Genomic DNA, 112,020 nt, shown 5'->3' on the forward strand with positions numbered 1-112,020 from the left:
CAACAATCATCCAAATAGCCAGATCGACGACCTGCTGCCTTGGGCCTATGCCGCAAAGCACGAACTGAAAGCCGTGGCCTGAAAACAGCGCTTACGCTTGTACGACGATCTGGCAAGCCCTCGCTTCAGGACGTCAGGACCGAACCTCAAGATCGGATCGCGGCCATCGCTTTCGCTTTCACTGATCCTCCACGAACTGGCGACTAACGCGATGAAATACGGGGCTCTTTCTGTCGCCGACGGCATCGTCGAACTGAGGTGGCATGTCGCGGGGGAGGACCATGACCGCTTCGAAATGACATGGATCGAAAAAGGCGGGCCCTTGGTAAAGCCCGACGTTCTGCGCGGTACCGGGACGCGTCTTATATCCGCCGGCTTGAACGGTACCACCGATACCTCGGTCAAGATTGAGTACGCCACCGCCGGGCTTCGCTGCCTTCTCTCGTGTGAACTCGAAAGCTTCCAGAAGGAGCACTGATGTCGGTTCCCGTGCTTGTCGTCGAGGATGACGGCCTGATCAGAATGGACCTTGCCGACACGCTGGCAGATCGAGGGTATGACGTCCTCGAGGCAGCTAACGCGGACGAGGCGATGTCAGTCCTGGAGACCTCGCGGATAGACGCCCTGCTCACCGACATCGATATGCCCGGAAGCCTTAACGGGATCGCTCTCGCCGCATGGGTGGCCGAGCGGTGGCCCTCGTGCAGGATAATCGTAATCTCGGGGCGCTATAGTCCCTCTCAGGGAAGCCTCCCCGAGGAAGCACGATTTCTGTCGAAACCCATATCCGAGAGCGCCCTTTTCCAGACACTGGCCGAACTCGATATCCCTTCCCCGGACGGCGAGTTTACGTGAACTTCCCACTACGCCGGGCGGTTAGCGGCGGCGCATCAGTACACTCGACCCAATGGCCGCAATGGGCCGAAACCGGAGATTTTACGATTTACCACCCTTCTTTTGGCATTCTGAATACTACATTCGACATCGCTATTGTTGTAGATAGCTCTTCGCCCCGCCGTCTGTCAGGCAAAACTTTCCACCTCGCGGGCCTACGCAATATGCTCCGTCCCGACAGTTGCAATCGCCGTTAGGTGTCTGCTTCATATTCTCACTTCTCCGACCCAGCAGTCCGGACGCACCAATGGAAGCAGAGCATGATTTCTTGCTCCCGCTGATGGACCCGTCGTTGCATATGAAGGTTTCTCCCTGACACCTGGCTATGCCACCTTTCTTCCCGCTGCATGGGAAATTCTCAGCGAAAGCCTCGTTCGAAAGTGCGAACGCTGCGCCAAGCCCAAAGACTCCGTACAGAAAGCCGCGCCAAAACTCATTGCGACTGATCATTGTCCGGCTGGCCTGTCCGTCCCCATCAACATGCCTTCGCGGTCAACGAGATCGCCGTTTGTCTTCAGCACGGCTATCCGGTTGCGGATGGTCTCCCTGAGCTGACTGCTGGTCGCCTTGAATCCGAGACCGCGAGAGACTGCGTTGACGGCTTCGTCTTCCGTCGCTCCAAGGCTATTGGCGATCAGCGACTTCAACCCCTCGTCGATTTCCATTGGCGGAAGAAGCTCCAGCCGCCTCAGGCTCGTCGATGACGCCACGCTTCTGTCCCGCAGAACCACGGTCGCACTTGGCCAAAGAAGGAAGTCGCCCGACCTCAGGATATCCCCCGAGCCGACGGCGTGCCGTATCGCATTGCCGATATGACCGTCGATGCGGTTTCCCGCACGCTGGAGGCCCCATGCCGTCCGAATGCGTGTGACGATTTCGTCGGAATGTATCGGCCCTTCGACCTCGACCGTCTGTTTCACCAGGTTCACGAGTATTCCGAGCGGAGCCTCGTGGAGTTCGACAGAGGTGTCCGGTGTCAGAACAGCTTCTACATAGAAGCCGCTTAGATCGACCTCGTCACCGACTTGCTGGAGACCGATTTCGGTGACCGTCTCGCGCTCGATCGTGATCACCTCGACGTTCACCGCGCGCTTCGCCCGCACGACTGTCTCGCCGCCAGCTATCGCGTCGGCTTTTGCTTTCTCGATCGCATCCACCAGCCGCTCGAGCTCGGCCCGCGGTCTTTGAAACCAGTCCGTGCTCCATATGCGGTGGATGTTCCAGCCGTGGTCTTCTAACACGGCCTGGCGGAGACGATCTCGGTCCCGAGCGGAGCGCGCGTCGTGGTAAGACGCGCCGTCACACTCGATGCCGAGCAGGTAGCGGCCGGGAACGTTCTCGTCGGCTATCGCGAGATCGATGAAGAACCCGGCTATGCCGACCTGCGGGTGGACCTGATAACCCCGCTCCTGCAAAGCTGCCATGACTTGTTCTTCGAACACGCTGTCCATCGAGCGGTCCGCCCTGGCGGCCATCGCCAATCGTCCGGTGCGTGCGAAATGGAGGAAGAGCTTGAACGCGAAGATGCCTTTTCCCTTGCCGCGTTCAAGATCGATGTCCTCGTCCGTAATCGACGCATAGACTTCGCAACGTCGCTTGGCACGGCTGATGAGAACGTTCAGGCGACGTTCGCCGCCTTCGGCCCCCAGCGGGCCGAAGCGCATTCCCATATACCCCTGCGCGTTCTTCGCGTAGGCGACTGAGATCAGGATGACGTCTCGCTCGTCGCCCTGCACGTTTTCCAGGTTCTTGACGAAGAACGGCTCGTTCGGATGCGAATGGAAGAACTCCTCGGTCTGCGGGTTCAAACGTCTGAGCAGCTCAAGCTGGTCCTGTATCTCGCGACGCTGCTTGATCGAAAACGCCGCGACGCCCAACGACAGGGTCGGAGACTCGAGCGCGTGTCTGATTATCGCCTCCGCAACGACCTTGGCCTCGACCTTATTGACGCTGTCCTCGAACACGCCGTTCGGCACGTGGTGGAAGCGCAAACCCATTCCGGCTTCCTGCGTGTATGGACTCGGGACGATGAACAGCTTGCTGTCATAGAACTGGCTGTTCGATACCGCGATGAGCGACTGGTGACGGCTGCGGTAGTGCCAACGCAGCATACGCTCGGGAAGACCGCGAGCGGAAAACAATCCGAGGATGCTCTCGATGTCAGAGACCTTGGCTCCGTCTTGGTCCTCGTCCTCGTCGCCGCCATCCGACGTCATCTTGGAAAAGAACCTGGTCGGCGGAAGCTGGCGCTCGTCTCCCACCACGACCACCTGCCTGGCGCGGGCCACAGCCCCGAGCGCGTCGACCGGCTGAATCTGGCTGGCCTCGTCCATCACGAGGAGATCGAATTCCAGGACTCCAGGCGGCAGAAACTGTGCGATCGACAATGGGCTCATCATGAAGACTGGTTTGAGCGCCTGGACCGCCTGCGAAGCACGCTGCATCAACTGCCGGATGGGCATATGATTTCGCCGTCGTGCCATCTCGCCACGGAGAACCCCGACCGGACCAATACCGCTGACCGCCGGAATTTTCCTGTGGTGCGCGCGGACGACTTCCAGTCGGGAAAGACGCATGCGATCGCGGTCGAGCTGGGAGAATTCCGATACCAGACGGCCATGGACCTCACCGTCGAAGCGGGCAAGCTCAGGGTCCTTGGCATGCTGATGGCGCAGGACGGCTTCATAAAAGGCCATCTCGAAGTAGGGAATCACTCTATCCGTCGGCAGACGACCATCCCTGAGACGATCCACGATCAGGCCAACGCCGGCATTGGAGGCGTCGAGAGCGCGACCGTTATACGCTGCGTACTTCGAGAGTTGCTCCTCGTTCGCGATCCACCGTGCCAACCGCGCGCTTATAGACTGGATGGGAGCTGTCTCGAGAGCATCGACATTGAGTTGCGTGCGAGGCTCGGTCTTTACGAAGTCCAAGAGAGCGGCCAACCTCGAAACGACTTCCCGGCCGTCGTGGAGAGTTTCGCGTGCTACATCGCGGAGCGCCTCCGGGTTGTCGAACCGGGCTGCGAGTGTCCTGATATCCGCATTGCCGATGACCCATGCCACGACTTCGGCGAGCTTCGTCCAGTCACTTTGCCCTGCGCGCCAAAGAGGGCCGAACGCTGTGTTTCCTATCGCGTCTAGGGCTTCGAGACTCCGCTTTTTGTCCTGGGCCGCCGCCAGCGCGTCCAGCGTCGCTATCCGCTCTCGCGCGTCAGAAAGAGGACGATGCAGAAACTCGGTTAGAGCAGTCTCCGCAGCGACGATTTCCTTGAGTGCCGGAACAGCCTGTGTCAGCACGACCTCGTCGACATCGACAGCACCGGGAAACAGGGCATTCGCTTCATCACCGAGGTCGGCCCAGAGCGCGAGAAACTGACGTCGCGTCTCGTCGAGAAGCGCGCGAACCTGTTCGCATCTCGCCGCCACCGCCGACTTGTCGGTCAGACGGCTGGCGATCGTCCGCGCTTCAGCCCCGACACCCCGGAGACTCCGCATCCAGAGTACCAGATTTTCCAGTGGCTTGGGGTCTGTTTTTTCGCCGCGCCAGTCCGCGCCAAACGCTGACCGACCGAGGCTGTCGCCCTCCTTGATGCTGGACCGAGCCTCCTTTCCCTTCTGAAGAAGGTCGAGCAGCCGTACCGTCTCCGCTGGCGGCTGCTCCGGCATGAGGGTTTTGAGCAGTGCCTTGGCTTTCCGCCAGTCTCCGCTCGCGAACTTGAGGAGCCTGTCACCATGGACGGCAACGGCCGTTCGTGTGGCAATGAGGTCCATGTCCCAGGCCTGATCGGCGATCTTTCCGGAGAGTTCGGACCTGATCTTCCGATAGCTGGAAACGGCCTCGGCAAGATCGCCGGCCTGCTCAAGGCCGCGTTCCCAGATCGCCGCGACGAAGGCGTCGGGGCTTACGTCGGGAGCTTCCGCAACCCGCTCTCCGATAGCGACCAGACGGGCGAGGGAGCCAAGTGTCGGCGACGCGTTGACCCCGAGCATGGCGCGCAAAGAAGACGCCGCGTTCAGGAACCGCGGCACGAGATCGCCGAGCCGCGCGACGAGCGCAAAACCGGAATGTGGAAAACCACTTGGAAGACGCTTGAACGTACCTAGCATCGCTGTCGGGTCCGAGTTCCATGCCGCGTCGGTGACGGTCTCCGCCAGCTTCCCGGCAGAAGCGCTAAACAGCGCGCCGTCGCGGACGAGACGCTCGACCTGCTGGAGAGAGGTCTGCCACACTTCATGGCCAAGGGCCCCGCCCGTAATTCCCGAGGGTCGTGTCGCCAGTCTCCGCGCCAGATCGACGTGGGCCTCGAACTCCAAAACGCTCTGCGCGGACGGCCGCTCCAGCGCATCCGCGATCGATGCCATTTTCTCGCTGAGCGCAATCGAGAGGGAGTGGGTTTCCTGAAGGCGGTTAGTGAGACGTTCGAGGTCAAGCGGCGTGATCCCCGTCAGAGCGACACCGTGCCAGGGATGTTCGGTGGGGACGCCTATGTCGTCGATGCGCTGGGCCAGTTCAGATAGCAGCAACGCTATCCGGATGCGGGTTTCAGGCTCCCAATTCACGGACGCGGATAGCTCGATATCGGACGGCGGCATTCCGAGCCTTCGAAGCCGCGATAGATGGCCTATGACCTGGTACGGCGACAGGGCGTAGGGACGGTAGACCCTGTGAAGGCGAGCGACATGGCCATTCAACGCGTCACGGGCCTCGGTGAGGCCTCGGTCGACGGCGTCCACACTTTCCCCTCGGGGCGCGCCGAGGTCCCAGGTATGCTGAAGTTCGGCCAGCAATGCACGCTTGTTGGCCTTGTTCGAATGCAATTCGAGGCAGGCGTCTCCGACGCCCGTCTGATCGAGACGGCGCTTGACGACCTCCAGCGCGGCCATCTTTTCAGCGACGAAGAGCACTGTTTTCCCGTCAGCGACAGCTGCCGCGATTATGTTCGCGATCGTCTGGGACTTTCCGGTCCCCGGCGGCCCCTGAATGACCAGGTCTCGCCCTCGGCGGGCCTCGTGGATAGCGATAGTCTGCGAGCTGTCGGCATCGACGATATGGGTCATTTCGGAAGGTGTGATGAACCCGTCGATCTTGGCGTCCTCTTCGAGAAGACTGTCCGTCGATGTGAAACCGTTCGACACCAAAGACGTGATGAGGGGGCGATCCGTGAACTTTCCGCCGGTCGGCCAGAGGCTGGCGTCGAGATCGCGGTACATGAGAAACTTGGCGAAGGAAAAGAATCCGAGCACGATGTCGTCGGGCTGGACCGACCAGTCCGGCTTGATAGTGACGGCGGCGGCGACCTGCGCCGCATAGTCCTCGAAGTCGAACTGGTCCGACGCTTCGAAGGTTGGCATGGTGATCTTGTGCACCCGGTCGAGAAAACCTTCCAACGACAGGTTCGACGCATAGTCCTCCTGCCGCGCCCGGAGCTTGAACCGCTCGGCGGCGCTACCGCGTTCGAGTTGGACCGGGACGAGAACAAGCGGCGCATACCGTACGTTCTGCGCGTTGTTCGGGTCTATCCATTTGAGCGTGCCGAAACCGAGGTAGAGGATATTGACACCCTGCTCCTCCTCCAGGGTCCGCGCGTCGAAATAGAGATCGAGCAAACGCTTCTGCAGCGCGTTCGGTGTCATCCGCGTCTGGAGTTTGGTATCCCCGTGACGAAGAAGCCGCCCTCCTTCGTCACGGTCGTCATCGTCAGGAAGCGCTAGTTCAATCAGCTCTTCCTGTCCTTCACCGTCCTTCGGCTCGCGTCCCTTGGCCCCGGCGAGAAACGTCATCGCCTTACCCTCGGCAACGAGGATACGAAAAACCTCTGAGGCACGCTCGTCCACGATGTCGATGGTTTTCGCGCTCTTGGAGAACCGCGGGACGTTCAGAAGACGGTTGCGTGCGGAGAAGTCCAGTAGCTCCGTGCGAGCACGTTCAATTTTCGCTTCGACTGAAAGGCTGCTCTGGAAAACTGATTGGGAATTATCGTTGGTGTCTGCAATATCGGTCATGCTGCCCCCTCTTACGATCGGGATTCATGCACAAAGCAGCTTACTGGTAAAGTGAGCAGTCGAAACAACCAAAGCGTTTATTGGCTCGAGCTGACATTTGGATGGCGTCTTCTTCGCGCCAATAGCAGTCGTCACGTCACGGTGAATCTGAACGGGCCAATTATCAATCGACCGATGCCGGGTCTTCCTGTTCAACAGGTTCCGGTAACGCCACGCCCGCTATCCGTCTTTGGAAGTGGGCAATCGTCGAGCTGATCTGGGGGTCACCGAGCTTGTCCTCAGCAGCAGTAAGCTCCGCGATTGCCTCGTCAAAATACGCGTAGCTTCCAGTTTTGCGGTAATACTCGATACCGAGTTCGGCATATGCTGAGAGAATATTCTTGTTAATTGGGTATCGGATCACACCCTGCACCGCGAGAGAATGAGCCTCCTCAAGAATGGCGACCCGGTCCTCGTTCAGCAGTCCGGTTGAGCGGGCGGCGCGTTCGACGAGCAGCTTGATTTTGTAGCGGTGTACGGGGCCGTCGCCGCCAAAATCCTTGTTGAACAGACGTATTTCGGTTTCGGCTTTTTCGAACTGCCCTTGGTCAATAAGGTTGCGGATTAATCGATGCCTCGGAACGCGTTCGCCCGGTGCATTGGACATCATCATCCGAAGCAGCCGGTTCTGAACGTTCTTGTCAGGAATCCGAGCGATGCCAGTTTCCACGTTACAAAGTTCTCTCAGCGAGCGGATTTCAACGTCATACGTTGGCGAAATATTCGTGATCACGGACTCGAACAATGCGATGGTCTTTTCGAGGTCCGAAAACTTGTACTTGGTGACGATACCCGCGATGACAGGATGACGGCAACGCCAACCGAAAATTCCCTTCCGCTCATCGAGGTTGTACTCGGTGATGATCTCCGTCAGGCTGTCGAGCATCGGAGAAACGCTGGCAGCATTAATGCCGAGCAATCGGATGATCAATTGGCGATGAACCCGGATGCCCGCCGTCTCCATCGCTGCGACGTTTCGGTACACATCCTGAAGAGGCTGCGCGAGGTCGGCGTACTCTTTGAGCATGATGTCATCGAAGTTGTCATTGGCGAATATGTTTTTCAGGCAGACGAACATATCCGCTTCGCATCGCACAGAGAGCCTTCGACGGCGCTCCTCACGATTGAACCCCTCGAATTGGTCTTCCACGAGACCTCTAACATCCTTGTTTGTATCCAGCAGCGCGAGGAGCGCTTCAATCTCGTCGGGCGCTAGTTTTGAGATCGTGAATGTCTTCCCGTACCGATACATGTTGGGCGTCTTGATGCGCGGGAACCAATGGTTTTTTGACGATGAAAGGATGACCTTCAAGTGCGGGTTATCGAACTGTACCAAGAGATCGACGAGATCATTCACTTCCTGTAGATGTCGGTGAGCGTCATCTATAAAAAGTGCGCCAACCTCCTGCCTCTCTTTGAGTTCCTGGGCAACATCACGCCATTTTAGGAAATTGAGCGTGTGATCGCCTTTGTGCTCGAAACAGACGTAGCCCGCGGTCCTCAGTGCATTTAACGTCTGGCGGACGGCGGTTGTTTTCCCGACCCCGCTCGCCCCCAGCAGCGTTGCGGTAATGGTCGCATCACCTGCCAGATAGGCGACGATCTCGTGGGCAACTTTTCTTTTGAAGGTATGACCAGCGATGATGTCAGCAAATGTAGCGGACTTGCCGTTGAACATGCCGCTGATGTCGGCGGGTAGTGCGGCTGCATGAGCCACGTCAACAGTCACCGGTTCAAGAGCCGGGAACCTTTCGAGGATCGGAAGATCGGCACCGATCTTAGTCGCCTTGGGAATCTTGGGTGACATAGCTGCAAAGAAATCATCGATCCCGCCGAATGCTACCTTGATTCCCCTTGTTTCGAACAGAGATGCTCTACCCTCATCCGGCGAATACATGAGGAGGCAAATTCGACCTGGTGAGAGAATTTTCGCGTTGATCGCAGCAGCTCTGTTTATAACTGCCTTGAGGTCGGGATCAGCAAGAGAGTGACCGATGATAATGAGGTCCGACCCCGCGAGGTCGCCCTTCAGTCGGTCGTACAGGTTTTCCCGATACGTTTCGGTCTGCTCGTAGTCTGCTTCAGAGAGAATGATGCGGGAAGTGTGGCCATCGCATATGTCATGTTCGATAGTGCCATGGATTTTGAAAAGGAAACCGTCCTCGGACTCATCGCCAGTCGTGAAGCTGAAGTTGGAGTGATAAACCCTCACCTTCTTGCCCTTGCCAGTGTAAGCCTGCTCGATCAAATCATCGTAGTTAGTCGTGAAAATGCTCTTCCAAGGATAGAGCGGCAGGTTCTTGAGGCCGCCCGTAGGCTTTAATCCATCGCAGAGTTCCCGCAGCAAATCGATGACTTTGCGTCGGCTTTTCTTCGCCTCGCACAAGCTCGCCATCTCGCTCAGATTATATCCGTTGGCTTCAACGCCAAAAGCCTTCGAAAATTTGTCGATCAGCGTAAAGACCGAAGGAGCGCCGGAAGGAATTGACGAGCCCGAGCCGAATAACAGCACCGTGTTCCTTGGATTGATTTCCTTGGCCAGGTCTTCCAGCTTCATTGGCATAGTTCGCCTCCGTTCCCGTTAAACGGTAAACACGAATCGTTAGCTGCAGCAACTTCTGCAAGTAGTAATGCCCCAAGAATACATCTATCTCCAATAGGTACCGCTGCCGGACGGGTGCCAACTTTCGTTCAATGCGACTCTTAACCATCGCCGATGGCTGCTGTGGGCCGATAGCCGACCGGAGCATTGGGCTCCGTCGCGGGAGAGGCGGCGGGGTGAAAACTCATCCCCATTGAAATTTACCCTACATACGCAGTTCAACGCGCTTCCTGTAAACAACATCTCTCGTCGGTACGCACAATATCGCGTCGCTTACGGATTATTAACCGTAACCGGCGACCGTTGAAGACGAGATGAAGCGAGCATAGACCTCAACAGGGGGCAGCATGTTTCTTTTGGACACAAGCGTTCTCAGCCATGCGCATTACAGTCGCCAACATCCAGCAGTAGGACAATGGCTTGATGGCCAACGTCACCTAGCAATTCCCTTCCCCGTAATCCTCGAGGTATACATAGGAATTTACGAAGCACAGAAAAACAAACCGCTCCTCGCCGAAGAAATTCTTGGTTGGCTTGATGACGTTCTATCCGCGGACTTCTTTTATCCGGACATAAATAGGGAAGTTTCTAGAATTCTCGCGACGCTATACTGTCACAACGAACTGCGCCACTTATGGTATAGGGACCCGGAAAACGCTAGGAAGCGAAAGCCAGGGCAAGACCTTTTCATCGCCGCGATCTCTATCGCGCACGACATACCGATCGCGTCACTCGACGCCAAGGATTTCGCACTGATCAATAGGCACGTACATTTGCCTGGCGTCTATAATCCCGCCTTCTCCAGCTGGGTTGTGCCGAAGAGGCAGAACGCACCAATCGAGGTCACGGATGATATGGAAGTCGCCTAACGCGCAAAAGGACCACCACGAGACAATACCTTACCAACAGGCTCGTTGGGGGAAGCCTTGAAGGTCACTTCAAACACGCCCTCTTTATCCTTTACGGTTTGTGTAATCCCGGAACGGGCAGCGTCAAACAAGGTGCCGATATGAAGCTCAGCTTCAGTTCTGTCCCAGCTGTGCGCGATCTTCTGCACGTGGCCTCTACTCCAGTTTTACCTTTCCTTGATAGCCGATTCTTCTCTTACATGAAACGATATCGCGCGCCGTGTCGATCGAGTGACAAAATACAGGTGCCAGTGCGAGCAATTGCTATTTGTCTCGGTCGTCGTTGGACGATTTAATGAACTCAACTTTTTTTCGGGGTTTCGGACCGCCTGCGCCCCGTGCAACTTTCCGAGGTCTGAGGCTCGGGCGGCTCTGTTCTCCCGCCAGTTCTGCCTCGAAGGAGATTATACTTTCCAGACCGGTATTCTTGCTTGATGTTGGTGGTGGCGAAGCCGCGCCGCTCATTGCACTGCCACCTTTCGGGATGCCGCAACTTTCATGCCTGCGCTCGGCGTCGGCCACAAGCTTCAGAAAGCGGGAGCTGGTCATCTCTTCTTCCTCCGCGAGGGAGTGGGCGACGCTCACAAGCACATCGGTTCTGGGTTCGAGAAGGCCCATCGTACGCCTAAAGCACGCATCGACGCGAGCCCTTACAGCCAATCCCACGTTGGCCGGAAGGGCCCCGATGTTGGTCAGCGAATTCGAGTCTGTCGCGTCGGCTAACATGTGGTCACCGAACCCGAACATGTTCTCCATCATCGTCGCGAGCGCCGTAATCCGTGGGAGGTCCGAGCTGGCGTCCCCACCGGCCGCAGCCGAGTGCCCACCCAGGACCAGTCGTTCGGCTACCACGCCTCCGAGGAGCATGGAAATAAGACCCTCGAAGTCACTCTCCAGCGGTTGCATCGGAAGCAATGAATCGAAACTAGCCGCTCCAACGCTCATGCCCGAGCTTTTCTCGGAGCGCCATGTGTCGATCCTGATGCCAACAAGGTTACCGACATTCAGGATCGTACCGACGAGCGCATGACCGACTTCGTGTAGCGCGATCCTGAAACGCTCCTCCGCTGTGAACGACCGAACGGGTGGCATCGCGTTCAGGATGTCGGCGTCGGTGACCGTTTGCCCTGCTCTTCTGCGAGCATTGCGCTTTGCATCTCTAGCGAGCTTCTCCAAATCGGCTCCGCTCCATCCCTTCGTGTGTCTCATCGCGATTGTCATGTCGAGCTCGTCGCCAACGCCGAGGTGATGACGCAAAATCGCCGCCCGCGCCTGGGCGTCGGGGAGTGGAACAGTGATGATTTTCTCCAGTCGTCCCGGTCGCAATAGCGCCCGATCGATGGCATCCGGTCTATTGGTCGCGCCGACAACGATCACGCCCTCTCTGCCCTCGGAGGGTGACAGGCATTCCAGTAGGGCGTTGATCACCTGCGTCTTGTAATCGTGATTGTACCCGGAGTCGCCACTGTCACGGGACCCGAAAGAGTCGAATTCGTCCAGAAAGACGATAGATGGCCGAGCGTTGGCGGCGGCGGTGAACACCCGTCGCATCTCATTCAACATATCACCCAGGTGACCTTTAGACTGCCATCGCGCCGCCGATTCCAGAAAAAGATTTACGCCGCATGTGTTCGCGAGGGCGCGCGCATACATGGTTTTACCGACGCCCGGGGGGCCACTCAGAAGCACACCCTTGTCGATGTCCTCCCAATTCAGCTTCCCTTCCTTCCAATCCGCCAGGTCACACGCTAACTCTATTCCCCACTTCGCCGCCTCGCCGAACCCCGATAGCCTGTCAAGTGTGACGGGTACCGGGGGGACCTCGGGCGAGGTCTCTTGAGACACCACCTCGGGAGACGGGGATAGAGCCTTTCGAATTCTGTTCATGGAACGCCGCCGATGCGTGGCGAGCCGGACGCTCCGAAGAGGATGTTCCGCAAGAAAACGTGCATCGTCAGCGGACAGGCGAAATCCCGCAACGGAACGCGACGCCGCTAGAAAATGGGTGGCCGACGGGCGCGCGATTTCGATCTCGAGATCAAGCACCAACCGGACATCTTCATTGACCGGTCTGTGCCCGTCGTTGCAAATCACTGTTTGCCGTTGTGCCGAGATGTTGGCAATGAGCGTCTGCGGAGAAGTGTCGAACGACCTGCTGCCATAGACCGCGGTCATGACCTCGCGCTCCGTCTCGAAGTCTCTGTCAACGTTGAAAAGTAGCCTGCAAGCCTCTTCGTAGATGAAGCAGTCACCGGGCTCGGGCACATGGAGCATGACGGCGAAATGGATTTCCTTGTGCTTTAGGAGTTGACGGAGATATCGGCGGAGCGAACAAGCGGCAGCCACGATAGCTAGGTTTTCCGACTGGCGCTGAAGAGTGTAATTTACGATGGATGGCATGGAACATCTCACTGTTTATCGATTACGAAGGGCGAAAGCTGTTTGCTTCACCCCCGTATTCGACGAACCATCGTCTCAGGCCCCAAAATCGCTTCGTCCAGTTCCACGTCGATGAAACGGTGGAGGATCATGGATGCGATTGCGGCGACAGGCTCGGTGTTCCGGATCGCCCCAAGGCAATCCGACATCGGTAACGAACCTTCCTGGTCCAGCAGCCCCAGTAGTCTGACCCGATCAGCCAGAGTGACGGATACCCTGGCGTATTTGAGTAAGTCGCGTGCATTCGGTAACCGGAAGCCGCTGTCGTAGATTTCTTCGCGCTCCACCAGGCGATATGATGCATTTAACCGTCGCGCCGCAGCATCGATGTCCACCGACTGCACATGCGCCACCTTGATTGTATCGAGAAATGAGACCGTACCGGCGTGGTCGGTGGTCGAGAATTCGGCTCTATGAAAACATTCTGAAACCAGGAACGCGGGGCTTGGTGTCGACCAACATCTGATATTCGGGTCTACGTCGAGAAGACATGCGAGGTCACGCGACTCCCGTGATCTAAACAACGGCTTCCCAACGCATTTAAGTGTAGGGAGATTATCAGAAAAATATGCCGGAGGCTGTCCCTCGGCGGCCGCAGAGGCGGGCTCAACACTGCGAGAATACATAACGCACTCACAACTCGATAACGTTCATCATGGTCCACGCCATTCGCGTGGGTGGCCATCAACGTATTCGGGAAGCGGATCGGGTAATGTTCCTCATAATCGGAACATATAAAGAACAAAATACACTATGTCAACGGTTTCATTCCTCCCGACCGAGGGGCCTGCAGAACGTGTCGAAAACGAATAACTCCCTCTCATGCCTGGATCGCGCGCTGATTGAACTCCGCGCACAACTTGCTAGGATACTGTCCACGGTTATGGGGGCAAAAGTGGGTGTATTGCGTTTCTTCCTGCTGGCACTGATCGCGTCCGGTATTTTTGCGCACTCTGCTCGAGCGGATATCGCTCTTGAGAGGATCACAACCGAGAAGGGCGTTCTCCTCCTTCTTAGAGGGTCCTTTGCGCTGTCAGATGATCCTCAGGCACTCGCTCGCGAGGTGGCCACGACAGGTGCCAAGGTCATCACCTTCGACAGTGACGGCGGTAACGTCGTCACCGCTATTGCATACGGTCGGGTGATCCGCGCTGTGGGTCTATCCACTTTTCAACTGCGTTCAGGGCAATGCGCCTCCGCATGCGCCCTCGCCTTCGTCGGCGGTACGATCCGCTATGCCGAACCTGGCGCGATCGGGGTACATCAGTCATCATTCTCGCCGGGCGATATCCTCGACGGGCACACGGCCGTTGCCGCCGTGCAGCAGATGACGGCCCAGATAATGACCTACCTTCTTGAGATGGGCGTCGACCCAAAATTATTACAGTTGAGCCTTTCGGTCCCGCCAGACGATATGCGGTACCTGACCGCCGCCGAAATGGCGGAATACAAGGTTACAGCGGGCTTTCAAGACGCGGCCCCCGAGGGCGTATCGTCCTCGGCCGCCATCGCGACCCCAACCGTCGAACACACTGCTCGCGAAGAAGTCGTTGAGCCCCTCTCCAATGAGGACAAAGCACTGGCCTTTGTCGCGAGCTATTACGAGGCTTGGTCCCGAGGCAATGCCGAAGCCCTGACCTTCATGGATCGTGCGTACAGCGAAACCATAAGCTTCTACGGCAAGCCGAAGTCGCGGGTTTATGTCGTCGACGAAAAAGTCAAATTCGTCATGAGATGGCCTGTTCGGGCCTACAACGTGAAGCCCGGTACAGCCACGGTATCATGCGGCACATATTGCGCCGTCGTCGGTATCGTCGACTGGTATGCGAAGCGCGATATAGGGGAGACCATCTCCTCGGGTTCTGCGCGTTTCCTGATTTCTTGGGACCCGTCCACAGGCAAGATCGTCACTGAGAGCGGTGAGGTCCTGGAAATGGACAAGAACGCGGTGTCTCCGCTCCGCATCCTCTCCCAGTGGTATGACCAGAACGCCGTGTGCCGAGGGGGGATTGGCAACTCAGAGGCCTCGGCTGCTGCCTGCGCTAACAGGGAAGCTATCGCGGCAAAGCTCAATGCGGTCGGCTGGTGTCACGACGCCGAGGGAAAAGCAGGGTATCAGCTTGATTGGCAAAGGTGCGGTGGCACCGGGGACCAAAATGTCTCCGCGGTGGCTCTCTCATCTAAAGCCTCGATCCCGCGCTCGGCACAGTATCCCGTGACCGGACGGTTTTCGGGGAAGACGAAGCTACCGGACTTCCGTGGCAGGGACCGACCGTTCAATTCCTTCCGGACGCGAATTCGCGACGGGATGCGCGAAGGACCAAACTTCGCGGGTCACTATTCGGTCGTGCAGATCGGTTGTGGCACGGGATGTCTGTTCGCAATAGTTGGCGACAACAACACGGGAAAGCCGGCCAACTTCCCGCGTGGCGGCGAGGACAATCCATCCATGCAGCTTCACTTCGAGTTGGGAAGTCGCCTTCTGGCGGCGCAATGGCTCGACTACAATGCAAACAAGTGTGTTGTGGAGTTCTTCGACTACGACAGGAAAACGTGGAGCCTGGTGCGGAAGGTCGACGTGGGCTTGTCTGATGCCTGTTACCGAGCGGTCGCGGACAATCTACGATAACATGAGAGCTACACCAGTCGATGCTGACGAATGATGTCGTGGCCAGGTTGGTAAGGGCCGCCAACCAAACCGATAAGATCGGTGCGATCGAGGTTCGCAGGTTGCTCGATCATGCCGTCTCGAAGATCACCGAATTGCGGCAGGCCGCCAATATCGTGCCAATCAAGGGCCGCGACGCGTTGATATACATCCAAACCGTCGCCGCAGGAGCCGACCGAGTTCCCGCCGAGGAGTGGCATCACGGTCTGCTCCATGCGGCAGAGATGCTTCGGGACCTGCATATTGTTGTCGAGAGTGGAACTCGAATTCAGATTGTCCCGCACAAGGAGAGGTAAGCAGGCTGGGCTGGGTAACCTGACTGCTACAAACCGTTGCTCTCCTCAGGTTCGATGAGGAGAGGACAGAATTCCGAGAGAGAGAGAGAGGTGAGGTCGCGAAGGCATGGTTCGAGCGTACAGACGCGGCCATCCTGATTGAAGAGCCGAAGCTGAGAAAGCTGCTGGCGTCACTCAAAACGATCGTTCCGCTCGCGTCCCAGTATCGGTCAATCCTGAGAAAATCGCCACCCTTCGAAACTCTCACCTCCACCGCTGGATGGAAGCATGGCTCGCATGAAAGACTTTTGGGTTGCCGCAGTTCAGCACGCACCGCGGCTCAGGACTTGGTCTGTGCTAGTTCCAAGGCTTTCGATTATCGCTTCAAGTCGGTAGGGCTTGGGTACGAACTGGCAGGATTTGGGAAAATTAACGTCATTTGGTGTCCTACCCCCGGAGGCTACTACGACGGTCATGCCGGCATCGAAGCCCCGCACGAATTTCACGAGGTCGAGCCCGTTCAGCCCTCCAGGCATATCTATGTCGGTTACTAGACAATCGACGTGCCGATTTCCCAAAACGGCAACGGCTTCCAAGACGTTAGAGGCCTCGATCACGAGGTAGCCCTCGTCTTCCAGTGCATCCGCCAACACCATTCGGATCATTGGCTCGTCATCGACAACTAGGACGGTACGCTGTGACATGCTCGCCTCCGCGGTTCGTTACACAGTCAACTCGTTACCCGATCGGTTTGGTCGTCCCCGACATCAGCTCTTTGCGAACAAACTTAATAAAATGCCAACGATCATCCTTCCTCCCAGGCGGTGGCCGCGCCCTAACGTGCCGTGACCCCGCCAAGGGGAACATGTGAACCACCAAGGCGTTACCGCCGCATATCACGAACCCGTGATGTTTCAGCCTTGGAGCACGCCAAATGACGATACCCGTCTCTACCGCCCTTCCCCACGAAGCCGTCCAGACGAGCGTTTCGACGGCCGCCGCCATTAACAAGGTCAGCTGGGGCGCGATACTAGCGGGCGTGGCGATCGCGCTCGCCACCCAGTTTTTGCTGAACCTCCTCGGCGTCGGCATAGGCGCGGCGGTGCTCGACCCGGCGACTTCCGACAACCCTGCAGCCAGTACCTTTTCCATTGGCGGTGGCATCTGGTTCGTCGTGGCAGGCATCATCGCATCGTTCCTCGGCGGCTATGTCGCGAGCAGGCTTTCCGGTCGGCCGAGCAATTCGACGGGTGGCTACCACGGGCTGACGACCTGGGCCGTCACCACACTCGTCGTACTCTACCTTCTCACGACTTCCGTCGGCGCGCTCATCGGCGGTACCTTCAACGGCCTGACGAGCATCGTTAGCGGCGTCGGCCAGACGGCGGCAACCGCAGTCACTGCGGCCGCGCCCGCTCTCGCGGATTCCGCCAATCCTATGGCCGGGATCGAACAGCAGATTCGCTCCACGACTGGCAACGATCCCCAGGCCCTGCAGAGCGCGGCTGTCGCGTCGGTTCAGGCACTGGTAACGGGCGACGAAGCGACCGCAGAGGATGCCCGTAACCGTGCTGCGGAAGCTGTCGCACGCGCGCAGAGCATCCCCGTCGATCAGGCTCGTACGCAGGTCGAGCAATACGAAAAGACTTACCGCGAGAACGTCGAAGCCGCAAAACAGCAGGCGATCGAAGCCGCTCAGGCCGCTACCGCGGCGGTGTCGGCCGGCGCGATCCTCGGTTTCATCGCCCTGGCGCTCGGCGCGATCGCGGCGTGGTTCGGCGGTTCGTTCGGCACGAAGCGTAATGTCATCGTCACGGAGAACGTGGCGCGCGGCGTTTAATCCCTGGGACTTGTCGAGGCCGGGAGCTCTTATCTTCCGGCCTTTCGCTTTACGAAGGAGAAACGAAATGGCAAGCGGTGCATTGAAAGCGCTTTTGGGCGTACTGGCCGTCGCGGGTTATCAGAACCGTGACAAGATCGCCGAAATCCTGAAGGGCCTGCGTAGCCCACAACAGCCCGGTCCAGACGGAAAACCGCAGTCTGGCGGCGGCCTCGACGACATCCTCGGGGGCCTGACAGGCAACTCCGGCACGGGCGGAGGTCTCGGCGGCCTCGGTGGCCTCGGCGGGCTCTTTACCGGAGCTGCGGGGGGCGGCCTTGCGGGGAGCCTTGGCGAATTGCTCCGCCAGTTCCAGCAGAAGGGTCAGGGCGAAACGGCCGACACGTGGGTAAAGCCAGGCGATAACGCCCCCATCGACGACACTCAGTTGTCGGAAGTGCTCGGCCCCGAAATCCTCGATGACCTTGTAGCCAGAACAGGGCTTTCACGGGAGGAAATCCTCAAGCGCCTCAGCCAGGAACTCCCGACTGCGGTGAACGACCTGACCCCGGATGGCCAACTTCCTGCGGAAGACGGCGATGACGACAGTGCCAACGGGCATACGGGTCATCCTTCCTCAAGGCCCGATGTTATCTGACGAGACTACGCTCTGACACCGTGGCGGCGTCCAAACGTCGCCACGGTACCTGTGCGCGCCACCTCCTCCGTTCGTTCCCGCTCCGGTGACAACTCCTTGGTGTTTCACTACATTCAAGGAGAAACGCACGCGGGTGGGAAAACAGATGAAGCTGGGGTTTGGTTCGCAGAAGATCGCCACTGCGGCGACGGCGGTGATCGTGGCGATGTTCGCCGCCCTGCTCGTTCTTCTTTGCCTGTGGCTCTATGAAAGTTACTCGTCTTCCGTCCGACGCACGCAGGAACGGGCAATCGCCGCCTCGAAGATCGTCGCGACGAACGTGACATGGATAAACGCCCTTGCCTGGCAGGCGCTTCAGAAAATCGACAGCGCGCTGGGACCCGAAATAGGGATCGCCTCGGACACCGTGAGGGACATCGATGCGATGATTTCGGACCTACCCGGGACCGTCCAGGCATATGTCGTAGACCGCAACGGAAATACGCTGTTATCGACCGATCCCGCGATCAAACCCATGAACATCACGGATCGCGAGTATTTCTCGGCGCTTGCCAAGGGGGAACCGACGTATGTTTCCAGTCTTCTGGTGAGCCGTCTGAATGGCCAGCAGATTTTCGTCTTCAGCCGCCGATTGGAACGTGATGGCCAGTTCGCCGGGGCCGCGATGGTGTCCTTTCAGGGCGACTTGCTCGCGGAGGTCTGGACCACAGTCGATCTCGGTCCTGACTCCACTGTTGGCATCATTCGTCGCGACGGCCAGTTGGTCGCCCGCTTTCCGCCGCCGGCAGGACCGGTCGATATGGCGAACTACGTTCTTTTCACCGATCTTATCCCGAAGGCCCCTTCGGGAACCTACGATGCGGTCTCCCCGGCGGACGGAGTCAGTCGCATCGTCGCCTACAAGGTTGTCGATGGAACGGAATTCGTCGCCGTGGGATCGGCGGGCACGGCGGCCGGGATGGCACCGTTCTGGAAAGACGCGTTCGTGGCGGGGGCAGTTCTGGTTCTCGCCGCCGTCGGATCGTTCGCGGCCGGAACATGGATCAGGCACCTTCACGCACGGGACGCCGCCAAATCCGAGCGGCTCTCAGAGGCATTGGAGGAGAACCAGCTTCTCATGAGGGAAATCCACCATCGGGTTAAGAACAATTTTCAGTCGGTGCAGGCGCTCATCAGAACCCAGCAACTTCCAAAAGACATGCAGCAGTCGTTGCTGGACCGCATCTCCGCGATGATTGCCGTGCACGAACAGATTTACAGCCACGACCAGTTTAGCGCTGTCTCCGCGAAGGCCCTGATCCCCGCCGTGGTCGACACTTTGATAGCAGCATGCGGCGATCGCGTCAGCGTCACCTACGATATCGAGGACATCTCCATTTCCGCGGACCACGCGACACCCGTCGCACTCCTCGCAAACGAGATCGTCACGAATGCTCTCAAGTATGCGTTTCCCGGAGAACGCAAGGGCGTGATCTCGATCTCGCTGGAACGACTTTCTGGTCAACGGGCATGCCTCGTGATCGCGGATGACGGGGTCGGTTTCGATAAGTCTAGCTCGACGGCTGGAATGGGCACCAGACTGGTACGCGGTGTGATCAGCCAATTGCACGGCGAACACATCTATGAGCGGAGAAACGGGACCGTATTCACCGCCGAGATGGAAATCGTGGCTCTCCCGGATACGAAGGGCTGACAGACAACGCCATGTCGTGGCTCTGCACACGGCAAGACATTCGCGAGAGCGTCACGCCCTAAGGTTCGTCAACCTGGCATTTTCGGATCACGCGGTCAGCCTAACTACATGGCGACGCTGGAAAAAACTTTGAAATCGCCTTATCTATGCCCGCTGACGTATACGGGGATGGGCGACGAAATGGCTTTGAGGATGGAGAGCGCGGCGGAGTGGCCGATCGGCGGCGGCGAACTGGGCGGCCGGGTGCGCGATTTCGATTGGTCCAAGACGTCCCTCGGACCCGTTTCGACCTGGCCCCAGCATCTCCGGATCAAAGTGAACTCGATCGTCAACTCGCCTATTCCGCAGGTTCTGATGTGGGGCGACGACCACGTCATGATTTACAATGACGGATACGCGGAAATCGCAGGGGGATATCACCCGCGCGCCCTCGGCGGCCGTGTCCCCGATATCTGGCCGGAAATCTGGGACTGGAACAGGCAGGTCCTCGAGGCGGGATTCAGGGGCGAGGTCCAGGCGTTCAGAGACCAGCCGATGGTCCTGAACCGGGCGGGCAAGCCGGAGACCGTAATCTTCGACCTCTTCTACACGCCGATCTACGCCGAGGACGGTAGGGTGGATGGCGTGCTTTGTACCGTACTCGAGAATACGGAGAAGTTCGACGCACTGAGCGCCCTGGCCGAAAGTCGCTCGGAACTGGTGCGACTTACAAACGCCTTGCCGATCCTCGTGGGCTTTGTCGATACAGACCTCGTCTACCGGTTTGCCAATGACGCCTACATGGAATGGTTCGGCCGTAGTCCCGTCGAAGTCGTCGGCAGCCGTGTCAGCGAAATCATCGCTCCGGAATACTTCGAGAAGCGCCTGCCACTGCTCCGACGGGCTTTGGCCGGAGAGACGGTCGTCACCGACTCGCCCATCGTGCGCCCTGATGGCAAGAGCCGTCACGCGGAGACACGCTACGTTCCGCGTAAAACGGAAAACGGCGTCGAGGGCATTTATGTCCTCATTATCGACATCGATGACCGCAAGCGTTTCGAACTCGATCTCGCCGAGAGCAACAGTCGCTTCCGCGCAGCTGTCGACGCGATGCACGGGGTTCTCTGGACCAACAGCGCCGATGGACGAATGGTCGGTGAACAGCCTGGCTGGGCCGCGCTCACCGGGCAGAGTTACGAGGAGTACCAGGGATATGGCTGGGCCGACGCGGTTCATCCCGATGACGGCGCGCCGACGGTTAGTGCATGGGAAGCGGCGGTCGCGGAGAAGCGTACATTCATTCACGAGCATCGCGTTCGGCGGAAAGACGGCGTGTGGCGCTCGTTCGCGATCCGCGCCGTTCCGCTTATCGCGGAAAACGGCGAGATCGCCGAATGGGTCGGCGTCCATACCGACGTAACCGAGCAGCGTATTGCTGAGCAGGCCCTACTTGAACGATCGGAAGACCTCGAGCGGCAGGTTCGCCACCGCCAGCGAGCGGAAGACCAGCTTCGTCAGCTCAACGAGAACCTCGAGAGCCGCGTCGCCGAGGAGATCGAAGAGCGTCGAAAGGCCGAGGCAAAGCTCCAGCAGTCGCAGAAGCTCGAGACGCTCGGCAAATTAACCGGTGGCGTGGCCCACGACTTCAACAATCTCCTGCAGGTGGTCGCCGGAAATCTCCAGCTCCTGATGAAAGACGTGAGCGGAAACGAGAGGGCGGAGCGTCGCGTGGCGAACGCGCTTGCAGGCGTCAGCAGGGGTGCGAAGCTGGCAAGTCAACTCCTCGCTTTCGGACGGCGGCAGGCGCTCGATCCGAAAGTGATCAACATCGGTCGCTTCGTCCAGGGGATGGACGACCTTTTGCGCCGCTCCCTCGGCGAGGCGATCGAGATCGAAACCGTTATCGCAGGCGGCCTGTGGAATTCCCTGGTAGACCCTACGAACGTGGAAAACGCGCTCCTCAATCTGGCCATCAACGCGCGCGACGCGATGGACGGCGCGGGAAAACTGACGATAGAGGTGGGTAATGCCTATCTCGACGACGACTACGCCCGCGCGCATGACGAGGTCACGGCCGGTCAATACGTGGTCCTATCTGTCACGGATACGGGCACGGGTATTCCCGCCGACATCCTCCAGCACGTGTTCGAACCTTTTTTCTCCACGAAGGAAGAGGGCAAGGGTACGGGCCTCGGCCTCTCCATGGTGCACGGTTTTGTTCGCCAGTCCGGTGGTCACGTCAAGCTCTACAGCGAGGTCGGCCACGGGACGACGGTGAAGATGTATCTCCCGCGGGCAACGCAGAAGGAAGATCGCGAGGTCGTTCTGCAGTCCGGACCCATTGTCGGCGGCACGGAAACGATCCTGGTAGTCGAGGACGACGACGAAGTTCGGGAAACGGTGGTCGAGACGCTGACGGACCTCGGCTACAAGGTACTGAAAGCCCCGAACGCCGATGCCGCCCTCAATGTCGTGGAAGCGGGCATCGCCATCGATCTGCTGTTCACCGATGTTGTCATGCCAGGCACGCTAAAAAGCCCGGAACTGGCGAAGAAGGCGCGTGAACGGCAGCCCGATATCGCCGTGCTCTATACCTCGGGATATACAGAAAACTCGATCGTTCACGGTGGTCGGCTCGACGCGGGCGTGGAGCTGCTGTCAAAGCCCTACACGCGCGAGGCGCTCGCCCGAAAGCTAAGGCATGTCCTTGCCAATCGCGCGCAACGCTCTCAGGCCTCCGGATCGCCTCCGGTGCCCGCGTCACGCGTAGAGGAGGCGCGATCCTTGTCGCTTTCCATATTGCTTGTCGAAGACGACATGCTGATCAGGTTGAATACGGCCGAGATGATCGCCGAGCTGGGTCATTCGGTCGCCGAAGCGGGATCGGGTAGCGAAGCGCTCGAACTCCTCGGGTCGCGCGCGATCGATGTGCTTGTCACCGATCTGGGGCTGCCCGACATGGACGGTTTGAAGCTTGCGAGCGAGGCGCGCACGAGACAGGCGTCGGTGGGTGTGGTCTACGCGACCGGACACGACCGGAGGTCGGCGGCGATCCCGTCCGATGCGGTCGTCGTCACAAAGCCATATGGGACCGAGGATTTGCGTGTCGCTATTGAACAGGCATGGAATGCTGTCGTGACACTCTGAGGAAACCACCGTCAGCTCCGCCGCTCGTAGTATGCGCGGAGTGGCAACATCTCGTCGAACCTTCGCGTCTTCTCGCTGGGCGAGAAGACTGATAAACGAGGTGTTAGCAACTCAAGTCGAGAATCCATAAGAACCGATAAGACGTTGAAAAACGATTCGTTTCTGCGCGGAACGAATCGCCTCCGTAATGATTGATTCGCGAATCAGTCTTGGGAGTAAAGCGTCATGGCACAGCGAGCGCAGTGGAAGGGGTTTATCAAGTTCGGCGAGGTGACTTGTGCGGTCGGCCTCTACACTGCGGCTTCCACGTCCGACCGGATCACGTTCAACACCATCAACACGGCGACGGGCAATCGCGTTAATCGCGTGTTCGTGGATAGCGATACGCAAGAGGCGGTTCCGAAGGAGGCACAGACGAAGGGCTTCGAAATCGAGAACGGTCAGTACATCCTCGTCGATCCAGAGGAAGTCGCCGCCACGATCCCGGAAAGCAACAAGACGCTGGAGGTCGAGGCCTTCATCCCCTGCTCCGACGTCGACGACGTCTACTTCGACAAACCCTACTACCTCACACCGGACAGGCTCGGTCAGGACGCATTCGCGGCGCTCCGCGACGGCATGCGGAAGTCGAAGGTGGCCGCCATCGCGCGAACGGTGCTGTTTCGCCGTCTCCGCACGGTTCTCATCCGTCCCCACGGCAACGGGTTGATCGCCACGACACTGCAATATGACTATGAGGTGCGCTCGTCGAAGAAAGCGTTCGAAGAGGTGCCGAAACTGAAAATCGAGGGAGAGATGCTCGACCTCGCCAAACATATCATCTCGACGAAGAAGGGGGAATTCGACCCGGCGGCCTTCGACGATCGCTACGAGGAAGCGCTCGCCGAGCTCGTGAAGGCCAAGGTAGAAGGCAAGGCGTTGCCGAAGCGCAAGCCCGTCGCGGTATCCAAGCCCAACGACCTCCTGGCGGCACTCCGCGAGAGTGCCGGGCTGTCGAAGAAGGGGTCGGAGCCTAAGCGTGCCGCCGCGAACACCAACGCGGGTAAGGACGGCGGCAAGCCCCGGCGCGCATCCACCGCCAAACCGCGCGTATCGGCCGCGTCGCAGCGCAAAGCGAGCTAGGAGACCTGGCAATGGCAAGACCGTACTGGAAGGGCTATCTCAAGCTTTCGCTCGTGACATGCCCCGTCGCGATGTCCCCCGCAACCTCGGAGGCGGAGAAGGTCCGCTTCCATACGATCAACAAGGAGACTGGTAATCGCGTTATCTCCCAGTATATCGATTCCGTGACCGGAAAGCCCGTGAAGGAGGAAAACGAAGCCAAGGGCTACGCCCGAGGGGAAAACGACTACGTAATTCTCACCGACGACGATCTCGATGCGGTCGCTCTCGATACGGTTCGGACAATCGACATCGAGAAATTCGTGCCGGCCAATAGCATCGAGTGGGTTTACCTCGATACACCGCATTATCTCGTCCCCAATGACCAGGTCGGAAACGAAGCGTTTGCCGTCATACGTGACGCGATGAAGGCCGATAAGGTCGTTGGGGTTTCGAAGCTGGTGATCGGCCGTCGAGAGCGCGCCGTGATCCTCGAACCACGCGACGAGGGCATTGTCCTATGGACACTCCGCTTCGGCGACGAGGTCCGGCCGGAAGAGAACTACTTCGAAGATATCGAGGACGAAGCCGACCCTGACCTCGTCCCCCTGGTCCAAAAACTCATCAAGCAGAAAACGGAGCGGTGGTCGCCGGACATGGTCAGTGACCCCATTCAAGAAAGCCTCCTGAAACTGATCGCCGACAAGAAGAAGGCCCTCAGATCGCCGAAGAAGCCTGCGAAGGCCAAGGGCCAGGCCGTTGCCCCGTCGAACGTCGTCAACATCATGGACGCCCTTCGCAAATCAGTCGCCAGCGAGATGAAGACCAAGAGAAGCGGTTAGGGTTCGTCCCGGTCGTTCACGGCTCGGCGGAGGGCCAGTCGTTCGAAGGCTCTCCGATCTCGTCGGTATCGTCCTCGGCTGGGTCGGGATCGCGTTCGAGGGCCGCGCGCAGCCGATCGACCTCGCTTAGGATTTCCGCGAAAATGTCGGACTGCGTCCCTCCGGCGATAACCGCGTCGTCTACCGCCTTTTCGATCTCGAGCCGCAAGGCCGTGCGCCAGTCGTCACCGTCCATTTGCTTTCCTTCCTCGTTTCGGTTTGTCCGAGAGTTCGATCCACGTCGGCGCATGGTCGCTCGTGTGCTCCCACCCGCGAACTTCCCTCTCGACACCCGCTTTCGATAGCCTCGCCGCGACGTCGGGGCTGAGCAGAAAATGGTCGATCCTGAGGCCCGCGTTCCTGGCATAGGCGTTCCGGAAGTAATCCCAGAACGTGTAGATCGTCTCGTGCGGATGTAGCGTTCGTATGGCATCGGTCCAGCCCTGCTCGACCAGCTGTCGAAAGGCGTACCGAACTTCGATGCGAAAGAGTGCGTCGTTTATCCAACGTTCGGGCTTATAAACGTCCAGCTCCGTCGGCATGACATTGTAGTCACCTGCCAGGATAACGGGGACCTCAAGTTCGAGCAGTTCGGCGGCATAGGCGGCAAGCCTGCGAAACCACGCTAGCTTGTACTCGAATTTCGGCCCGGGGTACGGATTTCCGTTCGGAAGGTATAGGCAGCCGATGACCATTCCGTCGACGACCGCCTCGATGTAGCGACTGTGCGTGTCGTCCGGGTCGCCGGGGAGGCCCTTCCGGGTGAGCAACGGCTTCTTGCCCCGAGCGAGGATTGCCACACCGTTCCAACTCTTCTGCCCATGCCAGATAGCGCCATATCCGGCCGCCTCGATCTCCCGGGCGGGAAACCTCGTGTCGGGAGCCTTCAATTCCTGGAGGCATACGACATCGGGCTTAGCAAGCTCCAGCCACCTCAGCAGGACCTCTAAGCGGCCGTTGACGCCGTTGACGTTATAGGTTGCTATCTTCACGGTAAGCGCTTGCCGTTGCGTTTGTCGCCGACGGGAGTCCCACCTGCCAAGCGCGCCTCCTCCTCCAGCGTCGCCAACCTCGCGTTTGCTACGTCGATGATAGACGCCAGGAATTCCGCGCGCTGCCAGCCGATGAGATGGGCCTCCTCCTCGAGGAGTTGGACGGCATAGTCCACCGTCTGATCGAGTTCGACCTTCCGTTCGTTCGTACCGGTTTCCCTGGTGGGAGGGTCGATCATCGGCGGCTTCCGTTTAGGGTCAGATCGCGGCGGACAGGTTGGGTGCTCGCCTGGCGTTTCGTTGCCCACGGAGAGAAATCGGAAAAATCCCCGTGTTCACCATCTCCGTCGTGTCCGATTGACACGCCGCGATCTTGGTAAGAAACCTCCGCCTCGCTCGAAAGTTCCTTCTTCTATCGAGGAGGCGAGTGAATGAAGAAGAACGCATTTCCCGACACCCCGGACGGCCGCTATTTCGTTGTCAGAGGTCGTCTGTGGAGGAAGTCCAACCCTGGGCTTGACCGTGACAAGCGCGACGCTCTCGTGCTGGAACTCATGATGGCGCGCCGGGCGGTAAGAACGGCCGGGGCCGATCCAGTGGCGCGTGCCGACGCGCGACGGCGGGTCGATAAGGCGAAGATTGCTCTCGGTGAACGCGGACCGGTTTGGTGGCTGGACGGCGACCCGGACTACAACCGTCACCTCGTCAAAAATACTGCCTACGCAGAGTGGTATGCAGGCCTTGGCGATAGCGAACGCACTTGAGGAATAACCGGAACTTTGCGCCACGCACAGTTGCTATCCGGCTAGCTGTCGGTTGGGACACCGTGAAGAATCGCCCCACGACTTACGGTCATGTGAGCCTATTTCATGGACGGATCAAGGGCATGCTATCACAGAGATCGTTCCGTATCGAAGTCGCGGCGACGCCAGCCTGTCCCATGGCGTTACTGATCTGGTCGAGGCCGATTACCACGTCCCCGGCAGCGTAAAGCCCGACAACGGTGGTTCGTTGATGCGCGTCAACCGTGACACATCCCTCGTCTGACAATTCCGCACCGACCATTTCCGCGAGGTGCGAGCGCACATCTGAGCCAAGGGCGGGGTATACCGCCGCGAACGAAAAACGTTGGCCCCTTGCCGTTATTTCGATCGCACCACCGTCGGCAGAAACGAATTCGACAGGTCCCGTCCTCACGGCCACCCCCAACTCTTCCAACCGTGCCGCCTCCTCCGCGGATAACCCATGCTCGGCCACATCCGATACCAAAGTGAGGTTCTTGGTATAGCTACGAAGAAAGACAACTTCTTTGAAAGCCCGCGAGCCGGAGCCTATGACGGCAATCGGTTTATCCGTGATTTCGAACCCGTCACACACGGGACAGTATCGGACGAGACCCGCGGACACGGCCGTGTCGTGAAGCTCGGCCGAAATGGCAGGGCGTCTGTTCACGACTCCGGTCGCGAGCAGGACGGATCGCACGTCCAGTGGTTCATGGGACAGCACCCTGAAGCCATTGTTCGTGCGATGAAGTTCCGTCACCTTTTCCGCCCGGATGTCGACACCGTGTCTGAGGGCCTGCGTCCGCATCCTGTTCAAGAGATCGCGCCCGTTAATGCCGTCGGGAAATCCTGCGTGATTGTGGCTCATCGGAATCGACGCCGCGCGGCTGGTGTCGTCGTCGAACACGGCGACGGAGAGATGGTATCTCGCCAGATATATTGCGGCGGTCAGGCCCGCGGGTCCGCCACCGATAACAGCGCAGTCGTGCATCACCCGCTCCAAAGCCACAAAAAAGGCGGGGCGTTAGGTTTTGCCGCCCCGCGCGCACGATCAAGCAGCCTTGGTCTTGCCCTTGCGATTGACCTTGGCATCAGCGAGCTGGGTAAGGGCCTGGTCCGTTTTTTCTTCCTCTGCGAGGGTCTGCCCGAGAAGCTGCGCCACGTCTTCCTTGCCGAGTTCCAGCGCCCAGTTGCGCAGCGTACCGTAGCGGGCGATTTCGTAGTGTTCGACCGCCTGCGCGGCGGCGAGCAAGCCTGCATCCAGCGCCGGCGAATCCTTGAACTCCTCGAGGATTTCCTGGCCTTCCTCGATAATCCCGTCGATGGCGGCGCAGGTCTTACCGCGTGCCGGCTTTCCGAGAAGTTCAAACACCTGAACGAGGCGCTCGATCTGCCCTTCGGTTTCCTGGAGGTGAAGGTCGAAAGCGGACTTCAGGTCTTGGGACTGCGCGCCTCGGGTCATTTTCTTGAGAGCGGCGACGATCTTGCGTTCGGCGTAGTAAATATCCTTCACGCCGTCGATAAACAGGTCTTCAAGGGTCTTCGTAGCCATTGTCGTCTCCAAACTAAGGTGGGGGTCCGGCGGCAGGAATTTTTCCGCGGTGCTACTCAACCTCGAATGCGACCAATGGTTCCGCGGTCGGGAAACCGCGGTGGTTTGATAGGCCGTCGGCTCATAGTAGCAGCGGAGCGTCTGACACCTTCTTCTTGTTCCACAGCTCGCTTGTTCGATCGATTGTGATCAACTCCGGCGGAAAGGTCCTCTGCTGCAACGCGAGTGCCTCTTCGAAGCTCCCGTGGAGCCATTGCTCGTATTCGTGTTGCTGGAGAAGGACGGGCATCCGATTGTGGACAGGTTTGATCGCCTCGTTCGCGTCGGTCATCACGCCACTGTACACGGGCCCCCATTCATCGCTCCCCCGCCAAAGGCCTGCCCAGGCGAATATCGGATCATCCCTGTGCGAGAACCAGGTCCGGGTCATTTTTCCCTTCGCGCCCTCCGCCTCCGCAAATCCCGTTACGGGTATCAAACAGCGCCATTGCGGCTTCCGCGCCAATCCGACCCATACCCCCTTACTCAAATCGGCGACATTGTTGACCGGCTTCGGTTTGGCTTCGGGCTTCATGCCTTTGAAGCGCATGGGAAAGCCCCACACCATAGACCGCAATTCACGGACGCCCACGGTCTCGGTGACCACCAACCCCGGTGTACCAGGATAGACTTCCTCCGGGGCGTTTGTCTGCAATGCGCCGATACTACCGAAATGCGCGGCGACCTCGGCTGCGGAAACGCGGACCGTGTATAAGTTGCACATGACCAAATTCTCCATACCCAACCGCGTCGTGACTGCAGCTGACCAATCCGGGCAGCGCGCGCAACTGCATTCCATCCGACCTGAATCGAATTATATCCGGAACGTTCCCGTCTAGTTTCGTGTTGATTGCGACAGTAAACTGGAGAGACGGATGCGCAAGGTTCTCGTGGTCGAGGATGAGTTCCTGATCCGGCTGACCGTCATCGACGCGCTGGAAGAAGCGGGGTTTGAAGTTATTGTGGCTGCCACGGCGGACGATGCGCTCCAAATAATCGAAGACCACACGATCCACCTTCTCTTCACCGACATCCAGATGCCGGGCCGACTATCCGGAGTCGACCTCGCGAAGGTGGTTGCGGAGCGTTTTCCCGAAGCGGGAATACTTGTCGCCTCGGGCAGAATGAGGCCCGACGAACTGGCCCAGCTCGGCCGAGTTTCTGTCGAAACCATACGATTTTTCAACGGTGATCTCGCGGCTGAAGGCGATGTCTACGAAACCATAACCTCGTTGGCCATTCGAACCTAGCTGGACAGACGCTCACCGCTCACGAGAAGCCTGGCGATCAGACCGTCCTCGGCCCACTCGTATTCTATGTTGCCCGCGAGATGCCCCTCGATCGTCCGCCGAAGCATAGTGCTGCCGTAGCCATCGCCCTTGCTCGGAGCCTCGACCTTCGGGCCTCCGTGCTCTGTCCAGGTGATAGACACGTCGTCACCGCTCATGGTTCCCGATACGTCGAGCGTACCCTCCGGCACGGAGAACGCTCCGTATTTGAGAGAGTTTGTAGCGAGTTCGTGAATGACGAGCGCCAAGCCTGTGGCGGCTCTCTCCCCGACCCCGACCCTTGGAACGGCGATCCTGATCCGCCCAGCAAACGCGCCGTCGTCGTCATAGGGTGCAAGGAGTACGGAAAAAAGGTCGCCGAGCAAAGCAGCGTTACCTTGGCCTTGCGCTAGCGGTCTGACCAGGTCATGGGCACGCCCAAGCGCGGTCAGTCGACCAGTCAGCTGTCTGGCCATCTCTTCAACCGAAGCGGCCGACCGTGACGAGATCGTAGTTAGCCCTGAGGCAATCGCCAGCAGGTTTTTGACGCGATGGCTCATCTCACCTGCGAGAAGCTCGTGGCTTTCCTCTGCCTGCTTGCGGCCTGTGACATCCAAAAATATGCCCGTCATGCACCTATCGGTGATTCCCTCGTCGCTGCCCTGCCCCCTCGCGGATATCCATCTGACGTCATCGCCCACGAGGATGCGATAGTCGATTTCATAGCGACCCAACGTCGCCCGCGTCGAATAAAAGGCCGCTCTGACCCTGTCGCGATCCGCGGGGTGGATTTTTGCCGAGAGTATCTCGAAGGTCAACTGAACGTCATCGGGTACCGCCCAGAGTTCGTAACCCCGGCGATCCATCTCGAACGCATCCGTATCGACGTTCCATGACCATAGCGCCACCCCCGCTGCCTCGATCGCGCGCCGGAGATGCCCGATGTCCCATTCACTGTTGTCGGGCCTTCGGTTCACGTACGTGTCCAATCTCGTTAGATCGCCTTGCATCACCGGAAGCGACAAACGTCCTCCGGCCGCCGCAATATGTATCCAGTGCAGAAAAATGAAAAGGCCGGGCGAATGCCCGGCCTTTCAATCAACTAGCTTCCACAGTGCCAGTACATCCGTGGTCAAAGGAGAAGCAGTTTGTATTATGCAGCCTGAAGGTTGCAGGCCGACATCTTGCCGGACTTGTTGTCACGCTCCAGCTCGTAGCCGAGTTTCTGGCCCTCGACGATTTCGTGCATTCCGGCGCGTTCGACAGCGGAGATGTGAACGAACGCGTCAGCGCCGCCGTTGTCGGGCTGGATAAAGCCGAAGCCCTTGGTGGAATTGAACCATTTTACCGTGCCTGTGGTCATGACGAACCCTTTCAAAGCAATGTTAAGCGACCGCAGAACAAGAGTTCAGCGGATGGTGATAGCGATTGATTTTGAAAGGAAAAGTTTGTCAGGCGCGGTGCCAATCGCGCGGTAGCCAAAGTTCAGCAAGCAAAAGATCGATAAACCTGAGATAGGGTTTTCCACGAGAATGTCAACCGTTAGCTTTGGCAGGGCGATCGAGACTACTGGAAGTTTCGTGCCTTTACCTTCAGGGTATCGATGTGCAGATCGGGGATGAAGATGTCCCTCGCCTGTACTCCAGCCTTCGGCCGATCCCTGGAATCCGGCGATCCAGCCGATCCTGTCGCGAACTCATCGCCGCGCCCTTTTTGCAGTGGGAATGCCCCGTCACGTTCGCCAAGGCTACCGAGATCGCTGGAGAAGTCGAACAGCCGTTGGGCGACCAGGTGAACGACATCGCCCTCCCGCTGTATCTTTCCATTGACCCCCAGCATCGAGGCCGACAGGACTACTCGTCTCTGCCTCTCGAAGAGCGACGGCCAGATGACGACATTCACGACGCCCGTCTCGTCCTCGATCGTCGCGAACATGACACCCTTGGCGCTTCCCGGCTTCTGGCGAACCAGGACAATGCCCGCCGTCCAGAGCCACTTCCCGTCGTGATGTCCCGCAGCCTCCGCGCAGGTGACGATGTTCTTCCGCCTCAGGTCTTCCCGCAGGAAACTCATAGGATGGTCTCGTAGCGTCAATCCTGTATGCCCATAGTCCTCGACGACCTGTCTCCCCTCGACCATGGGAACCAGCGAGACCGATGGCTCGACCATCTCGGGAACCACCTCGGCTTCGCGTTCGGCGGCCGCCGCGAACAGGGGCAGCGGGTCGTCCCGCAGTGCCTTGAGCGCCCATAGGGCGTCGCGGCGCTCCAGCTTCAGGGACGGCCTGAAGGCATCCGCCTCGGCAAGCTGGACCAAGGCTTCCGTCGGCACGCCTGACCGCCTCCAAACGTCGTCGGCAGATACGAACGGCTCGTCGGCGCGGGCGACCACGATGCGGGCGGCATCACGCAGGGCCAGCCCCTTCACCATCCGCATCCCCAGTCTGACCGCATGGCGCGTCGTGCCGGGGATTGCTTCCAGTGTACAGTCCCATCGGCTGGCATTGAGACAGACCGGGCGCACCTCGACACCATGCACGCGAGCGTCGGCGACGATTTGCGCGGGAGCATAGAAACCCATTGGTTGCGAGTTCAGAAGCGCGGCGCAGAAGGCGTCGGGGTAATGACACTTCACGTAGCAGGAGGCGTAGGCGATGAGAGCGAAGGAAGCGGCGTGAGACTCGGGGAAACCGTAAGAGCCGAAGCCTTCCAACTGTGAAAACGTCTTCTCGGCGAACTCGGGCGAGTACCCATTGCGCACCATCCCTTCGACCAGTTTCGTCTTGAAGCGGCTCACGCCACCCGTGAATTTGAATGTCGCCATGCTCTTTCTGAGCTGGTCCGCCTCACCTGCGGTGAAGCCCGCGCAGACCATCGCGACTCGCATCGCGGACTCCTGAAAAAGCGGCACTCCGAGAGTTTTACCGAGTACCGCCTCCAGTTCGGGCGTCGGATACTCGACAGGCTCCCTGCCCTCGCGGCGGCGCAGGTAAGGATGAACCATGTCTCCCTGAATGGGCCCTGGTCGAACGATGGCCACCTGGATCACGAGGTCGTAGAATGTCCGTGGTTTCAGTCGAGGCAACATCGCCATCTGCGCGCGTGACTCCACTTGGAATGTGCCCAAGGTGTCCGCCTTGCGGATCATCGCGTACGTCGACCCGTCTTCCTGTTCGATGCCCGCGAGATCGAGCGGGTCGTTCTTGTGTTCCCTGATCAGCGCGAAGGCTTTGGACATGCAGGTCAGCATGCCGAGTGCCAGGATATCGACCTTCATCATCTTGAGCGCTTCGACGTCATCCTTGTCCCACTCGATAATCTGCCTGTGGTCCATCGCGGCCGGTTCTATCGGCACCAACTCGTCCAGTCGGTCGTTCGTCAGGACAAATCCACCCGGGTGCTGGCTCAGATGCCGCGGCGCGCCCATCAGCTGCTGCGCCAGTTCGATTGCCAGTCGAAGTCTTCGATCTCCCATGTTCAGGTTGTTGTCCTTGACCTCTTTCTCGGACACGCCCTCCTTGCTCCAGCCCCACACCCCTGATGACAACTGGCGGATCATGTCTTCCGGCAGGCCGAGCGCCTTTCCGACATCACGCAGCGCTCCCTTGGCACGATACCGCGTGACGGCGGAACACAAGGCGGCCTTGGTACGGCCATAGGTGTCGTAAATCCACTGGATGACCTCCTCTCTCCTTTCGTGTTCGAAATCGACGTCGATGTCTGGTGGCTCCGCCCTTTCCTGGCTGACGAAGCGTTCGAACAGGAGGTCATTGGTCTCGGGGTCGATGCTCGTTACACCGAGGACGTAGCAGACCGCGCTGTTTGCCGCCGACCCCCGCCCCTGGCACAGAATTCCCTTGGACCGCGCGAAACGGACGATGTTAAAGACCGTGAGAAAGTACGGGGCGTACCGCATTGTCTCGATGAGCTGAAGTTCGTGCCGGATGGTTTTCGCCACCGTCTTGGGGATACCTTCGGGATACCTCTCGGCCGCGCCTTCCCACGTGAACTTCTCCAGCGTCGCCTGGACGCCAAGCCCCGGTATGATAGCCTCCTCGGGATATTGGTACTCCAGTTCGCTCAGCGAAAACGTGCAGCGCCTCGCGATCTCAACGGTGCGCGCGAGTGCCTCTGGGTAGGCTTCGAACAGTCGGTGCATCTCCTTCGCGTGCTTGAGATATCTGTCGGCGTGTCGCTCGCGGTTGAAACCGATGTCGTCGATTGTCTTGTTGTGCCTGATGCACGTGACGATGTCCTGGAGCTGCCGACGGTCGGGCTCGTGGAAAAGTACGTCATTGGTCACGACGGTACGGACACGATGCCTGACGGCGAGGTTCGAGAGATTGTGAAGCCGAAGCTTGTCGTTCGGCCGCCGTCTCAGGCAAAGGCTGACATAGGCGCGATCCTTGAATACCTCCGACATCCTCCGCAGCTGTATCGCGCACGTGTCATCGGCTTCGTCCGGAACCAGGATGCCGACGAGGCCCTCGGCATAAAGAGCGACATCATTGAAATCCAAGATGCACCTGGCCTTGCCGCCGCGGGACTTTCCGAGCGACAGCAAGCGGCACAGGCGCGCGTAGGCCGCCCTATCCGTCGGGTAGACGAGGATCGCCATGCCATCGGTGAGATCGAGGCGACATCCGACAACCAACTTTACGCCCGTCGCTTTCGAAGCTTCCCAGGCACGCACGATCCCCGACAGCGAGTTCCTGTCCACGATCCCCAGAGCCTCGATGCCGAGTTCGGCCGCCTGAGCGAACAGTTCATCGGCAGAGCTGGCACCCCGCAGGAACGAGAAGTGCGTCGTCGTCTGGAGCTCCACATACCTCATCCGAAAATCCCGTGGAGAAACCAGCGATGTGATCCGGTTGCCGTATCGACACCGTCCCCCTGTCGGTAGACCCAGAACCTTTCCCCGTTCTCGTCTTCGACCACATAGTAGTCCCGGACGGCTTGGACCTCGGCATCCCGCAGCCACCACTCCCCGAACACGCGTTCCGGCCCGTCGCCGCGAACGATGCGGCGGCGCTTGCCGCGCCATGTCATCGTCCTCGGTGGGCTGTCGGGAAGGACGTTCATGACCTCGATTTCCTCCGGCCTCGCCAGCAATCTGCTAGGCCGCGGCCAGTTGGACTGCCAGTCGGCCCCCGTCTCTTCGGACATGGGCGCGACCCTTTTGAAGCTCCTTTCCGGCACATCGCTGGCCACGGGCGTGATCCTGTAGACGCGAAGCCCGCGGTTACCCAAAACATCGACAAGCGGGGTAACATCCAGCACCGTTTCCTCGATCAGGGACGAGGACTGCTGCCGCTCCTCGAGCGGCTCCGCCCAGACGGCGACGAGCGAAAGCCGTTCGATACCGAAACCGGGGTCGATCTTCTCGATCCTGTCGGTAAGCAGCCGGGTCAGGCGCGTGTCATCCCGAACCGGTTTGGCGAGGCCCGCCCGGATAGCCTGAATGGTATTGTCGACACGGTGGACGATGAGGTCGGCACGGCGAACCCCGAGACCGCGGGTCTCGAGGCCTGCGCAGAGTTCCTTCACCAGCCGACCGACGTATCTGGCGATTGTCTCGGCGGCCCCGATAGGTTCCGCGAACGGTCGGCTCACTTCTACGATCTCCGGTGAACGGATCGGATCGATGGGTTCGCCCGCCCTCCCGAACATCTGGTCCAGCCTGCGTCCAACCTGCGGTCCGAAACGCAACGTCAGCGGCGCTCTCGGCATCGCCGACAATTGTCCGACCGTTTCGATCCCCAGAACGCGCAGGCCGCTTACTGTCTCGGGCGCGAGCCGCAGACAGACGATGGGAAGCCCTAGAACCGCCTTTGCCGTCTCGGACACGGGAACAACCGTCCACTCGGGGGATGTTACCCTGGCGATCGCGTGCGCCGCGCCCCAGGTGTCCGCGATGGCCGCCCGCGCCGTCACGCCCACACCTCTGAGGCGGTTGACCATGCCGGAGAGCATCATCTCTTCCCCGCCTTGGAGATGGTCCGCGCCTTCGGTGTCCAGGACAATGCCATCGATACCGTCGATCGTCACGACCGGGCTGTATTGCCTGAGCATCCAGAGGGCCATCCTGTCGAGCGCGGCGTAATCGCCGTTCGGGTCGTGGTCGTACATGGCGAGGTCGGCCACGAGGGCCTGCGCCTTGCTCGCGGGCATGCCGACCCGGAGGCCTAGAGCGCGCGCGGCGTCGTCGGCTGCACAGACCGTCCGCTTCGAACCCGATCTGGCGATCACGACCATGGGCTTGTCAGGAGGCGGTGTGCCATCGGCCCCTGCCTTTCTGATCCTGTCCGTAGGCCATCGGGGAAAATATAGAGAGACGACCCTTGCCATCACATGCTCCAACGCAAAACTCGGCACACTCGCCCGCACGCGACCTCATCAGCTCCGCCAGCCATCTCGGCCTCCCGACGCCTGCGACCGGAAGGTCTTCCGACGGCAGCTGGCTTATTCTCCATCTCGTCACCGATGCGGTCGGCTGGCCGTAATCGTTGGCTTCCGTCTGCCGTCGCCATCGCCGCAGAGCCAGACCCATGGTCCCCGATTTCTCGGCGGCCAGCTGAAGCCGTCTGGAGATCATCATCGGCAGACGCACGATCTCGCCGACGACAGCTCCGAACCCGCCGAAGCTCAGCCCCTCTTCGAAGGAAGCGAGGACATCCTCCTCCCGGTCGGCTTCAACCCAGATGATGCGGTCCGGATGCAGGCCCGCCTGGGAAACCGCCGGTGCGAACAGGTCGGGCCTGCTCATGCACCACAGGATTTTACCCTTCGTCCGGGCCGCTATCCCGGCTACCATGAGCGCGGCCGCCGCCCCGTCGACCGTCCCTGCTCCGCCGCCCGCGAATTCGTGAAGTGCCCCGAAGGCCAGCCCGCCGCCCGGAAGCCTGGTGTCGATCTCGGCGATGCCGAACGGTAGCGACTCGGCCTTCCTTGCGGACACGCTTTCGATCTTGGAAATCCGTTCTCGAAGCTCTTCAATGACGGCTGAAGGCCGGGCAAATGTTCTCATTCACGGACCTCCACGGTTCGCGTTGGACAGGACTTCATATCCTGAAAAATGGTTGACGTTCTTCTTCTGTTCCCATCTAAAAGCAGAGTCAAGCCGGCTGAATCAAACGATACCAGGCAAACAGATGGCGATCTTCGTCGAAAGCCTAGATGAATCAGGACTCTAAGGAGAAGCGCTAAGTGACCGGCGTTATTGAAGATTTTTTCCGACGGCGAGATGCAACCTTGTCAAAAATGCCGAGAGAGCTCATTTTGCACCTCAATCTGCCGAGGCTGACTGACCATGACGCGCGCTACACCATCGGGAAAGGACTTGAAGGCCTATTCGGGATCGCTGGGCGAAGCTCTCGAAGCGGGCGGATGGAAGCCGCTCGGACGACGGATCAAGATAAAGTCGTCGCCAGTGACCCCGCCACTGCGCCGCTCGCCGCAAACGCACGACACCGGACCAAAGTAGACTGCAGTTTCCTCAGCGGCGGGCATATGCGTGCAGGCTAATCCAACGCTAAGGACGCTGAAGGGTGCGGTTATCGCGGTCGAATGCAAGTGTTGCCGCATGTACGGCGAGCTGGACCGGAAAGACGTCGTGAAGCGCTATCGTGCGAGCATCACCCTGTCACGCCTGCGCCGTTGCCTTGTCGGCGCTTGCGATAAAATGTGCGCCGAAGACGGCGACAAATGCCAGGCGCGGGTGATGGCTCTCGTCAAATAGGGCCATTACACCCCGCTTGACCTCGCGGCTCGCGTTTAGGTAATCGGCGGCCGGATGTCTTCTCAATGGCAACCTACTTTAGGCATCGGCCGCTCGGTATGCCCGTTGGTTAGCCGTCAAGCCGATTCTTCAGGAAGCTGGCCGCTTGCCGTGCCTGCTCGGACGATATCGTATGACCGACGTTCGGGAAGATTTTGAGCGTGACATCGTAGCCAGCGGATTTGAGCTGTCCGCTTGCCGCCACGGATGCCGTAGACGGTATCGTCCCGTCGGCTCCCCCATGTATCAGTAAGATTGAGGTGTCGGATGACGATGATGTCGGGGGTAACGGCATTAGGCCAGCGAAGCTTACGAGCGCGCCGACTTTCCACCGTCCCGAAGTGACGGCGTCGAGTGCCATGATCGCCCCCTGGGAAACGCCGACGAACGCGACGTTCTGCAAGTCGTTCCCAAAACCTTCGCGCTCGATGATGTCGGTGACCAACTCGTCGAACGCACGCCGCGCGGCCTGAATGCGATCCGGACGGAGGACCTGGTCATCGACAGTGAACCATTGCCGTCCGCCGGACCGATGGGCGAACGGGGCGTCGGGAGACACGAATTCCGTCTCACGCAACGTCGCTTTCCATGACTCGCCGATCGCAGCCATAACGGAGCCGCGCCCGCGTATACCGTGGAAGAATATCACCAGACGGCGGGCTTGCCGGGACTCCGACGCTGCACCATTGACGTCGGCATTACTTCCCTGAACACGGCGGCCAGCGGCAACATCAGTGCGTTCCGATGCCACGGCTTTCATGGGATGGGACAGCGATGTCATGGCCATCACAAGTGCGATGGCGGATTTTAGAAAATTCCGTGATCTCGACTTCAACTTGATATCCCTGAAAGACGCCGCAACTGGCGGCAGGTCTGTCATTCGCCTGGACACGCGAAGGGCGCTCGACCCGATCACGGGGAGCGCCCTTCGAACCCGGACAGCCACGAACGCGCGACGGCATCGTCACAGCAGGCGGCTATCGATCGGGGTGTGAGCCTAAGATGAGAGCTCGACTGCTCGATTTCAAGATCACAACGCTTTCGCCGTCGTCTCGAACCACTCGCGATGACGCTGCTCGTCGTGCAATGCCTTCAGGAAGAAGGCTTTCGACTGCGGGATAGCATCCTCGTGCCGGGAAGCCCGCTCGTAGGCCGTGACCGTGTCGTCCTCGTTGGTCTTCATCGCTTTCAGGATCGCCGAGTCACCGAACAGGTCCGCCAGCGCGATCTTGCCCGTGGTCAGCATCTGCTTCATGTCCCCCTCGGTCGGCGCGTCCGTGCCGATTTCGCGCGCCATATCGTTGAGAACCTGAATATGCTGGAGGTGGTCGTCACGGAAGGTGGCGACCTGCGCGCTGAGTTGTTTGTCGTCGAGACGCTCGATCACGGATTCGTACGCGGCGATGGCGTCGTGTTCGAGATAGATGAGGTTGGTGACAAGCTTATCGATGGTGTCTTCATTGCCGACCATGGTGACCATTGTGCTCTCCTCGTTTTTAGATGACGGCTCAACAACCGTGTCTCCATTGATATGTTCCAGTGCAGATAGGGTTCCGGCCGATGGATGCGGTCAAATCCGTTCGTAGAACGCGTGGATTGTGGCGAACTCGATGCCGAGCTTCGTCAACGACGCGTGAACGGTCATATGATTTTCGTCATGCGGGAAGAACCGGTCATTGAAGCCAAACTTCGTTTTCGAACCGTCGGCAGCAGGCACCTCACGATGATACTTCCACTGAAACGCGTTGCCGCTTTGCCTGCCGTTAGCGGTTCCGTCGATCAACGTCTCGCGCCCGTCGTAATTGCCGTCCCCGCGGTTGATGATGGTCCACGTGAGTACGTCCCGGTGGCCATCTTCGAAAGAGTATGTCTCCTTCAGGGACAGGGTATTGGCGGATGCCTCGTATCGGCCATGGGCCTCGATCGTGAAGCGGTTCTGGAAGCTGCCCATGCGGCTAAGCGTGATCCCCCACCCCCGCAGGGAACCGGAGAAGAAATTCTCCAGAACGAAGAGCGGGCGTTGTTCAGCGAAATCGTCAACGTTCACTGGAAGCCTCCATCGTTGAGATTGGATAACGAGCCGGCTTCAGATAGTGGGGCTTTTCGAGATAGACCCCGTCCACATCCGATGACCCTGCGCGCCGTGAACAACCACGAGCTATCTTTTGTCTAGGGCTTGCGGCCGATGTGCGGCCCGTCTGCCCGACTTGGAGCTCTCGACGATGATCTGGGGATCAGCCTTTGAGGCTTTTACCTTATGCCCCTTGATTTTGGTGTCCGAGGTCTGCTTTTTCACGACCTGACCTTCTGTCTTGCCCTGGCTTGTTTCCCAGGTGACCCGATCGCCTTTTTTCAGATTCGTGCTCACGTTCGCGTCCCTTTCAATCCGGGCTGACCGTCGATGGCGGCCTGATATCGGGTGCGCTCTGAGCGCTTTTGCCGCCCTTCTTGAACTCGTTGTCCGCTTTCTGATTCACCTTCGTGACGTCTTCGGACTGCTGTTCACTTAGTGCGCCCTGTTCCTCAGCGCGTCGCCAGTGCTCCTCATGAGCGCCTTCCGGTCGGCCCTCGTCTTCCCAGATTTTATAGGCGCGTTCGCGGCGCTGCTGTTCTCTGTCATCCATGGCTAAAACTCCTCCTTAAATGGACACCAACTCGCGCATCAGAACTCTCATGCGCTCCGTGCCTGCTCGGGATGCTTGCCTTCCCCGAACTCTTCGACGATCTTCGCGCAGAATGGCGGGAGATCATCGGGGTTACGGCTGGTAACCAGTCCCTGATCGCAGACGACTTCCTCGTCCACCCAACGGCCACCCGCGTTTTCGATATCCTTGCGGACGGTGGGATAGGACGTCACCGTCCGGCCCTGGAGAACATCGGCTTCCACCAGCAACCAGGGTCCATGACAGATGACGCCGACGGGCTTTGCCTGTTGGAAAAAGGCTTTCACGAGGGACACCGTATCCGCGTCGGCTCTGAGCTTGTCGGCACCAACGCAGCCGCCGGGAATAACCAGACCATCGAAGTCGCTGGCCGAGACTTCGCTCACCAGCCGATCGACCCTGTAGCTGCCACCGGGGTCGAGGTCGCTGTTGTTCGTGCGGGCTTCACCTTCCTGCAGTCCGATAACCGTTACCGACGCTCCGGCGGCTTCCACCGCCTCCTTGGGCTCTGTGAATTCCGGCTCTTCGGTGCCACGCGGTGCGATGAGGATCGCGATTTTCTTGCCTTCGAGGGTCATTCCATTCTCCTGCTTTCGGTCTGAAAATTGGCGGCTTCTTGATCAACCGTTTGGCCGGATCACGACTTTCACGCAGCCGTCCGACTTGTCCCGGAAGGTCTTGTAGGCTTCCGGGCCTTCTTCGAGGCCGATCCGGTGGGTGATGAGGAACGATGGATCGATCTTGCCCTCGACGATCAGCTTCATGAGCGGCTCCAGGTAGCGCTGGACATGCGTTTGCCCGGTCTTGAGGGTCAGTCCCTTGCCGACAAACGCGCCCAGCGGGGTCGGAACGGCTGGGCCGATGAACACCCCGGGTAGCGAAACCGTCCCGCCGGGACGGCATGCCATGATTGCCTGGCTAAGCGCATAGGGACGCTCGGTGGAGGTCAGCTTCGACTGCAGCGACTCCATGATACCGCCAGCACCATGGCTTTCCAGGCCGACCGCTTCGATGACGGCGTCTGGGCCCTTGCCGCCTGTCATCTCGAGGATACGCTGTTGCAGGTCCTCGTCGGCGTAATCAAGTGTCTCAGCGCCGGACTGCCGGGCGAGGTCGAGGCGTTCGGGAACGGTGTCGATCGCGATGACGCGTTCTGCTCCAAGGAGGAAGGCGGACTTGATCGCGAAAAGGCCAACGGGGCCGCAGCCGAAGACAGCTACCGTCTGTCCCCGCTGGATATCGCAGTTTTCCGCCGCCATGTAGCCTGTCGGGAAGATGTCGGAAAGGAAGAGGACCTGCTCGTCGCTGAGACCGTCCGGCACCTTAATCGGGCCGACATCGGCGTAAGGCACACGAAGATACTGCGCCTGACCACCAGGAAAGCGACCATAGAGTTCGGAGTAGCCGAACAAGCCCGCCGTTGGATATCCGATCTGCTTGGACTGTTCGGCCCCATTCGGATTAGACCGTTCGCATAAAGAATACTGACCCCATTGGCATTGGCGGCATTCGCCACAAGAGATCGTAAACGGTACCACGACACGGTCGCCGACCTTTAGTTTCGAGTTACCACGACCGACTTCAACGACCTCGCCCATCGTTTCGTGACCCATGACATCACCATGGTGCATTCCTGGGACGAAGCCACCGTAAAGGTGGAGGTCGGAACCGCAGATCGCACAGCTTGTCACTTTGATAATCGCGTCTCGGTCGTCTTGGATAACAGGGTCCGCGACTTCCTCGCAGCGAATGTCCCCACTGCCGTGCCAGGTCAAAGCCTTCATATTCGTCTCCTCGCCGTCTTTTGGTTGTCTAGGACGGGGCGCTGCGTCAGAGCCCTACGTTTTCGCACTCCTCACCTGCAAGGGCCGAGATCGAGTGCAGAGTCTGGAGGTGCGCGAAGGGTGTTTCGTACCCACTCAACCGTGGCGCACCTACAATGTTCCAGGGAAAGTTTTTGGCTGCGCTCGGTGCGCTATCGAGTGGAAGGCCAGCGTGGCGGGGAACATTGGCGAAACGGTTGGGTTAGGGGTGTAGGTCAAACATGGGAGCTTCGACATGGGTATGGATAAACCGCGCGATGGCGCGCCCGGAACGACGGATCAATCACCGAGGTGGGAGGGACCTGAAGAAACTCGGCCGCGAGGGTACCTCCCTGCGAAGGACGATCCGGACATCGAGACAGATGCAGTCGGTGAAACCAACAAGTCGCCTGAGCGAAATCGACCTTCGGATGCCTTCAAAACCAAGGACCACGGCGATGGGTAGGAAGGAGCCTGACACGGGCGCGTTTGCTCAGTCACAAGCGAACCCGAAGGCCGATGGCGTCGCTAGTGCCAAGCCGACCGCAGTAACTGGATCGGAAGATGCGACGGTCAACAGGACGCCACCTGGCAAGAAGCGGGAGAAGGACTGGGACGTCGGATTTGACGAGACGGCACCTGATCTTTCTTGACGAGAAGTCAGGCAAAGGACAGTTGCATGCAAGCTAAACTGGTTTGGCCTGATGTCTGACGGGCCTAACCCTTTCCACAGGAAACCGCAGCGCGGCGATCACGATCATGGGCGAAACCTGGGGAAATCTTCAGCGTGCACAGCTAGCGGCGTGAGAGGGCAGCGAATCGGGATAGAATGGATTAACGGAAGACCACGGGGCTACGAATCACCTCGTTATTCGGCATGAAAATATGAGTGCTTCTCCCTTTCTGGTGCGAGATAGACCCGCGAAACGGTTTAGAAAACGCCGATGAAAGATTTTTTTTCGGGGTTCTTAGAGGGGATTCTCCACTCCCCCATATCAAATCTCAGAGCGATCGATCGTGTCGGCAGCGGTTGGTCCAGAGAACCGATAGCCTCCGACAACTTCCAGGTCCCACTCGTTGACAGTTTCCAAGAGCGCTCGAAAATCGTTTACCGACCTACACGCAAGGAGAGAAGCGCCGATCAAGAGACGCGTAGTCGCTTTTTCCAGACGATTGAAATTTTGCGCCTCTTAGCCACAACCCCGGTGTCTTCGAATAAAAACGTAGTCGCATTGATAGACGGCACCATTCGGCGTCGGATTGGAACGAAGCTCTATCGAATAAAGAAGACTTCGCTCACGCGGAAAAATCTACCCATCTCGACGCCGGTAGAATGATGAACCCAAGCCGGCATTGAACGTTTTATCTGTCCATCTCTGAAATTGATGACTTCGGCAAAATCATCTTCGGCACTGCGCAAGAGGCTACGCGTATCGTGACGTCTTGATTTCGGAAGGGCGTCTCGACAACAGAAATCGAAGACAGCACCATGTAATCCGCTTGATGAAGCAGTCTGGACGAAAACGCAACTTTTCCGATAGTCTCTGGAAAGGTGCAGCCGATCTCCGAACGCTGCCCGAGAGGTGGGAGTAATGTGTTCGTCGGCACGAGACGGTCCCATCGAACCTCCTATCGCGGGCCGCTGAAGACACAACGAACTAAGCCGCCCGCCTCAATGGACATGCCTTAACATCAGTCCGATAGGATGTTCTCGCTCGGAAGGCGACGCTCTGAATATGCGGCCGACCTTCTTGCAAAACGCGAAAAAATTCAGCAGACCAAGCGTCATGGATATGGTGGTTCAGGAAAATCGCCGATCCAAAAGCGAACGGGCCACCCTTGCAGGGGCGGCCCGATAATCATAGGCAGGACCCGTTTCAAACGTCCGCCAACACCGCACCACCCATCCCGGCCTGTTAGCCGGGGTGCTCCAACGCGCGACGCAAACGGAATTTGCGTCGAACCAGAACGACCGAACTTGGAGGTAGAAGTACCGACCCAGGTCCGCCCACGTGCGCGACGCTCCGTATATAGTCCGTCGTGCCGGCAAAGGCAACTGGAAAACCGGCATGTTGAGGCGTACTCGACTGTGCGTGCACAGCGACCGTGCCCCCATCATACGACCAGTTGTCTCCGCAATCATGCCCGAAGCCGCGGTCATGGCGACTGCCGCCCTCTGACGCATTCAATCTACGGAGCCAATCATGCCGACGGACACCACAATCATTCCTTCTGACGAATTCTGGGGCGAACTTACGTTCGACGAAATGGCCGAACAATTCCCCGACGATCCTTATCTGTGCACCCTCCATCTTCGAACAGGAGCGGCACGGTCCGCTCGATAGCGGCCACAGGCGGCGAGTTTTGCGACAGCTCAAGCTCGCCACTTGGTTCATTAACCGCTTATTTAGGGAAACGTGACTACCGTTGCAGGAGTGACATCCAGCCACGGGTCGCGGTGCGACAGGAAGGCAGCAAGATGAGCATAGCCTACCGCATATGAAGCGATAGCGCCTGACCACCGCACCCATGGGGTCAGCGGCGGAAACTCATCGACTGCCGGGTATGGAGATCGACAATGCGTCACTACACCTCCCCTATTCCAAATTCGCTATACAATCTGGGCGCGATCTTTCTCGTGCATCGAGAGCGGGTGCGAATACCATGCCAGAGCTAATCCACCTAGCCGGATTAAGCAATCCGGCTAGGCGCTAGCATAAGGTAAAGGCGGTTTCACCACCGCGGGCCCTGGCTCGTTCGAGCCACATTGCTCCATCACGACCATAGTTTGCCAATGGCCGCCTCGGCTACGCGGACCCGTGTTCGGTGGCGCGTACCCGCGGTTGGCGTCCGAGCAGTCAACCTGAAAAATCCTCGCATAGACGTCGATCGTGGCTCGAATGCCCGATGGCGGAGCTATGCGCCAAACCGAAGGTCTTTAAACATGCGACATACCCACAAAATCTCGAAATACATCAAGATGAAACGGGTGGGCCTCGGCTCACTGGCCTTTCCCTCTTCCCTATCGAACGACGGCGCATGTTCGTCGGGCACCGGTTCCAACGAGAGTTATGAACGTACTCCCTTCGTCGAGCCGAGCCCGGCTCGGGCTACACGGAAACCGGCACTCAAACAGGCTAAAACCAATCGCGGTCATTCTGTCTTCGGCAACATCGTCGTGTACCACGAAAGCGGCCTAGAGCAGCGCGTGAGCTCGCTCCTGCGCACATATAGGAACATCAAAACGCTGATGTCCCAGTACCCGCGGGTGGAATACTTCGACGATGAGGGCATCCGTCACCAGCACACCTTCGACTATTTCGTGGAACTGACCGACGGGACACGTATCGGCGTCGCGGTAAAGCCTTCGCGGAAACGGGACGAAATGAAGGACCTTCTGAAACGTATCCGCGACAACGGGATCACGGGTGTGGGGACTGGCGGCCGTCGCACGACCGCCGTTGTCGACGCGATCATTCTCGTCACCGAACACGAAGCGACCTACGACCTGTTCGAAAACACCTACTTCATCCTGATGTCTCGCTCCCACCACGACGACGCGGAGGTGAGGCAGCTTCGGAACGTCTTGGAGAAGATGCCGGGTCAGGTCCGGTTCGGTCACCTTCTACTTGATTGCTCATCGCGCCGGACGCGGCGCACCGCGATTTGGCGGTTGATCGATCTGGGGTTCCTCCAGCCCGTCAATCTTGGACGCATCGACGAACTCTCCTGGCTCCGAGCCGCACAGTAACTCGAAGAGCGGAACCTGAAAGGACCCACCATGAACATGATTTTTCGACCTGTACCCGCCAAACAGTTCTTCAACAGTCTGGTCGGTATGTCTCCCGAAGACCGCTATCACTCGCTCGAAACGGAAGAAAACTACATCCCGATCTCGCGTGACGAGGTCGGCTACCTGCTGAAATCGGAAACCAACCCGGAACGGGTCATCTTTCTGGCCCATGCCGAAATCTACGCGGCTCTCGACGGTAAGAAGGCCACCATCAACTACGGGTACAATAGCCCCGCGCAGCAGATCATCCGCAACGTCATCGGGGACAAGACCTGGGACGAAATTACGCCGGCATCCCAGGCCATCGCTCTATACCGCGAGCAGATGATCCAACTGTACGACGCCGAGTGCGAAGCGCTCGGTAAAGCTATCCCGTTGTCCGAGCCTAAACTCGCAGCCAAACTGACGGCTTACACGGCGAGCATCAACTCGAAGCTAATCCTCGAGGCCGCTCAGGACGGCAGAGCGGACAAGGTCACCCAGGTCGCGATCTTCAAACGTCCCTCGGCGAAAACGTTCGCGCGCTGGCACGACCGATACCATTCGTGCGGCATGGATGTTATGGCACTGCTACCGCGGCACCACGGCCCCGGGTCCAAGCTTCTCTCGTTCCATCCGCGATCAATCGCATTTGCCCGCCAAGAGGCTTGCGCCTACCTTTCGCGCAGCCGACCGACGAAGGCACATATTTATCGGCAATATCTAGCGGCACTCGCCAAGCGTAATCGTACGGAGCTACCTCACCTTCATCTCCAGAAGGTATCGCGCAGGAAATTCGAGACGATGATCTCTAATTTCGACGCGTTCCACGTCGCCGCCGCCCGCCGCGGCGAGAAGTACGCCGTACAGAAGTTCATGGCAATCAAACGCAGTTTCAAAATCGTCGCGCCTGGTCAGCGTGTCGAGATGGACTTCGTGAACGTCGATCTGATGTCACTGGTCGTGGAAACGGGCATTTGGGAGATTCTCCCTCCGGAGATTCAGGAGAGAATTCCACGCGTCCGAATTTACTTCGGGGCAGCCATCGATGTCGCGACAAGGTACATTCTAGCATTCAAGGCGAGCCTGACGCCGTCCGGCGCAGCCGCCGTCGCAACACTTCGAATGGTGATGAGCGACAAGCGGCACCTGTCTTCATACGTGGGGGCACAGACCCCCTGGATTGGTAAACTCAGGCCGAAGTTTATCACGCATGACAACGGGACCGAATTCACGGCGAAACGCACGCAACGGGTCCTGACGCTGGCGCGGATGGAAGCGAACCGGCCGCCCGCTGGCCAGCCCACTTTCCGCCCGTTTATTGAACGGCTCTTCCACACGATCGGGCTGCTTGTTGCGCCGTACTTTGACGGCCGGACATTCCACAATGTCGTTGAGAAAGGCAATTACGATCCACAGGCGCATGCATCGCTGGTCGTCGATGAGCTGATCAAGGTTTTCATCTTCGCCATTTGCGACATCTATCACAACAAGCCGCACGAGGGATTGGGCGGCAACACACCCCACAATGCGTGGGTCGATGCATGCAAGGAGTATGACATCGACTATCCACCCGGCCCGCAGGAGATGCTCCATATCTTCGGCCATCTCACAAAGCGCACCGTTGGGCCATCCGGTGTGATCGTAATGGGGATCACATACGACCATCCGGAACTGCAGGCTACGCGAAGAAAACACGGTGAAGTCGAGGTTCCCGTGAAATTCGACGAGGAATGCGCCGCGCAGGTTTCGTTCAAGACCGATAAGGGCTGGTTTGTTGCGCGGAACACGGTCGGGCTGGATGACGATGTTAGCTTCGCCGAGTGGGTCATTGCCCGCAAGGAACTGCGTGACCATTACTCGACCGCAAACGCGACGGGTCTGACTATCATGTACGACGCGATCAATCGGCTTCGAGAGACCGGAGAAGCCGCCACAATTCGCGCCAACCTTTCACCTCGAATTCCGACGAGCGCTGATTTCCTCAAATGGGAGAAGGAAATGTTCGCCGGATGGGCCGTCACGCCGGACATCACCACCCCTACCCTTCATGGACTTGACACGTTCGCGGACCCACTCGCCCTCGCTGCGGCGACACGTGGCGATCTATTCGGGAAGGATCGAATGGAGCAACCCTCAGCAGAGCCGACGCAGGAGGACGACGACGAGGAATTCTTCGCAGAGACGGATGCCCACGCATCCAACTTCAACCACTTCGACGAGGACTACTGATATGGCCAGGACTTCTAACGAACTGCGTGACCTACGTATCCTCGAGGATACGAGGTACGTGTCATTCAAAAGATGCGATCATCTCCGCACACGCGTCGACGAGCTCTGGGAACATGCCCAGGTGTGCCTAGCAGGGGGTGGTAGCCGCAGACGTATCCTCGCTATCATCGGTGAATCCGGCACCGGTAAAACCACATCCCTCAAGTACGTACTCGGGGATTTCCCCGAGATGAAACAGTATAGAGACGCCTCCGGTCGCCTGATCATCCCGATGATTTCGATCGAGGTACCCCGACCCTGCACGACCAAGGACATCGCGATCCGCATCCTTCAGGAATTGGGCGTTGAAGCTAGCCATTCCGCGAATGAGTATGACCTGTGGCAAGCCGTCAAAGCCCAGCTACGGGAATGCGGAACGATCTTGGTCCATCTTGATGAATCGCAACATCTGCTCGCCGCCGATACGGCGGCGGCGGTCCGAAAACTACAGGACCGGTTTAAAAGCCTCCTCTCAATTGAGGACTGGCCTCTGCACCTGATCCTGAGCGGCGTGATTGACCTTGCCACCCTGTTTACGGGGGACCAGCAGCTGGCAAATCGATCAACCGTAATGCGTTTCGAGAACCTTCTATTCCCGGGAGACAAAGCCATCGTGGTGAACGTTCTACAAGACATCGCTAGCGATCACTGCGGTCTGACGCTATCGCCGGCTCTACTTACGGACGATTTCCTCGGGCGCGTTGTCAAAGCAGCCGGCGGAGGCATCGGGACATTGATCGAATTCATCCGAGCGGCTTGCTACAAGGCTCTTTCCAAAGGTCACAAGGCACTCGGCCCCAAAGACTTCGCATTCGCCTATTCCAGGTTCTCAGGAAGCAGAGAACTCGACAACATCATCACCGCCAAAACGTGGCAGGATATCGACCGCGCGAAAGCCCTTGCCGATCTCCTTCGCCCCGAGCGCCGAAATCGCCGACCAGGGAAGGACGCGGCATGAGGCTTCGCAACCCTGTCGAATTTCGCAATGGTGAGGCTCGTTTGAGCCTCACTTCCCGTCTCGCCGCGGCCAACGGTTTCAAGTCGATGCACAATTTCGTCACCATCACCGGGACCTCCATTCGTTCGATCCACTTCGGCGAACCTGATGCAATCGCGATGCTTTCAGGTTGGTCCGGGTTCGATCCTGAAGTTCTCTCGGCGCACCGGCTGAAAACCGTCCAGCAGGGTGCGACGTGGAAACTAGGCGAGGCCATGATGAGCCGGGATATGCTTCCAGGCTACCGTCACAGGTACTGCCCCAAATGCGTAGCGTGCGACCTGACTGAACGCGAAAACGACTCACATCTCGGGGCTTACGTGCGCGTAACCTGGACCACCAGGGCGATCCGACACTGCCCACAGCATGGTTGTTCGATCGTCGAGGAGAGATGCGAACCTCACGAATTGGGGGACTTCGCGAGGTTCGTGTCGGCTCATAGGGATCGTATTATGGCCCAGTCGGCTGCTGCGAAACCAGCGCGCGCCTTCGAATTGGATAGATACATCGAAGGCAGGATCAGGGGACACACGGCCAACGCATACCTTGACGGTCTGGAGACTTTTGTCGCCTTCGACCTGTGTAAGTACCTTGGAAACTTCCACAGAGCGAACTTCGATAGCGGAAGGCCCCCGGGACCGCGCCCGGGCGAGACAGAAGAGGGCTTTGTGATCGCATCGTCCGGTCCGGCGCGCATTGAAGCGGTGGTGGCCGAGGCGATTGATCGCGTAAAACCTCAAGCGTCGGAGGCGAAGAGCGTCTTTGGGAAACTGCGTGTCTGGTTGTTGCGCAACTATCAAAGAACGGAATACTCGTCGGTCGTCGAGCTGTTCCAGGATATTGCAGAAAGGCATATGCCTCTGGGCCCTGAAGACGTCTTCGTTCTGCCGACAAGGAAACGGCATCTTCACTCGCTTCGATCCGCAAGCATCGAATACAACCTTATGGAGGAACGGGTCTATCAGTTGTTGCTGCGAGCGGGACTGGTTCAAAAGTCCGATCTACCGAGTAGCCGAATCTACTTCGACGCGGAGAAGGGAAACCGCGTTCTTGCAGAGGCCGCTGAGACACTTAACACGTCGGACATCGCGAGGCATTTGGGCATCGATATCGACGTTGCCAGGACAATCCTTGACGCTGGTCTCATCCCTCGCGTCGAGAACGTCGGACGCTCAAGGGTCTATTCCCGCGTCCGCCTCGAGGACTACAATGCCTTTTATGCGAAGCTGGATATTCGTATACTGGACACGGGACAATCCACCGAGCTCGTGGACACACCAGCGGCGTGCATGCGCGCACGGTGCCGAAACCCCGAAATCTTCGAACTCGCCGTGCAGGGGCAAATCAAGCTCTACCGATCCAGGGATAGCGACGGAGCTTTGTTGGGCCTTAAAGTCGACCCTGCGGAACTTCGCGAAGCGATTGTCGAGAAGCGCCGGCGGATTGCGGCCGCGCGTCGACGCGACGACAATTCTTCGCTGTTCGCCGGCGACAATCTCATCGACGGCGAAGACATCACGCGCAGGCTAAAGGCATCCGGCTGCACCGGACATGAGTTGCTGAAACTCGGATTTCTAGAGCAGGTGGACGCCGTTTGCCCCACAACGTGGCGCAAGAAAAAGTACACGACACGAAAATCGTTGGCCACGTTCATGAAACACCACGTTTCGTTGTCGGGACTTGCCAACGAGTGCGGAACTCCTCCTCGGCTTCTGCGACATAAACTTTACGACCTTGGCATCCGCCCAATTTTTGAACAGTCAGAGGTTGGAAGCCGAACCGCTGAGTTCTACCGCCGAGCCGACATCCGAAAATACCTATAAGCCTGAAAATTCATCGAGTGATCGAAAGGGTTCGCAATAGCGGACCCTTTTTTTGTTGCTTTGCGCCAGAACCGTTGCTGAAATAGGACAAACCTATTGGAGCGGATCGACCAAACCTTCTAGAGGGTGCTCGAAATAACCCTTAAAAATCAATGGCTGAAACTCTCTCAGCGACAAATCAACGTCGCGCATTCATCAGCGTGAAGCGTGTGCGCTCATCGTCCGACACGACAGTCAATGTTCCCCCGTGCGCTTTGGCTATCTCGGAGGCGATGAACAGGCCGAGCCCTAAGCCCTGAAGACTATCGCGTACTTTGCCCCTTCGGAACGGCTGGAAAAGTTGCTCCAGGGTTTCGGGCGGGATTTTTGTGCCGCCGTTTTCGACTACCAGCGTGAAACCGGCCGGATTGGTCGTCACTTCAACGCGGACGGGGCTGTCTTCCGAGCCGTGCGCGATCGCGTTTCCGAGAAGGTTCGAGAAGAGCTGCCCGAGACGGGCGTGATCGCCATGAACGTCATGGGCGAGCGCAAGACTGATTTCGATCTGTCGATGCGGAAAAGCGGCTTTGATCTCGTCCATAACGGTAACGAGCATCGGCTCCAGCGATTTGGTCGTTTTGGTCAACGTCAAACCGCCACCGAGGCGGCCCCGTGCGAAATCCATGACATTGTCGATGAGCCCCGCCATTCGCTGAACGCTGGCGGCCATCTTCTGCAGGACCGATCTTGACTGATCATCGTCGATCCTGCGCAAGAGGAAGTTCGTCCCGCCGCTGATTGCGGCCAGTGGATTGCGAAGGTCGTGGCCAAGAACGGCGATGAACTGTTCGCGGAGTTCCGAGGCAGCTTGCGCATCCAGCAATTTGCCCTGAGACGCGGCAAGTCTCTCATTCTCAAGGACGAGACTTTCTCGCGAGGCAATGAGGGCAGACCGGGCATCGACATGCACGGCGATCAGTTCGGCGAACAGCTTGAACATGCCGATGGTTTCCGGCGTGTTCAAGCGCATGGGTCGCGGATCGATGGCGCATAGCGTACCGAAAAAACTTCCATCCGCTAGAATGATCGGCATCGATATATAGCTTTGGAAGCCATACAGCGCCGGCGTATGATGGCTGGAAAACGTTTTGTCTTCAGACACGTGGTCGATGATCACGGCCTGCCGGCTATCGCGGATTTCGTTGCATATCGTGGTTTCGATGTGCAGCTCGCCGCCGGATTTCAAGCCGAAGTCGATATTGTCCAGGACCTCGCAGGCGATCCATCGATCTTCGGTCACCCGTGCCACGGCCGCGAAGCCCATACCGGTGACCTTGCAAACCACATCCAGGATCGATGGCACCGCCGGAATTTGGCGAACCATCTCAACATCATTCTCGTAGTTCTGACCCATCAACCCAAACACTTAGCATGTTGTCGCTTGGAAGCACGTTATCAAATGTCGCTTTACCCCGCGAGGAACATCATGGGCCGATCTAGCTGGCCGAACCTGCCGCCCGCTCAAGATCCTCCCAGCTTTCATCCATCGCATAGGTCGGCGACAGGAAGGGGATGCCGATATGGCCGTAGCGGAGGGAAAGCTGGCGCTCGGCGGTTTCCTCGTCGATGTTTGCGATGCGGGCAAGGTAGATGACGGCGGCGAGGCCCGTGCGGTCGGCGCCGGAGCGGCAGTGGATCAGGATGGGGCGCGGGGCGTCGCGCAGGACCGTGAGGAGTTTTGCGGCGGTCGCGGGGTCGAGGCGGCGGTCGGCTTGCAGGGGGAAATCGATGAGGTTCAGGCCGAGGCTCGTGGCTGTAGCGGCCTCGTCCTTGTACCACCTGGCCGTCTCGTGGCGGCCGCGGAGGTTGATGATGGTGCGGATGTTGTAGCGGGCGGCGTAGGTCGTGATGTCGGCGCTGGTGGGCTGGTTCGAGCGGTAGACTTCGCCGGGGACGACCGTGGCGAAATTGCCGGTAAGCTGGATGACGGTGAGGTAGAGGCCGAGCGCGGCGGCTGCGGTGCCGAGAAAGAGGCCCGCCCTTTTCAAATGTCGGTTCATGAGGTCCTGTCCTGCCAATCGTGACGGCAGGATCAGGCAAGCGGCTGACAGGGCGCTGAACGTTACAAGGAAGGCTCAGACGGGTTTGCGCAGGGCGGCGACATGCATCGGGCTACGCAGGGTGAAGCCGATCGCCTCGTAGAGCGTGATGGCGGCAGCGTTGCTGGCATAGGCGTGCAGGTATGGCTGATCGCCGGCCTGCGTGATTTGGGCGGCGACGTGCAGGGATAACCGCCGGGCGTAACCTTTGCCGCGATGATCGGGGTGGGTGCAGACGCCGCTGAATTCGGTGAAGCCAGGCTGTTTCATGCGCTCGCCGGCCATGGCGACGAGGGTCTTGCCCTCCCGCACGCCCCAAAAACGGCCGAGCGCCTGCGACTTCAGCGAAAATGGGCCGGGCTTCGTCAGTGTCGCCAGCGCCAGCATCTCTTCGGCGTCGCTTTCGCCGAGCGGCACGATGGCCTCGTCCGGGGTGGCGGGCGGCACGTTCCGGGCGATCATCTGGACCGCGGGCGCGGCCGTCAGTACTTCGAAACCGACCGGCGGCACGATGGGGTCGGCCATCAGGAAAATGAGCGTCTCGCCCGGCTGCGTCAGCGCCGCCAGATCCGCCAGCGCCTGCGGGTCATCGGATTCAGTCGCGGCGAGCGGCAGGATGCCGGGCCGGTAGCGACGGGCGAGGCCGGCGCCCTCGCCGAGCTCTCTATGGCGGGTGGCGAGCGCGCTCCAGATCGGTCTGTCGAGCAGGGCTTTCATGATGGGCGTCCTTCGTTTTCAAGCGCGCGGCGATGGAGGGGTTTTTCCTGGAGCGCATCCTCCAGCCGGTCGAGCTGAGCGATGAAGCTGCCGTCGAGCCCGTCGCAGATGTCGCGCACCGCCGCCTCGATGGCCGGCCAGATGTCCTGTTTCGAACGGTCGATGAGCGCCTGGCCCTCCTCAGTCAGCGAGAGGCGCCGGATGCGCTGGTCGTCCTTCTCCTTGCGCGCGGTGAGGTATCCCGCTTCGGCCAACAGGCCCGCCGCCCGCGTCACGCCGGGTTGCGTGACGCCGAGCGCTTCGGCGAGTTCGCCGATCGAAAGAGGGCCGAGCCGGTCGATGGCGGCCAGGAGCGGGTACTGCCCTGCCTGCAAGGGCACGTCCAGCCGCTCCATGATGCGCTGCGTATCCGACTGCACCTGCTCGCCGATGCGCTTGAGCCGGCTGCCAAGGCAGAGGTAGCCGAGGGCGCGAACGATGTCTTCCATACCACATCCATTCCAAGTTATATAACGCGTTATATTTTTATCCGAAGAAGACGTCAAGGGCTCGGGCGGGCTTGACGATCGGCCGGCATCGCGTAAGCCATCGTCGTACAAACGCCGCTCTCGAAAGGCCGGAACCATGGACGCGATCATCTACCACAATGCGAAATGCGGCACCTCGCGCAACACGCTCGCCCTCATCCGCAATGCCGGCATCGAGCCGACGGTCATCGACTATCTCGCCACGCCACCCTCGAAAGACGATCTGAAGGCGATGATCGCGGCGGCGGGGCTCAGCGTGCGCGCAGCACTTCGCGAGAAGGACACGCCCTATGCGGCGCTCGGTCTCGACGACCCGTCGCTTTCCGACGACGCCCTGCTGGACCACATGCTGGCCGAGCCGATCCTGATCAACCGGCCCTTCGTGAGGACGCCGCTCGGCACGCGGCTCTGCCGTCCGTCCGAGCTCGTGCTCGACATCCTGCCGGACACGCACAAGGGCGCCTTCGCGAAGGAAGATGGGGAGAAGGTGATCGGCGAGGACGGCAAGCGCCTCGTGTGATTAGCCTTCCAGCGGCGCTCGCCTCGCCGTCAGGCCCAGGGCGGCACGCAGCGTCGCCTCGCTCTGCCGGGCGAAGCGGTTTGCGGCGAGACGCCCGCGGGCCTCGTCGCGCGGCGGCAGCGGCCCGGCGAGCCGTTCCGCAACACCATCCGCCGTTGCGGGCACATGGGTGAGGTTTTCGACGATACAGAGGCGATGCGCGAGCGACCCCTGCCGCACGACGACGGGTATGCCGAGCTGGGCTGCCCGCCCGAGCACGCCGGAAGCGTGGTCGCCGACCGGCGGATAGAGACACCAGACCGCATCGCTCGCCGCATAGGCGCCGAGCAGCTCGGCATCCGAGACCGCGCGGTCGACCGTAACCCCGCCCGCCTCGCAGAAAGCCGCGGCATAGTCGGCGACATCAGGCGCGAACTTTCCGCAGGCGATGAACTGGAAGCGCGTGCGCAGGCCGGCGATCCGCGCGTAGATATCGGCAAAGAGATCAAAACCCTTGTGCGGGCTCTGCGTGCCGATCGCCGTCAGCACCAGCCGGTCGCCCGGCCGTCGCTCGCTGCGCAGCAGTTCCACCGCCTCGCGCTCCGCATCCGTCAGGTCCCAGAGCTGGAAATCGTAAATCCAGCCCTTGGCGATGGCGGATGATGCGGGCAGCACGCTGAAGGGCAGGATGGTCAGCGTCTCGATGGCGTGAAAGCGTTTCAGCCAGCCGAGCACCCGCCGTTTCCAGCGGTAGCGCCGGCGCGGCGACACGGTGATGGGCATCGGCCGGAGCAGCAGGCCCGCAGTGCGCCGCCCGGTGAGCGCCCGCAGCAGGCCGACCGCCACATAAAGCAGGAAAGCCTCCTCCACCATCAGGAAGAGTACCGGCGCGCGGGAAAACAGGAGGTCGCGCAGACCCGCCCGTCGGGCGCCGAACAGACGTTCCAGATGACGCAAATAGGCGGGGCGGCGGCCACACTCCCGCCGCGAATAAAGCAGTGGCGCGTCGGGACAGATCGTCCCCTTTACCTTGCGTGTCCGCCACAGCCATCGGCCTGTCGATGTGCCACGATTGTCCGGCCGCAGGTCCGATCGCGCAGATGGACCCGTTGCAGCCGGCAGCTCCGAGCCCGCCTGCATGATATTCCCCCGAAAATGGTCGCCAAACGCCTTCCGGACCGTCCCTGCCGCGGAAGGAATGGGGCGGTGTACGAGGTTCGCCTCCTCGGCCCACCACCCATTAACGTCAATCTTTCGCGGATGTTTTGCACCCGCGAAATACAACCTTATCGCTAATATTTAGACTTTAACTTGCTATTATCAAAATTCAAGGCGGATTATACAACCTCCGCTAATTGTCCGGATGTGCCATTCCGGCCATCGCTTGCTGCCCCGCGCCCGGACGTTCATAAAGGCTGGAGCCTATCGAAAAGCCGCAGGGAGGCAGGATGAACCTCAAGGAATTTGCCGCCCGCATCGGCCTGTCCCCCACGACGGTAAGCCGGGCGATGAGCGGTTATCCGGAGGTGAAGCCGCAGACGCGGGCGCGCGTGCTGGAGGCGGCGGAACGGCTCGGATATCGCCCGAACATCAGCGCGCAACGGCTCGCCACCGGCCGGGCGGGCGCGATCGGCATCGTCTTCCAGGGCGGCGGGCGCTTCGGGCCACATTCCAGCGAATTCATGGGCGGGCTTTCCACCCGCCTGCAAGAGGATGGCATCGACATTCTCGTCTCGACCGTCGAGACGGAGGCGGACGAGGAAGCCGCGTATCGCCGGCTTGCCGCCAGCAAGCGGGTGGATGCGGTGATCCTGCACATGCCCGCCTGCACTGACGCCCGCATCGCCCTTCTTCAGGCACTGGACCTGCCCTTCATCGTGCATGGGCGAAGCGCGGCGCAAAAACCCTTCGCCTTTCTCGACATCGACAATTTCGGGGCGATCGAGACAGCGACGCAGCACCTTGCCGGGCTGGGCCACCGGCGCATCGCCCTCATCAACGGCGACACGGTGAGCACCTATGCGCGCGACCGCGACGACGGTTTTCATGCGGCACTCGCAGCGCACGGCATCCCCGTCGATCCGGCGCTGATCGGCCATGGCGAATTCACCGACGAGACCGGTTTTCGCCTCATGCAGTCTTTCCTGGCGCAGCGCCCTGCCCCGACCGCCGTCATAGCCGGGTCGATGATGTCGGCGCTTGGCGCAATGCGGGCGATCCGCATTGCGGGGTTGACCGTCGGGCAGGACGTCTCCCTCATCGCCCATGACGACGTCTTCCCCTATCTCAGCCCGGACAATCTCATGCCAGCCGTCACCACGACGCAATCACCGATCCGCGCGGCAGGCGCGCGGATCGGCGACATGGTCTTGCAGCTGCTGCAGGGCGAAGCGCTGGAGCGGTTGCAGGAGGTCTGGCCGGTCGATTTCCTCATTCGCGGATCGACAGGCCCTGCCCCGGGCTGAACCTCAGACCTTCCGCTCGCGGCGGTCCTTTTCGGTCTCGATGGCGAGGTCGAGGACCTTCTGGAGCTCGGCGGCGTGGCGGAAGCCGGGCTCGATCCTTTTGCCAGCGGTCACGGCGGCGGCGAAGCGCTGGTAGTTGGTCGGCACCGTGCCGGCATCGAGTTCCCGCCAGACCGCCTGTTCGACATCCTCGCCGAGGCAGCCGCGCAGGCGCGATCCCTCGGTGGAGTGGAGGACTTCCAGCGCACCCCTGTCGCCGTGCATGCGCAGGCGCAGCTCGTTCAGATGCCCGGTCGCCCAGCGACTGGAATGGATGACGCCGAGCGCGCCATTGGCGAAATCGACGGTCATGGTGAAACTGTCGTTGGCATCGAGGTCATATTCGCCAATGCGGTTTTCCGGCGCCTTGTTGAAGGCCTTCAGCCGCGCGAAGACATGCTCCACGTCGCTTGCCGCGCCATAGCTCGCAAAGTCGAGGATGTGGATGCCGACATCGCCGAGCACGCCGTTCGAGCCGTGCCGGGTGGACAGCCGCCAGAGCCACTGGCTTTCCGTCGCCCAGTTGCCCCAGGCCTTGGAGACGAGCCAGCTTTGCAGGTAAGACGCCTCGACATGGCGCACATGGCCAATCTCGCCGGCCAGCACCATCTCGCGCGCCTTCTGCAAGGGGGCCACGTTGCGATAGGTGAGGTTCACCATGGTGACGAGGCCGGAAGCGTCGGCTGCGCGCGCCATCTCGTCCGCCTTGGCATAGTTTTCCGCGAGCGGCTTTTCGCACATGACGTGTTTGCCCGCCGCCAGCAGCGCCAGCGTCGTCGGGTGGTGCGCACGGTCGGGCGTCACATTGGTGGCGGCGTCGAAGCCGTTCCAGGCGATCGCGTCCTCTAGCGAGGTAAACACGTTGGGAATGCCATGCGTGTCGGCGAAGGCTTTCGCGCGCAACGGGTCGACATCGACCGCGCCGACCAGTTCGACGCCCTCGATTGCGGAAAAATGCTGGGCATGGCTGTTCGCCATGCCGCCGGTTCCAAGGATGAGAAGACGCATAATGGGCCTCAGCGGTAACCGGCTTCGCCGGCTTCATGCAGCTTGGGGCCGCGCTCGACGATCGGCTCCAGCGCGTTTTCCACTGGCACGTTCGGCGCGTCGTGGATCGCCGCATAGGTGCCCTGCGGGTTGAAGGCCCATTTCACGCCGTTGCCGAGCACCTTCTGCACGGTGGCGTCGTGGTAGGTCGGATAGGTCTCGTGGCCGGGGCGGAAGTAGAAAATGTTGCCAGCGCCGCGGCGCCAGGTCATGCCGGAACGGAAAACCTCGCCGCCGGCAAACCAGGAGATGAACACCGTTTCCAGCGGCTCCGGTACGGAGAACTGCTCGCCGTACATTTCCTCGTTTTCCAGCACGAAGTTTTCGCCAAGGCCTTCGGCGATCGGGTGGCGCGGATTGATGACCCACAGGCGCTCGCGCTCGCCGGCTTCGCGCCATTTCAGCGCGCAGGGCGTGCCCATCAGGCGCTTGAAGATTTTCGAGAAATGGCCGGAATGCAGCACGAGCAGGCCCATGCCTTCCCAGACGCGCTTGGCAACACGCTCGACCACCGCGTCATCCACCGCACCGTGGTCCTTGTGGCCCCACCAGACGAGCACGTCGGTCTCTGCAAGCCGCGCCTCGCTCAGGCCGTGCTCCGGCTCCTGCAAGGTCGCCGTTGTGGCGCTAATCGCCGGATCGCTGTTGAGCGCGTCGGCGATCGTGTTGTGCATGCCGTTCGGATAGATCGAGCGCACGATCTCGTTCGTCTGCTCGTGGATGTTTTCACCCCATACGATGGTGCGTATAGCCATGTGCCATTCCTCTTAAAGCCGGAAATTGAAACCGCTTTCAATTTGCCGGAATCGATTAAGACCAGACCCGCTTCTTGGCAAGCGGGGGGCCTGTCGATTCCGGCCGCCTTTCAGTGGAATGTCGATTTGGAGAAAAGGTTCAGCACAAGCACGCCGGCAATGATGAGGCCGAGGCCGAAAAGTGCTGCCGGATCGAGCTTCTGGCCAAAGGCGAAATAGCCGACGGCCGAGATCAGCACGATGCCGAGGCCGCTCCAGATGGCATAGGCGATGCCCACCGGCACGTAGCGCAGGCTCCAGGACAGGAAGAAGAAGGCGATGGCATAGCAGACGACCATTGCGGCCGTCGGCACGACGCGGGTGAAATGCTGCGCGGCCTGCATGGCCGAAGTGCCAAGCACTTCGAAGATGATGGCGACGACGAGGGCGGCATAGACGAGGGGCAGGCTCATGACGTGTCTCCGGCGCGCATCGCGCCAATGGGCGCCTGCGGGCGCGAAGTGTTGGATCAGGAGCGCGAAAGCGCGAGCAGCCGGCCCAGCATGGCGGTGCGCGTTTCGGCGTCCAGTGTCGGCGCGCCGAGCAGGTCGGCGAGCCAGAGGCCGTCCACGGCATAGCGGACGAGCACGGCATCCGGCGAGGAATCCGTGCCGATGTTTTCCGCGAGATGCCGCTCGACCCATTGTCGCCAGCGTTCCCGCAGGTGCGGCTCGGAAATCAGCGCGATGGTCAGCACCTTCCATTGCTCGCTGTCGTCCATGCCCTCCGGCACGAAGAACACCGCGACATAGGCCCGGGTGAAGCGCCCTTTTGGCTCCGGGTCGGACTGCATCTTTTCCGCCAGCACCCGGTCGAGCTTTTCCGTCAGGTCGCTGAACAGGCCGTCGAGCAGCGACAGCTTGTTGGGGAAATGGTGCAGCAGGCCGCCCTTGCTGACGCCGGCCGCCTGCGAGACTGCATCGAGCGTCACGCTCCCCGGCCCCTTCTCCAGCGACAACCGCGCGGCGACCTCCAGCAATTGCTGGCGGACGGCTTCCGGATGTTTCTTGCGGTGATGTGCCTTGCTCATGCTTAAAACATACCGTCTGGACGGTTTCTTGTCAATCCGCCAAAACCGCGCGCTTCGTCGCAGGCAAAAGGCCGCCATTGCCTGCCGGATGGCCGGGCGCTAAGACCGGAGAAACGGGAAAGCGGCGATGGCGGACACGACCGGCAGCGAGGAACGGCAGGGCGAAATGATCACCCTCTACGAGGCGATCGGCGGCGATGCGGGCGTGCGGGCGCTGACGCACCGCTTCTACGAACTGATGGACACCCTGCCGGAAGCGGCGCGCTGTCGCGCGATCCATCCGCCGGATCTCTCCGGAAGCGAAGAGAAGTTTTACGAATACCTGACCGGCTGGCTCGGCGGACCGCCGCTCTATACGGACAAGCGCGGCCACCCCATGCTGCGCCGCCGGCATTTCGTGGCACAGATCGGGCCGGCGGAGCGCGACGAATGGCTGCTCTGCTTCGGGCGCGCGCTGGAGGAGACCGTGCCGAGCGAGGGCTTGCGCGCCATCATCCTTGAGCCGGTGACCCGCCTCGCCCACCACATGCAGAACCAGGAATAGGAACCCCGATGTCGTTTTCGCTTCGTTCGACGACACTGCTCGTCGCCGGCCTGATGGGTATCACGGGCGTCGTCACCGCGGCTGCCGCCTCGCACGGCAGCGACCCGCGCCTGATGGCCGGCGCCTCCGCCATGTGCCTCGCCCATGCCCCGGCACTGATCGCGCTTTATGCCGCGTGGCCGACCATGCGGATCGCCCCGCTTGCCGCCCTGCTGCTCGCTGTCGGCACGGCGCTCTTTGCCGGCGACCTCGTCTTCCGCCATACGGCAGGCCACGGGCTCTTCCCGATGTCGGCGCCGACCGGCGGCGTGGTCATGATGGCGGGCTGGCTGGCGGTGGCGCTCGGCGCGTTTCTGCCGCGCAAGGAAACCTGATCAGTTCTTCGGAATTCGGCCGAAGCGCAGCAGGTTGCCGTGCGGATCATGGATGTAGAACTCTTCCATGTTCCATGGCCGTACCGCCATCGGCGTCAGGCTGGGAACCCCGCGTGCAGTGAATTCGCGGTGCAGGTCTTCAATGCCGCCGCCGCGCAGATAGACGGTCGTGTTCTCGCAGAGCGATCGGTCATCAACGAGCGCGAAATGCAGTTCCATGCCGGCCACGCGGCGCACGATGAGATAGTTGTTCGCCTCGTAGACGACCTCTTCGAAGCCCAGTTGCTTCGTATAGAAGGCCTTCGTTTCCTGGATATCCAGCGACGGCAGGACGGGCAGGACCTCGACGCGGTCGGGATCGTCGAGCACGCTCATGCGCCTTCGACCACGCTGAAGCCCTCGAATTTCGGCGGGCCGAGATAGATGCCCTTGTCGGCCGCTGCATTCTTGTGCGCCTGCCGGAAATTTTCCGATTTCGTCCAGGCGATGAAATCGTCCTTGCTCGCCCAGATCGAATGGGAGGCGAAGAGGGTGAACCCCTCTTCCGCATTGGTATCGCCACGAAGCAGGTGGAAGGACTGGAAGCCGGGCGTGTCCGCCAGACTGGAATCCCGCCCCTTCCAGATATTTTCAAAGGCCTCTTCGTGGCCGATTGCGATCCGGAAGCGGTTCATGGCGAAGAACATGAGAACACCTTGATGTCAGAGCGAATCCCGCCGCACGCGACGCGGCACGGGGAAGGCTACGACATTGTCATTGCGTGCTTCAAGGGCGGATGTGCCCTCGAAGCTCGCCGTGCGCGACGGCGGGCGGGCGTTCTGGACCGGGAATTCCGTGACATTCTCGGTTTCGAGCACCTCCGCACGACGCGTCAGCAGGGCGTAAAGTTCCGGCACAAGGCCGTCGCCGTTCTGTGCGGCCAGCTTGTGCAGGCCGATCATCATGAAGGCTTCGGGTCTTTCGTCATTCACTGCGCAGTCTCTCCCTGGCTCATGCTCTGCAGGGCGCGCTCGAAGGAGGACTTGCTGCCGTTGCGCAGCGGCACGAAGGCCTTCTCCCACTTCTTGCAGCCCGTCTTCACGCGGATGCAGGCATCATGGCTGATACAGTCGATGGGGCAGAAGACGCAGTCGACCGAGGGCAGCACGTTGTCGATGCGCGACACCGCCTCGCGCAGGCCGCCATCGTGATGGATGAGGTTCGCGCCATAGGAACTGGCAATCTGGCGCAGATGCGCCACCTGGCAGTCACGACCGCCGACATAGAGGAAGCTGCGCCCTTCGAGCGTCGCCTTGCTGTCCGCCTTCTGGGCCGCATCGTCCTGGTGGCCGCGGGCCTGCTGTTGCTGCCTGTGCTTCTCGCGCATCGCCTTCCTCTCCGCTTCGCCGGTCCGGCGCTTGATCTTGGTGACTTCCACGCTGCGCGGCGCCTGGGGCACCCGCACTTCGACGCGCGGGGCAACGGCCGGCACATCTGCCACCTTGGTTTCTGGCGCGGCCGCGACCTGCTTCCTGAGTGTGGCGACCTGGCGTTCCAGGTCCGAGATGCGCCGGTCGCGCTCGGCGATCATCGATTTCAAGACCGCTTCCGCGCGGCCTGCAGTCACGTAATTCATGCAAGTTCCCCTTTGGCACTCCGCATCACGAAGCCTCAGTCAGGGGCAACCTACAAAACCTGAGTTTGAGAGTAAAGTATAAACATGACTACGAAAGTCATATTTTCGTGCAAAAAATTCCCGCAATGAACGCCATCGCGGGAATGCGCGTCTCAGTTGAAGACGATCGGCACGTTGAAGGCCCAGGACGAGCGCCCGGCAGCCTCCGGAATCTTGGCAAAGGGTGCGGCGCGCTGCACCGAATCGACCGCCGCCTTGTCGAGGGCCGCGCTGCCGGAACTGCGCGCGACGCGGATGCCGCTCGCCTGCCCGCTGGAACCGACCGTGAAGCTCACGACCACGCTGCCGCGATCGCCGCCGGAGACGCGGCGCTTGGCGCGGTTGATCTTGTTGCGCACCTTGCCCGGATAATTGCTGACGGCGGCATTGCCGGCCGCGGACGAATTGCCCTTCTTCTGGCCGCCGACCGCCGCGGTCTTCACATCCGCCGAGCCATCGACCTCGCCCTTGGTGGCGTTCTGCTTGGCCTTGCCCTTCTCGCCGGCCTTCTTGACCGGCTTCTGCTTCGGCTTCTTGCGCTCGACCTTCTTGACCGGTTCTTCCTTCTTCACTTCCGGAACAGGCTCGATCGCTTCTTCCGGCACGATTTCCGGCTTGATTTCCGGAACCGGGATGGCGGCGATCTCCACCTCTGCAGAGGGCACGAGCAGTTCCTCGACCGGCTCGGAAACGATCGGATCGGTGGGCTGCACCATCTCCGTCACTTCGGGCTCGATTTCGGTCGGCTGAATTTCCGCCACTTCCTGCGGCACCGGCTCGGTGATGTCGGGCTGGATCGTCTCGGGCGTGATCGTATCTTCGGGATTGCCGGATTCCACCGCCTCGAAGGCGCCGTTGCCGAGCATCGCCACTTCCGCGACGACGCCGCCGGCGATCAGCGCCTGCTCTTCTTCAGGCGCCGGCGCCATGGTGAGGATTGCGGCGGCCGTGGCGTGCGCCAGCAGGGAAAGGACGCCTCCGCCAACCCAGAGCCACTTGCTTCCAGACATGATATCACCCGTCATTCCGTTTCATGCACCGCAGCACCTCATGCGCCGCGAACGCTATACTCACCCTTCGAGACTGGCCGTCGCCTTGCTGCGCGTGACGATGCCGTCCATGCAGCGGCCCTTCTCCAGGCCCTCGCCTTCGCAGACCGGCGCATCGTTGATCAGCAGGTTCTTCACCGTCTCGCACTTGATGCCCGGCACGTCGAACTGGCGCACCTTGGATTTGCCCGCCGGCAGGTCGCGGAAATCCAGCAGCGCCAGGCGCTCGACCGTGCCCTTGTCGTTGAAGATGACGAATTCGAAGGAAACCTTCGAGACGTTCTGCGCAAAGCCGTTGGCCGCCACGAAGGTGAAGAGGCAGCCCTTCTGCGAGCTTGCGAGCGCATTGAGCTCGACGTCCAGCCCCTTGGGCGCATCCTGCGCTGCGGCATGCGTGATGGCGGCAGCAGAAAGCATCGCCGAAAGAAGAATGGTGCGTACGGTCATTGGCCCGCCTGTTTCATACCGGTTTTAAGGTCGGCCGAGAGCGCCGGCCGCGGTCTTTCCTGCCGGCTGCCTCACACAAGAATTAACATCCCATTGTGGCGCCGGTATTGCGTGCATAGATAAATATGAGTAATGAAGTCAAGATAGTAAACGCAAAATCCCCGTCAAACCCCTGTTCCGGCAACTGAATTTACCGTGAAGGGCCGGCGTGGCAGACATTCGATCAAGGCCGAGCAATGAGCAACACGACCCGACCGACCCCCGCCGAAATCCGCGCCTTCCGCGCCGAGAACCCCAAAATGCGCGAGCGCGACATCGCCGCCCAGCTCGGCATTTCGGAAGCCGCCCTCGTTGCGGCCGAAGTCGGCCTGACCGCGGTCCGCATCGACGGCGATGCCAACCGTTTCCTCGAGCGCTCGGAAGCGCTCGGCGAGGTCATGGCGCTGACGCGCAACGAGAGCGTGGTGCACGAGAAGATCGGCGTCTTCGAGAAGATCACCACCGGCAAACATGCCTCGATCGTGCTCGGCGAAAACATCGACCTGCGCATCTTCCCGGGCACCTGGGCGCATGGCTTCGCAGTCACCAAGACCGATGGCGACCAGGTGCGCCGCAGCCTTCAATTCTTCGACAAGGCCGGTGTGGCCGTGCACAAGGTGCACCTGCGCCCCGCCTCCAACCTCGAAGCCTATGACGCCATCGTCGCCGACTTCCGCCTGGAAGACCAGTCGCAGGATTTCGTCGAGGTGGTGTCCCAGAAGGTCGACGACACCGGCCCGGTCGATGTCGCAGCCCTGCGGGAAAGCTGGGCGGCGATGACCGATACCCACCAGTTCTTCGGCCTGCTGAAGAAGCTGAAGATCGGCCGCCAGGATGCCGTGCGCAGCGTCGGCGAGGATTTCGCCCACGAGGTGCGCGCCGATGCCGTCGGCGACCTGATGCGCGCTGCCGCCGAGCGGGATGCCGACATCATGTGCTTCGTCGGCAACAACGGCACGATCCAGATTCACACCGGCCCGGTGAAGAACATCCAGCCGATGGGGCCGTGGCTCAACGTCATGGACCCGACCTTCCACATGCACCTGCGCATGGACCACATCGCCGAGTGCTGGGTCGTGCGCAAGCCGACCGTCGACGGCCATGTCACCTCGCTGGAGGCCTATGACGCGAGCGGCGAAATGATCATCCAGTTCTTCGGCAAGCGCAAGGAAGGCATGGTGGAACGCGCCGACTGGCGCGAGATCCTCGACGGCCTGCCGCGCCCCGACAGCGTCGCCGCCTGAGGAACAAGCAATTCCAGCAAAAGTGTGAAGCGGTTTTGCTTGCCGAGAATTGCGTCAAGACAAAGAGACAGAGTGTTTTCGCGTTTCGTGAAAACACTCTTGCGACCCGTTAAGGAACCGACCATGAGCAAGAGCTTCGATTTCCGCCGCGCCCGCCCATGGGAAGTGGCTCTCACCGTGTTTGCCCTTTCCGCGCCCCTCCTGCTGCCGCTGGCGGGCGCCGGCTCGAACGGTTTCATCCGCAAGGCCGTCGCGCAGGAAATGCAGCAGGTCGACAGCTCGAAACTGGTGGCGATCGGCGGCGCGGTGACGGAAATCGTCTATGCGCTCGGCGAAGGCGGCCGCCTCGTCGCCCGCGATTCCACCAGCACCTTCCCGGAAGACGCGCTGAAGTTGCCGGATGTCGGCTACATGCGCCAGCTCTCGCCGGAAGGCGTCATCGCCGTCAACCCGACCGCCATCCTCGCCGTCGAAGGCAGCGGCCCGCCGGATGCGCTGGCCGTGCTGAAGAGCGCCGGCATTCCCTTCGAGACCGTGCCGGAAGGCTATGACCGTGCGGCGATCCTGAAGAAGATCGACGTCGTCGGCAAATTCCTAGGCGTCGCCGACAAGGCCAAGGAACTGGAAGCCACGGTCGCGGCCGATCTCGACGCCGCAATTGCCGACGCCGCCAAGCGGCCGGAAAACGAGCGCAAGCGCGTGCTCTTCATCCTCTCCTTCCAGAACGGCAAGGTCATGGCCGCGGGCGGCCACACGGCGGCCGACGGCATCATCGGGCTTGCCGGCGCGATCAACGCGACCGAAGGCGCCTTCGAGGGCTACAAGCCGCTCACCGACGAGGCGATCATCAAGGCCAAGCCCGATGTCGTCATGATCATGACGCGCCCCGGCGCCGGCAGCAGCGACGAGGAGATCCTCGCGCATCCGGCGATCTCGGTGACACCGGCCGCCGCCAACAAGGCCATCCTGCGCATGAACAGCCTGCACCTGCTCGGCTTCGGCCCGCGCACCGCCTCCGCCATCCGCGATCTCAACAAAGAGCTCTACGGCAATGTCTCTCAATGACGCGGCGCGCGGCTCCGTGCTGATGCGCCCCGTCCAGTCCCGGCACGCCGGCGACCGGACGGCCGTCGCGCGCCTGACGCTCGCGGCCCTCGTCCTCGTCTCGATTGTCGCGCTCGCCTTGTCGATCACGACCGGCGCCTCGGATGCCTCCGCGATCAACGTCATCGGCGCGCTGTTCAGCGGCGCGGAAGACACGGCGCTCAGCATGCGCGACCGCATCATCGTCTTCGATATCCGCATGCCCCGCGCGGTGCTCGGCTTCCTGATCGGCGCCGCGCTCGCCATGTCCGGCGCGGTCATGCAGGGCCTGTTCCGCAATCCGCTCGCCGATCCCGCCCTCGTCGGCATCTCGTCCGGCTCGGCGCTCGGCGCGGTGCTGATGATCGTGCTCGGCGCCAGCCTGCCGGCCGGGGTGATGATCGCGCTCGGCGCCTTCGCCCTGCCGCTCGCCGCCTTTGCCGGCGGGCTTCTTACGACGCTGCTGCTCTATCGCATCGCAACGCGCGGCGGCCAGACCTCCGTCGCCACCATGCTGCTGGCCGGCATCGCGATCTCCGCGCTTGCCGCCGCCATCACCGGCATCCTCATCTACATGGCCGATGACAAGCAGCTACGCGACATCACCTTCTGGAGCCTCGGCTCGCTCTCCGGGATGACCTGGGCAAAACTCTTTGCCGCAGGCCCCATCATGCTGGTGGCCCTGCTCGTCGTGCCGTTCCTGTCGCGCGGCCTCAACGCCATCACGCTCGGCGAGGCCGCCGCCTTCCACATGGGCGTGAAGGTGCAGCGGCTGAAATATATCGCGGTCGTCGCTGTTGCCGGCGCGGTCGGGGCCTCGGTCGCCGTCAGCGGCGGCATCGGCTTCGTCGGCATCGTCGTGCCGCATCTGCTGCGCATCGTCATCGGGCCGGATCACCGCTACCTGCTGCCGGCCTCCGCGCTGTTCGGCGGCGTGCTGATGCTTGGCGCCGACATGCTGGCCCGCACCATCGTCGCCCCCGCCGAATTGCCGATCGGCATCATCACGGCGCTGGCCGGCGCGCCCTTCTTCCTCTGGGTGCTGCTGCGCGACCGCACGCGCAACGGCTGGTAGGATAATGATCACCGCAAAGAACCTCACGGTCAGCCTGTCCGGCAAGACCATCGTGCATGGCGTGGCGCTGGAAGCCAGGGCCGGCCAGCTCACCGCCATCGTCGGCCCGAACGGCTCCGGCAAGACGACGACGATGAAGGCGCTCGCCGGCGAACTGCCGAGCAAGGGCGAGATCACCATCAACGGCCAGGCGCTGGGTGCGCTCGAACCCTGGCAGCTCGCGGTGAAGCGCGCCGTGCTGCCGCAGGCCGCCACGATTGCCTTTCCCTTCACGGTGCGCGAAATCGTCCGCCTCGGCCTCACCGTCGGCCCGAACCGCCACGCCGAGCGCATCGACGCCATCACGACGGAGGCGCTCGCCGCCGTCGATCTTTCCGGTTTCGCCGGCCGCTTCTACCAGGAGCTTTCGGGCGGCGAGCAGCAGCGCGTGCAGCTCGCCCGCGTGCTCTCGCAAATCTGGGAGCCGGTGCTCGACGGCGAACCCTGTTTCCTGATACTCGACGAGCCGGTCTCCGCACTCGACATCCGCCACCAGCTGACCATCATGCAGCTCGCGCGGCGCTATTGCGAGGGCGGCGGCGGGGTGATCGCCGTCATGCACGACCTCAACCTCACCGCCATGTTCGCGGACCACATAGTGATGATGCGCGCCGGCCGTATCGAACGCGCCGGCCGACCCGCCGACGTGATGACCGACGATGCGATGGAAGCCGTGTTCGGTTGCCGCATGCGCATCAACGGCGTGCCCGCCACGGGCGTGCCCTTTGTGCTGCCGCACACCGCTTCGGCCTGATTCTCCAGCGCCTTACGGAACTTTTTGCCCCGCCCCACGTTTTCTGCCCCGGAAAGACCGTTCCGCCAAGGGGGTGGAGCGCTGTTCGGCCCGCGCACCGCGCGGGCGACCGCAAAAGGAGAAACGGCATGGCCACCGGATTGTTTTCATCGCGCAGCAAAAGCCTGCGCAACGGCCTTCACGACGACGCCCAGGCCGTCGAGGAGCAGATCGCGGAACTGCGCGACGAGATCGCGTCTCTCGCCAAGCTGCTCGTCAGCGACGCCTCGGACGGCGCAAGCGGCATTCGCAAGAAGGCCCGCGCGGTCAAGGCGCAGGCGAGCGACGCCGCGCATGATCTGAAGGACCGCGCGCAGGGCGACATCCGCGACATGATCGCCGCCGGCGAGGACATTCTGGCCGAGTTCCAGACGCGCTACCAGGATTCCGGCCGCCGCGCGCGCAAGGCCGTAAAGGAGCATCCGCTCGCCACGCTCGGCGTCGCGGCTGCCGCGGGCTTCCTGCTCGCAGCACTGCTGCGCCGCTGATCCCATCCTCGCACGTTTCAGGGACGCCATCCGGCGTCCCTTCCTGATTTCCGGAGCGCCATAGCATGCTGTCACTGGGGGCCATTCTCATGCAGAACCTCGTTACCCGCGTCACGGACCGGGTGGGCGAGACGATGGACATTGCCAAGCGCAATGCGATCGCCGGCCTGATCATCGGCCTCCTGCTGATCACCGCCTATGTGCTCGGGGTCGTGGCGACCGCCGTGCTGCTGGCGCAGCACTACGGCACCGTGCCGGCCCTCTTCGGCCTCGCCGGCGGCTTCCTGCTGCTTGCGCTGATCGTGCTTGCGGTCGTCGCCATGCGCAACAAGCGCGAGCGTGAACTGCGCCGCATCCGCCGCGATCAATTGGCGGCACGCCGCGACCTGATGGCGGCCGCCGCCACCGTCGCCGTGCGCAAGCCCTTCGCAGCAACCGCCGTGGCCCTCGCACTGGGCTTCCTGCTCGCGCCCAAATCCCGCCGCGACGACTGATTTTCCTGATTTTTTTAGAGCGGCATGCGGATGACGGCCGTGACGCCCTTCGGCAGGTACTCGACATGCACGCTGCTGCCGAGGATCTTGTCGAGGCTGCGCTCGATCAGCACCGAGCCGAAGCCGCGGCGCCCTTCCGGCTTGACCGGCGGCCCGCCGACCTCATGCCAGGTCATGTTGAGCACGCGCTGGCCGTCCTCGTTCAGGACACGCGCGGTGATCACCACCTTGCCGCTGCGCAGCGACAGGCCGCCATATTTGCGGGCATTGGTGGCAAGCTCGTGCAGCACGAGACCGAGTCCGACGGCCTGGTCCGGTCCGAGCTCCACTTCGTCCTTATGGATCTCGACCTGGCCTTCATAGTCCATCGCATAGGGCATGATCTGCTTCTGCAGCAGCATCTTCAGATGGATGACGCCCCATTCGTGGTCGCTGAGCAGGCCATGCGCCTCGGAGAGCGATTGCAGCCGTCCGGCGAAGGCATCCATGAACTCGACCGGGTCGCTCGTCTGCCGCAACGTCTGGCGCGCCAGCGATTGCAGCATGGCGAGCGTGTTCTTGACGCGGTGGTTGAGTTCGCGCAGCAGGAGACGCGTGCGCTCGGAGGCGAGCTGCCCGTCTGTCACGTCGACATTGATGCCGAGGAACACCGTCGGCTTGCCGTCCGCATCCCATTCATGCACGCGGCCGCGTCCGAGCAGCCAGCGCCCGGATTTCGCGGCCCGGAACAGGCCGTCATACTCCTTGCCGGAGGCGAGCGCATCGCGCAGGCGGCCGATGGTGACCTTGCGGTCCGCCGGGTGCACCGCGGTGAAGAATTTGCGCGCGCTCATCGGTCGTGCCGGCTTGACGCCGAGCATGCGGTAGAAGGTCTCGTTGCCGGAGACGATGCCCGTCGAGATATCCCACAGCCAGCTTGCGACATTGGCCGCATCGAGCGCCAGCGCATGGCGCTTTTCGTCGCGCGAGAGAACTTCGGCCGCCAGCGCACGCCGCCGCGCCTCCTCCTTCAGCCCGAGCAGCGAGGTGGCAAGCGACGCCAGTTGCTTCAGGCGTGGAAGGAGATCGGGGGGGACGCGCGGATGTGGCTTCACGTCGAAGACACAGACCGTGCCGATCGGCTGCCCGCTGACGACGATCGGCACGCCGGCATAAAAACGCAGGTGCGGCTCGCCGGTAACGCTCGGCAGGCCGGCAAACCGCGGGTCCTTGGTTGCATCGGCGACGACCAGCGGTTCGTCGACATTTTCGGTGATCAATCGCACACAGAAGGAATCCGCCGAGGGTGCGCGGATCTCCCGCGTGCCCTCGCGCGCCAGGAACCACTGGTCCGTGCGGCCGAGAATGGTGACTAGAGCGATCGGCGCGGAGAAAATCCCCGCGGCAAGTCCGGCAATGTCGTCGAAATCGGGATCGGGGCCGAGAAAGACCGGCATCACAGCCTCAAGCGCCGCCAAACGGTCTGGCGCGCCCAGAACCGCTTCAAAATCGGACGGTAGTGGCTGAACGTTATCCTTCATACACTTTCGGTAAGCGATTCCACGTCCCATTTCACCAGCCAGTCATGCCGGCAGACGCAGATTCGTCCCAATCCCCTCAATCTTTCCGCCGCCCGTCATCATGACAGGCGGCGTTTGGTAGAATTACGATGCGAAGGCGCGCGACGTGATCGGTGCCGAAATGGCATCCGGCCCGTAATCGCCCTCGCCGCTGACCTGCAAAAGCTCCTGCAAGCGCTGGCGGGCGCGGTTCACGCGGCTCTTGATGGTGCCGAGCGCGCAGCCGCAGATTTCAGCCGCTTCCTCATAGGAGAAGCCGGAAGCGCCGACGAGGATGATCGCCTCGCGCTGCTCGTCCGGCAGCTTTTCGAGCGCCTTCTTGAAATCCTGCATGTCGAGCGAACCGTATTGCGAGGGATGCTGCGCGAGGTTCTCGGTGAAGATGCCGTCGCTGTCCTGCACCTCGCGGCCGCGCTTGCGCAGCTTGCTGTAGAGTTCGTTGCGCAGGATCGTGAAGAGCCAGGCCTTCATGTTCGTGCCCATCTCGAACTGTTCCTGCTTGGCCCAGGCCTTCATGATCGTGTCCTGGACGAGGTCGTCCGCCTGGTCATGGCGGCCGATCAGCGAAATGGCGAAGGCGCGCAGGCTGGGAAGAACTGCGAGGAGTTCACGCTTGAAAGTCGTCTGTCGCTGTTCCATCTCGTCCTCACTCGGCCCGTTGAACGCTGTTTTCGACAGCATCCAGCTTTTCGAGAAGATCCAAGAACCGTTGGGGAAGCGTCTCGTCCTGTACCGAATGGTAGAATGCACGAAGTTTCGTCGCGATCTGTGCATTGGGATCATCCGGCCTCTTTCGAGGCTTGGCGGCATTCGTTTTATGTTCCACGCTATTCACTCTTGGCCACTTTCATTGTTCATCGCGCCCTAGTGACGAATTCGGCTTGGAAATGCCCCGCAGCAAAAAAGGTTCCGTGCTTTGGAACTTAAATTTGGTTCCCGCGTTCAAACCGTCAACTGCAATTGCAGCAATTTAAGAACAGGGGACCAATCATGCCGATTTCCGACCGCATCGGACCGCACCTGCCGGCGCTGCGCCGTTACGCACGCGCCCTCACGGGCACCCAATCCTCCGGCGACGCCTATGTGGCCGCCACGCTCGAAACGATCCTCATCGATCCTTCCGTGATGCCGGAGGGCGAGGACGACAAGGCGAAGCTCTTCGGGCTCCTGAGCCGCATCATTTCCTCCCTCCCCGTTTCGATGAGCCGCCGCGCCGGCGCCATCGCGCCCGGCCGGGAAGCCCCCTTTGACCTCTCCGGCGTTCCGCCGCTCGGCCGCCAGGCGCTGCTGCTCGCAACCGTCGAAGGTTTCTCGGTGGAACGGACCGCGGAAATCCTCGAAGCGGAAACCATCGCCATCCGCGCCCTGCTAGACGCCGCCTTCGCGGAAATCGCCGCCCAGGCACAGACCGGCATCATGATCATCGAGGACGAGCCGCTGATCGCGCTCGACCTTGCCCACATGGTCAACGGCATGGGCCACCGCGTGACCGGCATCGCCCGCACGCAGGCCGAGGCCGAAACGCTGTGGAGCGACAGCCGCCCCGGCCTGGTCCTCGCCGACGTACGGTTGGCCGATGGCAGCTCCGGCATCGACGCGGTCAACACCATCCTGTCGCGCACCGACATCCCGGTCATCTTCATCACCGCCTATCCCGAACGGCTCCTGACCGGCGAGCGGCCGGAACCGGCCTTCCTCGTCTCGAAACCGTTCAATCCGGAGCAGGTGAAGGTCCTGATCAACCAGGCCCTTCTCTTTACCCCGCAAGCGCGCGCCGCGGCTTGATCTAGCTCCCGGATGGCCGCAGCGGCGGCGCGGCCGGCGGCGGTGGGAGGCACGCCCACCGCCGCCTTCGCTTTTTTAGATGTTTGTTACCCGCACAAAAGAAAACAGCCAGCGCCTGGGAGGCACTGGCTGCTTGAGTATCCACGGACCGGAGGGGGACACGGTATCGTGGTCGATCACCAGTCGAGGGCCTCGCATTTGGGGGATATGCGCAGACCGGTGACGACACAAAAACACGCGACAACGAATTTGGTTCCGCCCGGTTGCAAATTTTTTTGATCTTTTTATTCGATCGTTTCTAGCTCTGCCCGGTGCCTGTAAAGCGCGAGGAAACGGCGGTAATCCCGGTCGTAGCGACCCTTCACATCCGCCCTATATTCGCTGCCGCCCGGATACATGCCCGCCCCCGCCGCCGGAAGATCGGCATAAAGCCCGCCCGCCACCGCCGCGACCATCGCCGTTCCAAGCAGCACGGCATCATTGGTATCCGCCACGACGACGCGGCAGCCGGTGACGTCGCGGTAAAGCTCCATCAGCAGGGGATTGCGCACATGGCCGCCGGTGACATGCAGCGTATCGAGCACGTAGCCGCAGTCGCCGAGCTTGTCGAGAATGTGCCGGATGCCGAGCGCGATGGCGACTGAGGTGCGCCAGTAGAGCCGGCAGAGCCCGTCGAAGGAGGCGTCGAGCGCCAGCCCGCTGATAACGCCCAGCGCATGCGGATCGGCGAGCGGCGAGCGGTTGCCGTGAAAATCCGGCAGCACATGCAGCCGGTCGGCGAAGGCCTCGCCCTCCTCCTGCTGCATCTCGCGGATGCGGGCGACAATGCGTGCATGGTTTGCCGCCGAAGGCTCGCCGCCGGCGCTGTGCAGGCGCACGATATGATCGAGCAGCGCGCCCGTCGCCGATTGCCCGCCCTCGACCAGCCACCAGCCCGGCAGCACCGCCTCGTAATACGGCCCCCACATGCCGAAGCCGAATTTCTTCTCGCGCGAGAAGGCGACGATGCAGCTCGACGTGCCGCCGATCAGCGCGAGCTGGCGCTCCAGCTTCTCCGGCTGGCCGGCGAAGGGGCCGAGCACGCCGAACGTGCCGGCATAGGCGTCGATCAGGCCGGTCGCGACCACGCAATCCGTATCAAGGCCGAGGTCGCGTGCCGCCTCTGCCGTCAGCCGCCCGATCGCCTCGCCCACCGCCAGCGTCTCTTCGGGCAGCGAGCCGCGCTCGCGCAGGTCCTCAAGCCCGATCGCCTGGAGAAAACTTTCGCTCCACGGCTTTTCCTCATGGGCGAGATAGTTCCATTTACCCGTCATCGTGCAGCGCGACCGCGCATTCGAGCCGGTCGCCCGCCAGGTGATGAAATCGGCAAGGTCGAAGAAGAAGCCGGTTTTCGCCCATTGCTCCGGCCGGTGGCGCTTCAGCCACATCAGCTTCGGCATCTCCATTTCCGGCGACATGACGCTGCCGGAATGGGCGAGCACCGGATGTTTGGTCGCGGTGCAGATGTCGGCTTCCTTCAGCGCGCGATGGTCGAGCCAGACGATGGTGTCCCAGCGCGCCTCCTCGCCACCAGAAACGGCAAGCGGCTGGCCCTGCCTGTCGCGCACCACCAGCGAGCAGGTCGCGTCGATGCCGAGCGCTGCGATGCGCGCCGCCGCGACGCCCGCAACCGCAAGTGCTGCCTTCAGTGAAATGCAGACGGCCTGCCAGATGTTTTCCGAATCGTGCTCAGCGTGGTCGGGGCTGGGCCGGCGCATGGCGATCGGGTGTTCGGACCGCCCCAGGAGCGTGCCGCTTCGGTCGAACACGCCGGCGCGGGCACTGCCGGTGCCGATGTCCACCGCAACGATCAAATCGCGCATCAATGCTCTTTCCCGTCGGCCTCTTCCTTGCGGACAAACTGTAACAATTCCCGCATGTCGTCAAACAGGGCGTCGGGGTTCAGGCTGAGGAGCGTGTCGCGATGGCGCGGCGTGCGCGCATGCGAGCCTCCGGTGAAGGCGACGACGCGCATGCCGGCGGATTTCGCCGCCGAAATGCCGGCCGGGCTGTCTTCCACCACGACGCAGTGGCCGGGCGCGACACCCATCGCGGCGCTGGCATGAAGGAAAAGGTCGGGCGCCGGCTTGCCGCGCGCCACCATGCTGGCGCTGAAAATGTTCGGCTCGAAACGGTCGATCAGGCCGGTGACGGTAAGCGACAGGCGGATGCGTTCCGGCTGGCTCGACGAGGCGACGCAATGGGCGATGCCGAGCCCGTCCACCGTCTCGGCAATGCCCTCGATCGGCTGGAGCTCGGCGCGAAACCGCTCGTAGAGCACCTTGCGCATGGCCTCGAGAAAGGCCGCGTCGATCGCCAGCCCATACTCGTCATGCAGGATTTCCGACATGCTCTTGAGGCTACGGCCGAGGAAGCGGTCGTGCGCCTCCTCCTCGCTCATCGCGACGCCGGCAGCCGCCAATGCCTCGACCAGCACCGTAAGCGATATCGGCTCGCTGTCGACGAGCACGCCGTCGCAATCGAAGATGACCAGTTCTGTCTTGGTGGCGGCCATGGTTTTCGTTCCGTTTCTGGCCCCCGTGGTAACGTCTGCCCCCGCCGATGGAAAGCCCCGTCTTTTGTGGGGTTTTCTCAGTTCGAGAGCGAACTTCCGAGATAGCGCTTCAAGGTTTCGCGCGTGCCGTCCCGCTGGAGGGATGTGAGGGCATTGGCAAAGCGCTGCTGGAACAGGTCCGACTGCGCGACGGCGCCGAAAATATCGTCAAGTGCGAGGAAGGCCTGGGGGTTGTCCTTCGCAGCACTTGCGGCAGCCTGGATGCGGTCGGCATTGGGGTCGTTGAGGGGGATCGGCTTGCCGCTGTCCGTCGTGCCGGCGAGATAATGGCACCAGAGCGCGGAGACCAACGCGAGGCCGGTGACGTCCTCGCCGCGGGCTAGGCGGTCGGCGGTGGACGGCAGGATGAATTTCGGCTGGCGGTTGGAGCCGTCCTGGGCAAGGCGCGGGATCGTGTCGGCGATCTTCGGGTTCGAGAAGCGGCGTTCGATCAGCGCGAAATAGTCGTTGAGGTCAGTGTCGGGCACCGGCGGGATGACGGGGATGATTTCCTCGCGTTCCAGCTTGGAGAGGAAAGCGCGGATATCCGCATCCTCCATCGCCTCGTGAACGAAGTGGATGTCGAGCAGCGCTGCGGGATAGGCAATCGCCGCATGGCCACCGTTGAGGATGCGGATCTTCATGTGCTCGTAGGGCGCAACGTCGGGCACGAACTGCACGCCGACCTTCTCCAGCTCCGGGCGGCCTTCCGGGAAGTTGTCCTCCAGCACCCATTGCTTGAACTCTTCGCAGAACACCGGCCATTGGTCGTCGATTTCGTAGTCGTCGGCGACAATGGAGATTTCGCGTGCACCCGTCGCCGGCGTGATGCGGTCGACCATGCCGTTCGGGAAGGCGACATTGCCGTCGATCCAGTCGGCGAGATCAGGGTCGGAAAGGCGCGCAAGGCCGGAGACGGCGGCATGCGTCACCTCGCCATTGCCGGGAATGTTGTCGCAGGACATCACGGTATAGGGGGGAATGTCCTTGTCGCGGCGGGCCTTGAGGCCGGCGAGGATGAGGCCGAAGACGGTCTTCGGATCGGCCGGATTGGCGGCATCGGCGGCGATGGCCGGATGGCTCGGGTCGAAATGGCCAGAGGCCGGATTGATGAAATAGCCGCCCTCGGTGATGGTCAGCGACACGATGCGGATCGCGGGATCGGTGAGTTGGGCAATGGTCGCCGCCGCATTGCCGGGGGCGAGATAGCCGGTCATCGCGCCGGTGACGCGGGCGCCGGAGCGGTTGTTGTCCTGCTCAACGACGGTGGTCAGAAAATCCTGGCCTTCGAGCTTTGCCCGCATGGCCGCGTCGGACGGCAGAACGCCGGCGCCGATGATCGCCCAGTCATGGTCGAGGCCGAGGTTGAACAGGTCGTCGAGATAGACCGCCTGGTGCGCCCGGTGGAAGTTGCCGACGCCGAAGTGCACGATGCCCGCCTTGAGGTCTTCGCGCCCGTAGGCCGGCACGCCCGCGGTCTTTGCGACATCCGTCAGGGTGGCGAGCGACAGTTTCGTGGTCATGGTCCATTCCTTCCGGTTGTCCGGTCTCTGCTTCGTGCCGGGGCCTCGCGATGCGCGTGCGGCCCCGGCTCGTTCTGGTGTGCCTCAGCGGATGGCCAGGCCCTTGTCGTCGAAACGATGGATGCGGCCCTCTTCCGGCGTCAGGTAGACGGTGTCGCCATGGGTGACGGGGAAGTCGCCGCCGGCGCGCACCGTCATCATGCCGATGCCCTCGGCATTGACGTGCAGGAAGGTGTCGGAGCCGAGATGTTCGGCGACGCCGACGAGGCCCTTCCAGGTGCCGCTCTCCTTGGAGAGCTTCAGGTGTTCCGGGCGGATGCCGACGGTCGGCGCGTTCCACGGCTTGGCCGCCTCGCCCTTGACGAAGTTCATGCGCGGCGAGCCGATGAAGCCGGCGACGAAGAGGTTGTCCGGCTTGTTATAGAGATCGAGCGGCGAGCCGACCTGCTCGATATTGCCGGCGTTGAGAACCACGATCTTGTCGGCCATGGTCATGGCTTCCACCTGGTCGTGGGTGACATAGATCATCGTGGTCTTCAGCTGGTGGTGCAGCTCGCTGATCTCGAGCCGCATCGTGCCGCGCAGCGCCGCGTCGAGGTTCGACAGCGGCTCGTCGAAAAGAAAAGCCGACGGTTCGCGCACGATCGCCCGGCCGATGGCCACGCGCTGGCGCTGACCGCCGGAAAGTTGACCCGGACGACGGTCGAGGTAGTTGGTGAGGTTCAGGACGCGCGCGGCATCCGTCACCTTCTTGTCGATCGCGGCCTGGTCCATCTTCGCCATCTTCAGCGGGAAGGCGATGTTGTTGCGCACGCTCATATGCGGATAGAGCGCGTAGGACTGGAACACCATGGCAAGCCCGCGCCGTGCGGGTGCCTCGCCGGTGACGTCGCGTCCGTCGATCTCGATCGAGCCGCTGGTGGTGTCTTCGAGGCCGGCGATAAGGCGCAGCAGCGTGGACTTGCCGCAGCCCGACGGGCCGACGAAGACCACGAACTCGCCATCCTCGATGGTGAGGTCGATGCCCGGAATGACCTGCGTCGCGCCGAAGCTCTTGTTGACTTTCTTCAGAATGATTTTGCCCATGATGGCTCCTCCCCGATCCTGGTCTTTACTTCACGGCGCCGAAGGTCAGGCCGCGGACAAGCTGCTTTTGCGAAAACCATCCCATGATGAGGATGGGGGCGATGGCGAGCGTGGAGGCTGCCGAGAGTTTCGCCCAGAAGAGACCCTGCGGGCTGGAGAACGAGGCGATGAAGGCGGTCAGCGGCGCGGCGTTGGTCGTCGTCAGGCGGATCGTCCAGAAGGCCTCGTTCCAGGCGAGGATGATGTTGAGCAGCATGGTCGATGCGATGCCCGGCACCGCCATCGGCGTCAGCACGTAGACGATCTCGCCCCAGAGCGATGCGCCATCCATGCGGGCCGCCTCCAGGATCTCACCCGGGATTTCGCGGAAGTAGGTGTAGAGCATCCAGATCACGATCGGCAGGTTGATCATGGTCAGCATGACGGTGAGGCCGATGCGGCTGTCGAGCAGGCCGAAGTCGCGAAACAGCAGGTAGATCGGCACCAGCACGGCGACGGCCGGCATCATCTTGGTGGAGAGCATCCACATCAGGATGTCCTTGGTCTTGGCGGTCGGCGAGAACGCCATCGACCAGGCGGCCGGCACGGCGATCAGCAATGCCAGGAGCGTCGAGCCGAGCGACAGGATCACCGAGTTCAGGAAGAACTTGAAGTAGTTGCTCTGCGCCTGAACGGCCTGGTAGCTCTCGACCGTGCCGGACGGAACGATGTTGAAGCCCTGGATTGCCTCGGTCTCGGATTTGAACGAGGTGATGATCGTGTAGAGGATCGGGAAGAAGATGATCAGCGCGATGATCCAGGCGGCGATCGTGAAGACGACGGTTCTTCTCGTTGAAACGGCTCTAGCCATGATCTTGCTCCCTACTTGTCCAGGTTCTTGCCGACGGCGCGCATCAGGAAGAAGGCGACGATATTGGCGAGGATGACGGCGATGATGCCACCGGCGGAAGCTCCGCCGACGTCGTAGCCGAGAAGGGCCGTGCGGTAGATCAGGAACGGCAGGTTGGTGGACGCATAACCCGGCCCGCCATTCGTCGTGACGAGGATTTCCGCATAGACGCCGAGCAGGAAGATCGTCTGGATGAGGATGACGACCGTGATCGAGCGCGAGAGATGCGGCACCGTCAGGTAGATGAAGCGGGAAACGAAGCCGGCGCCATCCATCTCGGCCGCTTCCTTCTGCTCGCCGTCAAGCGATTGCAGCGCTGTGAGCAGGATGAGGGTTGCGAAGGGCAGCCATTGCCAGGCGACGATGATGATGATCGAGAACAGCGGATATTGCGCGAACCAGTCGACCGGCTGGAGACCAAGGGACCTATTGATGTCCGCAAGCACCCCGTATCCTGGATGCATGATCATGTTCTTCCAGACGAGGGCCGCCACCGGCGGCATGACGAAGAACGGCGAGATGATCATGATGCGCACGATCCCCTGCCCCCACATCGGCTGGTCGAGCAGCAGCGCAATCCCGATCCCGCCGATCACCGTGATCAGCAGCACCCCGCCGACGATCAGCAGCGTGTTCCAGATCGACTGGAAGAAGGCCGGATCGGTATAGAAATACTGATAGTTGAACAGCCCCGCCCAGCTGACATTCGCCGGGTTCAGGAGATTGTAGTTCTGGAACGAAAACCACAGCGTCATCGCCAATGGCACGATCATCCAGATCAACAGCAACCCCACCGAGGGCGCCAACATCATCCGCGCCAAACCGCGCGTGTTCTCCGTCGCCATTGTCGTGACCTCCCTTTTCGCCGGCCGCTCCCCGCGCCGGACAGGCATCGCATCCATATTGGATAGAGCCCGAGTGCCGTTGTCACACGTTTTTTACAGTTCCGGCGCGGAATGGCCGCGCCGGATGCAAAGACCCCGTTTTCGGCTGCCCGGAACGCATCCGGGCAGCCTGTCCTTGGGGAGGAGGTTTACTTGATGTAGCCGGCGCGGGTCATTTCGCGGGTCGTGACCTGCTGTGCCTGGGCAAGCGCATCGTCGACCGTCATCTGGCCGGCAAGGGCTGCCGAGAAGAGCTGGCCGACCGTCGTGCCGAGACCCTGGAATTCAGGGATGGCCACGAACTGCACGCCGACATAGGGCACCGGCTTGACGGCCGGGTTCTTCGGATCGGCGGCGTCGATCGAGTCGAGCGTCATCTTGGCGAACGGAGCCGCCTTCTGGTACTCGGCGTTTTCATAGAGCGACTTGCGCGTGCCCGGAGGCACGTTTGCCCAGCCTTCCTTCTCGGCGACGAGAGCGGCATATTCCTTGCTGGTTGCCCAGGCGATGAACTTTTCTGCCGCTTCGGTCTTCTGCGAGCCTGCCGGGATGGCGAGGTTCCAGGCCCAGAGCCAGTTGCCGCGCTTGCCGAGGCCCGTGTCGGGAGCAAGGGCGAAACCGACCTTGTCGGCGACCGTCGATTCCTTCGGGTTCGTTACGAAGGATGCGGCGACCGTGGCGTCGATCCACATGCCGCACTTGCCCTGCTGGAAGAGCGCAAGGTTCTCGTTGAAGCCGTTGGAGGACGCGCCCTGCGGGCCGGCGTCGGTCATCAGCTTGACGTACATGTCGAGCGTGTTCTTCCATTCCGGCTGGTCGAACTGCGGCACCCACTTCTCGTCGAACCAGCGAGCGCCGAAGGCGTTGGACGTGGCGGTCAGGAACGCCATGTTCTCGCCCCAGCCGGCCTTGCCGCGAAGGCAGATGCCGTTGATGCCGGCCGCGCGGTCGGTCATCTTGCGGGCTGCTTCACCGATGAACTCCCAGGTCGGCGCGTCGGGCATGGTGAGCCCGGCCTTCTCGATCAGGTCCTTGCGGTACATGACCATCGAGCTTTCGCCGTAGAACGGCGCGGCATAGAGCTTGCCGTCGTCGCCCGTCAGACCGGCGCGAATGGCCGGCAGCAGGTCGTCGACGTCGTAGTCGGCACCGAGATTGTCGAGCGGTACCAGCCAGCCCTGCTTTGCCCAGATCGGAACCTCGTAGGTGCCGATCGTCATGATGTCGTACTGACCGCCCTTGGTCGCGACATCGGTCGTAACGCGCTCACGCAGCACGTTTTCCTCGAGCGTGACCCACTCGAGCTGAATGTCCGGGTTTTTCGTCGTGAAGGCTTCCGTCAGGCCCTGCATGCGCACCATGTCGCCATTGTTGACGGTGGCGATGGTCAGCGTTTCGGCGTTGGCGAAACCGCACAGGAGAGCAGCCGAGCTGACGCCCAGCAGAAGGGTTCTCAAATTCATCATCTTCCTCCCAGAAGGGTTTTGAGCATTTGCTTCGCTCATGAGCAATTACCCATAAATTGCCATGATAAGTCAACGCGAATCGTTGCTGCACCGCACAAAGCGGAGCAATGCTCATTGAATTTGATGGGAAATTTCTGTGTGGAGACCCGCTCGGCTCAGGCCGAAAGCAGGTGGCGCGCCGTCGACTCATCGGTGATGACGCCGTTGATCATGCCGCCGCGAAGCGCCGCAAGCAGGGCGAGATGCTTGCGCTTGCCCTTGGCAAGCCCGATCACCGTCGTCGTCTCGCGCGGCGGCAGCGGCACGGAGGCGACGCGTTCGTTGATGCTGCCTTCGAGCAGCTTGCCATCGCGGTCGAACATCCAGCCGCAGATCTCGCCCGCGGCGCCTTCCTCCATCAGCCGCGCCATCTCCTCCGGATCGAGGAAGCCGTCGAGGCAGAGCGGCGCATCCGCGCCGAGCTCGCCGATACCGACGAAGGCGACGTCCGCCTCGCGGCCGAGCCGCAAGGTGGACTGCACGAGGCTCTGCTTGTGCAGCAGGTCGCGCTCCTCGGTGGAGGAGACGAGCACCGGCAACGGCATCGGATAGTGCCGCGCCTTCACCGCATCGGCCATGGAGAAGATGACGTTGTAATAGGCAGCCGACCCGTCCGGCCCGATATTGCCGGTCAGCGACATGATGCGATGCTGCGGACATTCCATGGTCGGCAGCTGGTCGATCGCCGCCTTCAGCGTGCGCCCCGTACCAACCGCCAGCACGATCGGATCGGTCTTCTTCAGCCAGCGCTCGATTTCCGCCGCACCCGCCTCCGCAATGCCGATCGTCGTGGACGAGGAACCCGGATCGCTCGGCACGATATCGACATGCACCAGCCCGAATTTCTTGCGCAGCGCTTCGCCGAGTTCCAGGCATTCGGCGATCGGATGATCGAGCCGCACCTTGATCAGGCGCTCGGCGACGGCGAGCGACACGAGGCGCTGCGCCGACTGGCGGGAAATGCCCATGGCGGACGCGATCTCGTCCTGCGTGCGGCCCGCGACGTAATAGAGCCAGCCAGCCCTCGCCGCATCGTCCAGCCGCCCGGCTGTCTCCGTCCGCTTCGCCATGGTTTTCCCCGATTGTTTCAAACGATTTGCTGCATCTTTTCACGCCCTCTGTCAAACGTCACATGATGCCGCAGCAGGGACAGCCTCCGGCATGCGTTACCAGCAATGCGCTGAAAACATAACTTAAAATCTCATGTTTTTGCGCGCTGGACCGCCTGAGAAACCGGCATTTCTCCGTAAATTTTACCGTTTGATAAAAAAATAAACCTGAGTTACCGTTCTGTCATTCAAAAGCCCACGCGAATGGGAGAATAACATGGGAACGACGCAATCTGGGATCCATCGGGGGCGACTTGCGCCCGCCGAATACGAGACGAATTTTTCCGACCTCCATCCGCGCCTCGACGACCATGAGGCGCTGGTCGCGGCAGACCGCTGCTACTTCTGTCATGACGCGCCGTGCATGACGGCCTGTCCCACCTCCATCGACATTCCGCTGTTCATCCGCCAGATCTCGACCGGCAACCCGATCGGCTCGGCGAAGACGATCTTCGACCAGAACATCCTCGGCGGCATGTGCGCCCGCGTCTGTCCCACCGAGACGCTGTGCGAACAGGCCTGCGTGCGCAACACCGCCGAACACCGCCCCGTCGAGATCGGCCGCCTGCAACGCTACGCGACCGACGTGGCGATGACGGAGAACAAGCACTTTTACGAGCGTGCCGCGCGCACCGGCAAGGCGATCGCCGTCGTCGGCGCCGGCCCGGCCGGCCTCGCCGCAGCCCACCGCCTCGCCATGAACGGCCATGACGTCGTCGTCTTCGATGCGCGCGAAAAGGCCGGCGGCCTCAACGAATACGGCATCGCCACCTACAAGGCGGTCGACGATTTCGCGCAGAAGGAAGTCGATTATGTGCTGGCGATCGGCGGCATCGAGGTGAAGAACGGCCTGAAGCTCGGCCGCGATTTCTCGCTCGCCGACCTCACCGCCAATTTCGACGCCGTCTTCCTCGGCATGGGCCTTGCCGGCGTCAACGCCTTGCGCGCCGAGGGCGAAACGCTGCCGGGCGTCGTCGACGCCGTCGATTTCATCGCGGAACTGCGCCAGGCCGAAGACAAGGCTGCCATCCCCGTTGGCAGGCGCGTCGTCGTCATCGGCGGCGGCATGACGGCGGTGGATGCCGCCGTACAGGCAAAACTGCTTGGCGCTGAGGAAGTGACGATCTGCTACCGCCGTGGCAAGGAGCACATGAACGCCTCCGAATTCGAACAGGATCTCGCCGCCTCCAAGGGCGTGATGATCCGCCACTGGCTCCAGCCGAAGCGGGTCATCGCCAAGGACGGCCATGTCGCCGGCATCGAGGTGGAATATACCGAGATGCGCGACGGCGCGCTTACCGGCACCGGCGAGACCGGCGTGCTTGCCGCCGACCAGATCTTCAAGGCGATCGGCCAGACCTTCGAGGCCTCCGGCCTCGGTTCGCTGGCGATGAGCGGCGGGCGTATCGTCGTGGATTCCGAAGGCCGCACCTCCACCGCCAATGTCTGGGCGGGCGGCGACTGCGTGAAGGCCGGCGAGGATCTGACGGTCACCTCGGTCGCGCAAGGCCGCGATGCCGCCGATTCGATCAACCGCATGCTGGCCGCCGGTGCGCAGCCCGCCTTTGCCGTCGCTTGAGGGAGATGAGACATGGCTGATCTTCGCAACAACTTCGTCGGCATCAAATCGCCCAACCCGTTCTGGCTCGCCTCCGCGCCGCCGACCGACAAGGCCTATAACGTAGAGCGCGCCTTCAAGGCGGGCTGGGGCGGCGTGGTCTGGAAGACGCTCGGCGAGGAAGGCCCGCCGGTCGTCAACGTCAACGGCCCGCGCTACGGCGCGATCTGGGGCGCCGACCGTCGCCTTCTCGGCTTGAACAATATCGAGCTCATCACCGACCGCGACCTCTACACCAACCTGCGCGAGATGAAGCAGGTCAAGATGAACTGGCCGGACCGGGCGCTGATCGCCTCGATCATGGTGCCCTGCGAGGAGGAGAGCTGGAAGGCGATCCTGCCGCTGGTGGAAGAGACCGGCGCCGACGGTATCGAGCTCAACTTCGGCTGTCCTCACGGTATGTCCGAGCGCGGCATGGGGGCGGCCGTCGGCCAGGTGCCGGAATATATCGAGATGGTGGTGCGCTGGTGCAAGCAGTACACGCGCATGCCCGTCATCACCAAGCTGACGCCGAATATTACCGACATCCGCAAGCCCGCCCGCGCCGCCAAGGCCGGCGGCACCGATGCCGTATCGCTGATCAACACGATCAATTCGATCGTCTCCGTCGACCTCGACAATTTCGCGCCGAACCCGACGGTCGGCGGCAAGGGCACCCACGGCGGCTATTGCGGCCCGGCGGTGAAGCCCATTGCCCTCAACATGGTGGCCGAGATCGCCCGCGATCCGGAAACCTACGGAATGCCGATCTCCGGCATCGGCGGCATCACGACCTGGCGCGATGCGGCGGAATTCCTCGTTCTCGGCAGCGGCAACGTGCAGGTCTGCACGGCGGCGATGACCTACGGCTTCAAGATCGTGCAGGAGATGATCACCGGCCTGTCCTCCTGGATGGACGCCAAGGGCCACCGCGACCTGGACGACATCTGCGGCCGCGCGGTGCCCAACGTCACCGACTGGCAGTATCTCAACCTCAACTACATCGCCAAGGCCAAGATCGACCAGGACGCCTGCATCAAGTGCGGCCGCTGCCACATCGCCTGCGAGGACACCTCGCACCAGGCGATCACGCAGTTCGTCAACGGTGTCAGGCACTTCGAGGTGATGGAAGACGAGTGCGTCGGCTGCAATCTCTGCGTCAACGTCTGCCCGGTCGAAAACTGCATCACCATGGTCGGCCTCGAACCCGGCGTGCTTGACCAGCGCACCGGCAAGCCCGTCGATCCCAACTACGCCAACTGGACGACGCACACGAACAACCCGATGGCAAAGCAGGCCGCGGAGTAACCCTTCACAAGATCGATCGCAGGACTTCGCGTTCTGCGATCGATGCTTTGTAGTATATACGTCAGCGTTTTCTCAAGATCGGGAAGACCATTCCGAATGTTATGCTGGCGATGGCGATGATCTGGAAAAGCGTCAGTGTTTCACCGAGCACCGCCATGCCGGCCACCGCCGTCGCCACCGGAATGCACGGCATGAACAGCGAAGCCTGTTGCGGGCCGAGCTGACGAACCACGTAGGTGTAGAGCACCACCGCAACCGCACCGGCAAGAAAACCCTGGATCACCAGTTGCGTGGCGATCTCGGCCATGGATGCCGATGCCAGTCCGCTCGGCGCTAGGGCGTGCAGCAAGGGAAGCGGCAGGCAGGAAAAGAGGACGACGGCGATCGTCGTGGTCACCGCTTCGAGCGACCAGAGCCTTACCAGCACCGCATAGACCGCGAACATGATCCCCGATCCCGCAAACAGCAGATCGCCGCGCAACGTGTCGCCTGCGACGGCGCCCGCGTGGAAAACGAACAGCAGCAAGCCGACGATGACCGCGACAATGCCGACCATGCGAGCGCCGGAAACCTTGTCCTTGAACACGATGCGCGAGAACACGAAGGAGAAGAACAGGATGGAGGCGGGCGACAGGGCGGCGGCGTGGCTCGCCGGTGCATATGCAAGCCCCTGATTGATGATCAGCGGATAGGGCAACCCCGTCAAAATAGCCAAGGGAACGGTCTTCCGCCAGCCGAGTGCCCTCAGCTTTGCGGTGCCGGTCGTCCATAACACCGGCAAAAAGACGAAAGCGGCGCCGAGAAATCGCAAGCTCACGATATCGGCCGCCGTCAGGTGTTCGCGCAGGCTGAAGCGGGCGGCAACGAACTGGATGGTGGTGATCGCAACGAACACAATGCCGGCCAGAATGGCCAGCCGCTTGCTGCCGGCATTGTCTCCGATCGTCGCGATATGCACGTGTGCCTCCCTCCTGGCGGGACGGGCCTTGGCCCGTGACAATCACATGCTATTGCTCAGTCGTGCGCGGCTAAATATATTGAATTTCTGCATTCAAAGTGAAAATCACCATCTGTGGGATGATGTAGCGTGAATCATGAACTTGCCGATCTCGACACCATCGACCGCAGCCTGCTGAGACTTCTTCAGGAAGACGGCCGCCGGACCACGCTCGAACTGGCGAACAGGGTCGGCCTCTCGCCGACCGGGGCCAGCCAGCGTGTCAAGCGGCTGTTTCGCGAGGGTTATATCAAAGCCGTCAGGGCGATCCTCGATCCAAAGAAGATCGGCCGCGGCACGGTGGTGTTCATCCAGGTCCGCCTCGACCACACGGCACCGCATATTTTCGAGCGGTTTTCCGATGCAATCTCGAAGGCGCCGGAAGTGCTGGAATGCCACATGGTCATCGGCGGCTTCGACTATCTCGTGAAAGCGAGAATTGCCGACATGTCGCTGTTTCAGGATTTTCTGGAGCGGGTGATCCTGCCTTTGCCCGGCGTCAGGGAGACCCATACCTACGCATCGGTGGGGGACGTAAAGCCCGACGCCGTGCTGCCGATTTAGTCATAGCCGGAACTCACCCGAAGAGGCTGAAACTCTGCCCCGCACTATAGGCCAGAAGTGCCAGCCCGGCGAAATAGACGATCGTCAGAACGACCATCACGTACCCGCCCAGCACCACCAGCCCGTCGCGCTGCGAAATGCCGGCGGCGAGCAGCAGGATGGCGACGCCGGGCAGCGTGTTGGAGAAGGGAATGAGGCCGAGCGGCGCCATGAGCAGGAGACCCGCACCCATCAGCACCAGACCGTTCACGCGGTTCATCACGGCACCGGAGGTAAGCCCGGTCAGACGCGGCTTGAAGAACCGGTCAATCTTGCGCAGGAACTTGACGCCGCGCTCCAGCACAGGACGCAGCTTGCCGCTTTCCAACCGGCGATCGGCGACCTTTTGCGGCAGCCAGGGCAGACGGTTCAGCGTGATCGCGGCGCTGATCAGCACGATGCCGGCACCGAACACCGTCGACACGCCGGGAATGGAGACCGGAAACAGGAACGGCAGCGACAGGAAGGCGCAGAGCAGCAGCAGGCCGCTTTCGCCCATCATCGACAGCAGGTCGCGCAGCGTGATGTGCTCGCCCTTGATCGCGTGGATGATGTCTTCGAGCAACTCGCTCGTCTTGCGGTCCGTGTCCTTGAAGCCGATGGCTGACGTCATTGCATGTCCTCTTCTGTGCCGTCGGATTTGGGCGAGAATTGCGGCAATCCTGTGTGGAGTGGCGCAGAACGGCAACGCGGTCTATGACCGTGCCGCAGGCGAGACCATAGGATCATTTTCTTGACGAAGCGTATGCCGGCCCGGGCGGGCCTCAGTGTTCATGCCACAGGCCGCGAAAAGCTCAAAGGCCATATCGCCATGCTGCTCTTCGCGGTGTTGATCGCCGGGTCCTTCTCCTTCGGCGGCCTCGCGGCGCGCACCATGGAGGCCGAGCCGCTGACGCTCTGGCGCTACCTCATGACGATCGTCGTCATGGCCGCCCTCGCCTTCGGCGTCTTCAAGGTTCCGCTCGCCTTGCCGAAACAGGCCTGGCGCTTCCTCCTGCTCGGCGGCCTGATCGCCCTCTACATGCTGACCATGTTCTGGGCGCTGGAATTTACGAGCCCCATCGCCACCGGCGCCGTCTTCACCCTGATGCCGCTGATGAGCGCCGGCTTTGCGCTGCCGGTGCTGGGCCAGAGGACACGGCCGGGTGTGCTCGCCGGCCTGCTCATTGCCGCCGCCGGTGCGGTCTGGGTCATCTTCCGCGGCAATATCGACGCCATCCTCGCCTTCGATGTCGGCACCGGCGAGATGATCTTCTTTGCCGGCGTCATCTGCCATGCGCTCTACGTGCCGCTGATCCGCCGCTTCGACCGCGGCGAACCCGCCGTCGCCTTCGGTTTCTGGGTCACTGTGGGTGCCGCACTCTGGCTGATCCCGCCGGGCATACGCGGCCTTGTGGAAACGGATTTTTCCGCGCTGCCGCTCGCCGTCTATGCCGCCGTCACCTATCTCGCGGTCGTCACCACGGCCGGCACCTTCCTGCTCCTGCAATATGCCTCGATGCGCCTGCCGGCCTCCAAAGTGCTCGGCTACGGCTACCTGACGCCGAGCTTCATCATCCTGCTCGAAGGCCTTCTCGGCCACGGCTGGGCGAGCCCGCAGGTCGCCCTCGGCGCGCTCATCACGGCCTGCGGCCTCGCCTTGATGGCTTTCCTGCCCGACTGATTTTTCTCGGAACGATCTTCCGTCTCGTGCGTTCGGGCCCCGTTGGGGCGCACGGAAAATAATGACGGAGCGCATATTTTGAAGCGGTTTGACATCATAGATGGCATGCGGGGCTACTTCCTCGTCTTCATGCTCATCAACCACCTGATCTTCGTCGGCGGCTACTGGATGATGGAGGTCAACCACCGTCAGTTCGCCTTTGTCGAGGACGCCCAGGGCTTCGTCTTCCTCTCCGGCCTGCTCATCGGCATGGTCTACGCCCGCAAGATGCTGAAATACGGCTACGACGTCGGGCGCCAGCTCATCCGCAATCGCGCCTTCGAACTCTACCGCTATGCCATGGGCACGGTGATGGCCATTCTCGTCGTGCAGATGGTGCTGCCCGATGCCTACAGGCTCTGGTACAACTGGCTCGGCACCACGAATTTCGACGAGCCGCTCAGGCTGGTGGCCATCGCCACCTTCCTGTTCCAGCCGACCTTCATGGATATTCTGCCGCAATATATCGTCTACATGCTCTTCGCGCCGCCGCTCGTCTGGCTGTGCCTGCGCGGAAAATGGGCGCATGTGCTGGCGGGTTCGCTGATCGTTTGGATGGCCGCACAGCTCGGCCTGCAACGCTTCATCACCGATCCGCTGCACACCTTCTTCACCGGCTCGGACGGCCAGGGCATCCGCACGAGCTTCAACCTGCTCGGCTGGCAGATCGTCTTCTTCTCCGCTCTGGTGATTGGCGCCCTGACGGCGCAAAACAAGATCGACTGGGAGCGCATCTTCTCGCCGGAAAAGACGCTGCTGCCGAAGGCCGCACTCGCCATCTGCCTGTTCTTCCTACCGCTGCGCATCGTCACGGCGTGGGACCTGCTGCCGCAATCCGTGCTCGACAAGTTCGCGACGATGGAGATTCGCGCGGATTTCGGCCCGGTCTATCTCATCAACTTCGCCGCCGTCGCGATCGGTCTCACCTGGCTGCTGATCGCCGGCCCCAAGCATCACAATCTCTGGGTTCGAAAGCTGGCAGGCGGCGTCACCGCCGTCTTCACCCTGCGCTTCCTGCGCCTGCTCGGCCGCCATTCGCTGCAGGTTTATGTCTGGCACGTCGCCATCGTCTATGCGGTCTATTATGCCGACGGCCGCACGCCGGAACTGTCGCAGCTCACCAAGACGATGATCGCCGTCACCGGCATTGCCCTTCTCGCCCTTCCCGCGCTCTGGCGCGAACGCGAGGAGATCGCTGCCAGCCTGTTCGGCCCGCCAAAGGCGGAACCTGCCAAGGAAACTAGGCCGGCTGCTCGCTGACATGCAGGCCGGTGAGGAAGAGCTGTTCGAGGAAGCGCGCCGCATCCTCGAACCGCCCGTCGCCGGCATGCTCCTGCCCCAGCACCGCGCGCACCTGCACGTCGAAGTCGGCATAGTGCTGGGTGGTCGACCAGATCGAGAAGATCAGGTGGTAGGGATCGCATTTGGCAATCTTGCCCGCCTTCGCCCAGACGCGAATGACCTCGGCCTTCTCGTCGACGAGGGACTTCAGCGGCCCCTTCAGCTCGTCCTCGATATTCGGCGCGCCTTGCAGGATTTCATTGGCGAAGAGCCGGCTTTCGCGCGGGAAATCCCGCGCCATTTCCAGCTTGCGGCGAATGTAGCTGCGGATTTCCGAGACCGGATTGCCCTCCGCATCGAATTCGCGCAGCGGGTCGAGCCAGGTATCGAGCACGCGGGTGATCAGCGCGCGGTGCATCGCCTCCTTGGTGCGGAAATAGTAGAGCAGGTTTGGCTTGGACATGCCGGCCACCTCGGCGATCTGGTCGACGGTGGCGCCGCGGAAGCCGTGGAGCGAAAACACCTCCAGCGCCGCCTCGAGGATCTGCTCCTCCTTCGCCTCCTGGATGCGCGTGCGCCGTTGTGTCCTGGCCGCCCTCGGTAATGCCATCGTGCTCCCCCCGGCCTTGACCGACGATCCGGAAAAGTGCCGCCAAATTCACCAGTTTAACCAGCCGCCATTTTCTTGGGCGCACCCATATGCTTTTTGGTTTTTCGGCTTGAGTGCCACAACGGAAGCTGTAATGTTTACCAACCGGTCAAATTATCAGACAGTTATCAAGTAAAGGCAACTGCTGATCGGAAGGCGCGAAAACAACAAGGGCGCCGCCAGCCGGTGGGAACGAAATGGGGTTGCAAAAGCCCGAAGACGTGGGAGCATAGGACATGGCCGCACCCGGCGAGAACATGCGTGTCAACGCGGACCGCCTGTGGGATTCCCTCATGGACATGGCGAAGATCGGCCCCGGCATTGCCGGCGGCAACAATCGCCAGACGCTGACCGATTCCGACGCCGAAGGCCGCCGCCTGTTCCAGGCCTGGTGCGATAGCGCAGGCCTCACCATGGGCGTCGACACGATGGGCAACATGTTCATGACGCGCGAGGGCACGGACCCGGACGCGCTGCCCGTCTATATCGGCTCGCATCTCGACACCCAACCGACCGGCGGCAAATATGACGGCGTGCTCGGCGTGCTCGCCGGCCTCGAAGTCGTGCGCTCGCTGAACGATCTCGGCATCAGGACAAAGCATCCCATCGTCGTCACCAACTGGACGAACGAGGAAGGCGCCCGCTTCGCCCCCGCCATGCTCGCCTCCGGCGTCTTCGCCGGCGTGCACAGCCAGGATTACGCCTATGCCCGCAAGGACCCGGACGGAAAGACCTTCGGCGACGAGCTGAAGCGCATCGGCTGGATCGGCGACGAAGAGGTCGGCGCGCGCAAGATGCACGCCTATTTCGAATATCACATCGAACAGGGTCCAATCCTCGAAGCGGAAGGTAAGGACATCGGCGTCGTCACCCACTGTCAGGGCCTGTGGTGGCTGGAATTCACGCTGACCGGCCGCGAGGCGCATACCGGCTCGACGCCGATGGCCATGCGCGTCAATGCCGGCCTCGCCATGTCGCGCATCCTCGAAATGGTGCAGACCGTCGCCATGGAAAACCAGCCGGGTGCCGTCGGCGGTGTCGGCCAGGTGTTCTTCTCGCCGAATTCGCGCAACGTGCTGCCCGGCAAGGTGGTCTTCACCGTCGACATCCGTTCGCCCGACCAGGCGAAACTCGACGGCATGCGCGCCCGCATCGAGGCGGAAGCGCCAAAAATCTGCGAGGCGCTCGGCGTCGGCTGTTCGGTCGAGGCCGTCGGCCATTTCGACCCCGTCACCTTCGATTCGACGCTGGTTGCAACCGTGCGCAAGGCCGCCGAAGACCTCGGCTACAGCCACATGAACCTCATCTCCGGCGCCGGCCACGACGCCTGCTGGACCGCCCGGGTGGCCCCCTCCACGATGATCATGTGCCCCTGCGTCGGCGGCCTCTCGCACAACGAGGCGGAAGACATCTCGAAGGAATGGGCCGCCGCCGGCGCCGACGTGCTGCTCCATGCGGTGATCGAGACGGCGGGGATTGCGGAGTAATCCGTGACGGGCGGCCCCACGCTTTGCGTGCACAAACGATTCAAGACAGGGAACGAACCAAAATGAGCACAGTCATCAAGGGCGGAACCGTTGTCACCGCCGACCTCACCTACAAGGCGGACGTCAAGGTCGAGGGTGGGAAGATCGTGGAGATCGGGCCGGACCTTTCCGGCGACGAGGTGCTGGATGCGGCGGGCTGTTATGTCATGCCGGGCGGCATCGATCCGCATGTGCATCTCGAAATGCCCTTCATGGGCACCTATTCCGCCGATGATTTCGAGAGCGGCACGCGCGCGGGCCTTGCCGGCGGCACGACCATGGTGGTCGATTTCTGCCTGCCCGATCCCGGCCAGTCGCTGCTCGACGCGCTGAAGCGCTGGGACAACAAGTCGACGCGCGCCAATTGCGACTATTCCTTCCACATGTCCGTCACCTGGTGGGGCGAACAGGTCTTCGACGAGATGAAGGCCATCGTCGAGGAAAAGGGCATCAACACCTTCAAGCACTTCATGGCCTATAAGGGTGCCTTGATGGTGAACGACGACGAAATGTTCGCCTCGTTCCAGCGCTGCGCGGCACTCGGCGCCCTCCCCCTGGTGCATGCGGAGAACGGCGACGTCGTCGCCGCCATGCAGGCCAAGCTGATGGACGAGGGCAACAACGGGCCGGAAGGCCACGCCTATTCGCGACCGCCATCCGTCGAAGGCGAGGCGACGAACCGCGCCATCATCATCGCCGACATGGCGGGTGCGCCGCTCTATGTGGTTCACACCTCCTGCGAACAGGCGCACGAGGCCATCCGCCGCGCCCGGCAGAACGGCATGCGCGTCTATGGCGAGCCGCTGATCCAGCACCTGACGCTCGACGAAAGCGAATATTTCAACAAGGACTGGGACCATTCGGCGCGCCGCGTCATGAGCCCGCCCTTTCGCAACAAGCAGCACCAGGACTCGCTCTGGGCCGGCCTTGCCGCGGGCTCCCTGCAGGTGGTCGCGACCGACCATTGCGCCTTCACCACCGACCAGAAGCGCACCGGCGCCGGCGATTTCCGCAAGATCCCGAACGGCACCGGCGGCCTGGAAGACCGCATGCCGATGCTCTGGACCAATGGCGTCAACACCGGCCGCCTCACCATGAACGAGTTCGTCGCCGTCACCTCGACCAACATCGCCAAGATCCTCAACGTCTATCCGAGGAAGGGCGCGATCCTCGTCGGCGCCGATGCGGATATCGTCGTGTGGGACCCGAAGCGCTCTAAGACCATCTCCGCCAAGAGCCAGCAATCCTCGATCGACTACAACGTCTTCGAGGGCAAGGAAGTGGTGGGCCTGCCGCGCTACACGCTGACGCGCGGTGTGGTGGCCATCGAGGAAAGCACCGTGAAGACCCGCGAGGGCCACGGCCAGTTCGTCAAGCGCGAGCCCTTCACGGCGGTCAACAAGGCACTGTCGACGTGGAAGGAAATCACCGCGCCGCGCAAGGTCGAGCGCAGCGGCATTCCGGCGAGCGGCGTCTGATGCGCGCCGGCCGCCTGCTCCCCGTCCTCTTTCTCGGCACCACTCTCACCGGCCCGGCGGTGGCGGCGGCCGACGTCGTCGACGGTTCCTACGGCAACAAGGAAGGCTGCCAATATGCGGCGACCGGCGATTCGTCCGGCGCCGATTTCTTCTTCCTGTTGAACAAGGAGGGCGTCACCACGGCGGCCTCCTATTGCGAATTCAAGGGCGAGGCAAAACAGGTGGACGGTGCCACGGTGGTGCCTGCGGAGTGCCATGAAGAAGGCTACGAGGAGACGACGCCCTACGAGCTGACACTGACGCCGGAGAATGGCGGTTACACGATCAGCTTTCCGGACGGAACGCGCTGGGGGCCGATCATGCGGTGCGAAAAGTGACGGTCGGAGGGCATAGATACACCCCCCTCTGTCCTGCCGGACATCTCCCCCTCAAGGGGGGAGATCGAATGGCTGCACCGCTTCGTCAGATCGCAGGCAAACCGTCAGAGGGCTGCAAGCCCCGACGCCTAAACCGCAATGAGCGCCTCCAAATGCGGCAGAAGCACCACGCTCTCCTGCTCGTGGGGATCTGTCCTAGCGATGACCGCCGAGGCCGGCTGGTCGGAGAGATTTGCGGGAAGATGCGGCACGCCGGCGGGGATGTAGAACATCTCGCCCGCCTTGACGATGACGTGGTTTTCCAGCCGCTCGCCATACCAGGTATGGGCCTCGCCGGAGAGCATGTAGATCGCCGTCTCGTGGCTCTCGTGCATATGCGCCCTCGCCCGTCCGCCCGGCGGGATCGTCAGCAGATGCATGCAGATGCCGGACGCGCCCACGCTCTCGCGGGCGATGCCCTCGAAATAGCTGAACCCCTGCTTGCCGTCATAGGTGCTGCCCGGTCGCACCACCCGGCATTCGGCCTTCGATTCCACCGCCATCGTTTCGTCCCCCGTGAGATTTCCGTGCCCAAAGTGATAATGAAGACAATGCCGATTGCAATGCTGGAAATGGACATGCAGTCTGCCGGAAACCGCGCCGTGAGGGGCGCCGAAAGATGACCAGCATGTCCGATCGATCCCTGTCCGATACCGTCGTTTCCGCCAAGGAGCTCGGCCTCACCTTCCAGACCGCCGACGGCCCGGTGACAGCGCTGACCGGCGTCAACCTCACGGTCGAAAAGGGCGATTTCGTTTCCTTCATCGGCCCGTCCGGCTGCGGCAAGACGACATTTCTCCGCGTCATAGCCGATCTCGAAAAGCCGACCTCCGGCACGATCACCATCAACGGCATGTCGCCGGAGGAAGCCCGCAGGCGCCGCGCCTATGGCTATGTCTTCCAGGCGGCCGCACTTTATCCCTGGCGCACCATCGAGAAGAACATCGCACTTCCGCTGGAAATCATGGGCCATAGTCGGGACGAGCAGAAGGCGCGCGTCGCGCGCACGCTCGATCTCGTCAACCTCTCCGGCTTCGAGAAGAAATATCCCTGGCAGCTTTCCGGCGGCATGCAGCAGCGCGCGTCGATCGCCCGCGCGCTCGCCTTCGACGCCGACCTGCTGCTGATGGACGAACCCTTCGGCGCGCTCGACGAGATCGTGCGCGACCACCTCAACGAACAGCTCCTGGAACTCTGGGCGCGCACGAACAAGACGATCTGCTTCGTCACACATTCCATCCCCGAGGCCGTCTATCTCTCGACGAAGATCGTCGTGATGAGCCCCCGCCCCGGCCGCGTGACCGATATCATCGAATCACCGCTGCCGAAGGAGCGGCCGCTCGACATCCGCGAAACGCCGGAATTCCTCGAAATCGCCCACCGGGTACGCGAGGGCCTGCGCGCCGGCCACAGCTACGAGGAGCACGCCTGATGAAGCTGCCCTACGTGCTCTGGCTCTTCGCCGCGACCGCCGTCTTCATCGGCGCCGCCACCTCGTCGCGCGCCTATATCGGCACGACGAACCTCCTCTACCTGCTGCTCTCCATGACGCTCTACATCGTCGGCAACCTGATGATGCTGAAGCTGATGCGCGAGGGCGGGCTTGGCCTTGCAGTGTCGCTGTCGGCCATCACCCAGCTGTTTCTCATCAACATCATCGCCTTCCTGTTCTTCGGCGAACGGCTGAGCGGCACCCAGCTTGCGGGCGTGGCACTCGGCATCGTCGCCATGGGCCTCATGCTGATGCCCTCCCCGGCAAGGAGCTGAGCATGGAACAGGCCAGCTTCCTCCGCGACCGCCTGCTTCCCATCGGCACCGTGCTGCTTGCGCTTCTGGTACTCTGGTATGTCTTCGCCGTCGTGTTGAACGCGCCCTTCGAGCGCGACCAGGCGGCGCGCGCCGGCGGGACGATCGGCTTCATCGAACTGCTGCCGAAGACGATGGCGCAGGAGCGGCCGGTGCTGCCGGCACCGCACCAGGTCTTTGCCGAGCTGTGGGACACCACCGTCAACAAGGCGATCACCTCGAAGCGCAGCCTCGTCTATCATTCGTGGATCACGCTCTCGGCGACGCTGCTTGGCTTCTCGATGGGCGCCGTGCTCGGAATATTGCTCGCCATCGGCATTGTGCACAACCGCGCCATGGACCGCTCGCTGATGCCCTGGGTTATCGCCAGCCAGACGATCCCCATCCTCGCCATCGCGCCCATGATCATCGTGGTGCTGAATGCGGTGGGCATTTCCGGCCTGATGCCGAAGGCGCTGATCTCGACCTACCTGTCTTTCTTCCCCGTCGTCGTCGGCATGGTGAAGGGGCTGCGCAGCCCCGAGCAGATCCAGCTCGACCTGATGCACACCTACAACGCGTCGCCCGCGCAGACCTTCTGGAAGCTGCGCTGGCCCGCCTCCATGCCCTACCTCTTCACCTCGCTGAAGGTGGCGGTCGCCATCTCGCTGGTCGGCGCCATCGTCGGCGAACTGCCGACCGGTGCCGTCGCCGGCCTCGGCGCACGCCTGTTGGCAGGCTCCTACTACGGCCAGACGGTGCAGATCTGGGCGGCGCTCTTCATGGCGGCGGCGGTCGCCGCGCTGCTCGTCATCATCGTCGGCATTGCCCACACGCGCGTCCTCAAGCGCATGGGGGCACGGACATGACCCTCTCCGTCCTCCTCGCTGCCATCGTCTTCTGGCTCGCCGCCTGGGCGTTCAACGAATGGCTGGTGCGCCGAAAATTCGTGAACCCGGCCGCCGATCGCGCCGCACGCATCGCCGTGCCGCTGATCTTCGGCGCCACGATCCTCGTGCTCTGGGAAGGCATCGTGCGGGGCTTCAACGTGCCCTCCGTGCTGCTGCCGCCGCCGAGCATGATCTGGGTGCGGCTGATCAATTCCGTGCCGACGCTCTGGGCCGATTTCCGCCAGACCTTCCTGAAATCCGTGCTCGTCGGCTATGCGCTCGGCTGCGGCCTCGGCTTCCTCGTCGCGATCCTCATCGACCGCTCGCCCTTCCTGCAAAAGGGCCTGTTGCCGCTCGGCAATTTCGTCTCGGCGCTGCCGGTCATCGGTGTCGCGCCCATCATGGTCATGTGGTTCGGCTTCGACTGGCAGTCGAAGGTGGCGGTCGTCGTCATCATGACCTTCTTCCCCATGCTGGTGAACACCGTCTCCGGCCTTGCCGCGACGAGCCACATGGAGCGCGACCTGATGCGCACCTATGCCGCCGACTGGTTCCAGACGCTGGTGAAGCTGCGTCTTCCCGCCGCCTGGCCCTTCATCTTCAATGCGCTCAAGATCAACTCCACGCTCGCGCTGATCGGCGCGATCGTCGCCGAATTCTTCGGAACGCCCATCGTCGGCATGGGTTTTCGCATCTCCACGGAAGTGGGCCGCATGAATGTCGACATGGTTTGGGCCGAAATCGCGGTCGCCGCGGTGGCTGGCTCCGCCTTCTACGGGGTGGTCGCGCTCATCGAGCGGATCGTCACGTTCTGGCACCCGTCTGTCCGTGGTGGGCAGGCGTAACAAAAAGAAAGAGGGAACTGACATGAAAACGAAGATCGCATCGCTGCTGCTGGCAAGCGCCTTCTCGCTTGCCGCGTTCCAGGCGCACGCCGCCGACAAGGTGACGCTCCAGCTGAAATGGGTCACCCAGGCCCAGTTCGCCGGCTATTACGTCGCCAAGGACAAGGGGTTTTATGAGGAAGAAGGCCTCGACGTCGAGATCAAGCCGGGCGGCCCGGATATCGCGCCCGCGCAGGTGATCGCCGGCGGCGGCGCCGATGTCGTCGTCGACTGGATGCCTTCCGCGCTCGCCACGCGCGAAAAGGGTGTGCCGCTCGTCAACATCGCCCAGCCGTTCAAGTCTTCCGGCATGATGCTGACATGTCTCAAGGAATCCGGCGTCACCGGCCCGGAAAACTTCAAGGGCAAGACGCTTGGCGTCTGGTTCTTCGGCAATGAATATCCGTTCCTCTCCTGGATGGCGCACCTGAAGATCCCGACCGATGGCGGCCCGGACGGCGTGACGGTGCTCAAGCAGGGTTTCAACGTCGATCCGCTGATCCAGAAGCAGGCCGCCTGCATCTCCACCATGACCTACAACGAATATGGGCAGGTGCTCGACGCCGGCATCAAGCCGGAGGACCTGATCACCTTCAAATATGAGGACCAGGGCGTCGCGACGCTGGAAGACGGCCTCTACGTGCTGGAAGACAAGCTCGCCGACCCGGCCTTCAAGGAGAAGATGGTCAAGTTCGTGCGCGCCTCCATGAAGGGCTGGAAATACGCGGAAGCGAACCCGGACGAAGCCGCCGACATCGTGCTCGAAAACGATTCGACCGGCGCCCAGACCGAGGCGCACCAGAAGCGCATGATGGGCGAAGTCGCCAAGCTGACGGCCGGCTCGAACGGCGCGCTCGACGAGGCGGACTACAAGCGCACCGTCGCCTCGCTGCTCGCCGGCGGTTCGGACCCGGTCATCTCCAAGGAGCCGGAAGGCGCCTGGACACATGCCGTGACGGACGAAGCCCTGAAGTAGCACCGGCCTTCCGAAGGCTTTTCGCGTGCGGGGCCTAGGTCCCGCACGTTTCGTTTGAAGGCCCGGCAAACCTGCGACAGTGCGTCACGATTGCCATGGAAATGCCAAACGCATAAAATAATGAGGCACCATTCCGTTACCTCTTGTAAGGGTGACGGACGCCGATTACATACACCCATCAGTTGGAACCTGGAGAGGCCGCCAAGCCGTTTCCGTGTCCGCCAATCTGCTCGGGAACAGCATAAGTCCGGCAAGAACTTAAAAAGAACGCCCGGACCTCGATCGTAAAGTCATGCTTTTGGGAAAGTTCGGCCTATGGCTTCTGGACACAGGAAAGTCCTCTTTCTATCCGTCGCCGCTTTCATGACGGTCCATCCGATTGTTCTATTCGCCGCCGATGCGGCAACGACCGACGCCGCCGCCACCACGCAGGTGCAGAACTTGCCCGCGATCGTCGTCACCGCCGCTGAAACGCGCGAGGTCATCGACCGCGTCATCGCGACCGGTTCGGTGCAGGCGGTCGAGGAAGTCTATGTGACGCCGCTCGTCGACGGCCTTTCCATCCGCACGCTTGCCGCCGATGTCGGGGATACGATCGCAGCCGACGGCACGCTCGCAACCCTGAACGACGATGCGCTGGTGCTGGAAAAGAGCCAGACCGAAGCCTCGCTCGCCAAGGCGAAAGCCGCGCTGGCGCAGATCAAGGCGCAGCTCGTCGAGGCCAAGGCCAATTCCGACGAGGCCATCCGAGTGCGCGAGCGCGCCCAGAAACTCGTCAAGTCCGGCTCGCAGTCGCAGGCCGCCGCCGACCAGGCGCTGGCCGCGGCAGACGCCGCCCTCGCCCGCGTCAACTCCGCCGAACAGGCGATCGCGGTCTCCGAAGCCGACATCACCGTGGCCCAGTCCCAGATCGACGACATCGACCTGCGGCTTGCCCGCACGGCGGTGAAGTCGCCGGTGGCCGGCGTTGTTTCCGTTCGCACGGCAAAGATCGGCGCCATTGCCAGCGGCGGGGCCTCGCCGCTCTTCACGGTCATTCGTGATGGCGAGATCGAGCTGAAGGCCGATGTCTCCGAAGACGGTATCCTCAAGCTGGCGCTCGGCCAGAAGGCGACGGTGACGCTCGCCGGCGGTGCTGCCAAGCTCACGGGCACGATCCGCCTCATCGAGCCGACGCTCAACCCCGACAGCCGTCTCGGCCGCGTCTATATCCGCTTCGACGAGCCCGGCAAGGCACGCGCCGGCATGTTCGCCAGCGCGGAGATCGTCGTCGAGCAGCGAGAGGGCGTCGTCCTGCCGCTCTCGGCCATCACGACGGCCGATGGTAAGACGGTGGCCCGCAAGGTCGAGGACGGCGTCGTCAAGCTGGTGCCGGTCGAGACCGGCATCCAGGACGGCCAGGTGATCGAGATCGTCAGCGGCCTTGCCGCCGGAGACGAGGTGGTCGCCAAGGCCGGCGCCTATGTTCGCGATGGCGACCGGGTCAATCCGGTGCATGCCGAACAGGCTTCGGCCACGAAATGACGTGAAGGCCCCGCGGATAGCGGGGGCAATGCCGGGCGTGGGGCGCCTGGTCATATACGGGCAAGCCGGAGTGGGGCCGGCAGCCTGAACAACGTCTGGTCTCTTATCGAGGACTTTGGGGACATGAACTTTTCAGCTTGGTCCATTCGCAATCCGATTGCGCCGCTGCTCGCCTTTTTCCTGCTGATGTTCGTCGGCATCCAATCCTTTTATGCGCTGCCCATCACGCGCTTCCCCAATATCGACGTGCCCGTCGTCGCCATCACCGTGAACCAGAGTGGTGCGGCCCCTGCGGAACTCGAATTGCAGGTCACCAAGGAGATCGAGGACGCGGTCGCCGGCATCGAAGGCGTCGATGACATCACCTCGACGGTCACCGACGGCAGCTCCGTCACCTCCGTGCTCTTCGAGATCGAAAAGCCGACGGACCAGGCGCTTCAGGACGTCAAGGACGCGATCGACCGCATCCGCAGCGACCTGCCGGCCTCGATCGAGGAGCCGGTCGTCACCAAGATCGACGTGGAAGGCCAGGCGATCCAGACCTTCGCCGTCTCCTCGCCGAACATGACGCTGGAAGAGCTCTCCTGGTTCGTCGACGACAAGGTGAAGCGCGCGTTGCAGGGCCAGGCCGGTATCGGCAAGATCGACCGCTATGGCGGCGCCGACCGCGAGGTGCGCGTCGACCTCAACCCGGACAAGCTCGAATCCTTCGGCATCACCGCCGCCGATGTCAGCCGCCAGATCCGCAATATGAATGCCGATGTCGGCTCTGGCCGCGGCCAGATCGCCGGCGCCGAACAGGCGATCCGCGTGCTCGGCGATGCCCGCTCCGTCGAAAAGCTCAACAACACGATGGTGGCGCTGGCGAACGGCCGCTTCGTGCGGCTTTCCGAACTCGGCACCGTCACCGATACCTATGAGGAGCCGCGCTCCTTCTCGCGCTTCAACGGCAATCCGGTCGTAACCTTCGCCGTCTTCCGCTCCAAGGGCGCCAGCGAAGTGACCGTCGCCGAATCCGTCGCGAAGTCGCTGGAAAAGGTGCGTACGCAATTCCCGGACGTCTCGATCCAGCTGGTCGACGACGCCGTCTACTTCACCTACGGCAACTATGAAGCCGCCCTCCACACGCTGATGGAGGGCGCGCTGCTCGCCGTCATCGTGGTGCTGCTCTTCCTGCGCAACTGGCGGGCCACGCTGATTTCCGCCGTGGCGCTGCCGCTGTCGGCGATCCCCACCTTCTTCGTCATGGATCTGATGGGTTTCTCGCTGAACCTCGTCTCGTTCCTGGCGCTGACGCTCGCGACCGGCATTCTCGTCGATGACGCGATCGTCGAGATCGAGAACATCGCGCGCCACATCCGCATGGGCAAGACGCCGTACCGCGCCGCGATCGAAGCCGCCGACGAGATCGGCCTCGCCGTCATCGCGACGACCTTCACCATCATCGCCGTCTTCGTGCCGGTCTCCTTCATGCCGGGCATTCCGGGCCAGTATTTCATCCAGTTCGGCCTGACGGTGGCCGTCGCGGTGTTCTTCTCGCTCGTGGTCGCGCGCCTGATAACACCGGTCATGGCGGCCTATCTCATGCGCTCGGGCGATGCCGACGGCCATGGCGAGGAGAAGGAAGGCGTCTTCATGCGCGGCTACACCTGGCTCGTCAGCAAAACGACGGGCAAGTGGTACGCCCGCTATGCGACGCTGCTTGCCGCCATCGCCTTCCTCATCGGCTCGGTCATGCTGCTCGCCACCGTTCCCGGCAGCTTCCTGCCGCCGGAAGACGCCTCGCGCGTCGTGCTGTCCGTCGAACTGCCGCCGGATGCGATGCTGGAGGATACCGACCGCACGACCACGCAGATCTTCGAACGGGTCAAGGGCATCAACGGCGTCGAAAGCGTCTTCGTGCTCGGCGGCTCGTCGCCGAAGGGCGACCTCGAACTCCGCCGCGCCTCGGTGACGGTCATCCTCCACAAGCTCGAACATTCGCTCGTCCATAAGCTGGTCAACGATGTCGCCGGCCGCATTCCGGTGATCGGCCCCTACCTGCCGAAGGTCGAGACGACAGGCCGCATCCGTCCGCAATGGGATATCGAGAAGGAACTCTTCGCGACGCTCCGCGAAATTCCGGACGTGCGCATCATCAAGCTCAATGACCGTGGCGAGCGCGACCTCGCGTTCAACCTGCTCTCCAACAACGAGGCGGACCTCAACAACACCGTCGCCGTGCTGGAATCGAAGCTGCGCGCCGATCCGGTGCTCTCGAATGTCAGCTCGGAAGGCTCGCTGCCGCGACCGGAACTGCAGATCCGCCCGCGTGACGACCAGATGGCGCGCCTCGGCATCACGACGGCGCAGATCTCCGAAGTGGTGCGCGTCGCCACCATCGGCGATATCGACGCGCAGTTGAGCAAGGTGTCACTGGACGATCGCCTGATCCCGATCCGCGTGCAGGTCGACCGCAGCTTCCGCACCGACCTCGCCGCCATCCGCAACCTGAAGGTCCAGGCGGCGAACGGCCAGGTCGTGCCGCTCTCCACCGTGGCGGATATCGACTATTCCGAAGGCCCAAGCTCGGTGAAGCGGCATAACCGCAATCGCGTCGTGCAGATCGGGTCCGACCTTCAGCAAGGGGTAGCGCTCGATACGGCCAGTGCCCGGTTCAAGGAGATCGCCGCCAGCACCGACATGCCATCCACCGTGCAGTTCGCGGAAAGCGGCGACGCGGAAGTTCAGGCGGAGATGCAGCAGTCCTTCGGCAATGCCATGCTGCTGGGCGTGCTGCTCGTGCTGATGGTGCTGATCCTGCTGTTCAAGGACGTCATCCAGCCCTTCACCATCCTGTTCTCGCTGCCGCTCGCCATCGGCGGTGTGGCGGCGGGCCTGATCCTCACGCAGAACGCGCTCTCCATGCCCGTCCTCATCGGCATCCTGATGCTGATGGGCATCGTGACGAAGAACGCCATCCTGCTTGTGGATTTCGCCATCGAGATGATGCATCACGGCATGGACCGCGTGGAGGCGATGATCGAGGCTGGCCGCAAGCGCGCCCGCCCGATCGTCATGACCTCCATCGCCATGTCGGCCGGCATGCTGCCCTCCGCACTCGGCGTCGGCGAAGGCGGCTCGTTCCGCTCGCCGATGGCGATCGCCGTGATCGGCGGCATCATCGTCTCGACGGTGCTGTCGCTCGTCGTCGTGCCCTCCTTCTTCCTGATCATGGACGACGTCTCCCGCTTCCTCGGCTGGCTCTTCGGCCGCTTCGTTGGCAAGAAGGACGACGAGTTGCTGGCCATGGAGCCGGAGGCGCTGACCCGCCTCGCCGACCAGACCGCCCGCGACGTCTCGGACCTCGAAAAGCGCATCGAGACGCTGGAAAAGAAGAACGGCGAGCGAAAACCGTTCAGCGTGGTGCACCACTCGGCACTCGCCGCGGAATGAAACAAACGGCCGGTGCGAACCGGCCGTTTTTGTTTTGATTGATCGAAATCAAGTCGGACTTGCCCGCCCTCGCCTATCGTCCTCGCATCAAAAAGCGAGACCGCCTGCGGGAGCATGGAGTGAGATCGATGAACAGGCTGATGAAACCCGGTGCACGGGAACGGGAAACCCTGCTGAATTCCGGCCTCCTGTCCGTGCTCGGCGTGGAAAGCGTTGCGGCGATGATGGAGATCGCGGCCATCGGCAACCTGCCGGCCCGCCAGATGCTGTTTCGCGAGGGCGAGCCCGCCGACATGCTGCATTGCGTGCTTTCGGGCTATATGCGCGTCTACAAGCTCGACCCGGACGGACGCGAAGCCGATGTCGAACTCTACGGCCCGGGCGACCTCATCGGCGCCAGCGTCGTGCTCGATGGCGGCCGTTATGCCGCGACCGCCCAGGCCGCCGAACCCTCGCTGATCGCCCGCTTCGACCTGAAGCGCGTGCGCGATATCGCGAGCCGCCGGCCGGACCTCGCCATCGCGCTCGCCAGCGCGCTTTCGGCGCAGCTTTCCCGGGCCTTCGCCAGCCTCGCCGACGACCGGCTGCACACCGCCCCGCAACGCGTGGCGCGCTACCTGCTTGCCCATTGCCCGGTGGAGGGCAAGCCCACGAGCTTCCGCCTGCCCTACCAGAAGAGCCTGCTCGCCGGAAAACTTGGGCTGGCGCCCGAAGCGCTGTCGCGCGCCTTTTCCATGCTGCGCAGCCACGGCGTCAACGTGCGCGGCCGCCTCGTCCATATCGGCGATCCGGAAGCCTTGCGACGAATCTAGAGCCCACCCTGCACCTTGAGAAAGTCGACGATGCACTCGACGCCCTCGCCCCGCTTCATATCGGAAAAGACGAAGGGGCGGGCGACGCGCATGCGCTCCGCATCCCGTTCCATCACGTCGAGATCGGCGCCGACATGCGGAGCCAGGTCCTTCTTGTTGATGACGAGAAGGTCCGAGCGGGTGATGCCCGGTCCGCCCTTGCGCGGGATTTCCTCGCCCTGGCAGACGGAGATGACATAGATCGTAAGGTCCGCAAGGTCAGGTGAGAAGGTGGCCGCCAGGTTGTCGCCGCCGGATTCGATGAAGACCACGTCGAGATCGGGAAAGCGTCGGTTGAGATCGGCGATGGCCTGGAGGTTGATCGAGGCGTCTTCGCGGATCGCCGTGTGCGGGCAGCCGCCCGTCTCCACGCCGACGATGCGGTCTGACGGCAACGCCTGCATGCGCACCAGCGCCTCCGCATCCTCCTTCGTGTAGATGTCGTTTGTGACGACGGCGACGGAATAGTGTTCGCGCATCGCCTTGCAGAGCTTTTCGGTGAGCGCCGTCTTGCCCGAGCCGACGGGGCCGCCGATGCCGACGCGCAGGGGACCGTTCTTCGATGTCATTCCAAATCTCCGTCCTGAAAAATCTGCCGGCTCATGAGCGAAACAGCCGGACCGATAATGTCTCGTGCCGAAGGCTCGATATATCGGCGCGAATGGTCGACGAGCCGAGGTCGTCGAGCGTCGATGCCGACGCCGTTGCCGCAAGCGCGATGATCTGCTCCTCCAGCCCCGCCAGCGTCGCCACCCCGTCCCGCTGGCCGATGACGCCGCAGCGGATGGCGACCGAGACGAGGTTCGAGACGACCGCATGCAGATAGGCCGCAAGCGCCGCCTCGGCCGCTATGCCATGCACGCCGGAAACGGCGCCGACGGCCACCGGATAGGCCGCCTTGTCCAGCACCGCCAGCACCGGATGCGGCCAGCTCAATGCCGCGGCGAGAAAGGCCTCGCCCTGCAGCATCGTTTCGCGATGCCGCTCCGCCGAGCCCGAAAGCGCCTCCGCCAAGGCCGCAACTTCCGCCAGCCGCTCCCGGTCGTCGGCGATACGGTGGGCCTCGGCGAACAGCACGGCGTCGTTCCAGAGGTTGCCGTGCGACAGAAGGCTCGCGAGCCAGTCGCGCAACGCGCCGGCTTCAACGATATCGCCGTCGCTCACCGCCTGTTCCAGGCCGCCGGAATAGGAGAAGGCGCCGACCGGGAAGGCCGGCGACAGCCAGGTCATCAGCCGCACCAGCGCGACGGGCGATGCCGTCTCAGCCATGGTCGTGGTGGTGATGGCCATGTCCCGTGCCGTGATAGGCGCCGCGCAGCGGATGGAAGGGTTCCGACACCTCGCGCACCGACGCACCGAGCCCGATCAGCATGTCGCGGATGACGTGGTCGCGCAGGATGAGGATGCGACCCTCCTCGAACTCCGCCGGCAGGTGGCGGTTGCCGAGATGCCAGGCGAGCTCGACGAGGTGCAGCCGGTCTTTCGGCGTCACCTCGTAGAGCGCTTCTTCCGCCGCGATCACCTCGATCGTCTCGCCTGACTCGGCGAGCAACAGGTCGCCATGCGAAAGCTGCACCGGCTCCTTCAGGTCGAGCATCACGACGTCGTCATGCTGCATGTGCAGGAGCTTGCGGCGTACATGGCGCTGGTCGTGCGACAGCACGACGATATCGATGGGCGTGCGGTTTCCGCCGGTTCCGTGCGGCAGGATTTCCGTGGAGCGATAGGGCAAGGGGCGACCTCGGGCGTCGATGCATAGGACGGCGAGAAAAGCATGTTTGCCCGGCCAAGGAAACCATCGAAACGGCCACCTACGTCATTTGCCGTAGGTGGCGACTTGCCTTCGCATTTCCGAACGCAAAACCGTTTCACACTTTTGCTGGAAATGCTTAACGCCTACGTCCGCCCGCCGCGACCCGGCGGCTCGGCTCCAGCAGGCCCTCGCCCTCGTCCTCATGGATCGCCCGGTCGCGGCCGAGCGACTTGGCGAGGTAGAGCGCATGGTCCGCCGCCTCGAAGACCGCGTCGAACGGCCGGTTCGCCGGCCGGTCGGCAATGCCGGCCGACATGGTGACGGCGACCGTGCCATGGGCGGTCTCGACGCGGCGCGCGGCGACGGAGCGGCGCGCCTCCTCGACCAGCAGGCTGCAATCGCCACGATCCTCGCCGTGGATGAAGACGGCAAACTCCTCGCCGCCGAAACGCCCGACGAGATGGTTCGGCGCAAAAACCCGTTGCAGCTCCTCGGCGATGGCGACGATGACCTCGTCGCCTGCCGCATGGCCATAAACGTCGTTGACGGCCTTGAAGCGGTCGACGTCGAACAGCACGAAGAAACCGTTAACGTTTGCCGCCACCATCTCCTCGGCGAAGGCGCGCCGGTTGAACAGGCCCGACAGCGGATCGAGCCGGCTCAGCCGCTCGAATTCAGCGCGCGACAGCGCCATTTCGTGGACGGCGGTGCCCAGCAGCCAGGCGAGCAGCGCCGACACGCTCGCCGCGATCATCACCGTCGTGGAGGTGTTGAAACCAAGCGCTTCACTGAAAGGATAGGGGAAAAAGCTGAAATTCGTGAGGATTGCCGCAACCATGAGGTAGGTCGCGGTGGCAAGCGTGATCGCCACCAGAACGGTGTTCAGCACGAAAGTCGAAATGTCGGCCCGTGTCCGGAAGACACCGACCTCCCACTGGGCCCTCAGCCAAAGGGCCAGCCTGCCACGCATAAATCTCTCCATCTTGAACGGAAGGATATTACGCGAGTTCCTTTCAGATTCGTCTAAAGCAGTCGGTACAAGTTTAACTGTCCCGTTTTGAGGCTAGATAACTCCTCGTTTCTACGCAATTCCGGACGCAAAACCGCTGCGCACTTTTGCTGGAATTGCTTAGAACAGGAAATACCGCTGCGCCATCGGCAGCACGGTCGCGGGCTCGCAGGTGAGCAATTCGCCGTCCGCACGCACCTCGTAGGTCTCCGGATCCACCTCGATATGCGGCGTCAGGTCGTTGAGGATCATCGAGGCCTTGGAGATTTTTCGCGTGTTGCGCACCGGCAGGAGCTGCTTGGCGACGCCGAGGCGCTCGCGCAGGCCCAGATCGATCGCCGCCTGCGAGACGAAGGTGACGGAGGAATTGGTGCGCATCTTGCCGAAGGCGCCGAACATCGGCCGATAATGCACCGGCTGCGGCGTCGGGATCGAGGCATTCGGATCGCCCATCGGCGCCATGGTGATTGTGCCGCCCAGAAGCACCATGTCGGGCTTCACGCCGAAGAAGGCGGGGTTCCAAAGCACGAGGTCCGCCCGCTTGCCGACCTCGATGGAGCCGATCTCGTGGCTGAGGCCCTGGGCGATTGCCGGGTTGATCGTGTATTTCGCGATGTAGCGGCGGATGCGCAGGTTGTCGTTTTCGCCCGTCTCGCCGGCAAGCCTGCCGCGCTGGCGCTTCATCTTGTCGGCGGTCTGCCAGGTGCGGATCGCCACCTCCCCGACCCGGCCCATCGCCTGGCTGTCGGAGGAGATGATCGAGAAGGCGCCGATATCGTGCAGGATGTCCTCGGCCGCAATCGTCTCCTTGCGGATGCGGCTTTCGGCAAAGGCGATGTCCTCGGGGATCGACGACGACAGGTGATGGCAGACCATCAGCATGTCGAGATGCTCGGCGATCGTGTTGACCGTGTAGGGCCGCGTCGGGTTGGTCGAGGACGGGATGACGTTGGCATGGCCGCAGACCTTGATGATGTCCGGCGCATGGCCGCCGCCCGCCCCTTCCGTGTGGAAGGCGTGGATGGTGCGGCCCTTGATGGCGTCGATTGTGTCCTCGACGAAGCCGCTTTCGTTCAGCGTGTCCGTGTGGATCATCACCTGCACGTCGTATTCGTCGGCAACGGACAAGCAGCAGTCGATTGCCGCCGGCGTCGTGCCCCAGTCCTCGTGCAGCTTCAGCGACGAGGCGCCGGCCTTCACCATCTCCTCGATGGGCGCGGGCAGCGAGGCATTGCCCTTGCCGGCAAGCGCGAGGTTCATCGGGAAGGCATCGAAACTCTCGATCATGCGCTCGATATGCCACGCGCCCGTGCAGGTCGTCGCGAGCGTGCCATGCGCCGGGCCGGAACCGCCGCCGAGCATCGTGGTGATGCCGCTTGCCAGCGCCTCGTCGATCTGCTGCGGGCAGATATAGTGGATATGGGCGTCCATGCCGCCGGCCGTCAGGATTTTTCCCTCGCCGGCGATCACCTCCGTCGAGGGGCCGACGATGATGGTGACGCCGGGCTGCGTATCCGGGTTTCCGGCCTTGCCGAGCCCGGCGATGCGGCCGTTCTTCAGGCCCACATCGGCCTTGAAGATGCCGCTGTGATCGATGATTAGCGCATTGGTGATGACGGTATCGACCGCGCCCTCGGCGCGTGTCGCCTGGCTCTGGCCCATGCCGTCGCGAATGACCTTGCCGCCGCCGAACTTCACCTCGTCGCCATAGGTGGTGAAATCCTTCTCCACCTCGGCGAAGAGCTCGGTATCGGCAAGCCGCACCTTGTCGCCCGTGGTCGGACCGAACATGTTGGCATAGGCGGCGCGGGACATTCTGTAGGACATGGTTCAGGTTCCCCGGGAGGCAGGTGTCGTGTTCTGGTGGTCGAGACGTTCGAGGCGGCCGGCGGCGATCTGCCCATCCGTCCAGCGCCGCTCCGCGGCGAAGGGATGCCATTCCCAGCCCTCATGGCCAAAGCCGGCGATCGCGACGCGGTCGCCCGCCCCGGCGATCGCGTCGAGCACGTAAGCAATGACGATCAGGCCCGAGCTCGGCACCACATAGGGCGACGGATCGAAAGCCGAAAGTGCGGCGTCGAGCGCCTGGTGGGTCGCGGCCGGAACGACGCTCAGCCGCCGGCCGGTGGCGCGCGCGAAGGTTTCGAATCCGATCGTATAGTCGTCGCAGAAATCGTCGAGATCGGGATGGCTCATGGCAAGCGGCGCGCGCATGGCGGCGAAACTTTCCGACGCCCGCACGCACAAGAATTCCCCCGCCTGCCGCACCGGTTCGCTCGTCTTCCAGCGCCCGCCGCCGAGCATGCCGAGCGCCGGGCGGCCGGTGTTGCAGACGGCGACGACATCGGTCTTCCGCCCGCCACGGCCGGCCGAGCGGCAATCGTTGAAGCGGATCACCAGGTCGGCGGCATCGATCGCCCCCGCCACACCCTCGGGGATGCTGCCGTTTCCGACGATGGCGATCCTGCGCGACACCGGCGGCCCTCAGTTTTCCGATTCGTAGACGGTTTTCAGTTCCGCCGTGCGCTTCTGCGTGAGATCGGCAAGGCAGCCGGAAACCAGCATCGGCTCCATCGAGCCGCCGCGCGCCGCAAAGCCGGCCAATTCGCACTGGCCGTCGCGATAGCCGATCCAGGCGCGCTGCGCGCGCTTCAGCGCATCGACGGCGCCGACATAGTGCTCGCCCATATCCTTGGCCTGTACGTCCATCTCGCGCGCCGCATCCATCGCCTTCTTGTAGACGGCGTTCAGCTCCGTATCGGCGGTCTCGTAGTCGCGATGGGCGCAGATATTCATGTCCATCTGCGTCATGGCGTTATCGCAGTCGACCTCAGGCTCGTTGTCCTGCGCGACCGCGAAGGTAGCCGGGACGAGGAGGAAGGCGGCGGCAAGAAGGGTCCGGAAATGCAACGCCATGTCAGAGTTTTCCCATCACGCTCTGGCGGAAACCGTAGATCTCGCGCTTGCCGGTGAAGGGAATGAGACGAACCGTGCGCGTTTGCCCCGGCTCGAAGCGCACCGCAGTGCCGGCGGGGATGTCAAGGCGCAGGCCGCGGGTCGTCTCACGGTCGAAGGCGAGCCCGGCATTGGTTTCGTAGAAATGGTAGTGGCTGCCCACCTGGATCGGCCGGTCGCCGGTATTGGCGACGTCGAGCGTGGTCACCGGCAGGCCGGCATTGAGTTCGATGTCGCCGCTGGCGGCGATGATTTCACCCGGGATCATGGTCTTCCTCTCACGCGGCCTTTGCCGGCCCGCAGCCTTCGGCTTTCAGGACCCGCTTGGTGGATGCCGGATATTTTGCAAGCAGCGCCGCCGGCCGCACCGGTCGGCGCGTGAAGTCGCCGCCGCAATTTGGGCAGGCGCCGCCAAGAACGCCCGTCACGCAGTCGGCGCAGAAGGTGCATTCGAAGGTGCAGATCATCGCGTCCGGGCTTTCCGGCGAAAGATCGCGGTCGCAGCATTCGCAGTTGGGCCTGAGTTCCAGCATGATCCTACCGTATCGGTTCGTGCACGGTCACGAGCTTCGTGCCGTCGGGAAAGGTCGCTTCCACCTGGATGTCGTGGATCATCTCGGGGATGCCCTCCATCACCTGGTCGCGCGTCAGCACATGGGCGCCCGCCTCCATGAGGTCGGCGACGGAGCGGCCGTCGCGCGCACCCTCGACGACGAAATCGCTGATCAGCGCGATCGCCTCGGGATGGTTGAGCTTCACGCCGCGCTCCAGCCGCCTGCGCGCCACGATCGCCGCCATGGCGATCAGCAGTTTGTCCTTTTCGCGGGGAGTGAGATTCATAGGCCGTCCATCGCTTGATTCCGATCGCGCCTACTATGCAAAGGTTTTGCGCGCGCGACATACGCAAAACAGGAAGGTGGCGCATGGAGGCGCATTACAGAGTCCAGACTTTCGGCACGCTCGCGCCGTTACGCAAGTGCGAAATAAGCGGCAGGAGTTTTTTTCTGAGGGCGAAGCCGTCGTCCGCCACCAGGCGCGCCACCAGCTTGTCCTGCCAATGGCTGACGCCGCCATCGGTTTCGCCCAGAAGCCGGCGCAACGGTTCCAGATGGGCTTCCGCCTCCGGGCCGCAAAAGAACACGGTGGCGAAGGCGCGCGCGCCGGCCAGCACCGCCCGCTCACCCGTCAGCGCCGCCACATCGCCCGAAAGGCTCGCCTCCTCCGCATGGATCAGCCTGCCGGCGCGGCGGATGCGCCAGCGGTCGCGGAAAAGCCCGGTCTCCATCTGCTCGCCCATCGCCTTGCGGCCGAGCAGGATGGCCTCGACGGCCAGGAAGCGTGCGTCTTCCGCAAGGTCGACCTCCAGCCGGCGGGTGAGCGAGGAGCGATCGAAGAGAATGGTTTCCTGCGGCAGCCAGTCGACCCGCGCGCCGGCGCCGACCTCGATGCGCGTCTCGACCGTCGCGGTGGAGGCGCTCGCCTTGTAGATCCGCTCGCAGGCCTGCGTCGTTACCGTCAGCCGCGTGCCCGCCGCTGCCGAAAGATACCAGTCGATGCGGTCGCCACCCGTCAGCCCGCCGGCCGTGTTGATCAGCACGGCCTCCATCGTTCCGTCGAAGGTCTTTGGCAGACGGATTTTGGCGCAACCGTCCTGATAGAGCACGTCGAGGCGCGTGCCGGCGGCGGACGATTTCGCGGCAAGCCGCCCCTGCCCGCGCGCCCGTTGCGGCCGCGGCAAAGCGCCTTCCCCTTGCTGAACGGGTGGTTGTTCCATGGATGCTGTCATGCCGGCAGGTTCCCCGATGCGGCCCTCCGGCGCAAGCGCTCGCGCGTGCGGTCGGCCATAAAAAAGCCCGGCGCGAAGGCCGGGCTCGAAGCTGAGACGGTCGGGCGGCGTGCATGCGCCGCCCATTCCGCGTGAGACGATTATTCGTTCTCGACGTAGGTGTACTTGCCGTCTTCACCCTTCTTCCAGGTGTAGAGGACGTAGTCCGGGCGGGTGATGTCGCCCTTTTCATCGAAGCCGAGTTCGCCGATGGCGGTCTGGAACGGACCCTTCGACTTGATGGCTTCAGCAACAGCCTGCGGATCGATGCCACCGGCA

113 protein-coding genes (1 of these 113 only partly in view) are annotated in these 112,020 nt (G+C 61.8%); 47 read left to right on the forward strand and 66 right to left on the reverse strand.

What is annotated here, in order from left to right:
* Positions 1–97: 97 nt before the first annotated feature.
* Positions 98–478, forward strand: a complete 381-nt coding sequence (locus tag J2Y63_RS10630) for a hypothetical protein (RefSeq protein WP_435266081.1) — start codon at positions 98–100, stop codon at positions 476–478.
* Positions 478–855, forward strand: coding sequence for a response regulator (locus J2Y63_RS10635; protein ID WP_306037798.1), 378 nt, complete (start codon positions 478–480; stop codon positions 853–855). Before J2Y63_RS10630 ends, J2Y63_RS10635 begins: the two co-directional genes overlap by 1 nt.
* A 485-nt stretch (positions 856–1,340) precedes the next feature.
* On the opposite strand, the gene J2Y63_RS10640 is transcribed toward J2Y63_RS10635, so the two are convergent.
* Together J2Y63_RS10640 and J2Y63_RS10645 are read right to left on the reverse strand one after the other, a co-directional pair.
* Positions 1,341–6,899, reverse strand: coding sequence for a DUF3320 domain-containing protein (locus tag J2Y63_RS10640; RefSeq protein ID WP_435266082.1), 5,559 nt, complete (start codon positions 6,897–6,899; stop codon positions 1,341–1,343).
* Between the two features lie 163 nt (positions 6,900–7,062).
* The gene (locus tag J2Y63_RS10645) at positions 7,063–9,501 is read right to left on the reverse strand and encodes an SIR2 family protein (RefSeq protein ID WP_435266083.1); all 2,439 of its coding nucleotides are present in this window, start codon (positions 9,499–9,501) and stop codon (positions 7,063–7,065) included.
* A 386-nt stretch (positions 9,502–9,887) separates the two neighbouring features.
* Between J2Y63_RS10645 and J2Y63_RS10650 the strand changes: the two genes are divergently transcribed.
* Entirely contained in the window at positions 9,888–10,409 is a 522-nt protein-coding gene (locus J2Y63_RS10650; protein WP_306037795.1) for a type II toxin-antitoxin system VapC family toxin, read from the forward strand.
* Here J2Y63_RS10650 and J2Y63_RS10655 read toward each other — a convergent pair.
* From J2Y63_RS10655 to J2Y63_RS10665, 3 genes are all read right to left on the reverse strand, one after another.
* Positions 10,406–10,597 (reverse strand): hypothetical protein, encoded by a 192-nt coding sequence (locus J2Y63_RS10655; RefSeq protein WP_306037794.1) that lies wholly within the window; start codon positions 10,595–10,597, stop codon positions 10,406–10,408. The two genes, J2Y63_RS10650 and J2Y63_RS10655, sit on opposite strands and share 4 nt — an antisense overlap.
* 115 nt (positions 10,598–10,712) lie before the next feature.
* Entirely contained in the window at positions 10,713–12,848 is a 2,136-nt protein-coding gene (locus J2Y63_RS10660) for an AAA family ATPase (protein ID WP_435266084.1), read from the reverse strand.
* 47 nt (positions 12,849–12,895) lie between these two features.
* Entirely contained in the window at positions 12,896–13,231 is a 336-nt protein-coding gene (locus tag J2Y63_RS10665) for a hypothetical protein (protein ID WP_306037790.1), read from the reverse strand.
* Between the two features lie 452 nt (positions 13,232–13,683).
* On the opposite strand from J2Y63_RS10665, the gene J2Y63_RS10670 reads away from it, so the two are divergent.
* A complete protein-coding gene (locus tag J2Y63_RS10670; protein ID WP_306037788.1) occupies positions 13,684–15,516 on the forward strand; it encodes a hypothetical protein in 1,833 nt (610 codons plus the stop codon).
* Between the two features lie 20 nt (positions 15,517–15,536).
* Positions 15,537–15,851: a hypothetical protein gene (locus J2Y63_RS10675; protein ID WP_306037786.1), complete on the forward strand. Its 315-nt coding sequence runs from the start codon at positions 15,537–15,539 to the stop codon at positions 15,849–15,851.
* Positions 15,852–16,153: 302 nt separating this feature from the next.
* Here J2Y63_RS10675 and J2Y63_RS10680 read toward each other — a convergent pair whose 3' ends face one another.
* Positions 16,154–16,534, reverse strand: coding sequence for a response regulator (locus tag J2Y63_RS10680; RefSeq protein WP_306037785.1), 381 nt, complete (start codon positions 16,532–16,534; stop codon positions 16,154–16,156).
* Between the two features lie 230 nt (positions 16,535–16,764).
* On the opposite strand from J2Y63_RS10680, the gene J2Y63_RS10685 reads away from it, so the two are divergent.
* The 6 genes from J2Y63_RS10685 to J2Y63_RS10710 all read left to right on the forward strand — a co-directional run bounded on the left by J2Y63_RS10685 (position 16,765) and on the right by J2Y63_RS10710 (position 25,069).
* Complete coding sequence (locus J2Y63_RS10685; protein ID WP_306037784.1) at positions 16,765–17,670, forward strand: PhnA-like protein; 906 nt, start codon at positions 16,765–16,767, stop codon at positions 17,668–17,670.
* A 67-nt stretch (positions 17,671–17,737) separates the two neighbouring features.
* The gene (locus tag J2Y63_RS10690; protein ID WP_306037783.1) at positions 17,738–18,307 is read left to right on the forward strand and encodes a YidB family protein; all 570 of its coding nucleotides are present in this window, start codon (positions 17,738–17,740) and stop codon (positions 18,305–18,307) included.
* A 145-nt stretch (positions 18,308–18,452) separates the two neighbouring features.
* On the forward strand, positions 18,453–20,000 hold the full coding sequence (locus tag J2Y63_RS10695; protein ID WP_306037782.1) for a sensor histidine kinase: 1,548 nt from the start codon (positions 18,453–18,455) through the stop codon (positions 19,998–20,000).
* Between the two features lie 192 nt (positions 20,001–20,192).
* Positions 20,193–23,126 carry a PAS domain-containing protein gene (locus tag J2Y63_RS10700; RefSeq protein WP_306038602.1) on the forward strand — a complete coding sequence of 978 codons (2,934 nt, stop codon included), beginning with the start codon at positions 20,193–20,195 and terminating at the stop codon, positions 23,124–23,126.
* A gap of 225 nt (positions 23,127–23,351) precedes the next feature.
* Complete coding sequence (locus J2Y63_RS10705) at positions 23,352–24,248, forward strand: Ku protein (protein WP_306037781.1); 897 nt, start codon at positions 23,352–23,354, stop codon at positions 24,246–24,248.
* Positions 24,249–24,259: 11 nt separating this feature from the next.
* Positions 24,260–25,069: a Ku protein gene (locus J2Y63_RS10710; protein WP_306037780.1), complete on the forward strand. Its 810-nt coding sequence runs from the start codon at positions 24,260–24,262 to the stop codon at positions 25,067–25,069.
* A gap of 16 nt (positions 25,070–25,085) precedes the next feature.
* Here the strand turns inward: J2Y63_RS10710 and J2Y63_RS10715 are convergent, their stop codons facing one another.
* From J2Y63_RS10715 to J2Y63_RS10725, 3 genes are read right to left on the reverse strand one after another with little or no spacing between them, the layout of a single operon-like run.
* On the reverse strand, positions 25,086–25,304 hold the full coding sequence (locus tag J2Y63_RS10715) for a hypothetical protein (RefSeq protein ID WP_306037779.1): 219 nt from the start codon (positions 25,302–25,304) through the stop codon (positions 25,086–25,088).
* Positions 25,294–26,100: an exodeoxyribonuclease III gene (xth, locus tag J2Y63_RS10720; RefSeq protein WP_306037778.1), complete on the reverse strand. Its 807-nt coding sequence runs from the start codon at positions 26,098–26,100 to the stop codon at positions 25,294–25,296. The genes J2Y63_RS10715 and xth overlap by 11 nt, the downstream gene beginning before the upstream one ends.
* Entirely contained in the window at positions 26,097–26,339 is a 243-nt protein-coding gene (locus J2Y63_RS10725) for a hypothetical protein (RefSeq protein WP_435266085.1), read from the reverse strand. The genes xth and J2Y63_RS10725 overlap by 4 nt, the downstream gene beginning before the upstream one ends.
* A gap of 192 nt (positions 26,340–26,531) precedes the next feature.
* Here J2Y63_RS10725 and J2Y63_RS10730 point away from each other — a divergent pair, with 192 nt between their 5' ends.
* Entirely contained in the window at positions 26,532–26,864 is a 333-nt protein-coding gene (locus tag J2Y63_RS10730) for a hypothetical protein (RefSeq protein WP_306037776.1), read from the forward strand.
* Positions 26,865–26,967: 103 nt separating this feature from the next.
* Here J2Y63_RS10730 and J2Y63_RS10735 read toward each other — a convergent pair whose 3' ends face one another.
* The 3 genes from J2Y63_RS10735 to J2Y63_RS10745 form a co-directional block, all read right to left on the reverse strand.
* On the reverse strand, positions 26,968–27,873 hold the full coding sequence (locus J2Y63_RS10735; RefSeq protein ID WP_306037775.1) for an NAD(P)/FAD-dependent oxidoreductase: 906 nt from the start codon (positions 27,871–27,873) through the stop codon (positions 26,968–26,970).
* A 60-nt stretch (positions 27,874–27,933) separates the two neighbouring features.
* Positions 27,934–28,434, reverse strand: a complete 501-nt coding sequence (locus J2Y63_RS10740; RefSeq protein ID WP_306037774.1) for a ferritin-like domain-containing protein — start codon at positions 28,432–28,434, stop codon at positions 27,934–27,936.
* Between the two features lie 121 nt (positions 28,435–28,555).
* Positions 28,556–29,197 carry an SOS response-associated peptidase gene (locus J2Y63_RS10745; RefSeq protein ID WP_306037773.1) on the reverse strand — a complete coding sequence of 214 codons (642 nt, stop codon included), beginning with the start codon at positions 29,195–29,197 and terminating at the stop codon, positions 28,556–28,558.
* Between the two features lie 151 nt (positions 29,198–29,348).
* Between J2Y63_RS10745 and J2Y63_RS10750 the strand changes: the two genes are divergently transcribed.
* Positions 29,349–29,723 (forward strand): response regulator transcription factor, encoded by a 375-nt coding sequence (locus J2Y63_RS10750; protein WP_306037772.1) that lies wholly within the window; start codon positions 29,349–29,351, stop codon positions 29,721–29,723.
* Here J2Y63_RS10750 and J2Y63_RS10755 read toward each other — a convergent pair.
* From J2Y63_RS10755 to J2Y63_RS10775, 5 genes are all read right to left on the reverse strand, one after another.
* On the reverse strand, positions 29,720–30,718 hold the full coding sequence (locus J2Y63_RS10755; protein WP_306037771.1) for a sensor histidine kinase: 999 nt from the start codon (positions 30,716–30,718) through the stop codon (positions 29,720–29,722). The two genes, J2Y63_RS10750 and J2Y63_RS10755, sit on opposite strands and share 4 nt — an antisense overlap.
* A gap of 176 nt (positions 30,719–30,894) precedes the next feature.
* A complete protein-coding gene (locus J2Y63_RS10760) occupies positions 30,895–31,104 on the reverse strand; it encodes a cold-shock protein (protein ID WP_306037770.1) in 210 nt (69 codons plus the stop codon).
* Between the two features lie 203 nt (positions 31,105–31,307).
* On the reverse strand, positions 31,308–34,574 hold the full coding sequence (locus tag J2Y63_RS10765) for an error-prone DNA polymerase (protein ID WP_306037769.1): 3,267 nt from the start codon (positions 34,572–34,574) through the stop codon (positions 31,308–31,310).
* On the reverse strand, positions 34,571–36,088 hold the full coding sequence (locus tag J2Y63_RS10770) for a Y-family DNA polymerase (RefSeq protein ID WP_306037768.1): 1,518 nt from the start codon (positions 36,086–36,088) through the stop codon (positions 34,571–34,573). Before J2Y63_RS10770 ends, J2Y63_RS10765 begins: the two co-directional genes overlap by 4 nt.
* Entirely contained in the window at positions 36,003–36,767 is a 765-nt protein-coding gene (locus tag J2Y63_RS10775; RefSeq protein ID WP_306037767.1) for an ImuA family protein, read from the reverse strand. Before J2Y63_RS10775 ends, J2Y63_RS10770 begins: the two co-directional genes overlap by 86 nt.
* A 555-nt stretch (positions 36,768–37,322) precedes the next feature.
* Here J2Y63_RS10775 and J2Y63_RS10780 point away from each other — a divergent pair.
* Positions 37,323–37,478: a hypothetical protein gene (locus tag J2Y63_RS10780; protein WP_306037766.1), complete on the forward strand. Its 156-nt coding sequence runs from the start codon at positions 37,323–37,325 to the stop codon at positions 37,476–37,478.
* 109 nt (positions 37,479–37,587) lie between these two features.
* On the opposite strand, the gene J2Y63_RS10785 is transcribed toward J2Y63_RS10780, so the two are convergent.
* From J2Y63_RS10785 to J2Y63_RS10815, 7 genes are all read right to left on the reverse strand, one after another.
* Positions 37,588–38,352: an alpha/beta hydrolase gene (locus tag J2Y63_RS10785; protein WP_306037765.1), complete on the reverse strand. Its 765-nt coding sequence runs from the start codon at positions 38,350–38,352 to the stop codon at positions 37,588–37,590.
* A 195-nt stretch (positions 38,353–38,547) separates the two neighbouring features.
* A complete protein-coding gene (locus tag J2Y63_RS10790) occupies positions 38,548–38,997 on the reverse strand; it encodes a ferritin-like domain-containing protein (RefSeq protein ID WP_306037764.1) in 450 nt (149 codons plus the stop codon).
* Positions 38,998–39,087: 90 nt separating this feature from the next.
* Entirely contained in the window at positions 39,088–39,564 is a 477-nt protein-coding gene (locus J2Y63_RS10795; protein ID WP_306037762.1) for a DUF3833 family protein, read from the reverse strand.
* 111 nt (positions 39,565–39,675) lie between these two features.
* Positions 39,676–39,885 (reverse strand): DUF2945 domain-containing protein, encoded by a 210-nt coding sequence (locus J2Y63_RS10800; RefSeq protein ID WP_306037761.1) that lies wholly within the window; start codon positions 39,883–39,885, stop codon positions 39,676–39,678.
* A 13-nt stretch (positions 39,886–39,898) separates the two neighbouring features.
* On the reverse strand, positions 39,899–40,141 hold the full coding sequence (locus tag J2Y63_RS10805) for a DUF2934 domain-containing protein (protein ID WP_306037760.1): 243 nt from the start codon (positions 40,139–40,141) through the stop codon (positions 39,899–39,901).
* Between the two features lie 47 nt (positions 40,142–40,188).
* Positions 40,189–40,758: a type 1 glutamine amidotransferase domain-containing protein gene (locus J2Y63_RS10810; RefSeq protein WP_306037759.1), complete on the reverse strand. Its 570-nt coding sequence runs from the start codon at positions 40,756–40,758 to the stop codon at positions 40,189–40,191.
* A 42-nt stretch (positions 40,759–40,800) separates the two neighbouring features.
* Positions 40,801–41,964 carry a zinc-dependent alcohol dehydrogenase gene (locus J2Y63_RS10815; RefSeq protein ID WP_306037758.1) on the reverse strand — a complete coding sequence of 388 codons (1,164 nt, stop codon included), beginning with the start codon at positions 41,962–41,964 and terminating at the stop codon, positions 40,801–40,803.
* Between the two features lie 274 nt (positions 41,965–42,238).
* On the opposite strand from J2Y63_RS10815, the gene J2Y63_RS10820 reads away from it, so the two are divergent.
* The 6 genes from J2Y63_RS10820 (at position 42,239) to J2Y63_RS10845 (ending at position 50,845) form a co-directional block, all read left to right on the forward strand.
* On the forward strand, positions 42,239–42,448 hold the full coding sequence (locus J2Y63_RS10820; RefSeq protein WP_306037757.1) for a hypothetical protein: 210 nt from the start codon (positions 42,239–42,241) through the stop codon (positions 42,446–42,448).
* On the forward strand, positions 42,441–42,635 hold the full coding sequence (locus tag J2Y63_RS10825) for a hypothetical protein (protein ID WP_306037756.1): 195 nt from the start codon (positions 42,441–42,443) through the stop codon (positions 42,633–42,635). Before J2Y63_RS10820 ends, J2Y63_RS10825 begins: the two co-directional genes overlap by 8 nt.
* A 2,291-nt stretch (positions 42,636–44,926) precedes the next feature.
* Positions 44,927–45,733 carry a hypothetical protein gene (locus J2Y63_RS10830; RefSeq protein WP_306037755.1) on the forward strand — a complete coding sequence of 269 codons (807 nt, stop codon included), beginning with the start codon at positions 44,927–44,929 and terminating at the stop codon, positions 45,731–45,733.
* 30 nt (positions 45,734–45,763) lie between these two features.
* Positions 45,764–47,986, forward strand: a complete 2,223-nt coding sequence (locus tag J2Y63_RS10835; protein ID WP_435266086.1) for an integrase — start codon at positions 45,764–45,766, stop codon at positions 47,984–47,986.
* Position 47,987: 1 nt separating this feature from the next.
* On the forward strand, positions 47,988–48,983 hold the full coding sequence (locus J2Y63_RS10840; RefSeq protein WP_435266087.1) for an ATP-binding protein: 996 nt from the start codon (positions 47,988–47,990) through the stop codon (positions 48,981–48,983).
* A complete protein-coding gene (locus J2Y63_RS10845) occupies positions 48,980–50,845 on the forward strand; it encodes a TniQ family protein (RefSeq protein WP_306037752.1) in 1,866 nt (621 codons plus the stop codon). The genes J2Y63_RS10840 and J2Y63_RS10845 overlap by 4 nt, the downstream gene beginning before the upstream one ends.
* A 178-nt stretch (positions 50,846–51,023) precedes the next feature.
* On the opposite strand, the gene J2Y63_RS10850 is transcribed toward J2Y63_RS10845, so the two are convergent.
* The 4 genes from J2Y63_RS10850 to J2Y63_RS10865 form a co-directional block, all read right to left on the reverse strand.
* Positions 51,024–52,238, reverse strand: a complete 1,215-nt coding sequence (locus J2Y63_RS10850) for a GAF domain-containing sensor histidine kinase (RefSeq protein ID WP_435266088.1) — start codon at positions 52,236–52,238, stop codon at positions 51,024–51,026.
* Positions 52,239–52,320: 82 nt separating this feature from the next.
* Positions 52,321–52,884: a dual specificity protein phosphatase family protein gene (locus tag J2Y63_RS10855; protein ID WP_435266089.1), complete on the reverse strand. Its 564-nt coding sequence runs from the start codon at positions 52,882–52,884 to the stop codon at positions 52,321–52,323.
* A gap of 75 nt (positions 52,885–52,959) precedes the next feature.
* Positions 52,960–53,640 (reverse strand): GNAT family N-acetyltransferase, encoded by a 681-nt coding sequence (locus tag J2Y63_RS10860; RefSeq protein ID WP_435266090.1) that lies wholly within the window; start codon positions 53,638–53,640, stop codon positions 52,960–52,962.
* Positions 53,637–54,128: a MarR family winged helix-turn-helix transcriptional regulator gene (locus J2Y63_RS10865; protein ID WP_435266091.1), complete on the reverse strand. Its 492-nt coding sequence runs from the start codon at positions 54,126–54,128 to the stop codon at positions 53,637–53,639. Before J2Y63_RS10865 ends, J2Y63_RS10860 begins: the two co-directional genes overlap by 4 nt.
* 136 nt (positions 54,129–54,264) lie before the next feature.
* On the opposite strand from J2Y63_RS10865, the gene arsC reads away from it, so the two are divergent.
* Positions 54,265–54,687: an arsenate reductase (glutaredoxin) gene (gene arsC, locus J2Y63_RS10870; RefSeq protein WP_435266092.1), complete on the forward strand. Its 423-nt coding sequence runs from the start codon at positions 54,265–54,267 to the stop codon at positions 54,685–54,687.
* Here the strand turns inward: arsC and J2Y63_RS10875 are convergent, their stop codons facing one another.
* Positions 54,688–55,806, reverse strand: a complete 1,119-nt coding sequence (locus tag J2Y63_RS10875; RefSeq protein ID WP_435266093.1) for a hypothetical protein — start codon at positions 55,804–55,806, stop codon at positions 54,688–54,690. It lies immediately after the preceding gene.
* A 308-nt stretch (positions 55,807–56,114) separates the two neighbouring features.
* Between J2Y63_RS10875 and J2Y63_RS10880 the strand changes: the two genes are divergently transcribed.
* Complete coding sequence (locus tag J2Y63_RS10880; protein WP_435266094.1) at positions 56,115–57,131, forward strand: LacI family DNA-binding transcriptional regulator; 1,017 nt, start codon at positions 56,115–56,117, stop codon at positions 57,129–57,131.
* A 3-nt stretch (positions 57,132–57,134) separates the two neighbouring features.
* Here the strand turns inward: J2Y63_RS10880 and J2Y63_RS10885 are convergent, their stop codons facing one another.
* The 4 genes from J2Y63_RS10885 to J2Y63_RS10900 all read right to left on the reverse strand — a co-directional run bounded on the left by J2Y63_RS10885 (position 57,135) and on the right by J2Y63_RS10900 (position 60,041).
* Positions 57,135–58,178, reverse strand: coding sequence for a Gfo/Idh/MocA family protein (locus J2Y63_RS10885; RefSeq protein WP_435266095.1), 1,044 nt, complete (start codon positions 58,176–58,178; stop codon positions 57,135–57,137).
* A gap of 8 nt (positions 58,179–58,186) precedes the next feature.
* A complete protein-coding gene (locus tag J2Y63_RS10890) occupies positions 58,187–58,972 on the reverse strand; it encodes a ThuA domain-containing protein (protein ID WP_435266096.1) in 786 nt (261 codons plus the stop codon).
* 110 nt (positions 58,973–59,082) lie between these two features.
* Positions 59,083–59,424, reverse strand: a complete 342-nt coding sequence (locus J2Y63_RS10895; protein WP_256121124.1) for a DMT family transporter — start codon at positions 59,422–59,424, stop codon at positions 59,083–59,085.
* A 56-nt stretch (positions 59,425–59,480) separates the two neighbouring features.
* On the reverse strand, positions 59,481–60,041 hold the full coding sequence (locus tag J2Y63_RS10900; protein WP_435266097.1) for a TetR/AcrR family transcriptional regulator: 561 nt from the start codon (positions 60,039–60,041) through the stop codon (positions 59,481–59,483).
* Between the two features lie 127 nt (positions 60,042–60,168).
* Between J2Y63_RS10900 and J2Y63_RS10905 the strand changes: the two genes are divergently transcribed.
* Both J2Y63_RS10905 and J2Y63_RS10910 read left to right on the forward strand, forming a co-directional pair.
* Positions 60,169–60,585 (forward strand): group II truncated hemoglobin, encoded by a 417-nt coding sequence (locus J2Y63_RS10905; protein ID WP_435266098.1) that lies wholly within the window; start codon positions 60,169–60,171, stop codon positions 60,583–60,585.
* Between the two features lie 8 nt (positions 60,586–60,593).
* Positions 60,594–60,959, forward strand: a complete 366-nt coding sequence (locus J2Y63_RS10910; RefSeq protein WP_435266099.1) for a DUF423 domain-containing protein — start codon at positions 60,594–60,596, stop codon at positions 60,957–60,959.
* Here J2Y63_RS10910 and J2Y63_RS10915 read toward each other — a convergent pair whose 3' ends face one another.
* The 6 genes from J2Y63_RS10915 to J2Y63_RS10940 all read right to left on the reverse strand — a co-directional run bounded on the left by J2Y63_RS10915 (position 60,960) and on the right by J2Y63_RS10940 (position 64,109).
* Positions 60,960–61,334 (reverse strand): bleomycin resistance protein, encoded by a 375-nt coding sequence (locus J2Y63_RS10915; RefSeq protein ID WP_435266100.1) that lies wholly within the window; start codon positions 61,332–61,334, stop codon positions 60,960–60,962.
* Entirely contained in the window at positions 61,331–61,645 is a 315-nt protein-coding gene (locus J2Y63_RS10920) for an antibiotic biosynthesis monooxygenase family protein (protein ID WP_435266101.1), read from the reverse strand. The genes J2Y63_RS10915 and J2Y63_RS10920 overlap by 4 nt, the downstream gene beginning before the upstream one ends.
* 15 nt (positions 61,646–61,660) lie before the next feature.
* Positions 61,661–61,930 carry a hypothetical protein gene (locus J2Y63_RS10925; RefSeq protein ID WP_435266102.1) on the reverse strand — a complete coding sequence of 90 codons (270 nt, stop codon included), beginning with the start codon at positions 61,928–61,930 and terminating at the stop codon, positions 61,661–61,663.
* The gene (locus J2Y63_RS10930) at positions 61,927–62,325 is read right to left on the reverse strand and encodes a DUF2325 domain-containing protein (protein WP_256121128.1); all 399 of its coding nucleotides are present in this window, start codon (positions 62,323–62,325) and stop codon (positions 61,927–61,929) included. Before J2Y63_RS10930 ends, J2Y63_RS10925 begins: the two co-directional genes overlap by 4 nt.
* Before the next feature lie 401 nt (positions 62,326–62,726).
* Complete coding sequence (locus J2Y63_RS10935) at positions 62,727–63,623, reverse strand: energy transducer TonB family protein (RefSeq protein ID WP_256121117.1); 897 nt, start codon at positions 63,621–63,623, stop codon at positions 62,727–62,729.
* 60 nt (positions 63,624–63,683) lie between these two features.
* A complete protein-coding gene (locus J2Y63_RS10940) occupies positions 63,684–64,109 on the reverse strand; it encodes a hypothetical protein (protein ID WP_435266103.1) in 426 nt (141 codons plus the stop codon).
* A gap of 236 nt (positions 64,110–64,345) precedes the next feature.
* On the opposite strand from J2Y63_RS10940, the gene J2Y63_RS10945 reads away from it, so the two are divergent.
* The 6 genes from J2Y63_RS10945 (at position 64,346) to J2Y63_RS10970 (ending at position 69,364) form a co-directional block, all read left to right on the forward strand.
* Complete coding sequence (locus tag J2Y63_RS10945; RefSeq protein WP_435266104.1) at positions 64,346–65,392, forward strand: hemin-degrading factor; 1,047 nt, start codon at positions 64,346–64,348, stop codon at positions 65,390–65,392.
* Between the two features lie 123 nt (positions 65,393–65,515).
* On the forward strand, positions 65,516–66,457 hold the full coding sequence (locus tag J2Y63_RS10950; RefSeq protein WP_435266105.1) for a heme/hemin ABC transporter substrate-binding protein: 942 nt from the start codon (positions 65,516–65,518) through the stop codon (positions 66,455–66,457).
* Positions 66,444–67,550: a FecCD family ABC transporter permease gene (locus tag J2Y63_RS10955; RefSeq protein ID WP_435266106.1), complete on the forward strand. Its 1,107-nt coding sequence runs from the start codon at positions 66,444–66,446 to the stop codon at positions 67,548–67,550. Before J2Y63_RS10950 ends, J2Y63_RS10955 begins: the two co-directional genes overlap by 14 nt.
* A gap of 4 nt (positions 67,551–67,554) precedes the next feature.
* Entirely contained in the window at positions 67,555–68,343 is a 789-nt protein-coding gene (locus tag J2Y63_RS10960; RefSeq protein WP_435266107.1) for a heme ABC transporter ATP-binding protein, read from the forward strand.
* Positions 68,344–68,471: 128 nt separating this feature from the next.
* Entirely contained in the window at positions 68,472–68,870 is a 399-nt protein-coding gene (locus J2Y63_RS10965) for a glycine zipper domain-containing protein (protein WP_435266108.1), read from the forward strand.
* A 65-nt stretch (positions 68,871–68,935) separates the two neighbouring features.
* Positions 68,936–69,364, forward strand: coding sequence for a hypothetical protein (locus tag J2Y63_RS10970; protein ID WP_435266109.1), 429 nt, complete (start codon positions 68,936–68,938; stop codon positions 69,362–69,364).
* 14 nt (positions 69,365–69,378) lie between these two features.
* Here J2Y63_RS10970 and J2Y63_RS10975 read toward each other — a convergent pair whose 3' ends face one another.
* The 3 genes from J2Y63_RS10975 to J2Y63_RS10985 form a co-directional block, all read right to left on the reverse strand.
* The gene (locus J2Y63_RS10975; protein ID WP_435266110.1) at positions 69,379–70,884 is read right to left on the reverse strand and encodes a sensor histidine kinase; all 1,506 of its coding nucleotides are present in this window, start codon (positions 70,882–70,884) and stop codon (positions 69,379–69,381) included.
* Positions 70,885–71,007: 123 nt separating this feature from the next.
* Positions 71,008–71,562 carry an RNA polymerase sigma factor gene (locus tag J2Y63_RS10980; protein ID WP_256121108.1) on the reverse strand — a complete coding sequence of 185 codons (555 nt, stop codon included), beginning with the start codon at positions 71,560–71,562 and terminating at the stop codon, positions 71,008–71,010.
* 7 nt (positions 71,563–71,569) lie between these two features.
* Positions 71,570–71,749 (reverse strand): NepR family anti-sigma factor, encoded by a 180-nt coding sequence (locus tag J2Y63_RS10985; protein WP_256121107.1) that lies wholly within the window; start codon positions 71,747–71,749, stop codon positions 71,570–71,572.
* Positions 71,750–71,913: 164 nt separating this feature from the next.
* Here J2Y63_RS10985 and J2Y63_RS10990 point away from each other — a divergent pair, with 164 nt between their 5' ends.
* Positions 71,914–72,708, forward strand: a complete 795-nt coding sequence (locus tag J2Y63_RS10990; RefSeq protein WP_435266111.1) for a response regulator — start codon at positions 71,914–71,916, stop codon at positions 72,706–72,708.
* Between the two features lie 284 nt (positions 72,709–72,992).
* Here the strand turns inward: J2Y63_RS10990 and J2Y63_RS10995 are convergent, their stop codons facing one another.
* The 8 genes from J2Y63_RS10995 to J2Y63_RS11030 all read right to left on the reverse strand — a co-directional run bounded on the left by J2Y63_RS10995 (position 72,993) and on the right by J2Y63_RS11030 (position 82,258).
* Positions 72,993–74,570 carry an FGGY-family carbohydrate kinase gene (locus J2Y63_RS10995; protein ID WP_256121105.1) on the reverse strand — a complete coding sequence of 526 codons (1,578 nt, stop codon included), beginning with the start codon at positions 74,568–74,570 and terminating at the stop codon, positions 72,993–72,995.
* On the reverse strand, positions 74,570–75,262 hold the full coding sequence (locus tag J2Y63_RS11000) for an HAD family hydrolase (RefSeq protein ID WP_435266112.1): 693 nt from the start codon (positions 75,260–75,262) through the stop codon (positions 74,570–74,572). Before J2Y63_RS11000 ends, J2Y63_RS10995 begins: the two co-directional genes overlap by 1 nt.
* Positions 75,263–75,339: 77 nt before the next feature.
* A complete protein-coding gene (locus tag J2Y63_RS11005; protein WP_435266113.1) occupies positions 75,340–76,824 on the reverse strand; it encodes a mannitol dehydrogenase family protein in 1,485 nt (494 codons plus the stop codon).
* 84 nt (positions 76,825–76,908) lie between these two features.
* Positions 76,909–77,910, reverse strand: coding sequence for an ABC transporter ATP-binding protein (locus J2Y63_RS11010; protein WP_256121102.1), 1,002 nt, complete (start codon positions 77,908–77,910; stop codon positions 76,909–76,911).
* A 25-nt stretch (positions 77,911–77,935) separates the two neighbouring features.
* The gene (locus tag J2Y63_RS11015; protein WP_256121101.1) at positions 77,936–78,760 is read right to left on the reverse strand and encodes a carbohydrate ABC transporter permease; all 825 of its coding nucleotides are present in this window, start codon (positions 78,758–78,760) and stop codon (positions 77,936–77,938) included.
* Between the two features lie 11 nt (positions 78,761–78,771).
* Positions 78,772–79,644: a carbohydrate ABC transporter permease gene (locus tag J2Y63_RS11020; RefSeq protein WP_256121100.1), complete on the reverse strand. Its 873-nt coding sequence runs from the start codon at positions 79,642–79,644 to the stop codon at positions 78,772–78,774.
* 188 nt (positions 79,645–79,832) lie between these two features.
* On the reverse strand, positions 79,833–81,146 hold the full coding sequence (locus J2Y63_RS11025; RefSeq protein WP_256121099.1) for an ABC transporter substrate-binding protein: 1,314 nt from the start codon (positions 81,144–81,146) through the stop codon (positions 79,833–79,835).
* Positions 81,147–81,304: 158 nt separating this feature from the next.
* Positions 81,305–82,258, reverse strand: a complete 954-nt coding sequence (locus J2Y63_RS11030) for a sugar-binding transcriptional regulator (protein WP_435266114.1) — start codon at positions 82,256–82,258, stop codon at positions 81,305–81,307.
* 256 nt (positions 82,259–82,514) lie between these two features.
* On the opposite strand from J2Y63_RS11030, the gene J2Y63_RS11035 reads away from it, so the two are divergent.
* Together J2Y63_RS11035 and preA are read left to right on the forward strand one after the other, a co-directional pair.
* Entirely contained in the window at positions 82,515–83,876 is a 1,362-nt protein-coding gene (locus J2Y63_RS11035; protein ID WP_256121097.1) for an NAD(P)-dependent oxidoreductase, read from the forward strand.
* Positions 83,877–83,888: 12 nt separating this feature from the next.
* Positions 83,889–85,202 (forward strand): NAD-dependent dihydropyrimidine dehydrogenase subunit PreA, encoded by a 1,314-nt coding sequence (preA, locus tag J2Y63_RS11040; RefSeq protein WP_435266115.1) that lies wholly within the window; start codon positions 83,889–83,891, stop codon positions 85,200–85,202.
* 61 nt (positions 85,203–85,263) lie between these two features.
* Here the strand turns inward: preA and J2Y63_RS11045 are convergent, their stop codons facing one another.
* Positions 85,264–86,160, reverse strand: coding sequence for a DMT family transporter (locus tag J2Y63_RS11045; protein WP_435266116.1), 897 nt, complete (start codon positions 86,158–86,160; stop codon positions 85,264–85,266).
* Positions 86,161–86,289: 129 nt separating this feature from the next.
* On the opposite strand from J2Y63_RS11045, the gene J2Y63_RS11050 reads away from it, so the two are divergent.
* Entirely contained in the window at positions 86,290–86,763 is a 474-nt protein-coding gene (locus tag J2Y63_RS11050) for an Lrp/AsnC family transcriptional regulator (protein WP_435266117.1), read from the forward strand.
* A 13-nt stretch (positions 86,764–86,776) separates the two neighbouring features.
* On the opposite strand, the gene J2Y63_RS11055 is transcribed toward J2Y63_RS11050, so the two are convergent.
* On the reverse strand, positions 86,777–87,415 hold the full coding sequence (locus tag J2Y63_RS11055) for an exopolysaccharide biosynthesis protein (protein WP_435266118.1): 639 nt from the start codon (positions 87,413–87,415) through the stop codon (positions 86,777–86,779).
* Between the two features lie 120 nt (positions 87,416–87,535).
* On the opposite strand from J2Y63_RS11055, the gene J2Y63_RS11060 reads away from it, so the two are divergent.
* The gene (locus tag J2Y63_RS11060) at positions 87,536–88,465 is read left to right on the forward strand and encodes a DMT family transporter (protein WP_256121092.1); all 930 of its coding nucleotides are present in this window, start codon (positions 87,536–87,538) and stop codon (positions 88,463–88,465) included.
* 78 nt (positions 88,466–88,543) lie between these two features.
* Positions 88,544–89,764: an OpgC family protein gene (locus J2Y63_RS11065; protein WP_435266119.1), complete on the forward strand. Its 1,221-nt coding sequence runs from the start codon at positions 88,544–88,546 to the stop codon at positions 89,762–89,764.
* Here the strand turns inward: J2Y63_RS11065 and J2Y63_RS11070 are convergent.
* Positions 89,745–90,395 (reverse strand): TetR family transcriptional regulator C-terminal domain-containing protein, encoded by a 651-nt coding sequence (locus J2Y63_RS11070; RefSeq protein WP_435266120.1) that lies wholly within the window; start codon positions 90,393–90,395, stop codon positions 89,745–89,747. The two genes, J2Y63_RS11065 and J2Y63_RS11070, sit on opposite strands and share 20 nt — an antisense overlap.
* Positions 90,396–90,670: 275 nt before the next feature.
* Between J2Y63_RS11070 and J2Y63_RS11075 the strand changes: the two genes are divergently transcribed.
* From J2Y63_RS11075 to J2Y63_RS11085, 3 genes are all read left to right on the forward strand, one after another.
* Positions 90,671–91,921, forward strand: coding sequence for a Zn-dependent hydrolase (locus J2Y63_RS11075; protein WP_435266121.1), 1,251 nt, complete (start codon positions 90,671–90,673; stop codon positions 91,919–91,921).
* A gap of 62 nt (positions 91,922–91,983) precedes the next feature.
* Positions 91,984–93,438: a dihydropyrimidinase gene (gene hydA, locus J2Y63_RS11080; RefSeq protein ID WP_435266122.1), complete on the forward strand. Its 1,455-nt coding sequence runs from the start codon at positions 91,984–91,986 to the stop codon at positions 93,436–93,438.
* Positions 93,438–93,815 (forward strand): hypothetical protein, encoded by a 378-nt coding sequence (locus J2Y63_RS11085; RefSeq protein WP_435266123.1) that lies wholly within the window; start codon positions 93,438–93,440, stop codon positions 93,813–93,815. Before hydA ends, J2Y63_RS11085 begins: the two co-directional genes overlap by 1 nt.
* A gap of 128 nt (positions 93,816–93,943) precedes the next feature.
* Here J2Y63_RS11085 and J2Y63_RS11090 read toward each other — a convergent pair whose 3' ends face one another.
* On the reverse strand, positions 93,944–94,357 hold the full coding sequence (locus tag J2Y63_RS11090; RefSeq protein WP_435266124.1) for a cupin domain-containing protein: 414 nt from the start codon (positions 94,355–94,357) through the stop codon (positions 93,944–93,946).
* Between the two features lie 125 nt (positions 94,358–94,482).
* Here J2Y63_RS11090 and J2Y63_RS11095 point away from each other — a divergent pair, with 125 nt between their 5' ends.
* The 8 genes from J2Y63_RS11095 (at position 94,483) to J2Y63_RS11130 (ending at position 104,160) form a co-directional block, all read left to right on the forward strand.
* On the forward strand, positions 94,483–95,286 hold the full coding sequence (locus J2Y63_RS11095; RefSeq protein ID WP_435266125.1) for an ABC transporter ATP-binding protein: 804 nt from the start codon (positions 94,483–94,485) through the stop codon (positions 95,284–95,286).
* A complete protein-coding gene (locus tag J2Y63_RS11100) occupies positions 95,286–95,621 on the forward strand; it encodes a hypothetical protein (protein ID WP_256121084.1) in 336 nt (111 codons plus the stop codon). Before J2Y63_RS11095 ends, J2Y63_RS11100 begins: the two co-directional genes overlap by 1 nt.
* 2 nt (positions 95,622–95,623) lie before the next feature.
* Positions 95,624–96,508, forward strand: coding sequence for an ABC transporter permease (locus J2Y63_RS11105; RefSeq protein ID WP_435266126.1), 885 nt, complete (start codon positions 95,624–95,626; stop codon positions 96,506–96,508).
* Positions 96,505–97,374 carry an ABC transporter permease gene (locus J2Y63_RS11110; protein ID WP_435266127.1) on the forward strand — a complete coding sequence of 290 codons (870 nt, stop codon included), beginning with the start codon at positions 96,505–96,507 and terminating at the stop codon, positions 97,372–97,374. Before J2Y63_RS11105 ends, J2Y63_RS11110 begins: the two co-directional genes overlap by 4 nt.
* A gap of 22 nt (positions 97,375–97,396) precedes the next feature.
* The gene (locus tag J2Y63_RS11115) at positions 97,397–98,389 is read left to right on the forward strand and encodes an ABC transporter substrate-binding protein (RefSeq protein WP_256121081.1); all 993 of its coding nucleotides are present in this window, start codon (positions 97,397–97,399) and stop codon (positions 98,387–98,389) included.
* A gap of 363 nt (positions 98,390–98,752) precedes the next feature.
* A complete protein-coding gene (locus J2Y63_RS11120; RefSeq protein WP_435266553.1) occupies positions 98,753–99,913 on the forward strand; it encodes an efflux RND transporter periplasmic adaptor subunit in 1,161 nt (386 codons plus the stop codon).
* 123 nt (positions 99,914–100,036) lie between these two features.
* Positions 100,037–103,348, forward strand: a complete 3,312-nt coding sequence (locus J2Y63_RS11125; RefSeq protein WP_435266128.1) for an efflux RND transporter permease subunit — start codon at positions 100,037–100,039, stop codon at positions 103,346–103,348.
* A gap of 128 nt (positions 103,349–103,476) precedes the next feature.
* Positions 103,477–104,160, forward strand: coding sequence for a Crp/Fnr family transcriptional regulator (locus J2Y63_RS11130; protein WP_435266129.1), 684 nt, complete (start codon positions 103,477–103,479; stop codon positions 104,158–104,160).
* On the opposite strand, the gene ureG is transcribed toward J2Y63_RS11130, so the two are convergent.
* The 12 genes from ureG to J2Y63_RS11190 form a co-directional block, all read right to left on the reverse strand.
* Positions 104,157–104,768 (reverse strand): urease accessory protein UreG, encoded by a 612-nt coding sequence (gene ureG, locus J2Y63_RS11135; RefSeq protein WP_435266130.1) that lies wholly within the window; start codon positions 104,766–104,768, stop codon positions 104,157–104,159. The genes J2Y63_RS11130 and ureG overlap by 4 nt on opposite strands.
* Before the next feature lie 31 nt (positions 104,769–104,799).
* Positions 104,800–105,489 carry an urease accessory protein UreF gene (locus J2Y63_RS11140; protein ID WP_435266131.1) on the reverse strand — a complete coding sequence of 230 codons (690 nt, stop codon included), beginning with the start codon at positions 105,487–105,489 and terminating at the stop codon, positions 104,800–104,802.
* A complete protein-coding gene (gene ureE / locus J2Y63_RS11145) occupies positions 105,461–105,931 on the reverse strand; it encodes an urease accessory protein UreE (protein WP_435266132.1) in 471 nt (156 codons plus the stop codon). Before ureE ends, J2Y63_RS11140 begins: the two co-directional genes overlap by 29 nt.
* A 157-nt stretch (positions 105,932–106,088) precedes the next feature.
* The gene (locus tag J2Y63_RS11150; protein WP_435266133.1) at positions 106,089–106,922 is read right to left on the reverse strand and encodes a GGDEF domain-containing protein; all 834 of its coding nucleotides are present in this window, start codon (positions 106,920–106,922) and stop codon (positions 106,089–106,091) included.
* Positions 106,923–107,081: 159 nt separating this feature from the next.
* Positions 107,082–108,788, reverse strand: coding sequence for an urease subunit alpha (ureC, locus tag J2Y63_RS11155; protein ID WP_435266134.1), 1,707 nt, complete (start codon positions 108,786–108,788; stop codon positions 107,082–107,084).
* 3 nt (positions 108,789–108,791) lie between these two features.
* Positions 108,792–109,436 carry a Urease operon accessory protein gene (locus J2Y63_RS11160; RefSeq protein WP_435266135.1) on the reverse strand — a complete coding sequence of 215 codons (645 nt, stop codon included), beginning with the start codon at positions 109,434–109,436 and terminating at the stop codon, positions 108,792–108,794.
* Positions 109,437–109,445: 9 nt separating this feature from the next.
* Entirely contained in the window at positions 109,446–109,877 is a 432-nt protein-coding gene (locus J2Y63_RS11165; RefSeq protein WP_435266136.1) for a lysozyme inhibitor LprI family protein, read from the reverse strand.
* A gap of 1 nt (position 109,878) precedes the next feature.
* The gene (locus J2Y63_RS11170) at positions 109,879–110,184 is read right to left on the reverse strand and encodes an urease subunit beta (RefSeq protein WP_327508573.1); all 306 of its coding nucleotides are present in this window, start codon (positions 110,182–110,184) and stop codon (positions 109,879–109,881) included.
* 10 nt (positions 110,185–110,194) lie between these two features.
* A complete protein-coding gene (locus J2Y63_RS11175) occupies positions 110,195–110,449 on the reverse strand; it encodes a DUF1272 domain-containing protein (protein ID WP_435266137.1) in 255 nt (84 codons plus the stop codon).
* A gap of 4 nt (positions 110,450–110,453) precedes the next feature.
* A complete protein-coding gene (locus tag J2Y63_RS11180; protein WP_256121068.1) occupies positions 110,454–110,756 on the reverse strand; it encodes an urease subunit gamma in 303 nt (100 codons plus the stop codon).
* Between the two features lie 94 nt (positions 110,757–110,850).
* Positions 110,851–111,690 carry an urease accessory protein UreD gene (locus tag J2Y63_RS11185; protein ID WP_435266138.1) on the reverse strand — a complete coding sequence of 280 codons (840 nt, stop codon included), beginning with the start codon at positions 111,688–111,690 and terminating at the stop codon, positions 110,851–110,853.
* Between the two features lie 152 nt (positions 111,691–111,842).
* Positions 111,843–112,020, reverse strand: partial view of a branched-chain amino acid ABC transporter substrate-binding protein gene (locus J2Y63_RS11190; protein WP_256121066.1) — the final stretch only. The gene runs 941 nt beyond the window's last position; the window shows 178 of its 1,119 coding nt (coding positions 942–1,119); its start codon lies off the right edge, out of view; it ends in the stop codon at positions 111,843–111,845.

Source organism: Shinella sp. BE166 (genome assembly GCF_051201095.1).
Lineage (GTDB): Bacteria > Pseudomonadota > Alphaproteobacteria > Rhizobiales > Rhizobiaceae > Shinella > Shinella lacus.

What these genes read in the sequence shown, in the direction of transcription:
- J2Y63_RS11010 (WP_256121102.1), bottom strand. Translation starts at nt 77,910, where the DNA reads ATGGGCAAAATCATTCTGAAGAAAGTCAACAAGAGCTTCGGCGCGACG.
- J2Y63_RS10810 (WP_306037759.1), bottom strand. Translation starts at nt 40,758, where the DNA reads ATGACCCTCGAAGGCAAGAAAATCGCGATCCTCATCGCACCGCGTGGC.
- J2Y63_RS10645 (WP_435266083.1), bottom strand. Translation starts at nt 9,501, where the DNA reads ATGCCAATGAAGCTGGAAGACCTGGCCAAGGAAATCAATCCAAGGAAC.
- J2Y63_RS10940 (WP_435266103.1), bottom strand. Translation starts at nt 64,109, where the DNA reads ATGACCGTACGCACCATTCTTCTTTCGGCGATGCTTTCTGCTGCCGCC.
- J2Y63_RS10705 (WP_306037781.1), top strand. Translation starts at nt 23,352, where the DNA reads ATGGCACAGCGAGCGCAGTGGAAGGGGTTTATCAAGTTCGGCGAGGTG.
- J2Y63_RS10905 (WP_435266098.1), top strand. Translation starts at nt 60,169, where the DNA reads ATGGCGGACACGACCGGCAGCGAGGAACGGCAGGGCGAAATGATCACC.
- J2Y63_RS11110 (WP_435266127.1), top strand. Translation starts at nt 96,505, where the DNA reads ATGACCCTCTCCGTCCTCCTCGCTGCCATCGTCTTCTGGCTCGCCGCC.
- J2Y63_RS11030 (WP_435266114.1), bottom strand. Translation starts at nt 82,258, where the DNA reads ATGGCGAAGCGGACGGAGACAGCCGGGCGGCTGGACGATGCGGCGAGG.
- J2Y63_RS10825 (WP_306037756.1), top strand. Translation starts at nt 42,441, where the DNA reads ATGGGTAGGAAGGAGCCTGACACGGGCGCGTTTGCTCAGTCACAAGCG.
- J2Y63_RS10915 (WP_435266100.1), bottom strand. Translation starts at nt 61,334, where the DNA reads ATGAGCGTGCTCGACGATCCCGACCGCGTCGAGGTCCTGCCCGTCCTG.
- J2Y63_RS10685 (WP_306037784.1), top strand. Translation starts at nt 16,765, where the DNA reads ATGACGATACCCGTCTCTACCGCCCTTCCCCACGAAGCCGTCCAGACG.
- preA (WP_435266115.1), top strand. Translation starts at nt 83,889, where the DNA reads ATGGCTGATCTTCGCAACAACTTCGTCGGCATCAAATCGCCCAACCCG.
- J2Y63_RS11085 (WP_435266123.1), top strand. Translation starts at nt 93,438, where the DNA reads ATGCGCGCCGGCCGCCTGCTCCCCGTCCTCTTTCTCGGCACCACTCTC.
- J2Y63_RS10735 (WP_306037775.1), bottom strand. Translation starts at nt 27,873, where the DNA reads ATGCACGACTGCGCTGTTATCGGTGGCGGACCCGCGGGCCTGACCGCC.
- J2Y63_RS10765 (WP_306037769.1), bottom strand. Translation starts at nt 34,574, where the DNA reads ATGAGGTATGTGGAGCTCCAGACGACGACGCACTTCTCGTTCCTGCGG.
- J2Y63_RS10955 (WP_435266106.1), top strand. Translation starts at nt 66,444, where the DNA reads ATGTCTCTCAATGACGCGGCGCGCGGCTCCGTGCTGATGCGCCCCGTC.
- J2Y63_RS10965 (WP_435266108.1), top strand. Translation starts at nt 68,472, where the DNA reads ATGGCCACCGGATTGTTTTCATCGCGCAGCAAAAGCCTGCGCAACGGC.
- J2Y63_RS10900 (WP_435266097.1), bottom strand. Translation starts at nt 60,041, where the DNA reads ATGAGCAAGGCACATCACCGCAAGAAACATCCGGAAGCCGTCCGCCAG.
- ureC (WP_435266134.1), bottom strand. Translation starts at nt 108,788, where the DNA reads ATGTCCTACAGAATGTCCCGCGCCGCCTATGCCAACATGTTCGGTCCG.
- J2Y63_RS11125 (WP_435266128.1), top strand. Translation starts at nt 100,037, where the DNA reads ATGAACTTTTCAGCTTGGTCCATTCGCAATCCGATTGCGCCGCTGCTC.
- J2Y63_RS10895 (WP_256121124.1), bottom strand. Translation starts at nt 59,424, where the DNA reads ATGAGCCTGCCCCTCGTCTATGCCGCCCTCGTCGTCGCCATCATCTTC.
- J2Y63_RS10695 (WP_306037782.1), top strand. Translation starts at nt 18,453, where the DNA reads ATGAAGCTGGGGTTTGGTTCGCAGAAGATCGCCACTGCGGCGACGGCG.
- J2Y63_RS10935 (WP_256121117.1), bottom strand. Translation starts at nt 63,623, where the DNA reads ATGTCTGGAAGCAAGTGGCTCTGGGTTGGCGGAGGCGTCCTTTCCCTG.
- J2Y63_RS10635 (WP_306037798.1), top strand. Translation starts at nt 478, where the DNA reads ATGTCGGTTCCCGTGCTTGTCGTCGAGGATGACGGCCTGATCAGAATG.
- J2Y63_RS10875 (WP_435266093.1), bottom strand. Translation starts at nt 55,806, where the DNA reads ATGCAGGCGGGCTCGGAGCTGCCGGCTGCAACGGGTCCATCTGCGCGA.
- J2Y63_RS11175 (WP_435266137.1), bottom strand. Translation starts at nt 110,449, where the DNA reads ATGCTGGAACTCAGGCCCAACTGCGAATGCTGCGACCGCGATCTTTCG.
- J2Y63_RS10790 (WP_306037764.1), bottom strand. Translation starts at nt 38,997, where the DNA reads ATGGTCACCATGGTCGGCAATGAAGACACCATCGATAAGCTTGTCACC.
- J2Y63_RS11165 (WP_435266136.1), bottom strand. Translation starts at nt 109,877, where the DNA reads ATGGCGTTGCATTTCCGGACCCTTCTTGCCGCCGCCTTCCTCCTCGTC.
- J2Y63_RS10780 (WP_306037766.1), top strand. Translation starts at nt 37,323, where the DNA reads ATGTACGGCGAGCTGGACCGGAAAGACGTCGTGAAGCGCTATCGTGCG.
- J2Y63_RS11185 (WP_435266138.1), bottom strand. Translation starts at nt 111,690, where the DNA reads ATGGAACAACCACCCGTTCAGCAAGGGGAAGGCGCTTTGCCGCGGCCG.
- J2Y63_RS10650 (WP_306037795.1), top strand. Translation starts at nt 9,888, where the DNA reads ATGTTTCTTTTGGACACAAGCGTTCTCAGCCATGCGCATTACAGTCGC.
- J2Y63_RS10710 (WP_306037780.1), top strand. Translation starts at nt 24,260, where the DNA reads ATGGCAAGACCGTACTGGAAGGGCTATCTCAAGCTTTCGCTCGTGACA.
- J2Y63_RS10770 (WP_306037768.1), bottom strand. Translation starts at nt 36,088, where the DNA reads ATGGCAAGGGTCGTCTCTCTATATTTTCCCCGATGGCCTACGGACAGG.
- J2Y63_RS10860 (WP_435266090.1), bottom strand. Translation starts at nt 53,640, where the DNA reads ATGAAAGCCCTGCTCGACAGACCGATCTGGAGCGCGCTCGCCACCCGC.
- J2Y63_RS11130 (WP_435266129.1), top strand. Translation starts at nt 103,477, where the DNA reads ATGAACAGGCTGATGAAACCCGGTGCACGGGAACGGGAAACCCTGCTG.
- J2Y63_RS10775 (WP_306037767.1), bottom strand. Translation starts at nt 36,767, where the DNA reads ATGAGAACATTTGCCCGGCCTTCAGCCGTCATTGAAGAGCTTCGAGAA.
- J2Y63_RS10750 (WP_306037772.1), top strand. Translation starts at nt 29,349, where the DNA reads ATGCGCAAGGTTCTCGTGGTCGAGGATGAGTTCCTGATCCGGCTGACC.
- arsC (WP_435266092.1), top strand. Translation starts at nt 54,265, where the DNA reads ATGGACGCGATCATCTACCACAATGCGAAATGCGGCACCTCGCGCAAC.
- J2Y63_RS11070 (WP_435266120.1), bottom strand. Translation starts at nt 90,395, where the DNA reads ATGGCATTACCGAGGGCGGCCAGGACACAACGGCGCACGCGCATCCAG.
- J2Y63_RS10975 (WP_435266110.1), bottom strand. Translation starts at nt 70,884, where the DNA reads ATGAAGGATAACGTTCAGCCACTACCGTCCGATTTTGAAGCGGTTCTG.
- J2Y63_RS10855 (WP_435266089.1), bottom strand. Translation starts at nt 52,884, where the DNA reads ATGAACCGACATTTGAAAAGGGCGGGCCTCTTTCTCGGCACCGCAGCC.
- J2Y63_RS10680 (WP_306037785.1), bottom strand. Translation starts at nt 16,534, where the DNA reads ATGTCACAGCGTACCGTCCTAGTTGTCGATGACGAGCCAATGATCCGA.
- J2Y63_RS10835 (WP_435266086.1), top strand. Translation starts at nt 45,764, where the DNA reads ATGAACATGATTTTTCGACCTGTACCCGCCAAACAGTTCTTCAACAGT.
- J2Y63_RS10865 (WP_435266091.1), bottom strand. Translation starts at nt 54,128, where the DNA reads ATGGAAGACATCGTTCGCGCCCTCGGCTACCTCTGCCTTGGCAGCCGG.
- J2Y63_RS10690 (WP_306037783.1), top strand. Translation starts at nt 17,738, where the DNA reads ATGGCAAGCGGTGCATTGAAAGCGCTTTTGGGCGTACTGGCCGTCGCG.
- J2Y63_RS10760 (WP_306037770.1), bottom strand. Translation starts at nt 31,104, where the DNA reads ATGACCACAGGCACGGTAAAATGGTTCAATTCCACCAAGGGCTTCGGC.
- J2Y63_RS11170 (WP_327508573.1), bottom strand. Translation starts at nt 110,184, where the DNA reads ATGATCCCGGGTGAAATCATCGCCGCCAGCGGCGACATCGAACTCAAT.
- J2Y63_RS11150 (WP_435266133.1), bottom strand. Translation starts at nt 106,922, where the DNA reads ATGCGTGGCAGGCTGGCCCTTTGGCTGAGGGCCCAGTGGGAGGTCGGT.
- J2Y63_RS10945 (WP_435266104.1), top strand. Translation starts at nt 64,346, where the DNA reads ATGAGCAACACGACCCGACCGACCCCCGCCGAAATCCGCGCCTTCCGC.
- J2Y63_RS10990 (WP_435266111.1), top strand. Translation starts at nt 71,914, where the DNA reads ATGCCGATTTCCGACCGCATCGGACCGCACCTGCCGGCGCTGCGCCGT.
- J2Y63_RS10675 (WP_306037786.1), top strand. Translation starts at nt 15,537, where the DNA reads ATGCTGACGAATGATGTCGTGGCCAGGTTGGTAAGGGCCGCCAACCAA.
- J2Y63_RS11000 (WP_435266112.1), bottom strand. Translation starts at nt 75,262, where the DNA reads ATGGCCGCCACCAAGACAGAACTGGTCATCTTCGATTGCGACGGCGTG.
- J2Y63_RS10805 (WP_306037760.1), bottom strand. Translation starts at nt 40,141, where the DNA reads ATGGATGACAGAGAACAGCAGCGCCGCGAACGCGCCTATAAAATCTGG.
- J2Y63_RS10745 (WP_306037773.1), bottom strand. Translation starts at nt 29,197, where the DNA reads ATGTGCAACTTATACACGGTCCGCGTTTCCGCAGCCGAGGTCGCCGCG.
- J2Y63_RS10930 (WP_256121128.1), bottom strand. Translation starts at nt 62,325, where the DNA reads ATGCGCGAGAAGCACAGGCAGCAACAGCAGGCCCGCGGCCACCAGGAC.
- J2Y63_RS11105 (WP_435266126.1), top strand. Translation starts at nt 95,624, where the DNA reads ATGGAACAGGCCAGCTTCCTCCGCGACCGCCTGCTTCCCATCGGCACC.
- J2Y63_RS11115 (WP_256121081.1), top strand. Translation starts at nt 97,397, where the DNA reads ATGAAAACGAAGATCGCATCGCTGCTGCTGGCAAGCGCCTTCTCGCTT.
- hydA (WP_435266122.1), top strand. Translation starts at nt 91,984, where the DNA reads ATGAGCACAGTCATCAAGGGCGGAACCGTTGTCACCGCCGACCTCACC.
- J2Y63_RS10740 (WP_306037774.1), bottom strand. Translation starts at nt 28,434, where the DNA reads ATGGCTACGAAGACCCTTGAAGACCTGTTTATCGACGGCGTGAAGGAT.
- J2Y63_RS10715 (WP_306037779.1), bottom strand. Translation starts at nt 25,304, where the DNA reads ATGGACGGTGACGACTGGCGCACGGCCTTGCGGCTCGAGATCGAAAAG.
- ureG (WP_435266130.1), bottom strand. Translation starts at nt 104,768, where the DNA reads ATGACATCGAAGAACGGTCCCCTGCGCGTCGGCATCGGCGGCCCCGTC.
- J2Y63_RS11180 (WP_256121068.1), bottom strand. Translation starts at nt 110,756, where the DNA reads ATGAATCTCACTCCCCGCGAAAAGGACAAACTGCTGATCGCCATGGCG.
- J2Y63_RS10960 (WP_435266107.1), top strand. Translation starts at nt 67,555, where the DNA reads ATGATCACCGCAAAGAACCTCACGGTCAGCCTGTCCGGCAAGACCATC.
- J2Y63_RS10980 (WP_256121108.1), bottom strand. Translation starts at nt 71,562, where the DNA reads ATGGAACAGCGACAGACGACTTTCAAGCGTGAACTCCTCGCAGTTCTT.
- J2Y63_RS10820 (WP_306037757.1), top strand. Translation starts at nt 42,239, where the DNA reads ATGGGTATGGATAAACCGCGCGATGGCGCGCCCGGAACGACGGATCAA.
- J2Y63_RS10730 (WP_306037776.1), top strand. Translation starts at nt 26,532, where the DNA reads ATGAAGAAGAACGCATTTCCCGACACCCCGGACGGCCGCTATTTCGTT.
- J2Y63_RS10660 (WP_435266084.1), bottom strand. Translation starts at nt 12,848, where the DNA reads ATGCCATCCATCGTAAATTACACTCTTCAGCGCCAGTCGGAAAACCTA.
- J2Y63_RS10850 (WP_435266088.1), bottom strand. Translation starts at nt 52,238, where the DNA reads ATGGGTCAGAACTACGAGAATGATGTTGAGATGGTTCGCCAAATTCCG.
- J2Y63_RS10880 (WP_435266094.1), top strand. Translation starts at nt 56,115, where the DNA reads ATGAACCTCAAGGAATTTGCCGCCCGCATCGGCCTGTCCCCCACGACG.
- J2Y63_RS10970 (WP_435266109.1), top strand. Translation starts at nt 68,936, where the DNA reads ATGCTGTCACTGGGGGCCATTCTCATGCAGAACCTCGTTACCCGCGTC.
- J2Y63_RS10845 (WP_306037752.1), top strand. Translation starts at nt 48,980, where the DNA reads ATGAGGCTTCGCAACCCTGTCGAATTTCGCAATGGTGAGGCTCGTTTG.
- J2Y63_RS10890 (WP_435266096.1), bottom strand. Translation starts at nt 58,972, where the DNA reads ATGGCTATACGCACCATCGTATGGGGTGAAAACATCCACGAGCAGACG.
- J2Y63_RS10995 (WP_256121105.1), bottom strand. Translation starts at nt 74,570, where the DNA reads ATGCGCGATTTGATCGTTGCGGTGGACATCGGCACCGGCAGTGCCCGC.
- J2Y63_RS11090 (WP_435266124.1), bottom strand. Translation starts at nt 94,357, where the DNA reads ATGGCGGTGGAATCGAAGGCCGAATGCCGGGTGGTGCGACCGGGCAGC.
- J2Y63_RS10950 (WP_435266105.1), top strand. Translation starts at nt 65,516, where the DNA reads ATGAGCAAGAGCTTCGATTTCCGCCGCGCCCGCCCATGGGAAGTGGCT.
- J2Y63_RS11095 (WP_435266125.1), top strand. Translation starts at nt 94,483, where the DNA reads ATGTCCGATCGATCCCTGTCCGATACCGTCGTTTCCGCCAAGGAGCTC.
- J2Y63_RS10910 (WP_435266099.1), top strand. Translation starts at nt 60,594, where the DNA reads ATGTCGTTTTCGCTTCGTTCGACGACACTGCTCGTCGCCGGCCTGATG.
- J2Y63_RS11055 (WP_435266118.1), bottom strand. Translation starts at nt 87,415, where the DNA reads ATGACGTCAGCCATCGGCTTCAAGGACACGGACCGCAAGACGAGCGAG.
- J2Y63_RS10840 (WP_435266087.1), top strand. Translation starts at nt 47,988, where the DNA reads ATGGCCAGGACTTCTAACGAACTGCGTGACCTACGTATCCTCGAGGAT.
- J2Y63_RS11075 (WP_435266121.1), top strand. Translation starts at nt 90,671, where the DNA reads ATGGCCGCACCCGGCGAGAACATGCGTGTCAACGCGGACCGCCTGTGG.
- J2Y63_RS11140 (WP_435266131.1), bottom strand. Translation starts at nt 105,489, where the DNA reads ATGGCCATCACCACCACGACCATGGCTGAGACGGCATCGCCCGTCGCG.
- J2Y63_RS10830 (WP_306037755.1), top strand. Translation starts at nt 44,927, where the DNA reads ATGCGACATACCCACAAAATCTCGAAATACATCAAGATGAAACGGGTG.
- J2Y63_RS10725 (WP_435266085.1), bottom strand. Translation starts at nt 26,339, where the DNA reads ATGATCGACCCTCCCACCAGGGAAACCGGTACGAACGAACGGAAGGTC.
- J2Y63_RS10700 (WP_306038602.1), top strand. Translation starts at nt 20,193, where the DNA reads ATGGAGAGCGCGGCGGAGTGGCCGATCGGCGGCGGCGAACTGGGCGGC.
- J2Y63_RS10885 (WP_435266095.1), bottom strand. Translation starts at nt 58,178, where the DNA reads ATGCGTCTTCTCATCCTTGGAACCGGCGGCATGGCGAACAGCCATGCC.
- J2Y63_RS11120 (WP_435266553.1), top strand. Translation starts at nt 98,753, where the DNA reads ATGACGGTCCATCCGATTGTTCTATTCGCCGCCGATGCGGCAACGACC.
- J2Y63_RS10815 (WP_306037758.1), bottom strand. Translation starts at nt 41,964, where the DNA reads ATGAAGGCTTTGACCTGGCACGGCAGTGGGGACATTCGCTGCGAGGAA.
- J2Y63_RS10920 (WP_435266101.1), bottom strand. Translation starts at nt 61,645, where the DNA reads ATGTTCTTCGCCATGAACCGCTTCCGGATCGCAATCGGCCACGAAGAG.
- J2Y63_RS11035 (WP_256121097.1), top strand. Translation starts at nt 82,515, where the DNA reads ATGGGAACGACGCAATCTGGGATCCATCGGGGGCGACTTGCGCCCGCC.
- J2Y63_RS11020 (WP_256121100.1), bottom strand. Translation starts at nt 79,644, where the DNA reads ATGGCGACGGAGAACACGCGCGGTTTGGCGCGGATGATGTTGGCGCCC.
- J2Y63_RS10640 (WP_435266082.1), bottom strand. Translation starts at nt 6,899, where the DNA reads ATGACCGATATTGCAGACACCAACGATAATTCCCAATCAGTTTTCCAG.
- J2Y63_RS11025 (WP_256121099.1), bottom strand. Translation starts at nt 81,146, where the DNA reads ATGAATTTGAGAACCCTTCTGCTGGGCGTCAGCTCGGCTGCTCTCCTG.
- J2Y63_RS11005 (WP_435266113.1), bottom strand. Translation starts at nt 76,824, where the DNA reads ATGACCACGAAACTGTCGCTCGCCACCCTGACGGATGTCGCAAAGACC.
- J2Y63_RS11100 (WP_256121084.1), top strand. Translation starts at nt 95,286, where the DNA reads ATGAAGCTGCCCTACGTGCTCTGGCTCTTCGCCGCGACCGCCGTCTTC.
- J2Y63_RS11015 (WP_256121101.1), bottom strand. Translation starts at nt 78,760, where the DNA reads ATGGCTAGAGCCGTTTCAACGAGAAGAACCGTCGTCTTCACGATCGCC.